Below are 93,471 nucleotides of genomic sequence, written 5' to 3'. Positions count from 1 at the left end.
CGGATAGGTACGCGGACCCACTGCGGCGTCGCGCCTTCACACAGAGTGGTAAGGCAATCATTCATCCGTCCTCGCTTCGCTCCGACGCGAAGTTCGCCACCACCAATCGCTTCGCTTTCTTGCCATGCACACCAAAGCGCCTCGCTTCGTTCGTGCCGCGTGCATCCGAAGGCGCTTCGTCATGTCGCGGCGCGTGCCCTACACCGTGCAAACCTGACGTCGGGCACGCAGTGCCCAGACGGATGAATGACTGCCTTACCACTCCGTTTGACGGCGCGATGACACAGTGGGTCCACGTACCAATTTGCTCGACAAACAGAGGTGGACACTCCTACGGTCGGGCCACTCTGAATGAACCAAACGTGGTCACCTCCTAACACCGCTTGCCCCATAGCTGTTTTCTTTGGTTACTTTCTTTGCAGCAGCAAAGAAAGTGACTGCCGCCCCGCACAGGGGCGAAGCTAATAAACCAATAGCAAAGCAAGTTTCACAGGAGCGCAGGCGCATCAAACGGTGTTAAACACCCCACCCAACCCCTGTCCCCTCACATCCTCAAATCAGGAAAATCCTCTTCCCAAAACTCAAACTCTCCGCGCGAAGCGCCTTCAGTCCGCGCCGCCTCCTGGCGCCTTAAATCGACGCGTCGGATCTTCCCCGAGATCGTCTTCGGCAGTTCCGCGAACTCGATGCGCCGAATCCGCTTGTACGGCGCGAGCCGCTCGCGCGAAAACGCGAACACGCTGCGCGCAACATCGGGCCCGATCGCAAAACCGTGGCGCAACGTGACAAAAGCCTTCGGCACGGACAAACGCAGCGCATCAGGACTCGGCACGACGGCCGCTTCGGCAATCGCCTCGTGCTCGATCAGCACGCTCTCCAGCTCGAACGGGCTCAGCCGGTAGTCGGACGACTTGAAGACGTCGTCGGCGCGGCCGATGTAGGTGAAGTAGCCGTCCGCCGTGCGCGCGGCGACATCCGACGTGCGGTAGTACCCGTCGCGCATCGCATTTGCCGTGGCGGCAGGATTGTCGGCGTAGCCGGTCATCAGGCCGAGCGGCGGTTCGTCCACGGGCAGCGCGATTTCGCCCTCGTCGGCCGGATGGCCGTCGGGATCGAGGAGCGTCACGCGATAGCCCGGCAGCGGCCGCCCCATCGATCCCGGCGCCACACGCTGCCCCGGCGTGTTGGCGATCTGCGCGGTGGTTTCCGTCTGGCCGTAGCCGTCGCGGATCGGCACGCCCCACGCCGCCTGCACACGCTCGACCACCTCGGGATTCAACGGCTCGCCCGCGCCGACGATCTCGCGCAGCTTCACGCGATACGACGCGAGCGGCTCCTGCACGAGCATGCGCCAGACGGTCGGCGGCGCGCAGAGCGTGGTGACGTCATGGCGCACGAGCGCATCGAGCGTGCGCGCGGCGTCGAAGCGGCTGAAGTTGTAGATGAACACGCACGCACCGGCATTCCACGGCGCAAAAAAGCAGCTCCACGCGTGCTTCGCCCAGCCGGGCGAGCTGATGTTCCAGTGCACGTCGCCGGGTTGCAGGCCGATCCAGTACATCGTCGACAGATGCCCGACCGGATAGCTCTGGTGCGTATGCTCGACGAGTTTCGGCTTCGACGTCGTGCCCGACGTGAAGTACAGCAGGTACGGGTCGGCGGCCATCGTTTCGGCTTCCGGAACGAAGTCCGCCGACGCTGCATACGCCGCATCGAACGGTAGCCACCCGGCGCGCTCGCCACCCACGGCGATCCGCAGCGACGGCACCGCCACTTCGTCGAACTTCTGCAGTTCGCTGCCATCGACGATCACATGCTGCACGCGCCCGAGCGCGACACGGTCGCGCAGGTCGGCGGGGGCGAGCTGCGTGGTCGCGGGCAGCACGATCGCGCCGAGCTTCATCGCGCCGAGCATCGTGTCCCACAGCTCGACGCGGTTCGGCAGCATCAGCAGGATGCGGTCGCCGCGCCCGACGCCGAGACCGCGCAGGTGATTGGCGACGCGCGCCGAGCGCTCGCTCATCTGCGCGAACGAGTAACGCGCCTTCCCGCCGCCTTCGTCGACGATCGCAAGCGCGGGCGCGTCGTTGCCGCGCGCCATCGGATCGAAGTAATCGAGCGCCCAGTTGAAGCGTTCGAGCACCGGCCATCTGAACTCGCGATACGCGGTGTCGTAGTCGGTGCGTTGGCGCAGCAGAAAGTCGCGTGCATCGGTAAAGGCGTCGGCCGGGTTCATCGTGTCTCCATGTCGTTATTTATGCGCCGCTCGGGCACGGCTTACAGGGCTCGCGCGATCACCATCCTCTGCACTTCGCTCGTGCCTTCGTAGATCTGCGTGATGCGGGCGTCGCGGTAATGGCGCTCGACCGGATAGTCCTGCAGGTAGCCGTAGCCGCCATGGATCTGGATCGCGTCGGAGCACACGCGCTCGGCCATCTCCGACGCGTAGAGCTTCGCCTGCGACGCCTCCGAGAGGCACGGAACGCCTTCCGTGCGCATGCGCGCCGCATGCAGCACGAGCAGGCGCGCGGCGTTCAGTTGCGTCTGCATGTCGGCGAGCATGTTGGCAACCGACTGATGCTCGCGGATCGGCTTGCCGAACTGCACGCGCTCGCGCGCATAGGCGCGGGCCGCGTCGAAGGCCGCGCGCGCGATGCCGAGCGCCTGCGCCGCGATGCCGATGCGCCCGCCCTCCAGATTCGACAGCGCGATCTTCAGGCCCTCGCCGCGCGCGCCGAGCAGGTTGGCGGCGGGGATCGCGCAGTCGTCGAAGGTGATCGGGCACGTATCCGACGCGCGGATGCCGAGCTTGTGCTCCGGCGGGCCGACGTTGAAGCCGGGCGTATCGGTCGGCACGATGAACGCGGAGATGCCCTTCTTGCCGAGATCCGGATCCGTGACCGCGAACACGATCGCGATGCCGGCGCGGCGGCCGTTGGTCACGAACTGCTTGCTGCCCGAAATCACCCATTTGCCGTCGCGCTCGATCGCCCGCGTGCGCAGGTTGTTCGCCTCCGAGCCCGCCTGCGGTTCCGTCAGACAAAAGGCGCCGATCATCTCGCCGCTCGCCAGTTTCGGCAGATACGCGGCTTTTTGCGCGTCGGTGCCGAATTTGAGGATCGGCCCGCAGCCGACGGAGTTATGCACGCTCATGAGCGTCGCGCACGATGCGCAGCCGGCCGCGATCTCCTCCATCGCGAGCGCGTAGGCGGTGTAGTCGCTGTACGTGCCGCCCAGTTCCGCCGGGACGATCATGCCGAGCAGGCCGAGTTCGCCCAGCTGGCGGACGACCGCGTCGGGGATCTTGCCGTCGCGGTCCCACTGGCCGGCGTTCGGCGCGAGCACTTCGCTCGAGAATTCGCGGGCGGCGTCGCGAATCATGCGCTGCTCTTCGGTGAGGAAACTGTCGATCATGATTGGGCTCGGGAATGGGGCAGGAACGGGGGCGGTCCGGGGCGCGGAATCAGGCTTGTCCGATCGTATACACTTTCGGCCCGAGGCCCGGCCGTCGCGCGGTTTCACGCGTTGCGAACGAGTCTAGGCAATCGCCGGACGTTAGCCGATGCCCAAAACGATCACGCTATCTGAGCGCTTTCGCCACCTAGTGACTACCCCAATCCACAAGACAGCCCCCGAGCGCGGAACGATCCCGGTGAGCCTCGTCGAGGAGGCGCTGCGCTGCGCCGAGGCGCGCGGCGGCTTGCGCGAATCGCTCCTCGCCGCCGCCGACATCGCGCCTGCGATGCTCGAATCGCCGCGCGCGCGGGTGTCGCCGGCGCAGTACGGCAAGCTCTGGCACGCCACCGCCGACGCGCTCGACGACGAATTCTTCGGCCAGGACAGCCATCCGATGCGCCGCGGCAGCTTCGTGCTGCTCTCGCACGCGGCGCTCGGCTCGCGCGACGGCGCGCAGGCGCTGACACGCATCGCGAACTTCCTGCGGCTCGTGCTCGACGACCTGACGCTCGAACCCGAGATCGACGCCACCCGGGTGCGCATCCGTCTTCGCGACCGCCGGGAGCCGAAGGGCATGTTCGCTTACGCCACCGCGTTCATCCTGGTGTACGGGCTGCTGTGCTGGCTCGTCGGACGGCGCATTCCGGTGCTCTCGGCCCACCTGCGCTGCCCGGAGCCCGCCGCGAGCGACGAGTACCGTCTGATGTTCTGCGACGATCTCCAATTCGGCCAGCCGGCGTCGCATGTCGATCTGTCGCCGGAAATCGCGGCGCTGCCGGTGGTGCAGACGGCGGCGTCGCTCAGGACGTTCCTGCGAGACGCGCCCGCGAATTTCATCGTCAAGTACCGCAATCCGGATTCGCTCGCGGCGCACGTGCGGCGCCGCCTGCGCCAGTTGCCGCCCGCCGACTGGCCCGACAGCGACCGCGTCGCCGCCGCGCTGAACATGGCAGAGGCGACGCTCAGGCGGCGCCTGAAGCAGGAAGGCGCGACCTATCAGGCGATCAAGGACGCGCTGCGGCGCGACCTTGCGATCTCGCGTCTCGCCGACACGAGCGCGACCATCGCGGAAATCGCCGACGCGCTCGGCTTCGCCGAGCCGAGCGCGTTTCGCCGCGCGTTTCGCAAGTGGACCGGCGTACGCCCGGCGGACTACCGGCGCACGGGATAGCGCAGGGGTAACGACGCACGGCGAATGCGCACGGGCATGCCGCCCGCGTGCTGCCGCCGGGACACTGCACGCCGGCGACACCGCTGTTATAGTGAAATTCCGTTGTTCCTTTCAGGAGCTGGCCATGAGCAAGCCGCGCCACACCGACGCGAAAACGAAGGAAGCCGATCGCAAGGACGCGCCGCTTCACGAGGAGGCATTGCTCGACGAAGCACTCGACGAGACCTTCCCCGCCAGCGATCCGATCGCGGTCCACCCCGAGCCCGAGCCGAAGCCCGCGAAGAAGTAGCTTCAGGCGTCGTCGGCATTCGAAAGCAGCGCGGCGAGTTTCTCCACGTGCTGCTGCAACAGCTTCTTGTGCTTGTCGATCTGTTCGAGACGGCCGGACAAGTCGGCTTTCACGGCTTCGCTCAGCTTGTCGGATGCGAGCAGTTCTTCCGCTTTCGGCGTCATGTTGTCGAGCTGGAGCAACGCGAGTTGTCGCTCCAGCCGCCGCAAATCCTGCACCAGCAGTTCGCGGTTGCGCCTGAACACCAGATCCCGCCGGTGTGTCTCGGCCTGCTGAAGCGCCTGATCCGCGATGCGCCGCGTCGCTTCCGTCTGCGACAGCAGCGGCTCCGGTCCGCGCAGCACCGGGCGCTTCGGCGCCGGATGCGCGGTGCCGCGAAATACCGCGACCGGCGTTTCCTCGTCCATCGCGCGCTGGGCTTCGGGGGGAATGTCGGCGGCGCTGCGGCGTTCGTCCATCCAGTGCGCCGGCAGGCCGGTCACTGTTTCGACGCCGCGCACGAACTCCTCGCTGAAAGCGCGCCGGCCGGCCACGATCAGCTTCATGTGCGACGGAGAAAAGGTCATCATCCGGGCAAGCCGCGACGCGCCGCCGGGAGAACCCGTCAGCACGTTCAGGTTGGCCTGCCAGACGTGATACAGCGCTTCGTCGAAATCTTCCATGGGCTAGTCTCCACGCAGACGGACGCGCTCGAGTGCGCTCATTTCGCTTCATACGCGGGTATTGACCGCGCGCACCCGTATCCAGTTCTGGCCCGCGCGCCGCGGACGGGCCTGAGTGCGCCTGTACCGCAATCTTACCGTCATCGCGGATGCGAGCGTCTATCGCGAAGCGCTATTGGCGTGCGCGCAACATGGGCGCGCGTGCATGAGCGTGCGGGATGCGGTGTCGCCGACGGAAGAAGCGCTCTGCCGCCCGCGCAAAAAAAGAAAAACCCCGCATCCAAATGAATGCGGGGTTGTCCGTAAGCGCGGCGCAATGATGCCCGGGCGTAAGCCTCAGGGTTCGTTGCGCAAATAGCCTTCCTTGCTCGGATCGCGCATGCGGAACGAAACGATGAGCGAAATCGCGCACATCGCCGTGACGTACCAGTAGAACGCGGACTCGCTGCCGATCGACTTCAGGAAAAGCGCAACGTACTCCGCCGAGCCGCCGAACACCGCATTGGCGACCGCGTACGACAGCCCCACGCCGAGCGCACGCACTTCCGGCGGGAACATTTCCGCCTTGATGAGGCCACTGATCGACGTATAGAAGCTGACGATCGCGAGCGCCACGACCACCATCGCGAACGCCATGACGGGGCTCGTCACGTCCTTCAGCGCATGCAGCAGCGGCACCGTGCAGATCGTGGCAAGCGCGCCGAAGCAGAGCATCGACTGGCGGCGGCCGATGCGGTCCGACAGCGCGCCGAACACCGGCTGCAACAGCATGTACACCAGGAGCGCCGCCGTCATCACGTTGCTGGCCGTCTTCGCCTCCATGTGCGCCGTGTTCACGAGGTACTTCTGCATGTAGGTCGTGAACGTGTAGAAGATGAGCGAGCCGCCGGCCGTGAAGCCGACCACCGTGAGGAACGCGCGCTTGTGCATCAGAAGGCCGCGCAGCGTGCCCGCTTCCTTGCGCTGACGGGTTTCGGCCGTCGTCGTTTCGTCGAGCGATTTACGCAGATAGAGCGAGACGAGTGCCGCGCACGCCCCGATGAAGAACGGGATGCGCCAGCCCCAGGCCTTCAGCTCCTCAGTGGAGAGAAAGAGCTGCAGCACGACGAGCACGAGCAGCGCGGCAAGCTGCCCGCCGATCAGCGTCACGTACTGGAACGACGCGAAAAAGCCGCGGCGGCCCTTGAGCGCCACTTCGCTCATGTAGGTCGCGCTCGTGCCGTATTCGCCGCCCACCGAGAGCCCCTGGAACAGCCGCGCAAGCAGCAGCAGGAACGGCGCCCATGCGCCGATGGTCGCGTAGGTCGGCAGGAAGCAGATCACGAGCGAGCCGCCGCACATCATCAGGACCGAGATCATCATCGCGTTGCGGCGGCCGTGCTTGTCGGCGATCCGGCCGAACAGCCAGCCGCCGATCGGGCGCATCAGGAAGCCCGCGGCGAACACACCGGCGGTGTTGAGGAGCTGCGTCGTCGAATTGCCGCTCGGGAAGAACGCCGCCGAAAAGTACAGCGCGAGAAACGAGTAGATGTAGAAGTCGAACCACTCGACGAGATTGCCCGAGGAGGCGCCGACGATCGCGAACACGCGCCGCCGGGTATCTGCTGCTTCGGAAAAAGTGAGGTCGGTCATGTAGCTTTCATCCCTTATGTTGCTTGTTGGATAGAGGGCGCGGGGCCGCTATCGGACCCGGTTCATCGAGGGAATCGACGCCGGATCGGAGCGCTCTGGGCGGCGTTCGGGCGCAAGTTTATACGACGATGTCCGTAATCGCCCGGTAAGGCGGCCCTCGAATGCGACCTGTGCAAGCATGAATCGCGCCGCCGTCACTCCTCCGATGTTTCGCTGCACGAGACCGTGCGACAGGGCGATCCGGCCGGCGCCGCCTGCTGACAGCCCGATTGGCAAAGGCTTTCGGAGACGTAACCCGCTGCGGCGAGCCAACTCCCGGGGCGCGGGATTTGCCCGCGTGAATCACGCGGAAATGCGGAATTTAGGTATTTACCCTTACTTCACACTTTATTGAGCTTTTATCGATAAAGTCCCGTGCTAGATTCATCGCCCGGCATTTCCGGACGCCTTGCGTTCGCGCCGGCACCCATCCATTTCTCACGACGAGGCGCGCATGAACACACGGCCCACCATCGCACTGGACGCGGCGCTCGCGTCGAAATTCGCCCGCGTCGCGCTGGGTCACCTGACGCGCGAGTATCCGAACAAGCTCGATCACGTGATGGCCGGCCCCGAGGACGTGAAAAGCCCCCGCGCGCTGCATCCCGTGTTCTACGGTAGCTACGACTGGCATTCGTGCGTGCACGGCTACTGGCTGATCGCGCGTCTTTACGACACGTTCCCGCAGTTGCCCGAAGCCGCGCAGATTCGCGCGCTGATCGATGCGCATCTGACCGACGCCAATGTCGCCGCTGAAGTGGCGTACCTGGAGCGCCCCGCCGCGCGCGGCTTCGAACGGCCGTACGGCTGGGCGTGGCTGCTCGCGCTGGCGGGCCAGCTGCATTCGATGCGCTCCGCCGAAGGCGCGCGCTGGGCGAAGACCCTGCAGCCGCTCGCCGACGCATTCGTCGCGCGCTTCGCGGAGTTCCTGCCGAAGTCGACGTATCCGCTCAGGGTCGGCACGCACTTCAACATGGCGTTTGCGCTGGCGCTGTCGATCGGCTATGCGCGGCAGGCGCGCGATGCCGCGTTCGAAACGCTGATCGTCGAGACGGCGAAGCGCTGGTTCCTGAACGACGAGGCGTGCCAGGCGTGGGAGCCCGCGGGCGACGAGTTCCTGTCGCCTGCTCTGATGGAGGCCGAGCTGATGCGGCGCGTGCTGCCGGCCGGCGAATTCGCCGGCTGGTTCGACCGGTTCCTGCCGAAGCTCGCCTCGCGCGAACCCGCGACGCTCTTCGTGCCCGCCACCGTCACCGATCGCAGCGACGGCAAGCTCGCCCACCTCGACGGCCTGAACCTGAGCCGCGCGTGGTGCCAGCGCTCGCTTGCGCGGGCGCTGCCTGCGGGCGACGCGCGCGTCGCGCTGCTGGAACGAGCCGCCGACGAGCACCTCGCCTCCGGCATCGCCCACGTGGCGGGCGACTACATGGGCGAGCACTGGCTCGCGACCTTCGCGCTGCTCGCGCTCGAAGCCTGACGCGAGGCTTCAGTGTTGCGCCGCGCTCAGACGCGCGGCTGGAACGCGATCACGCTCATGCCCGCGAGCGCGATCACCGCGCCCGCGACGTCCCACGCGGTCGGCCGGATGCGGTCGACCGCCCACAGCCACGCAATCGCCACGCCGATGTACACGCCGCCATACGCCGCGTAGATGCGCCCGGCGGCGGTATCGTGCAGCGTGAGCAGCCACGCGAAGAGCGCAAGCGACAACGCGCCCGGCACGAGAAGCCAAGGCGAGCCGCCGGCCTTCAGCCACCGGTACGGGAAGTAGCAGCCGGCAATCTCGGCGATCGCGGTGACGACGTAAAGCAGCAGGGTTTTCATGAGCGTGTAAGAAATACGAGGCGGCGGCCAGCGGCGATTATCGGCGGGTTCGTCTGATTGCGCAGGTTGTGCGCAGGTTGCGCGGCGCGGGCGCACTCGGGACAATGGCGCCTTCGCCGCCTCCGGACCCGCACTTGAACACCCCGCAGACCGACAAGCCGACGCCGCAGGCCGTGCCCGTCCACTGGCATCGGCGCGTGCTGACGCTCGCGTTTCCCATCGTCCTCGCTAACCTCACGCAGCCGATTCTCGGCGCGGTCGATACCGCCGTCGCCGGGCATCTCGACGGTCCGCAATACCTCGGCGGCGTGGCGCTCGGCGGGCTGGTCTTCAGCTTCGTGTTCTGGGGCTTCGGCTTTCTGCGCATGGGCACGACGGGCCTCGTCGCGCAGGCGTTCGGCGCGCGCGACGACAACGCGCTGCGCGCAAGCCTCCTGCGCGCGCTGCTGCTCGCCATCGGGATCGGCGCGGCCGTGCTCGCGCTGCAGACGCCGCTGATCGTGTACGGGCTGCGCGCGCTCGGCGGCACCGACGCCGTGCAGCAAACCGCGCAGGACTATTGCCACGCGCGCATCTGGGCCGCGCCGTTCGCGCTCGCCAACTACGTCGTGCTGGGCTTTCTGCTCGGCTGCCAGCGCGTGCGGCTCGCGCTCGTCACGCAGGTCTTCATCAACGTGGTGAACATCGTCGCGGTGCTCGTGTTCGTGTATCGCTTCGGCTGGGGCGTCGCGGGCATCGGCGCGGCGACGGCGGCCGCCGACGCCTGCGGCTTCGCGCTCGGCATGGCGATCCTGTGGTGGCTGCGCCCGCGCGGCCTGCCGCCGCTTTCATGGACGGCGCTCGCCGACGCCCGCGCGCTCGGGCGCCTCGTCGCGATCAACCGCGACATCTTCATCCGCACGCTGTGCCTGCTCGGGTCGTACGGCTGGTTCGCGCATCTCGGCGCGCGCCAGGGCGACGCGATCCTCGCCGCGAACGCGCTCCTGCTCAACTTCCAGACTTTCATGGCATTCGGCCTCGACGGCTTCGCGCACGCGGCCGAGGCGCTCGTCGGCGCGGCGACCGGCGCACGCGACCGCCACGCATTCCGGCAGGCGGTGAAGGTGACGATGCTGTGGTCCGTGATCGGCGCGGCGGGTTTTTCGCTCGTGTACTCGCTCGCAGGCGGCTGGATCGTCGCTCGCCTCACCGATCAGGCCGCCGTGCGCGATGCCGCGTTGCGCTTCCTGCCCTGGGCGGCCGTGCTGCCGCTCGCGTCGGTGGCGGGCTTCCAGCTCGACGGCGTGTTCATCGGCGCGACCCGCACGCACGCGCTGATGAACGCGATGGCCGCGTCGCTTGCCGTGTTCATGCTGGCCGCGTGGTCGCTCGCCGGGCCGATGGGCAATCACGGCCTGTGGCTCGCGCTCACCGTTTTCATGGTGGCGCGCGGCGTGACGCTGATCGTTCAGTTGCCCGCGCTCGAACGCGGCGTGGCCGCGAGCCCGTCGAGCAACGCCTTGTGAAACGCGGCCGGGTCCTGCATCTGGGGCGCGTGCCCGAGTTCCGGAAACTCGACCAGCTTCGCCCCCGCGATGCGCTCCGCCGCCAGCTTCGCGAGATCGGGATAGCGGCCGAGCGTCGGGCGAATCTCCGGCGGCGCGAAGTCCTTGCCGATGGCCGTCGTGTCCTTGTCGCCGATCAGCAGCAGCGTCGGCGTGTGCAACTGGTCGAATTCATGCACCACCGGCTGCGTGTAGATCATGTCGTAGAGCAGCGCGGAATTCCACGCCACCAGATCCTTGCCCGGGCCGCGATACATGCCCGCGAGCATCTGCACCCACGGCTCGTAGTCGGCGCGCCAGTGGCCCGCGTAATAGGTGCTCTGCTCGTAGCGCCGGATGCCGTCGGCGCTCGTCTTCAGTTCGCGCGCATACCAGTCGTCGATCGAAATCGACGGCACGCCCTTCGCCTTCCAGTCCTCCAGCCCGATCGGATTGACGAGCACGATCTGCTCCGTCTCGCGCGGGTACATCAGCGCGTAGCGCACGGCGAGCATGCCGCCCGTCGAATGCGCGATCAGCGTCGCCTGCTTCACGTTGAGCGCTTCGAGCAGCGCGTGCGTATTGCGCGCGAGCTGCTGGAAGCTGTACTGGTAGCGCGCCGGCTTGGTCGATTTGCAGAAACCGATCTGGTCCGGCGCGATCACGCGATAGCCGGCGTCGGTCAGCGTCTCGATGGTCTGGCGCCACGTCGCCGAGCAAAAGTTCTTGCCGTGCAGCAGCACAGCCGTGCGGCCGTTCGGACGCAGCGGATGCACGTCCATGTACGCCATGCGCACGATCTGGCGCTGCGACGTCAGCGCGAATCGCGCGACCGGATAGGGATAGTCGAAGCCCTGCAGCTCGGGGCCGTAGGCGGGGCCGTCGTTGCTGTCGGCCTGCGATGCGGGATCGTCGGCGAACGACGCAGGCGCGAACGTGAGTGCGGCGAGCGTCGCTACGAAAAGCACGGCGGACAGCGAACGGCGTAGAAAGGTCATGGCGGGCTGTTGGGGACTCGATGATGGAAGACGCGGATGCGGGCAGATTCTAACGCGCCCGATATTTCATCGTCGCATCTTGCCAACCGGCCAGGTACACCGCTTATACTTTGCGGCCTTCGCGTGCTGCACGCCTCACGCTTTCCACCCACGCACCGGTTCGACATCCCAGCATGAAAGCACGCTTCAAGGCATTCGCCGCCGCGCTTCTCGGCGCTTCGTGTCTCACGGCGGCGCTCGCCGCCTCCGCTTCCACCGATTGTCCGCAGTTCAGTCCGGACGGACGCGCGCCCGTCGTCGCCAATGCGAAGATGCGCGCCTCGACGCAGGAAATCTGCTATTCCGACTTCGCCGTGCTCCATTCCGGCGTGACGCACGGGCCGCTGTGGTCGGCGGAACATCTGACGGCGCGCCATGTCGACGACGCGAAGAACAACACGCGCACCAACCGTTTCTACGCCGAGCGCAAGCTCCCGCCCGGCGACAGCGCCCAGCTCTCCGACTACAAGCGAAGCGGCTACGACCGCGGCCACATGAGCCCGGCCGGCGACCGCTGGAGCAAGAAGGGCATGGCCGAATCGTTCTCGCTCGCGAACATCGTGCCGCAGAATCCGTCGAACAACCGGCGCATCTGGTCGCGCATCGAAGAGGCCGTGCGCCGGCTCGTCGAGGAATCGGGCGATGCCTATGTCGTGACCGGGCCGATCTTTTCCGGGCGCCAGTTGCAGACGATCGGCGAATCGCGCGTCTTCGTGCCGACGCAGCTGTACAAGGTCGTGTATCTGCCGTCGCGGCAGCTGGCGTTCGCGGTCGTCGTCGAGAATGTGCCGACCGACGACTACGCAATGAAGACCGTGCACGAACTGGAAGCGATGAGCGGGCTGCAGTTTCCCGGCATCCCGGAGGCACTGAAGGACAAACGACTTGGAGGACTGAAAGGTGTTTAAGCCATTTGCCAACGATAGCGACGCGCTCAACATCAACGGCGACGCACTCAGCGTGACCAACGGCACGACGCGCATCACGATCGCGGGAGACCTCTCGATTGCCCGCGACAAGACCGGACTCGCCACCGCGCTGGCGTTGCAGAAGGCGGTGAACGCCATCGTCGATGCATTGCAGAAGGACGCCGCGCTGCCCGCAAAGCTCGCGGACGAACCGCCCGCCCCCACCGGCACGGCCGACAACCCGTTCATCTGAGGCGGTTCTACAATCGTCTGCGCAGAGCGCTTCTGCACGGAGACGCGAATTGATCGAATGCCATGTGGCCCCGAGTCCGCTCGGGCACATCCTGTACCGCGCCGAGGGCGACAGCCTGACCGGCCTCTTTTTCGTGGGCCAGAAGCATTTCCCGGCGGGCCTTCCCGAGCCCACGCTCTCCGATGGCGGCCCGGCGTCGCGCGTGATCCGTGAGGCGCGCGAGCAGGTCGACGACTATTTCGCCGGCGAGCGGCGCGTGTTCTCGCTGAAGCTGCGGCTCGACGGCACCACGTTTCAGCAGCGCGTGTGGAGCGCGCTTCAGGAGATCGCTTTCGGCGACGCCTGGACCTACGGCGACCTCGCGCGCCGGCTGGGCTTGCCAGCGGGTTCGTCGCGCGCGGTGGGCGGCGCGAACGGACGCAATCCGGTGGCGATCATCGTGCCGTGTCACCGCGTGATCGGCGGCAATGGCGAGTTGACGGGATACGCGGGCGGTGTCGAGCGCAAGCAACATCTTCTGACGCTGGAAGGCGGCCCGGGACGCGCGCAGCTCACGCTGTTCTAAAGGCACGCGGATCGGCGGACCGGACGGACGCAAAAAAGCCCCGCAAGGCTCTCGCCTTGCGGGGCTTTTTTGCGCTGACGCTTCGCTTATTGCGTGGTGACGTGAATCTCGACGCGGCGGTTCTGTGCGCGGCCAGCGACGGTCGCGTTCGATGCCACCGGGTTCGACGCGCCATAACCCTCTGCGTGATAGCTCTGCGAACGCAGGCCATGATTCTTCAGATATTGAAGAACCGACTGCGCGCGACGCCCGGAAAGCCGCTTGTTGTGCGACGCCGAACCCGTCGAGTCCGTGTAGCCCGAGACCGTGACCGCCCTGAACGTCACGCCCTCCCCGGCGGCGATGAACTCGTCGAGCGTCGCCGTGGCCTTCGGCGTGAGGGTGGCGCTGTCGGTGGCGAAGTTGGCGTCGCCGCTCAGGTCGAGCTGGCGCGGAGCCGGCGGCACGGGAGCCGGCGCGGGCTGCGGAGCCGGTTCGGCCTGCACCGTCGGCGCGCCGCACTGGAACGTCAGGATGCGCGGATCATTCGCGGCTTCGTTGGGCGCGCGCAGACGCTCCATCGTGTCGAGCTTGTACGCGGGCTTGTCGCCGCAGACGCGCTGCGCCTGTGCCACGCACGCACTCACGCCTTCGAAAATGCCATGGCAATCCACGCGATACGCCTTCGCGCCATTCGCCGATTGAATCTCATACACGTTGTAGGTCGGCCCCGAGGCGGTCGTACAGCCGGCGAGCGCACCGATCGAAATAAGACTTGCAACGACTAGTTTTTTGTACATCCTGATTACCGTTCTGAAATTACTCTATGACTGAAAAATCGAGACAAATACGCACTGCATGGGCACGAGAGGACAACCCGATCTTCACAGCCACCTTATTCGCCTCAAGCCGCCGACTCACGTACCGAATTAATCGGGAATCCGAAAATCGCGCGGAATCTTAGCATGGGGTATTACGCGTTTTTCACGCGAAAACTCTTAAAGAGAAGCGCTTTTCAAGATGCGTAAGGCTGTGTGCGGGCGCACCCGAAACGAAACGCGAGACGGCCGCGCCATCTCGAATTTGCGCTTCAGGCGCTTGTGCGCCAGATCACTTGAGGGGAGCCGCCAGATCGCCGTCGGCCTGTTTCTGAAGTTCGTTCACTCGCTGCTGAAGCGCGCGCAATTGCGCCTGCGCGGCGGCCTGTTCGGCGCGCAGCGAGCGAATGGCCTCCTGCTGTTCCTGCTGGCGCTCCGCAACCTGGCCCTGCTGCGCCCGCGCGACCTCCAGATCGGCCTGCAGACGGTTGGCCCGGTTCTGTTGCGAGGCAATCAGGCGGTCGGCATAAGCCTTCTCGGCTTCGAGCTTGAGACGGCGTATTTCGGTATCGCCGAGAGAAGCGGTCGATTTGGAGAACTCCGCATACGTGGCTTCTGCGCGGGCATCGTTCTGCGTTTTCAGCACCCGCCAGAATTTCTTTTGCTGGAACAATGCGACGTAATAAAGCATTTCGTCGGGGTAGTACAGCAGTGCCGCGCCGTAACTCCCGTTATAAGTCGTGCGCAATTCGGTGAGCCTGCCGTCGCGAATCATTTGCTGCAATTCGGCGACGTCACCGGTGGTGGCGCCTTGTTGCGTCGTGTCGGCGGCGTTGCTCTGCAAAAGACCGCGGCGCGTGCCGGCCGCCGTCTGCGAATCGCTTGCGGGCCCTGCGGCCGTAGCCGTCGCCATTCCAAACAGACATCCCGCAATGATCAGCCCGCTCCAGGAAATAATTGTGGTTTTCATGAATGTCGATGTTCTCTTAATGAAGAAGCATGGCCTTCTTGATTATGGGACAGGAAACGCCGAATTCCAGTCATTTACAAAAGGCGGGCGTCGTCATTCGAAATCTCATTGGGCTTTTTAAACAGTTGGCGCCTTAAAGCGATTGACCGCGATCCCAGCGATGCTCCGGCTCGTCTGCGCGCGATCCGTGACCGGGAGGCTCCCAGCGCGAGAAGACGCGCGGGTCCGACGGAACAGCGCGCAACTCGGTGAAGATCCCGCGATCCGCCTTGAAGGCGAACGCGGCGGGCGCGAGGATGCGGGGGTCGACGGTGCCGACAGGGTCGGCGGCGATGGCCGCGCGCGGTGCCGGGTTGAATAGCGCGCCCACGGCGAGCAGGCCGGCGGCGACGAAAGTGTGTGAGATGGACATGACCGGATCGAAAACGCATCCGCACGCGCGGCGGCATTCGCCGGACATCGCATGAGACGCGGTAAGTGGAAGCGCGCACGGCGTCGGCCGAATGCGAGCGGCCGCCATGAGACCATCCGCGGCACCCGGGCGCCCATAGGACCGATCCTGATTCGCCGATTCACCGATTCGCCCGCATCCGGCGCGGGGTTCCCCGCCGCGCGATGCGGATCGCGGCAGCCCGGGCGCGAAAAATGCTGCTCTACGACGTTCGACGCGGCGGTCAGCCGCGTTTCCTTCCGACCGAGGACGGAAACGCGGCTGTTGCGCCCGCCGTCCCGGACTGGAAATTGCAACGCGAGCGACATGCTGCTTCCAGTCAGCCATAATTCGCGTTCGCGCGCTCTTGCGCCAGGCAATCCGGACATTCATGACCAAAAACGACACCGCATCGAACGAGCCGGCCAGGAAGCCGGACGACGACGCAACCAACATCACGACCGGCGTGCCCGGCCTCGACGACATCCTCGGCGGCGGGCTGGTGGAAGGCGGCCTGTATCTGATCGAGGGCATGGCAGGCGCGGGCAAGACCATCCTGTCCTCGCAGATCGGCTTTCATCGCGTGCGCGAGGGCGACACGGTGCTCTACGTGACGCTGATCGCGGAATCGCACTCGAAGCTGCTTTCGCATCTGAAAGGCCTGTCGTTCTACAACGCGGACGCGATCTCCGACCGCATGCTGTTCGTCTCCGGCTATCACGAGCTGATGCGCGACGGCCTGTCCGGCTTCCTCGCGCTCATCGCGTCGGCGATCAAGACGAGCCGGCCGCGCTTCATGGTGATCGACGGCTTTCGCAGCGCCCGCGAATTCAGCTCGACCGAGCTGGAGCTCTCGCAGTTCATCCACGAACTGAGCGCGTTCGTGAGCGCCGCGCGCTGCACGACGCTGATTCTCGCGCCGCTTTCGGGCAACGAGCCGCATCCGGAGCACACGCTCGTCGACGGCCTGGTCGAGCTGAACCGCTACAACACCGGCATGCGGCGCGCCCGCGAGATCGAAGTGCACAAGCTGCGCGCCCGCGATCACCTGCTCGGCAAGCACTTTTTCAGGATCACCGGCGACGGCCTCGTGACGTTCCCGCGCCTCGAAGCGCGTCCGTCGATGATGGAGGGCGCGCCCGACCTCAAGTCGAGACTCGGCTTCGGGATGCCGGACTTCGACGCGATGATGGGCGGCGGCGTGGTGAAAGGCTCGACCACGACGCTCATCGGGCCCTCGGGCGTCGGCAAGACGCTGCTCGGGCTCAAGTTTCTCGAAGCGGGCATCGAGCGCGGCGAGCGCTGCGTGTACTTCGGCTTCTACGAGTCGCCCGAGCGGCTGATCGCCAAGGCCGAAGCCGTGTCGATCAGGCTCGGCGCCGCCGCGAAGGACGGGCGCCTCGCGATCCAGTGGCAGCCGGCGGTGGAACTCGCCATCGACGAACTCGCCGCCGAGCTGATCGCGGCAGTCACGCGCACGAAGGCGTCGCGGCTCGTCGTGGACGGCATCGAGGGCTTTCACGATTCGGCCAACCGCGTCGAGCGCTTCGGCCTGTTCCTGAACGCGCTCACGCACCGGCTTCGGCAGGCCGGCGTCACGACGATCCTGACCGAGGAACTGCCGCTCTACACCGCAGCGGTCCCCGCCGCGGCCATGCGCGCCTCGGCGATGACCGAAAACATCGTACTGATGCGCTACGTGGAAGCGAATTCCGGGCTCTACCGGATGCTTTCGGTGATCAAGCAGCGCGAGAGCGCACACGACTCGGCGATCCGCCGCTTCATCATCGATGAGCGCGGGCTGCATGTGACCGAAGGGTTCATCGGCGGGACCGGGCTGCTGTCAGGACACGGCTCGGTCGCGCCGTCGCTGTCGGTGTCCGATGCCGGCGCGCGGACATGAAGAAGATCCTCGTTGTCGATGACGAATTCGACATCCTGACCACCTGGCGCCTCGTGCTGGAGATGGAAGGCTACGAGGTCGTCACGGCGTCGAACGGCGCGCTCGCGATCGACGCGGCGCGCCAGAACCGCCCCGACCTGATCGTCACCGACTGGATGATGCCGCGCATGGACGGCGTCGCCCTCGTGCGCGAACTTGCGCAGGACGAAGCGCTCGCGGACGTGCCCGTCGTGCTGACGAGCGCCGCGGCGAAGGCGCCGGCGCTCACCCATCGCGTGGCGGAGTTTCATCGCAAGCCGCTTTCCATCGACGACCTGATCGCGATCGTCACGCGCCTGATCGGGCCGCCGGCCTGACGCCGTCCGGGCCGCCGGGCACGAACCGTGCTGCATCATGCGTTCCGGCCACGCCGGAAACTTCGTTTAACCGCTTCAACCGGAACGGGAGGCACCATGGTGCAGGATCAGGTGGAAGGCGCGGCGCAAACCGTCGTGGGCAAGGTGCAGGACGCGGTCGGCGCACTCACGGGCGATGCGTCGACTCAGGCGGAAGGCAAGGCGCGCCAGACGCTCGGCTCGCTCCAGCAGACGTACGGCCAGACCATCGACAACGTGCGCACGGCCGTCATCAGCCAGCCGATCAACGGTCTGCTGATTGCGGGCGCCATCGGTTTCGTGCTCGGCGCGCTATGGAATCGCGACCGCGCGTGATGCGCTGAAAAGTCCTTCCGATGTAAAAAACGGCGGACCGCCATCAGGCGGACCGCCGTTTTCAGTTTGCGGCTGGCGCCGCATTATTTCGAATAGCTCGCGCGCGACTGCATCGCCCGTGCATGCGACGCCACGCAGCCGATCGAGAGCGCCACGCCTGTCACGAGCAGCACGCCGCTGCCGAGCCCCATCCCCGCCGCGACCACCGAGCACGCCGCATAGCCGTTCAACGTGGAGACGAGCGCGGGCCAGGCGTCGTCGGCGATGGCCTTGGTCAGATGCGCACCGATCAGCGCCGCCATCGCGCTCACGATGACCACCGCGAGCGCGCCCTGCTGCAACCCCGCCGTATAGGCGATCGCGGCGCAGGCGCCCGCGCACGCGAAATGCAGCGAGCTTGCGATGGACGCATCCGGCAACTTCACGCGAATCCGTGCAAGCGCCGCGCAACACGCCACGAAGAGCGCGAGCGCGCCGCCCGCCAGCGCCGCCTCCGGCGCCTTCCAGGCATCCGCATGCGCGAAGAGCGTCGAGCCGAGCGCGGCCGCGGCGATCAGGCTCTGCATCCACGCGCCGTGCGGCACACACTCGACGCGAAGCCGCGCGAACGCCGCCGCCGTGCCGCCCGCGAGCAGCAGCGCGACGATCATCGCGAACACCGCATCGGCGCTTCCGACGAGCGCGTGCGCCACCACCACGGCCGCGCCCATTCCGCCGACTTCCCACAGCACACGCCGGCGCGCCCGGGAAATGACGCCGCCCGTGCGCAGGGCGGCCATCATCGCGACGACCGCGAACACGCAGAGCGCGCCGCCGAAAGCGTCGAACATGGGCGCCTCCGGGGGCTTATTGCGCCAGCCGGTTCGTGAGCGTGCCGATTCCCTCGATCGAGACGCCGACGCTCGATCCGTCCTTGATCGAGCCGACGCCGATCGACGTGCCGCAGGCGATCACGTCGCCGGGCATGAGCGTCATGTCGGCCGAGATCATGCTCACCTGCTCGGCGGGCGAGAAGATCATGTCGTCGAGCGGGTAGTTCTGGCGCTCGACGCCGTCGAGCGTCGTCACGACGTGCGCCGAGCGCCAGTCGAGACCGCTCACGATCGACGGCCCGATGCAGCTGAACGTGTCGAAGCCCTTCGAGCGGCACCATTGCGCGAAGTTGGGATCTTCCTGGAGCAGCTCGATCGCGGTCACGTCGTTCACGCAGGTATAGCCGAAGATCGCCGCCTCGGCCTCCTCCACCGACGCGTTGCTGCACTCGCGTCCGATCACGATGCCAAGTTCGCCCTCGTACGCGATCTTGCCCTGATAGCTCTTCGGGCGGCGGATCGCCTCGTTCGGCCCGATCACCGACATCGGCGGCTTGATGAGAAAGAGCGGATGCTTCGGCGGCGCCTTGTCGAGCTTCTGCGACAGCGCGTAATAGTTGTTCCAGAGCGCGACCACCTTGCTCGGCTGGCAGGGAGCGAGGAGCGTCAGGTCGTCGGCGGCGAACGAAATGTCGGTCGGCCGCGGATTGTCGAAGAGCGCGCCGTCATGCTGCACCACACGGCCGGAATGTTGATCGAGCGTGCCGAAGCCGATATGGCCGCCGGCGTCGCGAAAGCGGATCCAGGTTGTCACTAGGTTGTCCTCGAAGGGGAGAGATACGCTGCCGCACGAACGGCGGCAGCGGCCATGCGCGAGACGGACCGGCGTGCGATCAGGCCGGTGCGTCCGCGCCCACTTGCTTGCGTGTACTTCGCGCCCGAAACCGCGCGGCGGGTAGCGGCTAGATCGCGCCGAGGCTCCTGAGCGTCGCGATCTGGTCGGCGTTGTAGCCGAGTTCCGCCATCACTTCGTCGGTGTGTTCGCCGAGGAGCGGCGAGCGGGTCACTTCGGTCGGGCTGTCGGAGAGCTTGATCGGATTGCCGACGGTCAGGTACTTGCCGCGCACCGGATGATCCACTTCGACGATCGTGCCGGTCTTGCGCAGCGACTCGTCCTCGGCGATTTCCTTCATCGAGAGAATCGGGCCGCACGGAATGTCGTGCTTGTTGAGAATGTCCATCACCTGGAACTTGGTCTTCGACATCGTCCAGCGCTCGATTTCCGCGAAAATGTCCTTCAGGTGCGGCAGGCGCGCGGCGGGCGTCTTGTAGTCCGGGTGGTCGATCCACTCTTCCCTGCCGATCACCTTGCAGATTTCGCCCCACACGGGCGCCTGCGTGATGAAGTAGATGTACGCGTTCGGATCGGTTTCCCAGCCCTTGCATTTCAGGATCCAGCCCGGCTGGCCGCCGCCCGATGCATTGCCGGCGCGCGGCACGGCGTCGCCGAACGTGCCGTTCGGGTATTGCGGATATTCCTTCATGACGCCGGTGCGCTCGAGGCGCTGCTGGTCGCGCAGCTTCACGCGGCACAGGTTCAGCACGCCGTCCTGCATCGCGGCGAGCACCTTCTGGCCGCGGCCGGTCGTCTTGCGCTGATAGAGCGCCGCGACGATGCCGAGCGCGAGATGCAGCCCCGTGCCGGAGTCGCCGATCTGCGCGCCGGACACGACCGGCGGGCCGTCGTCGAAACCGGTCGTCGATGCCGCGCCGCCCACGCACTGCGCGACGTTCTCGTAGACCTTGCAGTCCTCGTACGGGCCCGCGCCGAAGCCCTTGACGGAGGCGACGATCATCGACGGGTTCAGCTCCTGGATGCGTTCCCACGTGAAGCCCATGCGGTCGAGCGCGCCGGGCGCGAAGTTCTCGACGAGCACGTCGCACTTCTTCACCAGCGACTCGAGAACCTTCTTGCCTTCAGGATTCTTGGTGTCGATCGTGATCGAGCGCTTGTTGTGGTTGAGCATCGTGAAGTAGAGGCTGTCGGCCTCCGGAATATCGCGCAGCTGCTCCCGCGTGATATCGCCCGACCCGGCGCGCTCCACCTTGATGACATCCGCGCCGAACCACGCGAGCAGCTGCGTGCAGGTCGGACCCGACTGAACGTGCGTGAAATCGAGGATGCGCACTCCATCCAGTGCTTTGCTCATTGCTGTCTCCCATGCTCTTCAATGACTAATTATTTGTACGTCGTCCACGGCGCGATTCGCGGCACGAGGACAGCCGGATCGATCCGAAGGCTGTATGTAAGTAAGGCGCCCTGTGCGTGATAGCGCCCGGTTGCTGTGATATACAATATTCCACACACAGTATTAGTCAAGCGTATTCGAAATCTCGGAAACCCTGTATTGCACTGCAGCATGCCCCCACGGCGTTCGTGAACAGCCTTCCACGACCGATAATGCTGCACCGCAAACAAGCTAAAAGTGCGGGTATCACCACACATCCCCAGCTAAACATCCGCTTAATTCTCCAACTCGGCGGTAGTCCGGAAACGACTATTGTTCTCCGTGAAATGTGATATATCATATTTCAGCGCGTAGTTTGGAGGATGTCAACGACTGCGCGCTCATTCCCATCAGAGGACAGGAGACGCAATGAACATCCACGAATATCAGGCGAAGGCGCTGCTGCGAAAGTACGGCGTTGCCGTGCCCCAGGGCCGGGTCGCGTTTTCGGCGCAGGAAGCGACGGACGCGGCCAGGGCGCTCGGCGGCGCCGTATGGGTCGTGAAGTCGCAGATCCACGCGGGAGGGCGCGGCGCCGGGCGCTTCACCAACGACCCCGACGGCAAGGGCGGCGTGCGGGTCGTGAAATCGGTCGAGGACGTCGGCGCGAACGCGCAGAAGATGCTGTCGTCGGTGCTGGTCACGAAGCAGACCGGGCCGGCGGGAAAGGAAGTGAAGCGCCTCTATGTCGAAGAAGGATGCGACATTGCGCGCGAGCTGTATCTCGGCATGCTCGTCGATCGCGCGACCTCGCGCATCACGATCATGGCGTCCACCGAGGGCGGCATGGAGATCGAGGAGGTCGCGCATCACTCGCCTGAGAAAATTCTCAAGGTCGCGATCGATCCGGCCACGGGCCTGCAGCCGTTTCACACGCGCGAGGTCGCGTTCGGGCTCGGGCTGACCGGCAGGCAGGTCGGCGCGGCGTCGAAGTTCATCGGCGCGCTGTATCAGGCGTTCGTCGACCTGGATGCGTCGATCGTCGAAGTGAATCCGCTCGTCGTGACGCGCGCGGGCGACGTGATCGCACTCGACGCCAAGCTCAATTTCGACGACAACGCCCTCTTCCGGCATCCCGACATCGAGGCGCTGCGCGACGAGGACGAGGAAGATCCCGCCGAAATCGAGGCGGCGAAACACGGCCTGAACTACGTGAAGCTCGACGGCAACATCGGCTGCATGGTGAACGGCGCGGGCCTCGCGATGGCAACCATGGACATCATCAAGCTCTATGGCGGCGAACCGGCCAATTTCCTCGACGTCGGCGGCGGCGCGACGCAGGAGCGCGTCTCGACGGCGTTCAAGCTGATCCTGCGCGATCCGAAAGTCGAAGGGATTCTGGTCAACATCTTCGGCGGCATCATGCGCTGCGACGTGATCGCGCAGGGCGTGGTCGCGGCCGCGCGCGAAGTGGACCTGCACGTGCCGCTCGTCGTGCGCCTCGCCGGCACGAACGTGGACGCCGGCCGCGAAATCCTGCGCACCTCCGGCCTCACGATCATTCCCGCCGACAACCTCGCCGATGCCGCCGACAAGATCGTCGGCGCCGTCGCCGCCGCACGCCACTGAAAGGATCGCACCATGAGCGTATTGATCGACAAGAACACCAAGGTGATCTGCCAGGGCTTCACCGGTGCGCAGGGCACGTTCCACTCCGAGCAGGCGATCGCCTACGGCACGAAGATGGTCGGCGGCGTAACGCCAGGCAAGGGCGGCACGACGCATCTCGATTTGCCGGTATTCGACACCGTCGCGGATGCCGTCTCGAAAACGGGCGCCGATGCGTCCGTGATCTACGTGCCGCCGCCGTTCGCCGCCGATGCGATTCTCGAAGCCATCGACGCCGAAGTGCCGTTCATCGTCTGCATCACGGAGGGCATTCCGGTGCTCGACATGCTGCGCGTGAAGCGTGCGCTCGCCGGGTCGGCGAGCCGGCTCGTCGGGCCGAACTGCCCGGGCGTCATCACGCCGGGCGAATGCAAGATCGGCATCATGCCGGGGCATATCCACCAGCCGGGGAAGATCGGCGTGGTGTCGCGCTCGGGCACCCTCACCTATGAAGCGGTCGCGCAGACGACGGCCGCCGGGCTCGGCCAGACGACCTGCGTCGGCATCGGCGGCGATCCGGTGAACGGGACGAATTTCATCGATTGCCTCGAACTGTTCCTCGCCGACGACGCCACCGAAGGCATCATCATGATCGGCGAGATCGGCGGGTCGGCGGAGGAAGAAGCGGCGCAGTTTCTCAGGGACGCGCGCACGAAAAAGCCGGTGGTCGGGTTCATCGCGGGAACGACGGCGCCGCCCGGGCGCCGCATGGGCCACGCGGGCGCGATCATTTCGGGCGGGTCGGGCACCGCGAGCGCGAAGATCGACGCGATGAAGGCGGCGGGCATCCATGTCGCGGATTCGCCGGCGGCGCTCGGGGAAACGATGCTGCGGGCGATGCGCTGACGCGCGGCGCGCACGCGCAAACGCGCAAACAAAAGGCCGCCCGGCGATCACGCCGGGCGGCCTCCACTCATGACTATCATGACTCTCCGCGGAAACCGGGAAGCGGCTGCGGTGTCAATCCAGAAAGTCGCAGTTCGCCTCGACGAACGCGGCCAGGTCGAGCGAATGCTGCCTGACGAGCCGTTCGACCAGTTCCGTGTCGCGCTTCTCCAGCGCTTCGATGATGTTCATGTGGTCGACGATCGAGCGCGAGGCGCGGTCGCTCTGCGAGATCGTCATCTTCCGGATCGCGCGCACGTGCACGAAGATGTTCTTGATGGTGTCGAAAATGATCTGCGACTTGGCGAGCTGAACGATCGCCTGATGAAACGCGATGTTCGCCTCCGAGTACTCGTCGATATGTTCCGCCGGCGTGCTGTCGCGGAAGCTGTCGAACATGTGGCGCAACTGGGCGATTTCCTCGTCGCTTGCGCGCTGCGTGGCAAGGCGCGCGGCCATGCTCTCGAGCGCCGCCCACATGTGGATCATTTCGACGATTTCACGCTTCGTCTTGCGCAATATGTATACGCCCCGCCGCGGCACCGTGCGGAGGAACCCCTCCTGCTCGAGCAGCGTCATCGCTTCGCGAATCGGCGTGCGGCTTACGCCGAGCGCCTCGGTCAGTTCCTTTTCGTCGAGCCGGATCTCTTCGCGCGAGCGATAGATATCCGCTTCGGCGATAGCCTGCCGCAGTTTCGCGTACGCCTGGTCGCGCAGCGAAACCGTGGCATTGATCGGCTCCAGCGAAAGCGTCAGCCCGTTCGGACGGACGTCGGGTCTATCTACAGATTGAGTATCAGATGGCATTGATCGCTTGATTTCCCAAGTTCGGCCGGCCGGCGCTTACTTGCTTGCCCGAACCGCCGTTCTGATCGTCCGCCGCCAGACCGGCAAACCGACCATGTTCCTGTGCGCGCTGCAGCATGGGCTGCGGCACTGCCGATGCAATCATAAACGTAACGCTCACACCAGTGGCCACCAACGCGATACCAAAAACAATCAACATTGCGATGCTCATTTGAAGACTCCGGGTAAGTACCTAAGAGACTCCAGTATATGTTGCGTCGCAGCAGGACGCAACATATTTTGCATCTTGTATATCAGAAACCACAGCGGCGGCTTAATTCCAGTTTAGGCCGCTTTTTGCGTTTCCGTCAGGGGTCGAGGCTGGGCCGTTCCCTGGTTGACGGCCTCGCGCAGCTTGATCAATGCGAGGACCGCATCGATCATCGGGGTGTCGACTTTGACCAGCCGGCCGATCTCCTGCACGACGCTCATCAGCGGATCGATCTCCATCGGGCGGCCGGCTTCGCAGTCCATCAGCATCGAGGTCTTGTGCGCCCCCACCGCGCCCGCGCCGTTGATGCGCTTTTCCACGTCGACGCGGAAATTCACGCCGATCTTGTCGCCGATGTCCTTCGCCTCCAGCATCATCGCCTTCGACAGCGCGCGGGTGCCCGGATCGCTCGTGAGCACGTCGAGCGTGGCGTGCGTGAGCGCGCTGATCGGGTTGAAGCACAGGTTGCCCCACAGCTTCAGCCAGATTTCGTCGCGGATATTCTCGCGCATCGGTGCTTCCATGTCGGCGGCGGCCATGATGTCGTGGAACGCCTGCAGGCGCGGCGTGATCTTGCCGTTCGGCTCGCCGATCGGAAACTTCTTGCCGTAGACGTGCTTGATCACGCCCGGTTCCGAGATCTCGGCCGCGGGCAGCAGCACGCAGCCGATCGCGCGCTCCGGTCCGAGCACGTTCCACTGCTTGCCGCCCGGATCGACGCTTTGCAGCGTCGTGCCGGCGAACTCGCCGCCGTGCTCGTGGAAATACCAGTAAGGCAGGCCGTTGACCGCGGTGACCACGGCCGTGTCGGGACCGAGGAGCGGCGGCATCAGATCGACCACGCCCGGCACCGAGTGCGCCTTCAGCGCGATGATCACGTAGTCCTGCGGCCCGAGCTCCGCCGGGTTGTTGGTACAGCGCACCTTGACGGTGTGTTCCTCGCCGTCGACTTGCAGGCGCACGCCGTTTGCCTGCATCGCCGCGAGATGCGGCCCGCGCGCGACGAAGCTCACCTCCGCTCCCGCCCGCGCCAGTTGCGCGCCCATGTACCCGCCGATTGCTCCAGCGCCATATACGCAGATCTTCATGCTCGTCTCCTAAGGGTGTTTATAGCCGTCTGATATACAACATACTACATTCCGTATTGCCGTAGAACAAGGTGAAATGTGGTCCCGGAAACGCCGATTTTCGGGGTCCGCGGCGGGCCGCGAATTAAGGAAAATCTCGCTTCAATCCGTTGCTGCGCGCGGTGCGCGCGCGTTGTCCCACGCGGGTTTCGCGCGGGTCGGGTCGGTCAGGAGGGTGTTCGTTGCACGGTGCGCGCGGCGGGTAAAAGCCGCTCACCGGGAGCCGTCGGCGTCCGGACCTGGGCGTGTCCGGATGCGGCGGATTTCGCTATGAGAAATCGAATCGCACGTTGTTGCGATGAGCGCGGCGCGGGGGAAAATCGGACCTTCGGGGAAGGTCCGCGCGCCTTGCCGGAACGGTGCGGATGAGAAACCGCGGGAACTACAGGACCTGCAGAAACGACAGGGCCAAAGGAAACATCAGGCTTCGACGGCCTGAGGCGCGCTCTTGCGCAAATCAGCCGACGACGCGACAAAGTGCGCCCACACGCTCGCCGCACCCGGCCGCAGCGCGCGGCTGCGGCGCCGCACGAGCATGACCGTGCGGGCGACATCCGGTGCAAGCGCGACCGGCCGCACGCGCGATCCGGCGGCGGCACACGCATGCATCGGCATCACGCCGATGCCGAGCCCGGCCTCCACCATCTGCGACACCGCCGGCGCCTGCGCGAGCCGTTGCCGCGTCGCACCGGCGACGTCGTACATTGCGAGCGCCCGGTCGATAGCCGCGTGGCTGCTGGTGTCGTCGTCGAGAACGAGGAGCGTCGCGCCGCGCAGCTCGTGCCAGCGCACACTCGCGCGCGCCGCAAACGGATGCCCCGCGGGCACCGCCGCGCACAGCGAATCGGTGAAAAGCGGCTCGGCGACCAGCTCGTCCAGGTTCTCCGGCCCGATCACGATGCCCACGTCCACCTCGCCCGAGCGCACCAGTTGCAGCACGGCGCTCTGCGGCTTGTCGACCAGCGCAACCGAAATATCGGGATAGATCGCCCGGCACGACGCGAGGAGCGCCGGCAGCACGCTTGCGGTCAGGCTCGAACTGCTCGCGAGCTGCACGATGCCGGGCTCGCTGCCGTCGCCGGGGCGCGGCCGCAGCGTCGCCTCCAGTTCCTCGACGAGCGGCGCCACCCGCGCGAGCAGCTTGCGGCCGGTGTCGGTGAGCGCGACCTGGCGCGTGGTGCGATCGAAGAGCCGCAGCTCGAGTTCGTCTTCGAGTTCCCGGATGCTGCGGCTCACCGCGGACTGCGTGACGCCGAATTCGTCGCCCGCCCGCGTGAAGCTGCGGTGCCGTGCGAGCGTGACGAACAGTCTCAACTGATGCAGCGAAACGCTCAATGCCTTGCTGACATGCGCTTCCCCGGCCGAACAATCGCGCATGTCATGCCCTCTCATTGTGCGGAAGAATTGCGCGTCGCTTCGGGCCAGCCGCTCGACTGATACGAGGCGTCGATCGAGCCCGACGATTGCGCAACGGAATTTTCGATCCAGCGTTTTCTCATCGGCGCGAGGACGAACTTCGCGCACAGCCCCGCCGCGATCGAAATGACGGCAGCCGTGATGAACACCGCGTTCCACGAGCCGATCGCGGACAGCACCGAGGCGAGCGGCACCAGCATCGACGCCGTTCCCTTCGCCGTGTACAGCGTGCCGGCGTTCGCCGCCGCGTACTTGCCGCCGAACGTGTCGGCGCAGGTCGCCGGGAAGATCGAGAAGATCTCGCCCCAGCAGAGGAAGGTCATCGCCGCGAAGAACATGAAGAGATACGGGTTGTGGCCGAACTCCATCAGGCCCAGCAGCGCGACGCCCTCGCCGAGAAAGATGATGAACATCGTGTTCTCGCGGCCGATCTTGTCCGAGACGAAGCCGCAGAGCGGCCGCGTGAAGCCGTTGCACAGGTTGTCGATGGACAGCGCCATCGTGAGCAGCGGCAGCGTCACGCCGAGCAGGTTGATCGGCATCTTCGCGAAGCCGTACTCCTTCGCGATCGGCCCGAGCTGCGCCGTGGCGATCACGCCGCCCGCCGCGACGAACACGAACATCAGGTACATCACCCAGAAGAGCGGCGAGCGCACCATCTGCCCGGTCGTGTAGTCGACCTTCGTCGCGAACACGCGTTTCGCGGCGCCCGCGCTCACCGGCGGCTTCGGACGCACGAGCATCAGCGCGAGCAGGAAGATGCAGACGCCCTGGAAGATGCCGAAGAACATGAACGCGTGCTCGTAGCCCGAGCTCTGGATCATGTTGGAAATCGGAATCACGGTGACGGCCGCGCCCGCGCCGAAGCCCGCGGCCGTCAGGCCCGCCGCGAGGCCGCGCTTGTCCGGAAACCACTTGAGCGCCGTGCCGACGCACGTGCCGTAGACACAGCCCGCGCCGACGCCCGCGATCACCGCGGCGATATAGAGATGGACGAGGCTCGTGGCGTGAGCGTCGATGACCCAGCCGAGCGCGGCGCAGATCGAGCCGCCGATCACGACGGGCCGCGGGCCGAACTTGTCGACGAGCCAGCCTTCGACGGGAACCAGCCATGTTTCGGTGACGATGAATATGGTGAACGCGGTCTGGATCGCCGCCTGACCCCAGTGGTGCTTCGCATCCATTGGTACGACGAATAGCGTCCACGCGTACTGCAGATTGGCGACGAGCCCCATGCAGATGATGCCGATCGCCAGTTGAATCCAGCGGTTGTGGTGACGGCCGAGCGGATGCCCGGGCGCGACCGTGCCTGCGTTTGCCATGTCTGTCTCCGTTTTTCAGTTTTCAGCGCTCGTGCGGCGCTTGTGGCACTGCAAAATCACCGGCGCATTGTGCCGGTGCATAAAAGGTCGGTCTGTCAGGGAAAATGCTCAAGCCACGCGGCGCGGGCAGGCGGCCGCAAGGCAGATGGGGCGAAAGAGATCAACCGGTTGCGAACATCCGCGGATGGCGATCGAAGGATCATTGTCAGGCGAGTCCCAAGGTCCGAAGAAACCCGGAGGTGATGCCGTTTTTCTTCACTGCTTGCACCGCGCGTGGCCGGCGCTCATGGGCGAGCGTGACCGAAAACGGCGATGAACCATGTGCGGCTTACTACAAACGCCGGACGTGAAAGCATCGTGGGGGAGAAAAACGATTAAGGAAAGTTAGAAAAAATTATTGTATAAGTTAGCTATCGTGAATGGATGGAGGACGTTTGCCGTGATGCGCAATGCCACGCTGCGACAGTTGAAGATCTTCGAAACTGTCGCCCGCCGCCTCAGTTTCTCGCGCGCAGCCGAGGAACTGTACCTCACGCAGCCCGCGGTTTCGACGCAGGTGAAGCAACTGGAGGAACACGCGGGGCTCCCGCTTTTCGAGCAGCTCGGCAAGAAAATCTACCTGACGCCGGCCGGCGACGAGATGCTGCATTACAGCCGCGCCATCCTCGAGCAGTTCCGCGAAGCCGACGACGCCATGGCGCGCCTGAAAGGCATTTCCGGCGGCACGCTCAACGTCGCGGTGATCAGCGCGGGCGACTACTTCTTCCCGCGTCTGCTCGCCGCCTTCACGAAGCGCAATTCGGACGTCCGCCTGAACCTTGCGGTGCACAACCGCGAGGAACTGCTGCACCAGCTGACCGACAATCTCACCGATCTCGCCGTGATGGTCCGTCCCCCAAAGGACATGGACACCGAGAACATCTCCTTCGCGCCGCATCCCTACGTGATCGTGGCGCCGCCGGATCATCCGCTCGTCGGCAAAAAGGACATTCCGCTGGAGTCGCTCGCGGGCGAGCCGTTCATCGTCCGCGAAAAGGGCTCGGACACGTGGAACTCGATGGAGGAAGGCTTCGCCGGGCGGCTGCCCAACCTGAACGTCGCGATGGAGATCACCAGCACCGAAACGATCAAGCAGGCGGTGATCGCGGGCATGGGCATCAGCTTTCTCTCCGCGCACACCATCAGCATGGAACTGCAGGTCGGCAAGCTGGCCGTGCTCGATATCGCGGGCTTTCCCGTGATGCTCAGCTGGTTCCTCGTCCACCGGAACAACAAGCGGCTGCCGCCCGTCGCGGTGGCGTTCAAGGAATTCCTGATCGAAGAAGGCGCGGCGCAGATCGAAGCGATCACCCACATCGGCGCGGAGACGGGCAAGCCAAACATATAAATCTTTCTCTATAATAAGTCGAAAAAACTTTAACTATCCTATATGGGTCGATTTTCCTATCCTGTTTTCAAGCCCCCACGGCCATCCAGGAGACGGACATGACCCACGCAACTCACAGCGACGACCGCGAAGTGCAGGCACAACTGTGCGCTTACAACAGCGCATTCGAAGAACTCGATCTGATGTTCCGCTGGGACACGGACACGTATCGTTCGCTGGCTTCGGCCGACAGCGACTACGGAAGAATCGCGCAATACATCGAAACGCATTGCCCGCATCTGTTGAAGGCGTACAGCGCCGAATTCCTCTGCCAGGCGATCGTCGACAAGAAGAACGCCGCAATGGAAGCGTGCCGCGCCAACACCGTGCAATACGTCGACAGCACGCGCCGCGCACGCCTCTGGCGCGCACGTCACGAAAACGCCGCGCACGCCTGAACACACGCGACGCGGCACAAAAGGGCGGCCCGGGTTTCCCGGCCGCCCTTTTTCGTTGCTGCTCGCTTCGCTTCACTTCAGGGCGTGAGCGACACCCAGACGCTCTTCGGCTCCGTGAAGTTCTGGATCGCGACGTCGCCATGCTCGCGGCCGAAGCCCGAGTCGCCCGAGCCGCCCCATGGCAGGCGCACGTCGGTATAGCCGTACGTGTTCACCCACACCGTGCCCGCGCGCAATTCCGATGCCATGCGGTGCACCCGCCCGATGTCCGCGCTCCACACACCCGCCGCCAGGCTGTAGGCCGTGCCGTTGGCGATGCGCAGCGCGTCAGCTTCGTCGTCGAACGGAATCACGCTCGCCACCGGGCCGAAGATTTCCTCCTGGGAAATGCGCATCTCGTGCTCGACGTTCGCGAACACCGTCGGTTCAACGAAAAACCCGCGGTCGCCCACGCGCCGCCCGCCCGTGACGAGCGACGCGCCCTCGCCCTTGCCGATGTCGACGTAATCGAGCACCGTCTTCATCTGCCTGGCGGAAATCAGCGGCCCCATCGCGGTTTCGCGCTGCGACGGGTCGCCGAGCTTGATCGCCTGCGCGCGCTGCGCCAGCAATTCGACCGCCTGGTCGTACACCTCGCGCTGCACCAGCACGCGCGAGCCCGCCGAGCAGACCTGGCCCGCGTTGAAGAAGATGCCGGACGCGGTGGCGCGCACGGCGTTGTCGAGATTGGCGTCGGCGAAAATCACGTTGGCCGATTTGCCGCCAAGCTCCAGCGTCACGCGCTTGAAGTTGCCCGCCGCGCCTTGCAGGATGCCGCGCCCGACCGACGGCGAGCCGGTGAACGTCACCTTGTCGATGCCCGGATGCGCAACGAGCGCATCGCCGACAACCGAGCCCTTGCCCGTCACGATGTTCAGCACGCCCGGCGGCACGCCCGCTTCGAGCGCGAGCCGCCCGATCATTAGCGCCGAGAGCGGCGTGATCTCCGCGGGCTTGACGATCAGCGTGCAGCCGCACGCGAGCGCGGGCGCGATCTTCCACATGCCGATCATCAGCGGAAAATTCCAGGGCACGATCGCCGCGACCACGCCGACCGGCTCGCGCACTGTATACGTGAGCGCATCGGGGCGCGCGGGCACGACCTGGCCGTTGATCTTGTCGCACCAGCCGGCGTAATAGGCGAGCGTATCGATGGCGGCGGGCACGTCCTGCCGCTGCACGCCCGCGATCGGCTTGCCGGCGTCCAGGCTTTCGACGGCGGCGAGTTCGTCCTGATTTGCCCGCAGCAGCTCGGAAAACCGCATCAGGATACGGCCGCGCTCGGCGGCGCGAATCGCGTTCCACGGCTTGAGCGCGCCGCGCGCGACCTGCACCGCGCGGTCGACATCCGCGGACGTCCCCTGCGCTATGCGCGCGATCGGCGCCTCGGTCGCCGGATCGAGATCGACCGAATACTCGCCGCCGCCCGGCGGCACCGATTCGCCCCCGATCAGCAAGTCGTAGCGCTTCAGATCCGTATTGTTTTCCATTGCCCGTCTCCTTTAACGCGATAGATCGCTTTCATGCTGGCGGAGAAGATGCATAAACGATAGCAAAAGGTTTTTATCGTCAGCATAATGCATACGCTATGTCAGACGACGCACACCGGCGCCGGTCCACTCCGCGCACCATGCACTGACTATACGCATCCGCCGTGAAATGTTCAGGCAGCGGGCACGGCGCTTCGGCAAGGCATCTCGATCGCAGCGAATTCAATGCCCGCCGCTCATGCGCTCGTTCGTGACGTCTTTCGCCGCGAGCGCCGCGTTGATCGCGCGGGGAAAACCGGCGTAGGCGGCGATCTGGATCACCGTCTCGACGAGCTGTTCCGTCGTGCCGCCCACGTTCAGGAAGCCGTGCATGTGCACCTTGAGTTGCGGGGTGGCCGTGCCGAGCGCGGCGAGGGCCGCGACGGTAACCAGTTCGCGCGAGACGAGATCGAGGCCCGCTCGCGTGTAGATTTCGCCGAACGCGAACTCGATGACGAAACGACCGAGATCCGGCGCGATGCCGTTCAGCGACTCGATCACGCGCTCGCCCACGGCGCCGTCGATCGCGCGCAGGCAGGCGAGGCCGCGGTCGTAGCGATTGCCGGGCGTCTGCGTCTGCGTCGCGACGGCGCCGGGCGCCACGCCCCGCTCCCCGAACACGTCCTTCGTCACGAGGATGCCGTTCACCGCGGCAGGAAATCCCGCGTAGACGACCAGATGCGTCATCAGCTCGACGATTTCAGCCGGCGTGCAGCCGACATTCAGCGCCCCCGCGACATGAAAGCGCAACTGCGGCTCGAGCCCGCCCATCGCCGCAAGCGCCGCCACGGTGACGAACTGCCGTTGCCGCAGATCGAGCGCGGGCCGCGAGTAGATGTCTCCGTAGACGAATGCGATCGTCATCGTCGCCAGGTCGGGTGCGATGTCGCGCAATGCGCCGATAATCGACGGCTGCTCCGTTGCCTCGACCATGCCGATCTGACGCAGGCCGCGCGTCAGTGCGCTCGTGGGGTTCATCGTGGTGTCGTTCATGCTGGGCCTCGCCGGTTGGTTCAGGGTTGGCTGGCGTCGTGGCCAGCGTCGACGCAACGATAAGTCCGCACGGCGCGCACGCGCCAATTCCTTCGGCGTGATACCTTTTTCGTATCACATCGATCCGAACGCGTTCATGGAACTGTGGCAACTGAGATATTTCGTGGCGGTGGCCGAGGAATCGAGCTTCCGGCGCGCCGCCGAGCGGCTTTCGATCACCCAGCCGCCCCTGACGCGGCAGGTCCAGGCGCTGGAAGAAGTCGTCGGCGCGCGTCTCTTCGACCGCGACCGCGGCGGCGTGGCGCTGACAGCCGCGGGCAGCCACTTCCTCGCTGAAGCGCGCGAGTTGCTGGCAAGCGCCGATGCGATGCTCGCCCGCGTGCGGGAGCGGACGACGCGGCGCGTCGAGTTGCGGCTCGGCATCACGACGGTGCTCGACGCCGCGCTCTTCACGTGGCTCGCACCCGCTCTCGAAAAGCGCGCGCCGGGGCTGCGGCTCGTGCAGAAGCGCCAATACTCGCAGCAGTCGGTGGCCGACATCCGGCGCGGCGCGCTCGATGCCGCGCTGATCGGTCTGCCCTCGGCGACGGCCGACCTCACGGTGCAGCGTCTCTTCGCCGATCCGCTCGTCGCCGCGCTGCCGGAGCGGCATCGCCTGAGCAAGCGCCGCCGGATCTCGCTCCTCGAACTGCGCGATGACCGGCTCTTCTGGCCCGAGCGGCGCCTGAATCCGGCTTACCACGATCACTTCGAGAAACTGTTTCGCGCGCTGCGCTTCGACCCGCAGCGACTGCCGGAGCCCGCGGATCATCATGTGCTGCTGGGGCTGATCGCCGATGCGCAGGGCGTCGCGCTGATTCCCGCATCGCTCAAGACGATTGCGCGGGAAGGTGTGGTGTACCGGCGGCTGAAGGAAGAGCCGGAGCTGAAGATCGAGGTGGCGATCGCGTATGCGCCGCAAGCGGATAACGCCGCGCTCGGGCTGCTGCTGGACGTGCTCAAGACACGCTACGAGGGAAAGCTGGTGGGCCGGGTGGGACTCGAACCCACTATCGGTCGATTATGAGTCGACAGCTTATACCAATTAAGCTTCCGGCCCTTGGGCAGAAAAGGGCAAAAAGAAAGCGCCGGGCGGCGCTTTCTTCGATACATCGGATCATTGCGCTTGCTTCGCGAGGGTTGCGAGTTTGCCTCACAACGCCTCGCAAGACAAGAGCCGGTCAGTTCCCTTCGAGGAACGACTTCAGCTTGTCCGAGCGGCTCGGATGACGCAGCTTGCGCAGCGCCTTCGCTTCGATCTGACGAATCCGCTCACGCGTCACGTCGAACTGCTTGCCGACTTCCTCGAGCGTATGGTCCGTGCTCATCTCGATACCGAAGCGCATGCGCAGCACCTTCGCTTCGCGCGGCGTGAGCGAATCGAGCACGTCCTTCACCACGTCGCGCATGCTGGCGTGCAGCGCGGCGTCGGCCGGGGCGACGGTGTTCGTGTCCTCGATGAAATCGCCGAGATGCGAATCGTCGTCGTCGCCGATCGGCGTTTCCATCGAGATCGGCTCCTTCGCGATCTTCATGATCTTGCGGATCTTGTCTTCCGGCATTTCCATCTTTTCGGCAAGCGTTGCCGGATCCGGCTCGAGGCCAGTTTCCTGCAGGATCTGCCGCGAAATCCGGTTCATCTTGTTGATCGTCTCGATCATGTGAACCGGAATCCGGATGGTGCGCGCCTGGTCGGCAATCGAACGCGTAATCGCCTGGCGAATCCACCACGTCGCGTACGTCGAAAACTTGTAGCCGCGGCGATATTCGAACTTGTCCACCGCCTTCATCAGGCCGATGTTGCCTTCCTGGATCAGGTCGAGGAACTGCAGGCCGCGGTTCGTGTACTTCTTCGCAATCGAAATCACGAGACGCAGGTTTGCTTCCGTCATTTCGCGCTTCGCCTGGCGCGCCTTCAGTTCGCCCGCCGCCATCTGGCGGTTGGTTTCCTTCAGGTCCTTGAGCGGCAGCACGACGCGCGCCTGCAAGTCGAGCAGACGCTGCTGCTGTTCGCGGATCGCCGGAATGTTGCGCTCGAGAATCGCGCTGTACCCGTGGCCTTCCGCGACGACTTTGTCCGACCAGTCGAGATCCGTCTCATTGCCCGGGAAACGGGCAATGAACTCGGCGCGCGGCATGCCGCACTTGTCGACGACCGTGTGCAGGATCTGCCGCTCGACCTGGCGCACTTCATCCACCTGCGCGCGCAGCGTGTCGCACAGGCGCTCGACGGTGCGCGCGGTGAAGCGGATCGACATCAGTTCGGTCTGGATGGCTTCCTGCGCCTTCAGATACGCCTTCGACTTGTAGCCTTCCTTCTCGTAGGCGCGGCGCATCTTGTCGAACCACTCGCTGATCAGCGAGAACTTTTCGAGCGACGCGCGCTTGAGCGCTTCGAGCTGAGCGGCGTTGGCATTTGCCTGGGCGGTGCCTTCGTCCTCTTCTTCCTCGTCGTCGCTCTCTTCTTCCGCCTCGTCCTCTTCCTCGCTTTCGATCGCTTCCGCTTCCTGCTCGGAGAAACCGTCGGCGTCGGCGGCGTTTGGATCGATCAGGCCGTCGACGAGTTCGTCCACGCGCGTCTCTTCGTTCTGCACGCGCTCGGCCATCGCGAGGATGTCCGCGATCGTGGTCGGACAGGCGGAGATCGCCATGACCATGTGCTTCAGGCCGTCCTCGATCCGCTTCGCGATCTCGATTTCGCCTTCGCGCGTGAGCAGCTCGACCGTGCCCATTTCGCGCATGTACATGCGCACCGGGTCGGTCGTGCGGCCGAATTCGGAATCGACGGTCGACAGCGCGACTTCGGCCTCTTCCTCGACTTCGTCGTCGGAGGAGGCGGCGGGTGCGTTGTCGTTCAGGAGCAGCGTTTCCGCGTCGGGCGCCTGCTCGTAGACCGCGACGCCCATGTCGTTGAACGTGCTGATGATCCCTTCGATCGCTTCGGTTTCCGCGAAGTTGTCAGGAAGGTGGTCGTTGATTTCCGCGTACGTGAGGAAGCCGCGCTCCTTGCCGAGCTTGATCAGCGCGCGCAGTTTCGAGCGGCGCTCTTCGAGCTCTTCAGCCGTGCCGGGCGCGGCCGAGGCAAACGCATCCTTCAGCAGCGCCTTTTCCTTCGCGCGGCGGTCACGCGCCTTCACCTTTTCGACCTTGGCCACAGGAGCGGCGACAGGCTCGGGGTTTTGCGTTGCGTCGTCTTCGACGGGTACTTCGTTCAGCTTTTTCGTCATGGAGTTCGCCGTACCGGCTTTAGTCTCGACTCGCGGCTGCTGGACGACAGCCGATGGAACCGTGGATACTGAATTTGCGCGCGCTGCTTCGTCCTGCGTGCCCCCTGGGGTCGTATTGCGGGTCCCGCCCAATCCTGCGATGTCCACCCTCAATAGCAGCCGCTTCCCTTGCGCCCGTCTGTTCGTCTGCGTGCCTGTCTGCCTGTTCCAGCAGCTTTTCCGGCGATCTCGCGGCTTTCACCGCGGTTGCCGGCGCTGTCCTCGCAGCCGATTCAGCCTGCGCGCTCTTCCTGATGCAGGGCGCGGCCCGGGCCCTCGACGCTCCAGGGAGAAAAGCTGACCGACTGTGGGCCACTGCCCGTTTCGGCTCGTCCGAGCCGTGTTGTGTCGCTTCATTCCCGCCAGAAGTCTTCGCCATTGCCTTATTCGCCTGCCGCTCACCGACGTCTACCGACTCGCTGATGCACCTTGTGCTCATTGAACCTCTCATCAGTTTCATGACTGCAGCGCACGCTCCAGCTCATGTTTCAACTCATGCTTCAAATGAGGTACCGCACAGGAAAACAAACCAAAAAACAACTTGCTGAAAACCTTTTATTATAGCACCGGGGTTCAGCTCTCCCGGCTCACTACCCGTGCCGCCTTGATTTGAGCAGCTTTGGCGGATAATTCCGTAAATTCAGCAACTTCCTCCGCCGAAAGCGTCGCCTGGCGCGCCAACTGATCCAGCCGGCTGCGGTAGCTGTCGTGACGCAGCTTCACCACAGTCCCCTGCAATTCTTCCGCGAGCAGCTTCTTCTGCTCGGCTACGCGTTCTGTCGCGCTTTCGTCGGCCGGGTCGCGCAGCAGCAGATCCCGCACATTTTCATCATAGGCGAGAATTTCCTGGAAGATATCCTCGTACGTGGGTGCATTTGCAGCGTTTCTCAACAGGTCCGACAGCATTTGGAACTCGGCGCTCTCGCCCAGCTCGCGTGCATGGCCGATGACCTCGCTGAATAATTCGCCGTGCTCCGTCATGGTCACGAGGGTCTGCTCGCTCTCGTGATCGAGCGCCTGGGCGATGCCCGGGTACATCACGAGATTGCGCAGCGCCCGCTGCTCCTGCCCCGTCACCCGCCTGCGCTCGCTCTTCGGCAGCGCGCTTCTGGCGACCGCCGCCGCGCGTGAATCGATGTCGCACAGCGCGGCGATCTCCGTGAACGGCGTGTCGAGCCGGTCCGCCAGCATGTGTAGGATCTGCACCCGCAGCGCGTTGGCCGGCAGCGCCTGCAACAGGGGCTTCGCGTCGAACAGCGCCTTTGCGCGGCCTTCCGGCTGGTCGAGATCCTTGTCGTTCAGCACCTCGTTCAGCAAAAACTGTGACAGCGGCATCGCCCGGTCGACCTGCTCGCCGAAGCCGTCGGCGCCGAATTCGCGCACGTAGCTGTCCGGATCGTGCTCCTTCGGCAGGAACAGGAAACGGACCGTGCGGTTGTCGGCGGCGTGCGGCAAGGCGGCTTCCAGCGCGCGGCGCGCCGCGCGCCGTCCGGCCGAATCGCCGTCGAAGCTGAACACCACGGTATCCGTCTGGCGAAAGAGCTTCTGGACGTGCACCGGCGTGCAGGCCGTGCCAAGCGTCGCCACGGCGTTCGCAAACCCGAGTTGCGCGAGCGCGACGACATCCATATACCCTTCGACGACGAGCACATACCCCAGTTCGCGAATCGCAAGACGCGCCTCGAAAAGGCCGTAAAGCTCGCTGCCCTTGCTAAATAGCGGCGTTTCCGGGGAATTCAAATACTTCGGCTCGCCGCTGTCGAGCACGCGGCCGCCGAAGCCGATCACGCTGCCTTTCACATTGCGGATGGGGAACATGACGCGCTCGCGGAAGCGGTCGTAGCGGCGCGGCTGGCCCTGCGCGTCGTTCTTCTCGCTGACGATCACGAGGCCGGCTTCGACGAGGTTGTCGTTGCGATAGTCGGGAAAGGCGGTTTCGAGATTCTGCCAGCCATCGGGCGCATAGCCGAGGCCGAAGCGCGCGGCGATTTCCCCCGTCAGGCCGCGCTTCTTGAGGTAGGCGATCGCGTTCGGCGCGCCGCGCAGCTGCTTGCGGTAGAAATCGCAGGCGGTCTGCATGACTTCGGTCAGCGCGACGCTCACCGCCTTGCTCGGCGCGCTCGCGTAGCCGTCGCCCGCGCCCCTGAACGACGACGGCTCCTGCGGCACGGTCAGTCCGACCGACTGCGCAAGTTCCCTGACGGCTTCCGGAAACGTGAGCCCGCTGTGCTCCATCAGGAAGCTGATTGCCGTGCCGTGCGCGCCGCAGCCAAAGCAGTGGTAGAACTGCTTGGTCGGGCTGACCGTGAACGACGGGCTCTTTTCGTTGTGGAACGGGCACAGGCCCATGAAGTTCGCGCCGCCCTTCTTCAACTGGACGAAGCGTCCCACCGTGTCGACGATATCGACGCGGTTGAGCAAATCCTGCAGGAACGCGTGCGGGATCACCGTGAAACGCGCTTACTTCGACAGCGCCGCTTTCACCTGCGCCGACACGGCCGTCATGTCGGCTCGGCCCGCGAGTTTCGGCTTGAGCACGCCCATGACCTTGCCCATGTCCTGCGGACCGGCGGCACCCGTTGCAGCGACGGCGGCCTCAACCTCGGCGGCGATCGCCTCCGCCGACAGCTGCTCCGGCATGTAGGCGGACAGCACCGTCAGCTCGGCGCTCTCCTTCGCGACCAGATCGTCGCGGCCGGCCGTCTGGAACTGGCTGATCGAGTCCTTGCGCTGCTTGATCATCTTGTCGATGACGGCGGTGATGCCCGCGTCGTCGAGCGTCACGCGTTCGTCGACTTCACGCTGCTTGATCGCGGCGAGCAGCAGGCGAATCGTGCCGAGACGCTCCGTTTCGCGTGCGCGCATCGCGGCCTTCATGTCGTCGCTGATCTGGTCCTTGAGGCTCATCGTTCACCCGGTGCAATTGCAAGATTGAGTAGATCCGGCCGGCGGCCGCGCGTCGGACGCCGGGCACGGCGTTCATGAAAGCGCGATCCCGACGGTCAAGGCATCCGCGCGGTTGGCTGCGGCGTTGAGCGGCTCGCCGGCTTGTTTGACGGCGTCATTTTTACCAATGACACCATCGTGACGGTAACTTCTGAGTATAGCAGGTCAAACAGGGCATTTCGAGATTGCGGCGCGCGCCGCAGGCCGTCCCGCCGCCGCGCAAAAGCCTTGTGCCGTCTGGCTTTGCGGGCGACACGCTCAGGCGCGCACGGACATTTCGCGAGCAAATTCGGCGGCCGCCTGCCCCGCCGCGACACCCGATGCCCACGCCCACTGGAAGTTGTAGCCGCCCAGCCATCCGGTAACATCTACCGCCTCGCCGATGAAGTACAGGCCGGGCGTGCGCGCGCTCATCATCGTCGTCGACGACAGTTCGCGCGTGTCCACGCCGCCGCGCGTCACCTCGGCCTTGCGGTAGCCCTCGGTGCCGCTGGGGGTGAGCGTCCAGCGCGACAGCGACTCACCGACCGCCTTGAGTGTCCTGTCGGGGAGATCGGCGAGACGGGCCTCGGGCGGCACGCGCTGCGCTTCCAGCCAGGTGTGCGCGAGCCGCGCCGGAACGTGCTCGGCGAGAAACGTGGCGATCTGCTTCTTCGAGCCGGCTTTCGCGGCGAGCAGCGCTTCGGTTGCGTCGACGCCCGGCAGCAAATCGATCTGGATCGGCTCCGACGGATTCCAGTAGCTCGAAATCTGCAGCACGCCCGGGCCGGACAGCCCGCGGTGGGTGAGCAGCAGGTCTTCGGAAAATTCACCGCGCGCCCGGCCCTTCCCCGTGCTCAGCTCCACCTCCACGGACAGCCCCGACAGCGCCGCGAACGGCGCCCAGTCGCCGGCGGCGAAGGTGAGCGGCACGAGCGCCGGCCGCGTATCGACGAGCCTGTGGCCGAACTGCTTCGCCACGCGATAGCCGAAATCGGTCGCGCCGATCTTCGGGATCGACAGGCCGCCCGTCGCGATCACGAGCGCCGCCGCGCCGATCGTGCCGGCGGTCGTGTCGAGCGCAAAGTGCTCACCGCCGTGGCGGATCGCCTCGACCGTCACCGGACGGCGCCATGCCACCCGGCCGGCGTCGCATTCGCTTTTCAGGACGTCGATGACGGATTCGCTCGAGTCGTCGCAGAACAGCTGGCCCTTGTGCTTCTCGTGCCAGCTCACGCGGTATTGCTTGAGCAGCGCGAGGAAATCGCGCGGCGTGTAGCGCGCGAGCGCGGAGCGGCAGAAATGCGGATTCGCCGACAGAAAGTTCGCCGGTCCCGCATTGATGTTCGTGAAGTTGCAGCGCCCGCCGCCCGAGATGCGGATTTTTTCGGCGAGGCGTTCGGCGTGGTCGATCAGGACGACGCGGCGGCCGCTTTGCCCGGCGACCGCGGCGCACATCATGCCCGCCGCGCCGGCGCCAATGACGGCGATATCGAATGATTCCATGGCGCGCATTGTAACCGGCCCGACCGGCCCAACCCGCCGGCCCGCGCCCGCCCACCGCCGCTGATATACTTTGACGTTCCCCTGACGCCCAATCCCATGCTAGTCCTCGGCATCGAAAGCTCCTGCGACGAAACCGGCCTTGCGCTCTACGACACCGGGCGCGGCCTGCTCTCGCACGCGCTGCATTCGCAGATCGCGATGCATCGCGAATACGGCGGCGTCGTGCCGGAACTGGCGTCGCGCGATCACATCCGGCGCGCGCTGCCGCTTCTCGAGCAGGTGATGGGCGAAGCGGGCGCCGCGCGCGGCGATATCGACGCGATCGCGTTCACGCAGGGTCCCGGGCTCGCGGGCGCGCTGCTGGTGGGCGCGAGCATCGCGAACGCGCTCGCGATGGCGTGGGACAAGCCGACCGTCGGCATCCACCATCTGGAAGGGCATCTGCTGTCGCCGCTGCTCGTCGACGAGCCGCCGCCGTTTCCGTTCGTCGCGCTGCTCGTCTCGGGCGGGCACACGCAACTGATGCGTGTGACCGACGTCGGCGTGTACGAGACGCTCGGCGAAACGCTCGACGACGCCGCGGGCGAAGCCTTCGACAAGACCGCCAAGCTGCTCGGCCTCGGCTATCCGGGCGGACCGGAGGTGTCGCGGATGGCGGAATTCGGCACGCCCGGCGCCGTCACGCTGCCCCGCCCGATGCTCCATTCCGGCGACCTCGATTTCAGCTTCAGCGGCCTGAAAACGGCCGTGCTCACGCACAGCAGGAAGCTCGGCGCGAACGTCTGCGAACAGTCGAAGGCGGACCTGGCGCGCGGTTTCGTCGATGCCGCCGTAGACGTGCTGACCGCGAAATCGCTCGCGGCCCTGAAGCAGACGGGGCTGAAACGGCTCGTCGTGGCGGGCGGCGTGGGCGCGAACCGGCAACTGCGCGAGGCGCTCTCGGCGGCGGCGAAAAAGCGCCGCTTCGACGTGTACTACCCCGACCTCTCCCTTTGCACCGACAACGGCGCGATGATCGCGCTCGCCGGCGCGCTGCGCCTCTCGCGCTGGCCGGAGCAGGCCGTGCGCGACTACGCGTTCACCGTCAGGCCGCGCTGGGACCTCGCGTCGCTCGCTGCCGCCTAGTTCGGCGGATTGAACGGCTGGACGATCGCCTTGAACGCGGGCAGCGTCTCGCAGCGGTCGCCATGCGCGATCAGCGTCGGCCAGCGCGTTTGCGTGAAGAGCGCCGGAAGCGCCTCGCGGGCGAAGCGCAGCGCGCACGCCACCGCGATGTCCGCGTGACCGATGGCGTCGCCGAACCAGTATGGCGTCGGGCGTGCCGCGCGATCGGCTTCGAGCGCATCCAGCACGCGTTCGACCTGCCCCGTGCAGCGCTTCACCCACACTTCCGACTTCTCCTTGTGCAGGACGCGTTCGTAGACGAGCGCGACGGCCTTGTCGCCGAGGCCCGCCGCGAGCGCGCACACCTTCTGCGCCTGCCGGCGCGCGGGGCCCGCCGGCGCCATCATCCGCTTCGCGGCGCCCGCTTCCTCGTCGAGATAGTCGAGGATCATCGCGCTTTCGATCAGTACCTCGCCCGAATCAAGGACGAGCGTCGGCACGCGGATCAGCGGGTTGTATTGCGCGACCTTGCCGGCGTCGCCGAAGACGGACCACGGCTTCTGCTCGAAAGGCATCCCGTAGAGCGTGAGCGCGATGGCGGTGCGCCGCACGAACGGGGAGTCGTATTGGCCGATCAGGATCAAGGTGTGGCTCCGGCTGTCGTTTCGGGACAGCCAGTTTAATCGCGCCGCGCCCTCGGAAACAGGGGGAACGCAAAGAGCGCGCAGAGCGCCACCGCGAACCAGACGAGCGGCCACGACCCCAGCACGAGCAGGTGGGGAATCGCGAGCGGCGTGACGAACAGGCCGGCGTAGACCACCGTGTTCGCCATGCCCAGCGCGGTTCCGGCGCGGCGGGTTCCGGCGAGCGTCGCCAGCTCCGTGTAGGCGACGCCATGCCACGCCGACACGCAGATGCCCGCGAACGCGATCATCGCCATCAGCAGCGCACCCGGCGCCTGCGCGAAGCACTGCAGCACCAGCCCGAGCATGATGAACGACGCCACCGCGACGAGCGTCGAGCCGCGCAGATACGCGCGCCGGTTGCCGTGGCGGTCAGTGTGACGGCCGCTCCATATGCGCATCCCCATGGCGCCGAGCTGGACCGCGGCCATCGTGCCGCTGATCGCCGCAATGCCGAGATGGCCCGCGTCGTGCAGGAAGACGGTCGCGAAGGTGAGCACCGCCATTTGCGGCACGCACAAGAGGCCGATGCCGAGCACCACGCGCCACACCTCTTTGTCGCGCAAGGGCCCGGCCGCCGGATCGTCCTGCCTGGCGGCGGCATGCGCCCGTGTGGCCGGCGGCTCGTCGAGCCAGCGCCATGCGAACGCCGCCGACAGCGCGCACATCGCGGCGAGCACGCCGTAGACGGCCGCGAATCCGTATGACGCCGCGAGCCACGGCAGCATCAGCGCGCCCAGTCCGCCGCCGAGCGGCACGGCCGTCTGGCGGATGCTCATCGCGAGCCCGCGCTCGCCTTCGCGAAACCACGCCATCACCGCGCGCCCGCTCGATCCGTTGACGCTGCCGCCGAGCAGCCCGACGACGCACATCGCGAGCACGAGCCAACCGAGCCCGGGGACCGGATGATGCGCGGACGGCGCGGCGAAGAGCGTCATCGCGAGGAGCGCCGCCGCAGTGGTGAAGAGGCCGGTCAGGAGCACGGGGCGGTCGCCCCAGCGGTCGGTGAGCAGGCCCCACGGCAGTTCGGACAGCGCGACGCCCAGCCCCATCGCGCCGAGCACGAGCCCGAGTTCCGCGTTGCCGAGGTGGTAGCCCGCGCGCAGCCAGACGGCCGTCGTCGGAATGCCGGCAGACGCCGCCGAAAAGCTGGCGTTCGCCGCGACGCCGACGCCCAGCACCTTCCACCGGTGCGACTCGCCGCGCGCCTGCGCTCGCCATGTCAGGGGTGTAGCCATGATCGTCCTCTAGCGGATTTGACCCGGCCAGTTTCGCGGCATAAGATCATCCTGAATATCAGAAAGTATCGAACCAATCATTCGATAAAACAGGACGATTGATCATGAGTCAAGTCACGTTCGATCTCGCGGTGCTGCGCAGCTTTGTCGCGGGAATGGACCTCGGGAGTTTCGCGAAGGCGGCGGATCGCGTCGGGCGCTCTACATCCGCTGTCAGCGCGCAGATTCGCAAACTCGAGGAGCAGGCGGGCACGACGCTCTTTCGCAAGTCCGGCCGCGGGCTTGCCCTGACCGAAGCCGGCGAGACGATGCTGCAATATGCGCGACGTTTGATCGAACTGAACGACGAAGCCGCCGTGGCGATTCGGGGCGTCGATCTCGAAGGGTGGATCCGCCTTGGGCTTCAGGAGGATTTCGGCGAGTTCGTGCTGCCCGATGTGCTCGGGCGTTTTGCGCGGGCGCATCCGAAAGTGAGCATCGAGGCCCGCGTGGCGCGCAACGCCGATTTGATCGAGCGCGTGGAATCGAACCAGCTGGATCTCGCGCTCGTCTGGGGCGGCGCATCGACCGTTGCCGCCGATCCCCGTCAGCACGAGCGCATCGCCGAGCCGCAGATGAGCTGGATCGGCTCTTCGGCAGTGCCGTGGAGCCGCGGCGATGAAAGCGAGCCTTTGCCGCTCGTCGCGTTCGACCGCCAGTGCCTCTTTCGCAGCGCCGCGACGGAGGCGCTCGACCGGGCGGGCATCAAGTGGCGCGTGGCGTTCACGAGCGCGAGTCTCGCGGGCCTGTGGGCGGCGGCCGCCGCCGGGCTGGGGGTGACGGTGCGCACGCGCTACGGCCTGCCGGCGACCGTGCGCGCCCTCGATGCGGACTCGCACGGCCTGCCCGCGCTGCCGTCGATACCGCTCGTGCTGCAGCGCGCGTCGGCGACGGCTCCGGCGCCCGTCGAGCGGCTCGCGTCGATTCTGCTGGATTCCGTGCGCGGCGAACCGCTGGCGCTGGAACGCGCAGCGGCATAAAAAAAGGCCGATCGGTCGATCGGCCTTTCCTGCCGGGATCAGGCGGCTTTCAGACCCGCTTGTCCCGCTCGATCACGGCGTACGCGCTGTGGTTGTGGATCGACTCGAAATTCTCGGCTTCCAGCACATACGCGGCGATGCGCGCGTCGCCGTTCAGCCGGGTGGCGACATCGCGCACGAGATCCTCGACGAACTTCGGATTCTCGTAGGCGCGCTCCGTCACGAACTTCTCGTCCGGGCGCTTGAGCAGGCCCCACAGTTCGCACGACGCTTCCTCTTCCACAATGGCGATCAGGTCTTCAACCGGCATGTCAGCCGCGAGTTCGGCGGCGATCGTCACATGCGAGCGCTGATTGTGCGCGCCGTATTGCGAGATCTTCTTCGAGCAGGGGCACAGGCTCGTCACCGGCACGAGCACCTTCAGCGTGACGCGCGTTTCACCGTCGCGCAACTCGCCCGCCAGCGTGACCTCGTAGTCCATCAGGCTTTGCACGCCCGACACCGGCGCCGTCTTCATCACGAAATACGGGAACGACACTTCGATGCGCCCCGCGTGCGCCTCGAGCTTCTCCAGCATCGACACGAGCATCGCACGCAGCGACGCGAGTTCGAGCGGCTCGCGATGCTCGTCGAGCAGCGCGACGAAGCGCGACATGTGCGTGCCCTTCTGGTCGGCCGGAAGATGAACGTCGAGATTCCACACGCCGACGCTCGGCTGCGCTTCGCCGCTTCGCGTGCGCACGGTCAGCGGATGCCGCACGGCCTTCACGCCGACGCGCTGAATCGGGATCTGGCGCGTGTCGGGCGAGCTTTGCACGTCGGGCATCACGAAGGCGGGATTCATCTGATTCATTTGTTCATGTCCTCATTCACCGCGCGTAGCCGGGGCGCGGGGCGTGAAAGGGGTAGCGACCTCGCGCATTCGCCAAGGATCGTAGTGTCGGTTCGGGGGCCGGATGCACGCCTTCCCCGGGCGCGCATCCGTACGAAGATTCAGGCGACGCGCTTGGTCAGCTTGCCAGCCGCGACACCGACCGCGGCGACATCGACTGCGGCGAGAAAGCGCTCGTTGATCGACTTCGCGATGCCTGCGCCATCCAGCCCGACGCTCGCGAGCAGCTTGACCGGATCGCCGTGGTCGATGAACACGTCGGGCAGGCCGAGTTGCAGCACCGGCTTGACGACGCCGTTCGCCAGCAGCGCTTCCACGCAGGCCGAGCCCGCGCCGCCCATGATCGCGCCTTCCTCGACGGTCACGAGCGCATCGTGCGTCGCGGCGAGTTCGCGCAGCAGGTCGGTATCGATCGGCTTGACGAAGCGCATGTTGGCGACGGTCGCGTCCAGTTCCCCGGCCGCGGCGAGCGACGGCGCGACCATCGTGCCGAACGCGAGAATCGCGATGCGCTTGCCCGAGCCGAGCTTCTGCGACGATTCACGGCGGATTTCGCCCTTGCCGAGCGGAATCGCGGTCATCTGCTTGACCGTGGCGACACCCGTTCCGGCGCCGCGCGGATAGCGCACGGCAGTCGGATTCGGCTGCTGGAGCGCCGTGTAGAGCATCTGGCGGCATTCGTTTTCGTCGGACGCGGCCATTACCGTCATGTTCGGGATGCAGCGCAGGAACGCGAGATCGTAGTTGCCCGCGTGCGTCGCGCCGTCCGCGCCGACAAGGCCCGCGCGGTCGATGGCGAACACCACCGGCAGGTTTTGCAGCGCGACGTCGTGGATCAGCTGGTCGTAGGCGCGCTGCAGGAACGTCGAGTAGATCGCGACGACCGGCTTCATGCCGTCGGCGGCGAGCCCGCCCGCAAAGGTCACCGCATGCTGCTCGGCGATGCCGACGTCGAAATAGCGGTCCGGGAAGCGCTTTTCGAACTCGACCATGCCCGAGCCCTCGCGCATGGCCGGCGTGATGCCGACAACGCGCGAATCCTGCGCGGCGGCGTCGCAGAGCCACTCGCCGAACACCTGCGTGTAGGTCTTCTTCGACGGCGCGGCGGACGGCTTGATGCCTTCGGCCGGATTGAACTTGCCCGGTCCGTGGTACAGCACCGGATCGGCCTCGGCGAGCTTGTAGCCCTGGCCCTTCTTCGTCACGACGTGCAGGAACTGCGGGCCGCGCAGCTCCTTGATGTTCTGCAAGGTCGGGATCAGCGAATCGAGGTCGTGCCCGTCGATCGGGCCGATGTAGTTGAAGCCGAACTCCTCGAAGAGCGTGGCCGGCACGATCATGCCCTTCGCGTGCTCTTCGAGCTTGCGGGCGAGGTCGAGCATCGGCGGCGCGACGCGCAGCACGCGCTCGACACCGGCGCGCGCCGCGGCGTAGAAACGGCCCGACATCAGGCGCGCGAGATGGCGATTCAACGCGCCTACCGGCGGCGAAATCGACATGTCGTTGTCGTTCAGGATCACGAGCAGGGGCACGTCGTCGCAGACGCCGGCGTTGTTCATCGCCTCGAAGGCCATGCCGGCTGTCATCGCGCCGTCGCCGATCACGGCGATCGAGAAGCGGTTGTCGCCCTGCAGCTTGCTCGCGATCGCCATGCCGAGCGCCGCCGAAATCGACGTGCTCGAGTGCGCCGTGCCGAACGTGTCGTATTCGGACTCGCTGCGGCGCGGGAAGCCCGATATGCCGCCGAGCTGGCGCAGCGTGGGCATCTGGTCGCGGCGGCCGGTCAGGATCTTGTGCGGATAGGTCTGATGGCCGACGTCCCAGACGATACGGTCGCCGGGTGTGTCGAATACATAGTGCAGCGCGATCGTGAGCTCGACCGTGCCGAGATTCGACGACAGATGGCCGCCCGTTTGCGACACGCTGTCGAGCACGTAGGCCCGCAGTTCGTCGGCAAGCGGTTGTAGTTGGCGGCGATCGAGGGCGCGCAGGGCAGCCGGATCGTCGATGGTTTTCAGCAAGTCGTACATCGTCGTCCCATTGTAGGAAAACTGGCGCGGTTCCGTGGTCCGATCAAACGCCGTTTCGGCGCCGCCGGCGGATTTCACGCATTCAACGTTCAATGCACCCGGTTCACGACCAGGTCGGCAAGTTCGGCGAGGCGCTGGGCGCGCGCGCCGAAGGGTTCGAGGGCGGCATGCGCGTCGCGGCGCAGCTGGGCAGCAAGTTCGCGCGACGCGTCGAGTCCGATGATCGACACGTAGGTCGGTTTGTCGTCCTTCGCGTCCTTGCCGGCGGTCTTGCCGAGGGTCGCGGAGTCGGCGGTGACGTCGAGAATGTCGTCCACCACCTGGAACGCGAGGCCGACCGCGGCCGAATAATCGTCGAGCGCCCTGAGCGACGCCTCGGTGGGCGCCTCGCCCGCGAGCGCGCCCATGCGCACGGAGGCGCGCAGCAGCGCGCCCGTTTTCTTCCGATGCATTGTTTCCAGCTCGGGCCGCGACAGCTTTTGTCCGACGCTTCCGAGGTCGATCGCCTGCCCGCCGGCCATGCCGATCGAGCCGCTCGCCACCGCCAGTTCGCGCACGAGCGCGGCCTGCTGGCGGTCGGAGAGCGCGTTGCCGGCAGCCGTCAGCGTGATGAACGCCTGCGACTGCAGCGCATCGCCGACGAGCAGTGCCGTCGCTTCGTCATATTGGATGTGTACCGTGGGCTTTCCGCGACGCAGCGCGTCGTCGTCCATCGCAGGCATGTCGTCATGCACGAGCGAATACACATGGATCATTTCCAGCGCGGCGCTCGCCGCTTCCAGCGCGGCCGCCTCGGCGCCGGTCAGTTCGCCGGCGGCGTGGCAAAGAAGCGGCCGCACGCGCTTGCCGCCGCCGAGCACGGCGTAGCGCATCGCGTCGTGCAACCGGGCCGGGGCGACGTCGACGCCCGGCAGATAGTGTTCGAGGGCCGTCTCGACACGGTCGAGACTGGCGCGCATCCATTGTTCGAAGGTCATAGGTCGTCCCCGTTGTCGGCGGTTGGCCCGGCATTCTGGGTCGCACGCTGCACGTCGGCGGGCAGCGGCTTCAGTGTTTCACCATCGAGCACGCGCACCTGCTGCTCGACTTTTTCGAGCTGTTGTTGGCAAAAGCCCACAAGCGCCGCACCGCGGCGGTAGGCTGCGAGCGATTCCTCGAGACTCAGGGCGCCGCCTTCCATGCGCCCGACCAGTCCCTCGAGCTCTGCCAGCGCCGCCTCGTAATTGTCCGGAAGCGGCGCGCCGTCCGCGCCCGGCGTGCTGGCGGCAGCTTCCTGCGTTGCGGTTTTCGCCATGAATCGTTGGTCTGGAATCGGATTTTGGGAACAAGTCGCACATTCTACGGCAAAAGCCGATTTTTCGGCCTCGGCCCCCTTGCCATGACTGCCGGGACCCCGTCCGGCGTGCATGCGCCGCGCGTGCGGCCCCCGGCGGCCCGCGTCCGCAATCGCCCCTGACCGCGCGGAACTCCCGGCGCAATTTTGACCCAAATCAAGACCTTAAGCGCCCCAAGGAGGGGGATTTGGGTATAATCGCGGGCTCCCTAAATCGATTCTTCGATGGTTGGGTTGTTCACTGCTTTCACGTTTTCATCGGGAGTGGGAATGTCCAATCTGAGCAATGCATTGCAGCTGAAGGCTTTTCATAGCCAGCTGCCAGTCACGGCTTACTTTGACGAAGCGCTTCTTACGCGCGAACTCGAAACACTATTCAAGCAGGGCCCTCGCTACGTCGGGCACGAACTCATGGTTCCCGAAGCGGGGAACTATTTCGCTCTTCCTGGCGAAGGCGAAGGGCGCGTGCTCGTGCGCAATCAGCAATCGAATATCGAATTGCTGTCGAACGTCTGCCGGCACCGGCAGGCAATCATGCTGAACGGGCGCGGCAGTGCCGACAACATCGTCTGCCCGCTGCACCGCTGGACCTACGACCTGAACGGGCAGCTGCTCGGCGCGCCGCATTTCGCCGACAACCCCTGCCTCAACCTCGGCGCCACGCCGCTGCAGAACTGGCAGGGACTGCTCTTCGAGGCGCAGGGCCGCGACGTCGCGGCGGATCTGGCGCGCCTCGGCACGGCGAAACACTTCGATTTCTCGGGCTTCATGTTCGATCACGTCGAGGTGCACGAGTGCAACTACAACTGGAAGTCCTTCATCGAGGTGTATCTGGAGGACTACCACGTCGCGCCGTTCCATCCGGGCCTCGGCAGCTTCGTCTCGTGCGACGACCTGACCTGGGAATTCGGCGACTGGTACAGCGTCCAGACGGTCGGCGTGCACAAGAATCTCGAGAAGCCCGGCAGCCCGACGTACCGGAAGTGGCACGACCAGGTGCTGCGGTTCCGCAACGGCAGGCCGCCCGATTTCGGCGCGATCTGGATGGTGTACTACCCCGGCCTCATGATCGAGTGGTATCCGCACGTGCTGGTCGTGTCGTGGCTCATTCCGCGCGGCGCGCAGAAGACCACGAATATCGTCGAGTTCTACTACCCCGAGGAAATTGCGCTCTTCGAGCGCGAGTTCGTCGAAGCGGAACGCGCCGCGTACATGGAAACCGCCCGCGAAGACGACGAGATCGCCGAACGCATGGACGCCGGACGGCGCGCGCTGATGTCGCGCGGCGAATCGCAGGTCGGGCCGTATCAAAGCCCGATGGAATCGGGCATGCAGCACTTCCACGAATTCCTGCGGCATCAGCTGGGCACGATCTGAGCGGCAAGCGCTCATCAGGAAAAGACGGGCACCACGGGTTTTAGGCCCGTCTTGCCCGTCTTTTTTTGTTTAGACTAACTGGTACCACTATTCGAAAGCCCCGGCCCTTCTGCAATCCTTCTGCAACGGCAGCCGCGGCGTCCGCATCAGGAGCTGTCATGCCGCACACCCACCACACCACGCTGATTTCCGCCGCCAATCTGGCCGCACGCCTCGCCGCCGCGCCCGGCAGCGCGCTGATCTTCGATTGCCGCTTCGACCTCGCCGCACCCGGGGCGGGCGAGGCCGCGTACGCGACAGGCCATCTGCCGGGCGCGCACTACCTGCATCTCGACCGCGACCTGTCCGGCGTGAAGACCGGCACGAACGGGCGGCACCCGCTGCCGGACCGCGCGGCGCTCGTGGCAACGCTCGCGGGCTTCGGGCTGAACGAAGGGCAGCAGGTCATTGCCTACGACGCGCAGGACGGCATGTACGCCGCGCGCCTGTGGTGGCTGCTGCGCTGGCTCGGGCACGATTCCGTCGCGCTGCTCGACGGCGGCCTGCTGGCCTGGGAAGCCGCCGGCCAGCCGCTCGACACGCAGGTGCCGGCGAAGGCGCCGGGCAATTTCAAGGCGGGCAAGCCGCTCGCGGTGACCGTCGACGTCCAGGCTGTCGAGCGCAATCTGACCACGCGCGACCATCTGCTGATCGACGCCCGCGCCGCCGACCGGTATCGCGGCGAGAACGAGACCATCGACCCGGTGGGCGGCCACATCCCGGGCGCGCTGAATCATTACTTCAAGGACAACCTCGCCGCCGACGGCCGCTTCAAGAGCGCCCACGACCTGCGTGAGGTGTTCGGTGCGGCCATTGGCGGCACCGCGCCGGACCGCGTGGTGCTGCAATGCGGCTCGGGCGTGACCGCGTGCCACAACGCGCTCGCGATGGAGATCGCCGGCCTGCACGGCGCGGCGCTCTACCCCGGCTCGTGGAGCGAGTGGTGCGCGAATCCGTCGCGCCCCGTGGCAACGGGCGCGACGCCCTGATCGCGCGCTACTTGACGCCGTGCTCCTTGAACCAGGCAAGGGCGCGGCGCCAGCCGTCCTCGGCGTCGGCCTTGCGATAGCTCGGGCGGTAGTCGGCGAAAAACGCGTGCGGCGCGTCCTCGTAGACGACGAACTGCGAGCCCCGCGCGACCGCCGGACCGTTCGCGATCGCCTGCTTCATCTGCTCGAGCGTGTCCTGCGGGATGCTCTGGTCCTGCTTGCCGTAGAGGCCAAGCACAGGCGCCTTCAGCTCGGCGACGTTGTCGATCGGATAGCTGGGATTGTTGGCCGTCCTGTTGCCGGTGACCCGTCCGTACCAGACGACCGCCGCCTTCAGGCGCGGATTGTGTTCCGCGTAGAGCCATGCGTACTTCCCGCCCCAGCAGAACCCCGTGATGCCGAGCTTGTTCAGGTCGCCGCCGTGCTCGCCTGCCCATTTGACGGTGGCGTCGATGTCCGAAATCACCTGCGAGTCCGGTATCTTCGAGACGATCTGGTCGTTGATCTGCTGGATCGACTGCACGCTCGTCGCGTCGCCCTGCCGGGTGAAGAAATCCGGCGCGATCGCCAGATAGCCCAGCTTCGCGAAGCGCCGGCAGACGTCGGCGATGTGCTCGTGCACGCCGAAAATTTCATGGATCACGATGATGACGGGCAGCTTCGTCCTGCCTTTCGGCTGCGCGCGATAGGCGGGAATGAGCGTGCCGTCTGCGCCGCGCACGCCGATCGCCCCGGCTTCCAGCCCTTCGGTATCGGTATGGATGGTTTGCGCCGAGACCGGCAGCACGGCGGCCGCGAAGCCGGTGCCGAAGGTGGCCTTGAGGAAGGTGCGGCGGTTGAACGGGACGTGCGGGATAAGGCTGTCGACTTCAGGCGTAAGCATACGAAGCTCCTGCGGCGAAGGCCGCGACAAGCCGCAGCACGCGCTTCGCGAGCGGCGCGCAGGCGGCACTGAACCGGAAACCGCGCGCCGTGAATCCAGGCTTCCCCACGCGCGGCGCTGCAACGACGAAGGCTCGGCGTGGTTCGATCGACCGTTGAACCACGCCTTGGAACTTGCGCCACGCGCGGGCATTCGCCGCACGCCGCGAGCCGCGCGGCACAAGACGCAGAAACGCGCGCCGCTCATTCTAAACAGCTTTGCGGCCGGCCGACAAAAAGGCGGAGCGAGTCGAAGCAAGACGCCGGAAGCGGAGCCACCCGGCGCCCGCTGCGCTCAGTGCAGCTTGACCCGCGGCGCGGTGGAGCGCCGCAGCCAGTGCGCGAAGGTATCGAGCACCATGCGCGGATAGCCGTGCAGCGCCGCGACGTGCAGCCGGTACAGCGACATGTACATGAAGCGCGCGAAGAGCCCTTCGATCAGCATGTTCCCGCCGATCAGACCGCCCATCAGATTGCCGACCGCGCTGTAGTGCCCGAGCGACACGAGCGAGCCGAAATCGCGATACGTGTACTCGGGCAGCGGCTTGCCTTCGAGCCTGCGCGCGAGCGCATTGAGCAGAAAACTCGCCTGCTGGTGCGCCGCCTGGGCACGCGGCGGCACGTTGCGCTCGTTGCCCGGCCACGGGCAGGCCGCGCAGTCGCCAAGCGCGAAGATGTCGTTGTCGACTTCGGTCTGCAGCGTGCGCCGCACGTTGAGCTGGCCGAGACGGTTGGTGGGCAGGCCGCCGAGCTGGGCGAGCACGGCCGGCGCCTTGATGCCCGCGGCCCAGACCGTCAGGTCGGCGCGGATCGTCTTGCCGCTCGCCGTGCGGATCGAGTCGCGCGATACCTCGGCCACCGTCTCGCCCGTCAGGAGCGTTACGCCGAGCTTCGTGAGCAGGTCGGCGGTTGCCAACGACACGCGGTCCTGCAACGCCGGCAGGATGCGCGGTCCGGCTTCGATCAGCGCGATGCCGATGTCGTGTTTCGGATCGAGCTTGTGCAGGCCGTAGGCCGACAGCACGTGCGCCGTGTTGCGCAACTCCGCCGACAGTTCCACGCCTGTCGCGCCCGCGCCGACGATCGCCACCTGAATGCGCGGCTGACCGGCCCCGCCCTCGGCGACCGGCTCCGGCGCGCGATGCTCGGCGCGCATGCACGCCGCGATCAGGCGCTTGCGAAAGAGTTCGGCCTGACCGACGGTGTCGAGTGCGATTGAATATTCCTGCGCGCCCTGCACGCCGAAGTAATGCGTCGTGCTGCCGATGGCGAGCACGAGCGTGTCGTATTCGAGTTCGCGCTGCGGCAGCAGCTCGCCCGCCTCGTGATCGACGAGCGGACCGATCGTGATGCGCCTCGCCTCGCGGTCGAGCCCGATCAGGTCGCCCTGCTGGAACTCGAAGCCGTGCCAGTTCGCCTGCGCCGCGTATTCGAGTTCCTGCGTGAACGGGTCCATGCTGCCCGCGGCGACCTCGTGCAACAGCGGCTTCCAGATATGGGTCGGATTGCGGTCGATCAGGGTGACCTGAGCCTTCGGCGCCTTCTTGCTGCTCGTCGAACCGTACCGGTCGCCCAAACGCGTAGCGAGTTCGAGCCCTCCGGCGCCTCCGCCGACAATGATGAAGCGATGCATTGAAACTCTCCCTTGGCCGTTACTTGAATACGTTGATTCTTCGGACATCGGCGTTCCGGCTCGCCTCGACGGGCTCATTGTGCGCGAGCGCGCGGCGCGCTCGCAAGCCCGTGTCCCGCATGCACGGCATGCGGGCAGCAGACAATCAGTGCGCTTCCTCCCAGTTTGCGCCCGCGCCGACCTCCGCGACGAGCGGCACCTTCAGCGCAGCCACGCCGCACATCAGTTCCGGCAGCCGCTTGCGCACTTCGGGCAATTCGCCTTCGGGCACTTCGAGCACGAGTTCGTCGTGCACCTGCATGATCATCTTGGTCCCGATCTTCGATGCCTCGATCCAGTCCTGCACCGCGATCATCGAGAGCTTGATGAGATCGGCCGCGGTGCCCTGCATCGGCGCGTTGATCGCGGCGCGTTCGGCCGCCTGGCGGCGCGGCCCGCTGCCGCCGTTGATCTCGGGCAGCCAAAGCCGCCGCCCGAACACCGTCTCGACGAAGCCCTTCTGCCTGGCGCTCGCGCGCGTGTTCTCCATGTACGCGGCGACGCCCGGGTAGCGTGCGAAATAGCGGTCGATGTAGAGCTTCGCGGCGTCGCGCGTGATGCCGATGTTCGAGGCGAGACCGAACGAGCTCATGCCGTAGATCAGCCCGAAGTTGATGACCTTCGCGATGCGCCTCTGGTCGCTCGACACTTCGATCGGCGTGACGCTGAAGATCTCCGATGCCGTCGCGCGATGCACGTCCTCGCCCTTTGCGAACGCGCGCATGAGCGATGCGTCGCCGGAGATGTGGGCCATGATGCGCAACTCGATCTGCGAGTAGTCCGCCGACACGATCACGCTTCCCGGAGGCGCGATGAACGCTTCGCGGATGCGCCGGCCTTCGCCCGTGCGCACCGGGATGTTCTGCAGGTTCGGCTCGTTCGACGACAGGCGCCCCGTCACCGCGACCGCCTGCGCATAGTTCGTATGCACGCGGCCGGTAGCCGCGTTGACCATGCGCGGCAGCTTGTCGGTGTAGGTGGACTTGAGCTTCGACAGGCCGCGATGTTCGAGCAGGATCTTCGGCAGCGGATAGTCTTCCGCGAGCTTCTGCAGCACTTCTTCATCGGTTGAAGGCGCGCCGCTCGGAGTCTTCTTCACCACCGGCAGTTGCAGCTTCTCGAAGAAGATCTGCCCGATCTGCTTCGGCGACCCGAGGTTGAACTCGCCGCCCGCCAGTGCATACGCCTCACCTTCCAGTTCGATCAGCCGCGTGGCGATCTCGCTGCTCTGCCGGTTCAGCTTTTCGCGATCGATCAGCACGCCGTTGCGCTCCATCTTGCGCAGCACGCGCGAGGTCGGCATCTCGATGTCGCGATACACGCGCAGCAGACCTTCCTCGTCGGCCACTTGCGGATAGAGCGCCTGATGCAGCCGCAGCGTGATGTCCGCATCTTCGGCGGCGTACTCGGCAGCCTTGTCGAGCGCGACCTCGTCGAAGCCGATCTGCGACGCGCCCTTGCCTGCGACGTCCTCGTACTTGATCGTCTTCACGCCGAGATGGCGCAGCGCGAGGCTGTCCATGTCGTGCGGCCTGTGCGATTCGAGCACGTACGACTGCAAGAGCGTGTCGTGCACGACGCCGTTCAGCTCGATTCCATAGTTCGCGAGCACCTGCTCGTCGTATTTCAGGTGCTGGCCGACCTTCTTCTTCGACGCATCTTCCAGCCACGGCTTCAATTTCTGAAGCACTTCATCGCGAGGCAGTTGCACGGGCGCATCCGGCCCGCGATGCGCAACCGGAATGTACGCGGCATGCCCCGGTTCCACCGACACAGAGAGCCCCACGATCTGCGCGACCATCGGATCGAGCGAGGTGGTCTCGGTGTCGAAGGACGTGAGCTCGGCCGCGTCGATCTTCGCGAGCCACGCGTCGAACTGCTCCCACGTCTGCACCGCCTCGTAGTGGTGGACGATCTCGGTCGTTTCGGCGGGCGGCGTATCGGTCGGGCCTTCCACGGCGTCGGCAATTTCGACCTCGCGCAGCCACGTCTTGAAGCCATGCCGCGTGAAGAGGTCGCGCAGTTCGTCGCGCGCTTCGGGGCGGCTCGGCAAGGTGGCATCGATCGACTCGATCTGCGTGCTCAGGTCGCATTCCGTGCGTACCGTCACGAGCTTCTTCGCCATCGGAAGGAAGTCGAGAGCCTTGCGCAGATTGTCTCCTACCGCACCTTTGATCTCGCCCGCGTGTGCGACGATGCCATCAAGGGTTTCGTATTGCGTGAGCCATTTCAGCGCCGTCTTCGGACCGCACTTCTCGACGCCCGGCACGTTGTCGACCGTATCGCCGATGAGCGACAGATAATCGACGATCCGCTCCGGCGGCACGCCGAACTTCGCCAGCACGCCCGCTCGGTCGAGCGTCTCGTTGGTCATCGTATTGATGAGGGTGACATGATCCGTCACGAGCTGTGCCAAGTCCTTGTCGCCCGTCGACACGATCACCTTCATCCCGCGCTTCTCGGCCGCGACGGCAAGCGTGCCGATCACGTCGTCGGCCTCGACGCCCTCGATCATCACGAGCGGCCAGCCGAGCGCGCGCACCGTCACGTGGATGGGTTCGATCTGGCGCGAGAGGTCATCGGGCATCGAGGGCCGGTTGGCCTTGTACTCCGCGTACCAGTCGTCGCGAAACGTCTTGCCCTTTGCGTCGAACACGCACGCGCTATACTCTGCATTGATCTCGCGCCGCAGGCGGCGCAGCATGTTCACCATTCCATAAAGCGCGCCGGTCGGCCCACCATCGGGGCCGCGTAGATCAGGCATCGCGTGATAGGCCCGGTACAAGTAGCTAGAACCATCGACCAATAGCAGGGTCTTACCTTCAAGACTTAGTTCTTCAGGCATTATGAACAAGAGAAAAGTGATTCCGAGTCTGCGATCGCTCGCAGATCAAGAGCGCGCGACGGCCAAAAAGGCTCGCGCATCGTGGCAGATGTTCACGATTATGGCAGAGTTTATCGAGGCGACCGAGTACCTCTCGGAGATCCGGCCTGCCATCAGCATCTATGGTTCGGCGCGCCTGAAACCCGAGTCGCCCTACTACAAACTCGCCATCCAGATCGCGCAGAAGTTCTCCGATGCGGGCTTCGCCGTCATCTCCGGCGGCGGCCCCGGCATCATGGAAGCGGCCAACAAGGGCGCGCACGCGGGCAAGTCTCCGTCGGTCGGGCTGAACATCGAGCTGCCGCACGAACAGTCGGGCAACCAGTGGCAGGACATCTCGCTGCGCTTTCGCCATTTCTTCACGCGCAAGGTGACGTTCGTGAAGAACTCGGACGCGGTCGTCGTGATGCCCGGCGGCTTCGGCACGCTCGACGAACTCGCCGAAGTGCTCACGCTCATTCAGACCAAGAAGTCGCGCCATGTGCCGATCGTCCTCGTGGGCGCGGAGTTCTGGGAAGGCCTGCTCGGCTGGTTCAAGGACACGCTGCTCACGAACGGCGTGATCGGCGACAAGGACCTCAACCTGATGCAGGTCATCGACGACCCCGACCAGGTGCTCGAAGCGGTGCTCAAGTTCTACGAGGACCGCGAGGAAGCGGAGGAACAGCCGGCCGAAGGCAAGTCCGACGAAGACCGGATGTTCTATCTATGACATGACGGTGCGCGCGGCCCTGGCAAGTCCGCGCGCATTCGCCATTCGCCGGATCACTGAAACGCGACTTCCGCGAAGCTGCGAAGCTTGCGGCTGTGAAGCCTGGAGAGTCCGTTCATCCTCAGCAGCTCCATCGCCTTCACGCCGATCTGCAAGTGCTGGTCCACCTGCGCGCGATAGAACTGGTCGGCCATGCCGGGCAGCTTCAGCTCGCCGTGCAGCGGCTTGTCCGATACGCACAGCAGCGTGCCGTAGGGCACGCGAAAGCGAAAGCCGTTGGCCGCGATGGTCGCGCTTTCCATGTCGAGCGCAATCGCGCGGCTTTGCGAAAGCCGCTGCACCGGCTCGCGATGATCGCGCAGCTCCCAGTTGCGGTTGTCGACGCTCGCGACCGTTCCCGTGCGCATCACGCGCTTCAGTTCCGCGCCCTCCAGCTGCGTCACCTGTGCGACGGCCTTCTCCAGCGCGACCTGCACTTCGGCCAGCGCCGGAATCGGCACCCATAGCGGAAGATCGGCGTCGAGCACGTGATCCTCGCGCACATAGCCGTGCGCGAGCACGTAGTCGCCGAGACGCTGCGTGTTGCGCAGGCCCGCGCAGTGCCCGAGCATGATCCACGCATGCGGGCGCAGCACGGCGATGTGATCGGTGATCGTCTTCGCGTTCGATGGCCCGACGCCGATGTTCACCATCGTGATGCCGCTGCCGTCCGCACGCTTCAGGTGATACGCGGGCATCTGCGGCAGACGCGCCGGCGGCGTGCCTTCGTCCTCGAGCTGCTCGCCGAGATTCGCGTTGTAGGTGATGACGTCGCCGGGTTCGACGAACGACGAATACTCGCTGCGGTACGCACGCGTTTGCTCGTCGTCGGCGCGCGACATCATCGTGCGGCCGAGCTTCACGAACTCGTCGATATAGAACTGGTAGTTCGTGTAAAGCACGTAATTCTGGAAGTGCGTCGGCAGCGTCGCGGTGTAGTGCCGCAGCCGGTGCAGCGAGAAGTCCACCCGCGCGGCCGTGAAGAGCGCGAGCGGATGCGGCTCGCCGGGCGCGGGCTCGTAGGTGCCGTTGACGATGCGGTCATCCAGCAGCGCGAGGTCGGGCGTATCGAAGATGTTGCGCATCTCGAGCAGCCGGTCGCGGTCGAGATCGCCTTCCAGATGAATGCCCTCGGCGAAGGCGAAGTGAATCGGAACCGGCTGCGCCGATACGCCCACTTCGATCCCCACGTGATGGTTCTTCGCCAGAAGCCGCAATTGCTCGCGGTAATAGTCGCCGAAGAGATCGGGGCGCGTGAGCGTGGTTTCGAAGATGCCTGGCCCCGCGACGAAACCATACGAGCGGCGCGAATCGATCTGCGTATTGAGCTCGGTGCGAACGCGCACGAACGGGTAGCATGCGCGCACGCGATGCGTGAAATTCTCGTTGCGACGATAGCGCGCGAAGGCATCGCGCAAAAACGACGTGTTCGCCTCGTAGATCGCCGAAAGGCGCGTGACGGCGGCGACGGGATCATCGAAGGATTCAGTCGGGAAGTCGTTGGCTGGCGTGGCCTGAGTGCTTTGTGTCCGGTCGTTTGTCATGATCTTGTGCGCTCGTGTGATGAATCGACATTACCACGGAAGGACGCCGGGACCATGAAGCGAGCCTCTTCCGCGTGCGCGCTGCAACACGTTTGCGGCACGGCCGTCAAATTCCGCAAAAGCGGCGCAAAATAAGGCGTTGCGCGTCCCTTTGCGGGTGCGTTTTGCTAAAATCCGGCCACTCATTTGGAGAATCATCATGAAGCCGCTTCTTTCTGCCGTCGTCGCGGCAGTCCTTGCCGCCGGCACCCTGAGCGCGATCGCGCAGCCGGCGCCCGCGGCAGACCAGCCACCGGCGCGCACGATGTCGCCAGAAGAAGCCGCGGGACTCCCCGATCTCAAGGCGATCAACCGCCCGCCCGCGCAGGCGCACTCGCAGGTCGAGATTTCGCCGCCGCGCCTGCCGAGCTATCACGAAAAAAGCACGAATGGCACGGAAATCACCGAGTATCGCGACAAGGGCAAGCCCGTCGAGATCAACGTGCAGTCGAATTTCGGCACGCGCTACCAGATGAGCGCCCCTGCCGACACCTCGCCCACCGTGCGCGACAACGGCAAGGCGAGCACGCGCCTGCCGTCCGTGAATCTGCGCTATTGACGCCGTCGGCGGATTCGCCCGCGAAGTTCCCCGAGCCGCTTCGGGCCGCAGCCGCGCGCGGCCCGCGAGACTGGCGGCGTCGCGCGTCATGCGCCGATCGCGCCAGCCGTAAAACCTGACCGACGTTCCCTGCATGGCCGTATTTACTCCTGTCACCGCTTCCCAGCTCGAAGACTGGCTGCAAAACTACGATCTCGGCGATGTCGTCGAATTTCGCGGCATCCAGTCCGGCATCGAAAACAGCAACTTCTTCCTGACGACGACGCACGGCCAGTACGTGCTGACAATCTTCGAAAACCTGAGCGCCACGCAACTGCCGTTCTACCTCGACCTGATGCGGCATCTGGCGTCGCATCGCGTGCCGGTGCCCGATCCGATGCCGCGCCGCGACGGGTCGCTCTCCGGCGAGCTGAACGGCAAGCCCGCGACGATCGTAACGAAGCTCGAAGGCGCGCCCGAACTCTCGCCCACGCCTGCGCACTGCATCGAGGTCGGCCAGATGCTCGCGCGCCTGCACCTCGCCGGCCGCGACTTCGCGCAGCATCAGCACAATCTGCGCAGCCTGTCGTGGTGGCAGGCGAACGCGCCGGCCGTCGTGCCGTTCCTGAGCGACGACCAGCGCGCGCTGATCGACTCCGAACTCGCGCACCAGGCCGCGTTCTTCGGCTCGGCCGACTACGCGTCGCTGCCCGAAGGCCCGTGCCACTGCGACCTCTTCCGCGACAACGTGCTCTTTTCGCACACGGCGGATCACGTGCGCCTCGGAGGCTTCTTCGACTTCTACTTCGCGGGCGTCGACAAATGGCTCTTCGATGTCGCCGTGTGCGTGAACGACTGGTGCATCGACCTCGCAACGGGCGTGCTCGACCGCGCGCGCGTCGATGCGATGCTGCGGGCCTACCAGACCGTGCGGCCGTTCACGCCCGCCGAGGAGCGGCACTGGAACGACATGCTGCGCGCCGGCGCGATGCGGTTCTGGATCTCGCGACTCTACGACTTCTATCGTCCGCGCGAAGCCGAGATGCTCAAACCGCACGATCCGGGTCATTTCGAACGCATCCTGCGCGAGCGCGTCAAAGCCGCGCCCTCTCCCGTCACACGGTAAGCCATCCATGCAACTGATCGAAGTCCCCGCCAAAACCGGTTACGTGTGGTTCCGCCAGGGTATCTGGCTGTTCCGCCGAAACCCGCTTGCGTTTCTTACGGTGTTCTTCGCGTATCTGTTCGTCATGACGCTGATCTCGCGCATTCCGGTGATCGGCCCGATCCTCCCGCTCCTGGTCATTCCGGGCGTGGCCGTCGGCTTCATGGCCGCGTGCCGCAATACGATCGCGGGCAAGCCCGTCTGGCCGACCATTCTCGTCGACGGATTCCGCTCTTACGGCAACGTCGTTTCGCGGCGGCTCCTGATCCTCGGCGCGATCTACATCGTTGCGATGGGCGTGATCTTCGCGCTGTCGGCGCTCGTCGACGGCGGCGTCCTGCTGAGCATGATGCTCGGCAGCGGCCCGACCGGAGATCCGGAAACCGTGGCGGCAAGCTTCAGCCCGCTCGCCGTGCTGCTCGCGATGGCCTGCTACATCCCGGTCGCGATGCTGTTCTGGTTCGCGCCGATCCTCGTCGCCTGGCACGATGTCTCGCCGGCGAAGGCGCTTTTCTTCAGCTTCGTCAGTTGCTGGCGCAACCGCGGCGCGTTCGTGTTCTATGGCGTGCTCTGGATCGTGATCGCGCTGGCGGTGTCGTTCGGACTGACCGCGCTGATGCAGGCGCTCGGCGCGGGGCAGGAGATGGCGCTCGCGGTGCTGATGCCCGCGTCGATTCTCATCACCACCGCCCTCTACTGCTCGTTTTACGCCACGTATCGCGGCTGCTTCGGCGTGCAATCGCCGGATACGCCGGACATTCCCGGCGCCTCGGACGCGCCGGGCGTCTGACGCCGCCAGAAAGCATTTGCGGGCGCCTCCGGGCGCCCATATTCATTTGCACGCGAAGGATTACGTACACTAGCGTTATCGGCCGCTTCGGCCATTCGACGCTTCCGGCGCTCCCGGGCCTTCTGCCATGACTTCGCCTCAGAATTTCCCGCTCGAACTCGATCAGCAGTTGTGCTTTGCGCTCTACTCGACGTCGCTCGCGATGACGAAAGCCTACAAGCCGTTGCTGGAAAGGCTCGGGCTGACCTATCCGCAATATCTGGCGATGCTCGTGCTCTGGGAGGGCGACGACCTGACGGTGAAGGAGATCGCGGGCCGCCTGAGCCTCGATTCCGCGACGATGACGCCCCTGCTCAAGCGCCTCGAAGCACAAGGCTACGTTGAGCGGGTGCGCGGCGTCGCAGACGAACGCCAGGTCCATATCCGCCTCACCGACGCGGGCCGCGCGCTCAAACAGTCCGCGCACGACATTCCGCCTGAAATCTTCTGCGCGGCGGGCTCGGATGCCATAAGCCTGATGCGTCTGCGCGACGAACTGGTTCGGCTGCGCGCGTCGCTGAACGAATACATCGGCAACTAGAATTACCTTCGATAAATGCAATCAACCGCATCCATTGGCAAAATTTACTTTGTACACTAATTATTAGCACGGTATATTTCTCCCCGTGGTGATGCAGCATCGAACTCAGGCAGTACCGAAATCAATCGGCCGCAATGGCGGCTACCCATCCAAGGAGAAAGTCATGAGCATTCTGTACACGGCGACGGCAACGAGCACAGGCGGCCGCGATGGCCGGGCGGTATCGTCGGATGAACAACTCGACGTGAAACTGAGCGCGCCGAAAGCGCTGGGAGGCACGGGCGCGCCGGGCACGAATCCGGAGCAGCTCTTCGCAGCCGGTTACTCGGCGTGTTTCCTGAGCGCAATGAAATTCGTCGCCGGACAGCAGAAGCGCGCGCTGCCCGCGGACACCACGGTCACCGCGGACGTGGGCGTCGGCCCGAACGACAAGGGCGGATTCGCGCTCGACATCGAATTGCGCGTCGCGCTGCCGGGCCTGCCCTCCGACGAAGCGCAAAAGCTCGTCGACGCGGCCCACCAGGTCTGCCCGTACTCGAATGCGACGCGCAACAATGTGCCCGTGCGCGTGAAGCTGGCCTGACGCTGGGCCAAAGCCGGGCTGAGGTCGGCCCGGTTTTCGTCGCCCGTGCCAGAAACGCAAATGCCGGCTGGGAAGCCGGCATTTGCGTTCAACATGCGCTCGATGTGAAGCGCCGCGCCTGAAGGCGCCTGATGCTTACTGCGAAAGCCACGACGGATGACGCGGCGAAGCACGGCGGTCCAGCTTCTTCATACGATATTCGAGATCGTAGATGTCGGTGGCTTCTGCCAGATAGGCGTCGTCGCGTTCCTTTTCGCGCTGGTCGAACGACTTGGTCAGGAAAAGGAAGAGCTGGCTAAGCAGATACATGGGGACCTCCGGAATCAGGGTAATTACCTACAATGGACACAGTATAGGGTATTCCCTAATCAAACACCACTCCTTTGCTTTAGTGCGCTGATCCCAAACGCAAAATTGCAACACCGGTCGCGCTGGAAGACCGTCAGGCGAGCAGTTCGTCGGGGCTGCCCTGCTTCAGGCGCCGCTGATGCTTGAAGAAATCCCACATCACGGCCGCGGAGTCCGGCCCCTTCGATGAATGGAACGCGACCGTATCGTCGCCGCCGGCCCACGAATGGCCGAGTCCACGCACGATGCAGGTCTTCACCACGCGGCGCCCGCTCTTCACGAAGTCCCGTACGACGCCGTCCGGCTGCACCTCTTCCCGCGTTTCCCCGGCGCGGCGCGCACCCGTGGCGTCGATGAAGCCGTTGAGCCGCAGAAATTGCGACGTCAGCTGATCCGCATTCGCCGACGCGACCACCGAATCCAGTTCGCCATGCACGATGACCGCCGGCATGCCGGGGTAGCTGCGGACATCGACGGCGGCATCGATCAGCGCAACCGGGTCGCTGCGGCTGCCGCGCCGCATGACGTCCATTGCGCTGATCGCGGAGTGCGCCTCGCCGAAGACCACGCCCGAATGCAGCCCCACGGCCGCGAACACCGACGGATAGCGCACCGCCAAAAGCGCAGCCAGGCCCGCACCCGCCGACATTCCGGCGAGATACACGCGCTCACCGTCGAGCCGGTGCTGGGCGACGACCGCCTTCACCAGCGACACGACCGACGCCGCCTCGCCGCCGCCCGCGGCGCCCGATTCGTCGTACCAGCGCCAGCAGCGGTGCGCGTGCTCGTGCTTCGATTGCTCGGGATACAGGACGGCAAAGCCGTAACGGTCGGCGAGCAGGTTGATGCGCGTGCCCTGCGCGAATTGATCGGCGTTCTGCTTGCAGCCGTGCAGCATCACGACGAGCGGCATGCGTTCGAGCGCCGCGCCGGGCGGCAGATAGAGCGCGTACGACAGGTGATTGACGAAGCGGCCGGCCGTCGGCGGCGCGGAATGAAACGAGCGTGCCCACTTTCCGCGCGCCCACGCCGAGGCGCGGGGCCGCACCCGCGATTCGTGCGGGACGGGCCGGGTGGCCGAACGCTGGGCCGGCGCCGCTTTGGGCGCGCTCGCCGGTTTCACCGGTTGCACCGGCTTCGCCGTCTTGGCGCGCTTCGGTTTCGCAGGGGCGCGGGTCTTCGGCGCGCGCAGCGGTTCGGTATTGCTCGAAATCAGCCGGCGCAAACCGCGCAGCCAGAGGTTGGTCAGACTTTTTGGCATCGAAAGTGCCTCCACAAACTTGCAGATCGGACGGCGCGACATCCAGCACGCGCCTCAGGTTGTGCGATGCACAATAACATCGTTCGGGCGCCGTTGGGCGCACGCCTTTGTTGCAAGATGCGGATTAATATCGAGTAATAAAGAAAATTGCCGTTATATGGCAGAAATTAGCGACAATTTATCGACCAAGCCTGCGATCGTTGGGGGAAAATTCAGCAAAGACTTAGACCGTTATACTGTCGAGTCCCGTCAACGCGCCGCCGGCCGCACGTCCGGCGAGCCTGTCGGCGGCCGCGCGTTACCGCGTTGCAGCAACGTTCGTTCCCGTCCCGAATCCAACGTAAATGCCCGATTTCCCGCTTTCGCTCTGGCTTTCGATTACCGCGCTCGGCAGCGTCGGCGTGATGATTCCGCTCGCGCTCGCCGCTGCCGCATGGCTCGCATTCGGCTATCCGTGGCGCTACGCGTGCAGCTGGCTCGCGCTCCTCGCCGCCGCGAGCGGCGCCGTCTGCCTCACGAAAATCGCCTTCCTGGGCTGGGGCATCGGCCTGCGCGACTGGGATTTCACCGGCATCAGCGGGCACGCGATGGTCGCCACCGCCGTCCTGCCGGTCGCCCTCTTCGTCGCGCTGTTGCCTGCGCGCTCGGCGATCCGCGCGTCGGGCGTGCTGCTCGGGCTCGTCGCCGGCGTGGTGGTGGGCGTGTCGCGGATCGTGCTGAACGCGCACTCGATATCGGAGGTCGTCGCGGGCTGCGGGCTCGGCGCGATCGTCGCGCTGCTGTTCGCGCGGCTCGCCTGGCAGGCGGAGGCGGGCAAGCTGTCGGCGACGCCCGTCGCGGCCAGCCTCGCGCTGGTCGCGATCACGCTGCACGGCATTCCGGTGCCCACGCAGCACTGGATCACCGAAATCGCGCTCCACTTGTCGGGACACGAGCGCCCGTACGTGCGCGCGCGCTGGAAGGCCGAGCGCCACTACACGCCTACGCGCCGCACCGACGCGCCTCTCACGCATCCCGCAATCGTCTGAACGCGCGGCGCTTTTGCAGCGCGTCAGTCGTTCACACCGAGAATCACGCTCGACGCCTTGAACACCGCGACAGCCCGCTCGCCCTCGGAAAGCGCGAGCATATCGAGGCTCTGATTGGTGATGACGGCCGTGACCGTCGTCGATTCGTCGAGCGCGAGCGACACCTCCGCGTTCACGGCGCCCCGCGTCACGCGCGAGACGGTTCCGCGCAGCTGGTTGCGCGCGGACAGCCGGGCCGGCTCATCCGCCATCAGCAGCACCCACGACGCCTTGATGAGCGCGAACGCGTCGCTGCCCGGCGTGAGACCGAGCGCTTCGGTGCTCTCGTGCGTGAGCACGGCGACGATCGCCTGCCCGCCTGCGAGCGCGAGTTCGACCTCGTCGTTGACCGCGCCGCGCGTCACCCTCGTCACCTTGCCGGCCAGCTGATTGCGCGCGCTCGTGCGCATGCCGATTCTTCCGATGAGTTGCCAGTCCGCCGCGAAGCCTTCTATCGCTGCCCCCGCGCGTTCAAGAAACCTGCGATGCTCGCGCTCGATCGTGCGGAACGTTTCGATCAGGCGCAGCGCCGGCGCGGTCAGCGTCGTGCCGCCGCCGCCCTTGCCGCCGCTCGCGCGCACGACGAGCGGCTCGCCCGCGAGATTGTTCATGGTGTCGATCGCGTCCCACGCCGCCTTGTAGCTCATGCCGACCGCCTTCGCCGCGCCCGTGATCGAGCCGGTTTCGCGGATCGCCGCGAGCAGCGCGATGCGCGCCGCGCCGCCGAGTGTCTGCGTGCCGCTTTGCAGCCATACGGAGCCGCCGACTTCGAGCGGGTCGCGGGACGGGCGGGTCGGGTGGGTCGGGTGGGTCATGGTTCGGCGCTGAAGGAATGCGCCAGACGGCGCGGTGACGATGGCGGTGACGGAGTTCGCGCCGATTATAGCGACGCCCTCACGCGCGGACGTCCGACCGAGCGCAGCACGCGCTCGCCTTCCTCCGCGTCGCGCCGTTGCGCCGCGGCGGCCCAGGCGCGCGCGAATCCGCGCTGGTAATCGGTTGCCTCGGCGATGCGCGCAAGACGCTGCGCGGCGACGGCGGCGTCGTTCGCTTCGCCGAGCACCGTCTGCAGGCGTCCGAGCTGCCTCGCCACCTTGTCGCGCGTGCGCTGCGTCGTGAGCGAGCGGAAGAATTCGAGCGCATAGCGCAGGCGCTTGGCGTGGATGCGCACGCGGTGCCGCGCGTGCGCATCGAGCGTCGTCAAGTCTGGCACGCCCTCGATCTTCCGGAACTGCTTGCGGATGCGCCTGCGCGCGTAGTGCGCAAGCGTCGCGGACTCGTCGCCGCCGCGCATCGCGAGACGCGCGAGCCACGCGATGAAATGCAGCGTGAGCCGCGTGTAGCGCTTCGAATGCAGCGCCTCGCGAGCCGCCTCGCGAGCCGCGCGGCGGCGTGCGTCCGCGGCGTCGATCGCGGGCCGCCACGATTCGGGATCATCGTCGGCGCCGGCATACGCGGGGAGCGTCGTATCGGTGAAGACGTCCCAGTCGCGGGCGTCGGCGAGCACGCCGCCGAACCATTTCAGGTCGGGCGCGATGGTCTCGTTCCACGCGTCGTCGACGTATTCGGGAAATATCTTGAGCGCCGTCCTGAGCCGCCGCTGCGCGACGCGCAATTGATGCACATGCTCGACATCGAGCGACGTGCGCCCCGCGAAGTCGTTGCCGAACCAGTGCGACGCCACCGATGCCAGGATCGCCGCGAACGCCTCGCGCGGCGTCGCGTCGAGCGGCAGATCGAGCTTCGACGCATGCACCGGCTCCGCGCTCGCGGCATGCGCGTCGCGGGCCGCGACGAAAAACGGCGCGCGGTCGATCACTTCGTACGCGAGCCTGACGAGCGATTCGGGCACATCGGGCGACTCCGGCGCGCCGGCGCCGTCCGCAAGCGGCACTGCGAGCCGCAGCGCCGCCCGCTCGCCGCGTCCGGATTCGAGTCTCGCGAGGATGCTCGTGCCGTTCATCTGCGCCCGCCATTCGATGCGCAGGATGTCGCGCCCGGCGCCGCGCGGCGCGTCCCCGGCTTTTGCCAGCGGTTTCGCGAGGGCGTCGTCGGACGCGATGAGATCCTGCAGCGACTCGGCGGTGCTGCCGCTCACGGGCCGCGCGAATACCCGATAGCGCGACAGGCCGGGCAAGGCGGGCTGCATGCAGTGGACAGCGCGAACGGTGCGCGCGGCGCCTTCGGTGTCGACGCTCAGTTGCCAGTCCGGCACGCCGATGTCGATTTCCTGCGAGAACACCTCGATGCGCACGCCCTTCGCGCCGCCGAACGACGCGAGCGAATCGAGCGCGGCGGCAAGCTGATCCGCAGGTTCATCCAATGCGTAGAGCGCCAGTTCCAGCCACACCGTCATAGACACCTCGAGAAAAACGCGCCCGCCACCGATCCTGGATCCGACAAATTCGCGCGGTCCGCCGCGTCATCAAAGGGACACAAAGCGCATGCAAACATGACCGTTCGCCGCACCCGGAAGCGCCGTCCCATCGCAACGCCCACCCAAGGACGTACCATGACCGACCTCGCCTTTCCCAAGCCCCGAGAAGGCCGCTCGACCGGGCAACGGCTCGCGCTGCTGCTGTTCCTGCTGATCATCGCCGTTGGCGCCATTTACTGCGTCACCCATCTGCTGCAGGACCTCGAACCGGTGCGGCAGGCGTCGATCCTTCCGTATGTGCTGCTCGGCGTCGCGCTCCTGATCGCGCTCGGCTTCGAATTCGTCAACGGCTTCCACGATACCGCGAACGCCGTCGCAACCGTGATCTATACCCACTCGCTCACGCCGAACCTCGCTGTCGTCTGGTCCGGCGCGTGGAATTTCATCGGCGTGCTGGTCTCGAGCGGCGCGGTCGCGTTCGGTATTCTCCAGTTGCTGCCGGTCGAGCTGATCATCGGCGTCGGCTCGTCGCAGGGTTTCGCGATGGTATTCGCGCTCCTGATCGCCGCGATCATCTGGAACCTCGGCACGTGGGCGCTCGGCATACCTTCTTCGAGTTCGCATACGCTGATCGGTTCGGTGATCGGCGTCGGGCTGATGAATCAGATGCTCCACGGCACGAACGGCACGTCGGGCGTCGACTGGAGCCAGGCGCTGTCGGTCGGCAAGTCGCTGCTGTTCTCGCCGCTGATCGGCTTCATTCTGGCGGGCTTCCTGCTGTACGTGCTCAAGCTCGTGGTGCGGGTGCCGGCGCTCTACAAGGAGCCCGAAAAGAACACGCCGCCGCCGTTCTGGATTCGCTGCCTGCTGATCCTGACCTGCACCGGCGTGTCGTTCGCGCACGGATCGAACGACGGCCAGAAGGGCATGGGCCTCATCATGCTGATCCTGATCGGCACCGTGCCGACCGCCTACGCATTGAACAAGGCCGTCACGGCCGGCGAGATGCAGACGTTCCTCTCGGTGAGCCATCACGCGTCGGAAGTGCTCGGGCGCAACACCGGCGGCGCGGCGCCGGTTGCCGATCCGCGCGCCGATGTCGAACACTACGTGCAGACGAAGACGCTCGGACCGGACACGGTGATCGCGCTCAGGCAGGTCGTCGAGGGCATCGACGCGCAGGTCCGCCCGAGCGGCTCGATGGCAAGCGTGCCGCAAGGCAGCGTGAGCAACGTGCGCAACGACATGTACATCGCCTCGGAAGCGCTGCGCCTGATGGACAAGCAGCATGCGCCCGCCTTCTCCGCCGACGACGCCGCGGTCCTCCACAACTACAAGTCGCAGCTCGATCACGCGACGAAGTTCATTCCCACGTGGGTCAAGGTGGCCGTCGCCGTCGCGCTCGGCCTCGGCACGATGGTCGGCTGGAAGCGGATCGTCGTGACGGTCGGCGAGCGCATCGGCAAGACGCACCTGACCTACGGGCAGGGCGCGTCGGCCGAGCTCGTCGCGATGCTGACGATCGGCGCCGCCGACGCCTACGGCCTGCCCGTCAGCACGACGCACGTGCTCTCCTCCGGCGTCGCGGGGACGATGGCCGCGAACGGCTCCGGCCTGCAATGGCGCACGGTGCGCAGCCTCGCGATGGCGTGGGTGCTGACGCTGCCGGTATCCATCGCGCTTGCGGGCCTGCTGTTCTGGGTGTTCCGCAGCCTGTTCTGAATCTCGAACCGTTGCGCGCGGCGAAGCTTGCAAAACGCTCTCGCCCGCATGCAATTCTTGCCGATCCTCTCCCTGCCCGCGTGACGCGCGCCGCGACCCGCGTCGCGCGTCCCTTTTCGCACAAGCCTTGCCGGCGCATGGCACAGGGCTTGCTGAATCCTTGTCGTCGATCGCAACCATGAGGCATCGCGGCGTCGGACCTGACGCCGCGGGGCGTGGCGTTGCCCACAAGGAGCGCGCGCGAGTGCCGTCGAATCCTGCGGTCTTTGAATAAGGAGAAGTCGAAATGACGATCGGAACCATCTTGCTGATCATCCTGATCCTGCTGCTGATCGGGGCCGTTCCGTCCTGGCCGCACAGCCGGGCGTGGGGTTACGGGCCGAGCGGGATTCTCGGCGTCGTGCTGATCGTGGTGATCGTCCTGCTGCTCATGGGACGACTGTAGGGCGCGCTGCGCCAAGTGGAGAACGGTGCTAACTTCCTCGATTGACCGTTAATCACGACACGGTTGACCGGCCGCGACGCGGCCCGTCAACCGTGCGTTTTTTTGAGGAGTCGATCGATGAACCTGCACCTCGGCAACAAACTCGCGCTCGTGTCCGGCTCGACGAAAGGCATCGGATTCGCAATCGCCCTGGGGCTCGCGCGCGAAGGCGCGCGCGTGATCGTCAATGGCCGCTCGCAGGAGTCCGTCGACGAGGCGCTCGCGCTCCTTCGCAAGGAGCAACCCGACGCAAAGCTCGAAGGCTTCGCCGGCGACCTGTCGCGGCGCGAGGACATCGATGCGCTCGTCGCGCGCCATCCGTCGGTGGACGTGCTGGTGAACAACCTCGGCATCTTCGATCCGAAGCCGTTCGAGGATATCCCCGACGAGGACTGGCAACGCTTCTACGACGTCAACGTGATGTCCGGCGTGCGTCTGTCGCGCGCATATCTGCCGAAGATGAAGGAGAAGAACTGGGGCCGCGTGGTGTTCATCAGCAGCGAGAGCGGCATTCAGATTCCGGTCGAGATGATCCACTACGGCATGACGAAGACCGCGCAGCTCGCGCTGTCGCGCGGACTGGCGGAGAGCTGCGCGGGCACGGGCGTGACCGTCAATTCGGTGCTGCCGGGGCCGACGCATTCGGAAGGCGTCAGCGAAATGGCGACGAAAATGGCGGCCGGAAAATCGTTCGCCGAGTTCGAGAAGATCTTTTTCGAGACGGCGCGGCCGAGTTCGCTGATCAAGCGCTTCGCGACCACCGAGGAAGTGGCGAACATGGTGGTCTACGTGTGCTCGGAAGCGTCGTCGGCGACGAACGGCGCGGCGTTGCGCGTGGACGGCGGCGTGGTGCGGTCCGCGTTCTGATCGGCCGCACCCGTCAAAGCAGAAGGGGCGCTCGTTCGAGCGCCCCTTCTGCTTTCAACCGTTGGCGGATTGCGTGTCGCGCATCAGCCGCCCGGGTACGCCACGCGCAGCACCTGCCCGTTCGGACCGATCTTGCGCGGCAGGATCAACGACGGCTCCGACTGCTTCGGCGCCGTCTTTGTGCGCGGCACCGGGGCCGTTTGCGCGACGGACGTCTTGTCGGCGACCTTCTTGACGGTCGTCATGCTCTTGCGCTTTTTCTTCGTCTGCACCGGCACGACATTGCGAGCCTTGGCCTTGCTCTTCGAAGCCTGTGCCTCGGGCGGATTCCAGACTTCGGTGTATCGCTCGGCCGCGAATACCGTCGACGAAACCAGCAAGGGCAACACGATGAGGATGTGGGGCTTCAAGGCAATCGCTCCATGAATTTAGTGACCGGCACCGGCAGCGCGCGAAAGTATAGCGTCGAGCGAGCGCTCCGAGGTCTCGAGTTCCTGCAAGGCGGCATCGAGGCGTTTCAGCGCGTGTGCGACGGACTTGCCGCCGCGCGAGAAATCAGGCTCGCCGCGTGTGGCGTCGAATGCGGCCGATACGGCCCGCGTGGCGCGCATGAAGCGTTCGAGCGCGGCAGCTTCAACGGAATCATTGCGTGCATTCATCGTTTGATGTGCCTCTTCTTGCAACTAAGCTGTATGAATATACAGTAATGTCGGGCGATCGAAAAGAAGACGTGAAGAGCGTGGCGAAAATGCCTAAAGCTAATATGCCTGACGCAAAAGAGGCTTGAAGACGCCTGCACACGGCGGCAAATCTACCGCCGTGTGCAGGCGGAGATCACGCGGCGCTCAGTCCCGAGCCCGCCGCCCGCACGCGTTCGCCGACCTGCACCGGCGGGACGGTATCGTAGGTGAAGTCGCGGTAGCTGCCGTCGCCCATGCGCACCTGGACGCGGTACGTGGTCTGTTTGCGCACCGCGTGCTCGATGCCGTTGCCCGCCAGCCCGCCGCCGATCGCGCCGACGACAGTCGTCGCCACCTTCCCGCGCCCGCCGCCGAACTGATTGCCGATGAGTCCGCCCGCCACCGCGCCGCCCAGCGCGCCAAGGCCGGTGGTCGGCTGCGACGCCTGCACCGGCGTCACCGATACCACCTCGCCGACATTCGGGTCCATCGCAGGCGCGCGTTCCCCGGCGTACTGGTTTCCCTGGGCGGGGGCCGTCGCGGGATGGGCGCTCGCCGGGCGATGCGCCGGCGCACGCGGCTTGACGGGCGCCTGTGCGAGAACGGGCGGCGCGACCGCCGGCCCTGCGACGGCCGGCGAAACAGCCGGCTGCGGCGCAGCCTGAGTCATTGCGGGCGGCGCGGGCGGCACGGCTGACGGCACGGTGCCGACGGCTTTCGACGTCGGCAGGATGCCGGTGATCGCGGCGACCGCGGTCACGCTCGCCAGGATCACGGCTACCGATGCGCCGGCAATCAGCGGATGGATGCGGCTTCCGCCCGAATTCGAATTGATCTGTGCGCTCATTCTCAAACTCCGCTCGACATGAATGCACCCAAAAACGCCGGATCAACGAGCGCGGTGGACACGCGGCCGCAATACAGTTGTAAGCGTTTGTAGCGCCCGTGTCGGCGAAAAGAAGGCGCGCAGACTTTAAGTTGCCTTTAATTCTCGGCGGCGACACTGAATTCGCGACCATTTTGCCGCCGCCTCGTGCGGCGGTTCTTTTTGTCGGCTTGCGGCCGCGCGCCGCGCCCAACGGCAACGAACATCGAGAGGGGGAGGTATGACTGGAAAGGCATCGTTTCAGAATCTCGCGCCGGCGATGAGGGCCGAACACGCGCTTTCGCTGCACGAATGCAGGCTGTCGGCGCCGGTCGAGCGGCCATGGGGACGGCCCTACCGGCTCGTCGAATGGGTGCTGAAGAACGATCCGTGCGTGCAGCGCCGCGTGGTTCCGGCGGACTCGACCACCTCGCAGATCGCCGACGTCATGCGAACGCACATTCCCGGACGGCGGTATGGACCGGATGACGCGGATGCGGATTGAGCGGCTACCCCGCCGCGCCAAAACAACGGACGCTTGACAAACCGCTTGAACAAATCCACATATGGACTATCATAAAAATCAAGTTCCGTTGGAGACTATCTCACATGTCAAACGCCGCCCGCGCCATTTCCCCGCCGCCCGGCCAGCCGGCCGCGCGTCCCGCGCTGAATCCGGGCGACCTGTCGGCCGCCGGCCTACGCGCGTTCTTCAACATCGCCCACGACTGGTCGCTATCCGCTGACGAGCAGATCGTCCTGCTCGGCTCCCCCGGCCGCTCCACGTTCTTCAAATGGAAAGCCGCGCCGCAAACCGCGAGACTCGGGCGCGACACGCTGGAGCGGCTGTCGCTGATTCTCGGCATCTACAAGGCGCTGCAAATCCTCCTGCCGCAGCCCGAAGCCGCCGATACCTGGGTGAAGCGCCCGAACAGCGCCCCGCCTTTCGGCGGGCGTCCGGCGCTCGAGCGGATGCTGGCCGGCAATGTCAGCGATCTCGTCGCGGTCCGCCAGTATCTCGACGCTATGCGGGGCGGATGGGCGTGACAGAACGACATGCTGCACCCGGGCATCGCGATTCACACGATCCGCGCGACGTTCGGCACGATGACTGGCGAGAACGCTGGCCGCATGGCGAACTCGACTGGTCGCCCGCGTATCGCGTGATTCCCACCCGCTTTCCGGCCGTCAACCTGTTCGACCGCGTGGCGTCGCCGGAGGATTTCGAGGCGCTCTACGCGCTCGAGGCCATGACCAACGACCGCCTGCGCACCGAAGTCGGCGAATTCGACCTCGTGCCGCCCGACGAGCGCTGTTTCGGCCCGGGCTGCGGTCCGATCATGGCCGCGTTCACGCACCTGAACCCGAACGGCAGCCGCTTCTCCGACGGCAGCTACGGCGTGTTCTACTGCGCACGCGACAGGCAGACCGCGATTGCGGAAACGCGCTATCACTCGGGGCTCTTTCTCGCCGCGACAAACGAGGCGCCGCTGCGCCAGCAGATGCGCCTCTACTCGGTGCTCGCGCGCGGCGAGGTGGTGGACCTGCGCGGCGACCGGATCACCGGGGCGGCGCTCGATCCGCGCATTCTCGCGCCCGACGACTACGGCCCCGGCAAGGCGCTCGGCGGCGCGGCGCGCAAGGCAGGCGCGCCGGGGATCGCGTATCCGTCGGTGCGCGACGCGGGCGGCGAGTGTCTCGCGGCGTTTCGCACGACGATGCTGCGCGACTGCCGCCACGCGGCGCATCTCGAATACAACTGGAACGGCGAGACGATCGACTACGTGCTGGAGATGAATCAAGTCGGCTGAAGGCAGTCAGCCGATCGCGAGCGCGGTCGGCGAGCGCGTGCGGACGAGCTTCTTCGCTGCGGGGCGCGCGGCCTTGCGGGCGCTCTTGCGCGCGACCGTCTGCAGCGCCTGCGCGGCCGCATCCTTCGCGCTGCCCTTCAGCGCGGCTGCCTTCGCCTTCCTGCTCGACTTCGCGAGCAGGCCGGTCAGGCGCGCATCGCTTGCCGCGGCGCCGTTGCGGCCGCTGCGCTCCTTGCGCGCCGCTTCGCGCGCACGGCGCTTCGCGTCCTTGTCGAGAAAGATGGCGAGCGCCGCCTCGTCGGCCTTGAGTCCGCGGCGGCGCGACGCCGGAATCGAACCGGCGAGTTCGCCCGCCTCGAACGCCTCGATCACCGCGGGGTGCACGTAGCACTTGCGGCATACGGCGGGCGTGTTGCGCAGCACCTGCGCGACCTCCCTGATCGTGCCGACCACGTGCTTGCGCGCCTCCGCCACCGTTTCCCACGCCAACCGCCGCAGCGCCGCGAGCGCGAACACGCTGCCCGCCCAGGTGCGGTAGTCCTTCGCGGTGAAGTCGGCGCCGGTGATCTCGCGCAGATAGTCGTTGATATCCGAGGACGTCACCGCATGGCGCGCGCCGTCGGCGTCGAGATACTGGAACAGTTCCTGGCCCGGCAGGTCCATGCAGCGCCTGACGATTTTCGCGACGCGCGGATCGCTCACCGCCACGTCATGCTCGATCCCGCTCTTGCCGCGAAACTGGAAGCGCAGCGTGCCGGCGCTCATCTTGAGGTGCTTCTTGCGCAGCGTCGTGAGGCCGTACGAGCGGTTCTCGCGTGCGTATTCCTCGCTGCCGACGCGAATGAGCGTCGTGTCGAGCAGGCGCACGACCGTGGCGAGCACCTTGTCACGGGTCATGCCGCCGAGCGCCAGATCGCGCGCGACGCGTGCGCGCAGCTTCGGCAGCACCGCGCCGAAGGCGAGCAGGCGCTCGTACTTGGTGGCGTCGCGCGTCTCGCGCCACTGCGGGTGATAGCGGTACTGCTTGCGCCCGCGCGCGTCGCGGCCCGTCGCCTGAAGATGGCCGCGCGAATCGGGGCAGATCCACACCTCGACGTAGGCGGGCGGAACCGCGAGCGCGTTGATGCGCCGGATCTCGGCTTCGTCCTCGATGCGCCGCCCCTGCGTGTTGAAGTACGCGAACGCGCCGCCGATCCATTGCCGCGTGTAGCCGGGGCGTGAATCGTCGACGTAGCGCAGGCCGGGCGGCAAATCTTCGGGGCACCCGTCGAGGCCGCCCTCAGGGCCGCCGTTCGCTTTCGATGCGTCTTGTCGTTCCGTGGATGCCACCGCGCGCCTCGCCGTTGCGTTACCGAAGTCCCGACGAGACGAGCAATACGCGTGCCGCCCCGGCGGGCGGCGCGGGATGTCAGGGCAGCGCGAGTTCGCGCGCGCCTTCCGAAGCGGCCCAGCGCTCCTTCACCGACCAGCGCTGGCCGGTGCGCGGTTCGACGATCGTGAGACGGCCGTCGGATGAAAACGCGCCGGTGTCGATGAACACCTGCGAGCCGATCTGCTTTACCGCGCGCATGGGCGTATGGCCGCAGTACGTGAGCGAAAGCCCCTGCTGGCGCAGCGGATTGGCGCTGCCGAGCGCGAGGCCCCGGCCCCACAGCAACTGGTTGCGCACTTCGTCGGGGAAATCGGCGACTTCGAGATCCGCGTCGCCGCCGAAGAACTCCGCGTGCAGCACGTTGAAGCGCTCGGGACCGTCGCCGACGATACGCACGAGCGGCAGCACCGAAAGCCGCGCGGCAAGTTCGGAAAGCTGATCGTCGGCGAGGGTTTCGGCCCACGCGCCGCCGATCGCGTACCACGCCTGGCGGCGCATCTTGCCCGCGGCCACCGCGATAAGCGCGTCCTCGTGATTGCCGAGCACCGGAAAGAACCACGGCTTGTCGACGAGATCGATGGCCGCGAGCGAATCGGTGCCGCGATCCACCAGATCGCCGACGGAGAACAGCCGGTCGCATGAAGCGTCGAAGGCGATTTCCACCAGCAGATAGCGCAGCGCATCGACGCAACCATGCAGGTCGCCGACGACGAAGTCGCGACCGGTCTGGTTGGCCGGATGCCAGCGCACAACGGGATGTGTCAAAGCGTTATTCATGCGACCAATCTTAGCTTCATAAACATCAAGCATGTGCGCGCTCGGTCGCTTTCGCAACGCTATTTCGGCGCAACTTTTCACTCGCGCAAACGTCAACCCGCGAAAGCGCGGGCCATTCACGTAAAACGTTCCACATGAACCGCTTATTCCCGCCCGCGCGAGCAGAAATTGCCCGCAGCGGTTACCGCGGATTACCGCGCCTGACGCAGTTTCGCGACCTGCTCCGCGCTCGTCGCCGCCTGCGGATTGCCGAAGCGAATCGTTACGTAACCGGCGATCGCGGCGATCTGCGCATCGGTCAGCACCGGGCCGAACGCGGGCATGAATGCGGCGGTGTCCTTCGTGGTGCGGTTCACGCCGTGCAGGATCACGAGCGTCAGGTTGTTCGCGGCATTCGCGCCCGTCGCGCTGTTGCGGATCAGCGGCGGATACGCGCCCGGCGCGCGCCCTCCGGCGCCCTCGCCGGTCCAGTGGTGGCAGCTCGCGCAATTCGCAATGAAGAGCCGCGCGCCGTCCGCGGTGTTTGCCGCGGTGCCGCGTATTCCGGTGACGTCGTCGGGGGCGGGCCGGCCGAAGCTGTCGCGTGGACGCGCCGCACCGCCGCCGATCGCAGGCACCGAGCGCAGATACACGACGATCGAGCGCAAGTCCTCCTGCGTCAGATGCTGCGTGCTGTTCACGACCACATCGGCCATCGGCCCGGCGGCGTTCGCGCGGCCGGGCGCGACGCCGGTCGCGAGATAGTGGATCAGGTCGTCGTCGCTCCAGTGACCGACGCCGCCGTTCTTGTCCGGCGTGATGTTGTACGCCTGCCAGCCCGCGACCGCGCCGCCGCCCAGGCGCTCGCCGGTGCGCAAGCCTTGCATGACGTTGCGCGGCGTGTGGCATTCCCCGCAATGCGCGAGCCCTTCGACCAGATACGCGCCGCGATTGAATTCGGCGCTCTTCTTCGGATCGGGGACGAACCGGCCCTCGCTGAAATTGAAGAGGTTCCAGAGCGCCATCAGCCAGCGCTGATTGAACGGAAACATCAGATCGTTGCGCGGCGGCGTGCTGTGGATCGGCGCGACCGTCGTCAGATACGCGCGGATCGCGAGCACGTCCTCGGTGGTGACGCGCGTGTATTCGACGTACGGAAACGCGGGGTACAGCCGCTCGCCGCCCTTGCCGATGCCTTCGTGCATCGCGCGCAGAAAATCGGCGTCGGTCCAGCGGCCGATGCCGGTGTCCGGGTCGCTCGTGATGTTCGGCGTGTAGATCGTGCCGAACGGCGTCGCGACCGGCACGCCGCCCGCGAAGGGGCGCGCCGGATCGGCGGTATGGCACGCGATGCAGTCGCCCGCGCGCGCGAGATACTCGCCGCGTTTCACGAGCTCGGCCTGCGTGACCGTGTCGGTCTTGACGACCGCCGGCGGCACCTGCGCGGCCACGGCCACGCGCGCCGGAAGGTTCGCGGCGGCGCCATGCGTGGCGCCATACGCGGCGGCAAGCACCGCAAACACGACGAGCGCCGCGCTGGCGAATCGCGCCATGCGTTGCCGGACCGGTGCGTGCCGTCGCGCGGACATCAGAGTTCCTGCTTGAGCCTGCCGGCGAGACGCAGCGACAGTGCCGCCAGCGTGAGCGTGCAGTTCACCGACCCCGCCGACGGCATCACCGCGCTGCCCGCGATGAACAGATTGGGATGATCGTGCGTGCGGCACTGGTCGTCGACGACCGAATCCTTCGGGTCCGCGCCCATGATCGCCGTACCCATGATGTGGCTGTTCGGCGCGAAGGTGTCGTCGAACGAGACCTCGGTGCCGTTGAAGAGCGCGGCGATCCGCGCGTATTGCTCGTGCGTGTCGGCGGCGCTTTGCTTCACGTAGTCGTTGATCGAATAGTAGATCTCGGGCCGCGCGATGCCGAGCGCATCCCGGTGATCCGGCGACGGCACCACGCGGTTGCCCGGCTCCGGCAGATGCTCGTGAAAGCTCGCGATGCTGACCGTGCGCGCGGCGCGGTTGCGGATCTGGCGGTCGAGCTCGCCGCCCGTCATGCCGCGTGCGAGCAGGTCGGCGGTGATCGAAAGCGTGGGCGTCGCGTTCGACACATGCAGCTTCTTCGCCGCGTACTGCGAACGGAACGCGCCGTCGCGGAAATTCACGACCGAGGTCATTTCCACCGGCCCGCGCCCCGGCCAGAGCGCCTCGCCCGCGAGGAACGTGACGCCCGTCCCCGGGTGGTCCATCAGGTTGCGCCCCACCTGGTCCGAGCTGTTGCCGATGCCGCCGCGAAACCGCTCCGAGGTGGACTGGAGCATCAGCTTGGGCGTCTCGATGCCGTTCGCGGCGATCACGAACAGCCGGCCCGTCACGCGCGTGCTGTTGCCGTTCGGGTCCTTGTAATGGACGGCGGCGATCGCGCCCCGGTCGTCGGCTTCGATGCGGTAGACCACCGCCTGCGCGATCAGCGCGGCGCCCGCGCGCTCGGCCTTCTCCGCATGCGTGACGCCGTTGTACATCGCGCCGATCGGGCAGATCGGCATGCAGCTGTTGTTGCCGCAGCACGTCGGACGCGCGTCGTACGGCCGGCTGTTGCGCGCGACCGGCTCCGGCACGACGCGAAACGACTGCGCGTTGAGCACGTCGGCGAAGCGCCGGTCGAGCCAGGAAAGCGGCAGCATGTCCATCGGATAGGGCTTCGCGCGCGGCGAGCCGAGATCGACGTCGCTGCCCGGGCCCGACACGCCCAGCTCCACTTCGGCCGCGTAATACCAGGGTTCGAGCGTTTCGTAGGGAAACGGCCAGTCGCGGCCGACGCCATAGAGCGTCTTCAGCCTGAAGTCGGACGGCAGCAGGCGCCACGCGGCCGCGGCCCAGTGCCAGGTCGTGCCGCCCACGAGCCGCAGATACTGCGAGTTGTACGGATGCTCGCCCTTGTGAATGAGGTAGTTGTTCTCAGGCGAGTACATCGGATGCGGCGCGTACGGCGTCGACGGATACGGCGACGTGAAGTCCTGCTTCGCGGGCGAATTGCGAAAGTTTTCGACGATCTGCCAGCGCGCCATGCGCGGCCCGGCTTCCAGCAGGATCACGGACGCGCCCGCGGTCGCGAGCTGATGCGCGACGAGACTGCCCGCCACCCCCGATCCGACGACCACCACATCGGCCGACCTGGAACTAGCCATCGTTGCTGTCCTTCCGGTTTGGCGGGTTGCGGCGGCTCACGCCGCGGACTCGGGCTTTTGCGTCCAGTAGAACGGCACGTCGCGGCAATACGAGGGAATTGTCAGGACGTCGTTCACGGGGTCGAACATCAGCGCGCGCTCGTAGGCGATCACGGTGGCGCGGGGCGCCTCGCCGACGATCCCCAGATACCACGCGCGCATCACCGTGCCGACCGTCGCGGCGAGCTTCGGATGCTCGACGCGCAGCGCCGCTGTGATGACATCGGACGGCGTGCCGCCGTGCGTCGCGATCCATTTGTCGAGCGCGGCGACGTTCGCGGCGAATTCGCCATCGGCCTTCGAAAGCGCGCCGTACACGCGCTGCGCGAGCGGCCGGTCGAAGCCCGGGCGGCCCGTGAGCTTCTGCGACAGCGCGAGAAAGGCGTCGAGCCCCGAGGGCGGCGTGGCGGCCGCCGCCGATCCTGCCGATCCTGCCGATCCTGCCGATGCCGGTGCACCGGCACTCCCGGCCGGACCGAACGCAAGCACGGCCGCCGACGCGCACGCGCCGAGAACGAAGCGCCGGCGCGGCGGACGATCCGCGCGCGCCGTGGCGTGGTGAAACTGTGTCATGTGGGCTCCCGATGAGCGGCGCTCCGCCGGACGGCGGCGCCCGGTGCACGCACGAGCCAGGGGTCGCCGCGCCGTCGCCCAAACCGCCTGGCAGGCGACTGAAAGGCGCATGGGCAATAATCGGCGGGGCATCGCGCATCACGGTTTTCTTACACACCCCTTGGCCGAGACAATGAATTTCATCCCGCCTGTCTTTCGCTACCGCCCGCGCGCGCTGATCGCACTCGTGATTGGTGTGCTCGTCTCGATTTTGGTTCCGATACGCATGTCCGCCATCGCGCGCGGGCTGATCGGCTGGGACACGGCCGTGTGGCTCTATCTCGTCCTGATCTGGGTGAAGATGGCGCGGGCGCATCAGGCGAGCGTGCAGGAACTCGCCGAACGCGAGGACGAGAGCGCCGCGACGGTGCTGATGGTCGTGAGCCTGGCAGCGGTGACGAGCCTGGTTGCGATCGTCGTGGAACTGGCGGCGGTGAAGAGTCTCGGCGTCGAGAGCGCGCTGCCGAACATCCTGCTGACCGGCGCCACGATGCTGGGCGCGTGGTTCCTGATCCCGACGATGTACACGCTGCACTACGCGCGGCATTACTACCGGTCGCCGGAAAACGAGACGTCGCTGAAATTCCCCGACCGGCACCTCAAGCCCGACTACTGGGACTTCCTGTACTTCTCGTTCACGATCGCGGTGGCCTCGCAGACCTCCGACGTCGTGCTGCGTTCAACAGCGGTGCGGCGCACGGCGCTCGCGCAGTCGGTGCTGTCGTTCTTCTTCAACGTGGCCGTGCTGGGCCTGAGCGTGAACATCGCGGCCGGGATGGTCGGATCGTAAGATCGCGAGGCCGCAAGGCCGCGTCCTTCGCGCAACACGACTGTAATATCCGCCGCCTAAGCTTTTCAAAAGAGACCGTGTAAAAAGGCGCCAGGCGCCGCTGTCAGTTTTACACGCAGCGCGAGGGTCTTTTTTTCGGCATCGCCGCCGGGTTCGAGCGCCAGCCGCTTTCCCCTGACCAATCCCTCCGGTGACGCATGGCACGAGCCTTGCTGTTTGCCTCCGGCCATTCCTGAAAACAAACTTGATGAAGCGTCGCGCGGCCCGCTTCGTGACGCGCCGCCTGCACCGCTTCCTCTCTTGCACGGGAGCCAGACTTTGTCCTTGAACGTTCTGCTGGTCGCCTCGGAGGCGGTCCCGCTTGCCAAGACCGGAGGCCTCGGCGACATGGTGAGCGCCTACGCCGCCGCGCTTCGCCAGGCCGGCGTCGATGCAACGATCCTCATGCCTGCCTACCCCGCGGCGGTCGCGCTGGCCGAAGGCCTGCACAAGCTCGCCACGCTGCCGGGGCTGCCCGGCGGCGACGGCGCGCTCCTGCGCGGCCGCATGCCCGGCACCGGCGTGCCGGTCCTGCTCCTGCGCTCCGATGCGCTCTACGCCCGCGCGGGCCTCTATCAGGATGAACAGGGACGCGACTACACCGACAACGCAATCCGCTTCGCGGCGCTTTCGACGGCGGCCGCGCGCATCGCGCAGGGCGTTCGCGGCGTGAAGACGCCCGACATCGTCCACGCGCACGACTGGCATTGCGGCCTGACGCCGCTGCTCATGAAGCGCGCGGGCGTGCACGCAAAAAGCGTGTTCACGATCCACAATCTGGCGTTCCAGGGCAACTATTCGCTCTCGCTTGGTGCGGCGCTCGGCGTACCCGCCGCGTGGCTCGTGCCCGCGCTGACCCGGCCCGAGAGCATCGAGTTCTACGGCGCGCTGAGTCTGATGAAAGCGGGGATCGTGCATGCCGATCACGTCACGACGGTCAGCGAAACCTATGCCCGCGAGATCCTCACGCCGCGCTTCGGCCATCTGATGGAAGGCGTGCTGCAAAGCTGCGCCGGCAAGCTGACGGGCGTGATCAACGGCATCGACGGCGAGACCTGGAACCCGGCCACCGATCCGCTCATCGCCCGCAACTATTCGTTCGACGACATGCGCGGCAAGCACGTCTGCAAGCGCGCGCTGCAGCAGATGTTCGGCCTGCCCGCCGATCCGTTCGTGCCGCTCATGGCCATCGGCAGCCGGATGACGGGCCAGAAGCTCGCAGACGTCGCCGTCGACGCCATTCCGCCCTTGCTGGAAAAGCATCCGCGCCTCCAGATCGCCGTGATCGGCAAGGGCGACGCGTACATCGAAAGCGGCTTCAGGCGGCTCGCGCAGGCGTGGCCGGACCGCGTCGGCGTTCATATCGGCTACGACGAGCGGCGCGCGCACGCGCTGCACGCGGGCGCGGACATCCTCCTGCACGGCAGCCGCTTCGAGCCCTGCGGCCTCACGCAGATCTACGCGATGCGTTACGGCACGCTGCCGGTAGCCTCGCGCGTGGGCGGGCTGGCCGATACGATCGTCGACGCCGGCGGCGAACCGTGCACGCAGCCGGCCGGCCCCACCGGATTTCTCTTCGACGGCGACTCCGCCCACGATGTGATCGCCGGCGCAACCCGGGCAATCGATGCCTTCATGCGGCCCCAGCAATGGCGCACACTGCAACGCAACGCGATGTCGCGCGACTACGGCTGGAGTCGGGCCGTCGAAAGGTTCGTCGGGCTGTACGCCGGGCTGACCGGCGCCCGCCCGGCAAAGAGCGCGCTCAGGCCGCGCCGCGCGCCGCAGGCCGCCGCGCCGGCATTCGTGGAGCGCACGCCGGACGCCGCAGCGCCGCTCGTCGCGCGAAGTGCTTGAGGAATTGCGCCAGGTGCGGCACGCTCCATGCTGCTACCCCCCGTGCGACCCTGGCGCCGCACCGGACGGCGCACCGCGAAAACGCGGTGCGCGCCGCACGCGTGACCCCGGAAAGGTAGATCGAAGTTTTGTCTGAGGCTCGCCTGCCGCAGCCGTTCGACGCGGACTGGCTCTTTGCCGCCCGTGAGCGTGATCGCGACCGATTGCCCGCATCCCCGCCACCGCAGGACGACTCTGGAAAAGACGAACGATGGAAAACCATCCCGCCCACCATGCGTACGCGCCGCGTATTTACTACATCGACCCGCTTCTCGTCGGCCCCCTCTCCCGCTGGCCCGCTCAGTTCGAGCACGCAGCCGCGCTCGGCTTCGACCACGTTCTGATCGGCTCGCCGTTCGTGCCCGGCGCGAACGGCCACCGGCAGGCCGTTGCCGATCACCACCGGCTGCATCCCGTGTTCGGGCACGAAGGCAGCGCGAGCGACGGCCTGCGCCAGCTCGCCGACGCCGCGAAAAAGCACGGCCTTGCGCTTCTCGTCGACATGGTGATCGACCGCGTGAGCGCCGACGGCGGCCTGTATCACGAGAACCGGCACTGGTTCCAGCCGTTCGAGAGCGCCGACGCGCGCCTCGACCCGCGTCACGCGCCGCGCGAGGAAAACGTGGCCCATGCGAACTTCGGTGACGGCGAAGCGGCACAACACCTCACCGAATGGTGGTCGCGCGAACTGCTGCTGCTCGCCGACGCCGGCATCGGCGGATTTCGCTTCGACGCGCCCCACAAGGTGCCCGCGCACGTGTGGCGGCGCCTCGGCGCGGCGGTGCGCGAGCGGCACCCGCAAACACGCTGGCTCGCGTGGACGATCGGCATCAGCCGGCACGACCTGCACGGCCTCGGCGACGCCGGCTTCGACGCCGTGTTTTCTTCGTCGCGCTGGTGGGACTTCAAAAGCTCGTGGCTCTTCGACGAGCACGCGGCGCTCGTGCGCATCGCGCCGCCGATCGCGTTCCCCGAGGAGCCGTTCGGCACGCGTCTCATCGGCGATCTGCCCGATACGAGCGACACGGCGCTCGTCGAGCGCGCCTATGTCCGCGCACTCGACACGGCCGCCGCGCTCGGCACCGGCATGCTCGTGCCGATGGGTTTCGAATACGGCGTCGGGCTGCCGATGTCGTACCAGTACGGGGTTGCCGCCGAATACGAACGCGCGCGCGAGCAGGCGCGCTTCAACCTGTCGGCGCAGGTGAAGCGCGCCAACGCGTTGCAGCGCGACACCGGCGCGCTTTCGAGCGCGGGCGAACTGCGCCCGCTCACCGGCGCGGGCACGCCGTACGCGGCGCTGATGCGCGCGAACGGCACCGTCCTCTCCCACGCGGGCGCCGCCGTGCTCGTCGCCGTCAACCCGGATCTCGCGACGCCGGTCCACGTCGATGCGCTGCATCTGCTCGACGGCGTGCCCGGCAACTTCACGCGCTTTCGTCCGATAGATGACCCGTCCGCCACGCCCGCGCCGCTCGCGCCGTTCACCTTGCGCGCGGGCGAAGTGCGCCTCTTGCGCGGCGCGGCCGAGCCGTTCGTGCTGCTCGCGCAGCCGCAGGTCAAGCGCGGCTCGAAGGCCGCCGACAAGAAAGCCGTCAGCGAAGCGGTCACCGCCCCGCGCGTGGCGATCGAGAGCGTGACGCCCTCGGTCGATCACGGACGCTTTCCGGCGAAGCGCATCGTCGGCGAGGCGACAGAGATCCGCGCGGCGATCTTCGCGGAAGGACACGACAAGATCGCGGCGGCCGTCCAGTGGCGCGCCGCCGACGAAACCGACTGGCACGAAGCGCCGATGGTCGCCGTGCAGCCGGCCGGCAATGATCTGTGGTCGACGCGCATCCCGCTGGAGCGCGTGGGCCGTCACGAATTCACGGTGATGGCGTGGCGCGACGACTACGCGTCGCTCGTCGATCACATGCAGAAGAAGCTGAAGGCCGGGCAGACGGCGGAGCTGGAGATCGAGGAGGCGCGGCATCTGTTCGCGCTGATGCTCGCCGAGGTGCAGACGGCCGAGGGCGCCGCGAAGGAGCCGCTCGAAGGCATCGTCAAGGAGTTCACGAAGGCGGACAACGGCAGGAAGCTCGAGATCGTGCTCGCGCCGGAGACCGCGCAGGCGGTGGCCGCGGCGCGCCACCGGCCGTTCCTGTCGCGCGACCCGGTGACGTACCGCATCGACGCCGAGCGGGCCGCCGCGCGCTTCGCGAGCTGGTACGAAATCTTCCCGCGCTCGATGAGCGACGACGAGAACCGCCACGGCACGTTCATCGACGTGATCGGCAAGATGCCGCGCATCCGCGAGATGGGCTTCGACGTGCTGTACTTTCCGCCGATCCATCCGATCGGCGTCGCGAACCGCAAGGGCAAGAACAACACGCTGACGGCCGGGCCGGGCGACGTGGGCAGCCCCTATGCGATCGGCGGCAAGGAAGGCGGGCATACGGCGGTGCATCCGGAACTCGGCTCGCTCGAGGACTTTGGGCAGATGCTGGAGGCCGCGCAAGCGCACGGGCTCGAAATCGCACTCGACTTCGCGGTGCAGTGCTCGCCCGACCATCCGTGGCTCAAGGAGCATCCGACATGGTTCGCTTGGCGTCCCGACGGCACGCTCCGCTATGCGGAAAATCCGCCGAAGAAGTACCAGGACATCGTGAATCCGGACTTCTACGCGCAGGACGCGAAGCCGGACCTGTGGGTGTCGCTGCGCGACGTGTTCCTGTTCTGGGTCGCGGCGGGCGTGAAGATTTTCCGCGTCGACAATCCGCATACGAAACCGTTTCCGTTCTGGGAGTGGGCGATCAACGATGTGCGCGCGCGCCATCCCGACGTGATCTTTCTCTCCGAGGCCTTCACGCGGCCGCGCGTGATGAACCGGCTCGCGAAGCTCGGCTTTTCGCAGTCGTATACGTACTTCACGTGGCGCGAGTCGAAGCGTGACTTCATCGAGTACATGCACGACCTCACGCAGACTGACGCGAAGGATTATTTCCGGCCGAACTTTTTCGTCAATACGCCGGACATCAATCCGCGCTTCCTGCAGAGCTCGGGGCGGGCGGGATTCATGATCCGCGCGGCGCTTGCGGCGACCCTGTCCGGACTGTGGGGTGTCTATAGCGGATTCGAGCTGTGCGAGGCCGCGGCGCTGCCCAACAGCGAGGAGTATCTCGATTCCGAGAAGTACCAGTTGCGCGCGTGGGACTGGAACCGGCCGGGCAATATCGTCGGCGAGGTGACGGCGCTCAATCGCATCCGGCGCGCGAATCCGGCCTTGCAGACGCATCTGGGCGTGAATTTCCTGCCGGCGCACAATGAGCACATCCTGTTCTTCGAGAAGTCGAATGCGGCGGGCGACAACGTGGTGCTCGTCGCGATCAATCTCGATCCGTTCAACGAGCAGGGCGCGGATATCGACTTGCCGTGGCAGACGCTCGAACGATGGGGCGTGCATGAATGGGACGCTGTCGCCGTGGAGGATCAGGTGACGGGCGAACGGTTCGAATGGCGCGGACGCCGCCAGCACGTGCGGCTCGATCCGAACTCGCTGCCGTTTGCGATATGGCGCATCGCGCCTGTTTGGGGTTTGCCGAAGGCTTCCGGGTGAGGACCGGTCGGAGTTGCTGGCGCGCGGGCCCGATGGCTATGGCGGTTTGATGCGCTCGCGCCCGTGCACAAGGGGGTCGCTGGCGCTTTGGCTGGGTTGGGTTGGGCTGGGCTGGTGTTAGTTGTTTGAACCCTCTGATGCGCTTGTGCTCCTATGAAACTTGTTTTGTCTTTGGTCTATTCGCTTCGCCCCTGTACGGGGCGGCTGTCACACAGGGATGTCGCTGGCGCTTGGGTTGGGCGGTCATAGAACCGTTTGATGTTTTTGCGCTTCCATGAAACTTGCTTTGTTATTGGTCTATTAGCTTCGCCCCTGTGCGGGGCGGCAGTCACTTTCTTTGCTGCTGCAAAGAAAGTGACCAAAGAAAGCAGCTATGGGGTCAGCGGTGTTAGGACGTGACCACGTTTGAGCTTCTCAGAGTGGCCCGACCGTGGGAGTGTCCACCTCTGTTTGTCGAGCAGATTGGTACGCGGACCCACTGCGTCATCGCACCGTTGAACGGAGTGGTAAGGCAGTCATTCATCCGTCCCGGCACTGCGTGCCCGACGAAGGGTCAATCGGGTGGGGGATAAGCGTAGTGCGTAGCCTGCATAACGTGCGGCGCCCTGGATGGTAGCGAAGCGATGGCTGGAGTGGACCGTGCCTGCGAGCGAAGCGACGGTTGAAGTGGACCTTGCGTCCGAGCGAAGCGAGGAGGGAGGAATGATTGCTTTACCACTCGGTTGGGTGGTGCGATGGCGCGGTGGGTCCGCGTACCGATCCGGGTGACGGGTTGGGGGCGACACTCCCACGGTCGGGCCACTCTGAACGAATGGGGCATGGTTACGTCGTAATACTGTGGGCCTGATAGCTGCTTTCTTTGGTTACTTTCTTTGCAGCAGCAAAGAAAGTGACTGCCGCCCCGCACAGGGGCGAAGCTAATAAACCAATATCAAAGCAAGTTTCATAGGAGCGCAAGCGCATCAGACGGTTCAAGAAACACCAACCCCGAGCGCCAGCGACCGAGCAAGAGCACCGGCTGCCAAGCCAAAAAAACGAACGGAGCGATATTGTGAAGCGCAACAAGACCTCGACTCTCAGCGACGATCCGCTCTGGTACAAGGACGCGATCATCTATCAGGTTCACATCAAGTCCTTCTTCGATGCGAACAACGACGGCATCGGCGACTTCCCCGGCCTGCTCGCGAAGCTCGACTACATCGCGGAACTGGGCGTCGACACGATCTGGCTGCTGCCGTTCTACCCGTCGCCGCGCCGCGACGACGGCTACGACATCGCGGACTATCGCAACGTGCACCCGGACTACGGCACGATCGCGGACGTGAAGCGCTTCATTCAGGAAGCGCACGCGCGCGGCATCCGCGTGATCTCGGAACTGGTCATCAACCACACCTCCGACCAGCACCCGTGGTTCCAGCGCGCGCGGCACGCGAAACCCGGCTCGAATCACCGCAACTACTACGTCTGGTCCAACACGGACAAGAAGTACGAAGAAACCCGCATCATCTTCATCGATTCGGAACCGTCGAACTGGACCCACGACCCCGTCGCCGGACAGTACTACTGGCATCGCTTCTATGCGCACCAGCCGGACCTGAACTTCGACAACCCGGCCGTGCTGAAGGAAGTGCTCCAGGTAATGCGCTTCTGGCTCGACATGGGCATCGACGGGCTGCGGCTCGACGCCGTGCCGTACCTCGTCGAGCGCGAAGGCACGAACAACGAGAACCTGCCCGAAACGCACGCGGTCCTGAAGAAGATCCGCGCGACCATCGACGCCGAGTACCCGAACCGCATGCTGCTCGCGGAAGCGAACCAGTGGCCGGAGGACGTGAAGGAATATTTCGGCGACGAAGACGAATGCCACATGGCGTTCCACTTTCCGCTGATGCCGCGCATCTACATGTCGATCGCGAGCGAGGACCGCTTCCCGATCACCGACATCATGCGCCAGACGCCGGATCTCCCCGATTCGAACCAGTGGGCGATCTTCCTGCGCAACCACGATGAACTGACGCTCGAAATGGTCACGGATTCGGAGCGCGACTACCTCTGGAACACCTACGCGAGCGACCGCCGCGCGCGCCTGAACCTCGGCATCCGGCGCCGCCTCGCGCCGCTCATGGAACGCGACAGAAGGCGCATCGAACTCATCAATTCGCTGCTGCTCTCGATGCCGGGCACGCCCGTCATCTATTACGGCGACGAGCTCGGCATGGGCGACAACATCCACCTCGGCGACCGCGACGGCGTGCGCACGCCGATGCAGTGGTCCTCCGACAGAAACGGCGGATTCTCGCGCGCCGATCCGGAGCAGCTCGTGCTGCCGCCCGTGATGGGCTCGCTCTACGGCTACGACGCGGTCAACGTCGAATCGCAGAGCCGCGACCCGCATTCGCTCCTCAACTGGACGCGCAAGATGCTCGCCGTGCGCCGCTCGAAGCACGCGTTCGGGCGCGGCGGCATCCGTTTCCTGCGTCCGAACAACCGCAAGATCCTGGCTTACGTGCGCGAGCTGCCGGGCGAGCCGGCGATCCTGTGCGTCGCGAACCTGTCGCGCGCGCCGCAGGCCGTGGAGCTCGACCTGTCCGAATTCGCGGGCTCGGTGCCGCTCGAAATGACCGCCGACTCGCCCTTCCCGGCGATCGGGCAGCTCACCTACCTGCTGACCTTCCCGCCCTACGGCTTCCTGTGGTTCCAGCTGTGCCCGGGCAACCTGCGGCCGTCGTGGAGCCAGGCGCCGTCGGAACAGTTGCCGGAGTTCGTCACGATGGTGATCCGCGCCGGGCAGACCGGCCCGACCCCGGAAAACGTGCGCCTGCTCGAATCGGAAGTGCTGCCGTCCTACCTCAGCAAACGGCGCTGGTTCGCGTCGAAGGACCAGAAACTGAAGAGCGTGCGCCTTGCCGCGCTGACGACGATCGAAGGCGCCGGCTTCGCGTTCACCGAGATCGAAGCCGACGTCGGCGACCACACCGAGCGCTACGTGCTGCCGCTTTCGATCGCGTGGGGCACCGAGACGACCTCGCCGCTCTATATGCAGCTCGCGCTCGCGCGCGTGCGCCGCAACCGCAACATCGGCCATCTGACGGACGCGTTCGCCGTGCCGCACTTCGCGTACGGCGTGCTGAGGAAGCTGCGCGAGCGCGCCGTCGTGACGACCGTGCAGAAGAGCGAGATCCGCTTCATTCCGACCGAGCGCCTGGCCGACCTAGATTTCAACGTCGAGGCGCCTCCCGAAATCCGCTGGCTCGCGGCCGAGCAGAGCAACAGCTCGCTCGTGGTCGGCGACCAGGTCGTGCTGAAGCTCGTGCGGCGGCTCGTCGGCGGGATTCATCCGGAAGCGGAAATGAGCCGCTATCTGACGAAGCTCGGCTACGCGAACACCGGGCCGCTCTTCGGCGAAGTGGTGCGCGTCGATCCGCAGAACGTGCCGCATACGCTGGCGATCCTGCAGGGCTACATCGACAATCAGGGCGACGCCTGGAACTACGCGCTCGACTATTTGCGCCGCACCGTCGACGAACTCGTGGTCGCCGTCGATTCAGACGAGCACTCGCCCGAGCACGAGACCGCGGTCGAGGCTTTCGAAGGCTATGGGAACATCGCGGGGATCATCGGCAGGCGCCTCGGCGAGCTGCACGTCGCGCTCGCCTCGCCGACGGGCGACGACGCATTCGCGCCGCGGCGCTCGACGCCAGAAGACGCGCGCGAATGGACGGGCGGCACGCTCGCGCTCCTCAGGAACGCGCTCGACATCGTCGCGCAGAAGATGGGCGAGTTCAGCGAGCACGACCGGTTCCTCGCGCAAAGCCTCGTCGATCGCCGCGAGATGCTGGTCGAAGCGGTCTCGAAACTCGTGCCTGAAGACGTCGACGCGCTCTGCATCCGCATTCACGGCGACTTCCACCTGGGGCAGGTCCTGATGGCGCAGGGCGACGCGTACCTGATCGACTTCGAGGGCGAGCCCGCCCGGCCGCTCGACGAGCGGCGCCGCAAGACGAGCCCGCTGCGCGACGTGGCGGGCCTCCTGCGCTCGCTCTCGTATGCGAGCGCGGCGGCCCAGCCGACCACGGAGAACGCGCCGGCGCAGACCGCCGATCGCAAGCGCGCGTTGTTCGAGAGGCTGCGCGCGCATGCCGAGGCGAGTTTCTTGCGTGAGTACGGTGAAGCCGTGGCCCAGTCGCCCGAACCGGTCGCGAGTGAAGCCGCCCAGGCGGCGCTGCTCGACCTTTTCCTGATTGAAAAGGCCGCCTACGAAATCCGCTACGAAGCCGCGAACCGGCCGACCTGGATCGGCCTTCCGCTGCGGGGTCTCGCGTCGCTCGCGAGCCGCCTGCTCGGCGACACGGGCACGCCGCCCGCGCCCGGCACGCGCACCGTGATCGAAGCAACCAAGGACACCACCGATGGAACCCAACATGAATAAGCGCACCGATCCCGGCACGGACGCGAAGGACCCGGCAGAGGGCCTGCATCCGCTCGACATCGACGCGCTCGTCGAGGCGCGCCATCCCGATCCGTTCTCGAAGCTCGGACTTCATCAGACGGATGCGGGACCGGTCGTGCGCGCGCTCTTGCCGGGCGCGGCGTCGGTGACGGTGCTCGACCGCGCGAACGGCGCGCCGCTCGGCACCCTGACGAAGATCCACGAAGCGGGCCTCTATGCCGGTTTCATCGACAGACCGGCGGGCTACCGGCTCGCGATCGACTGGCACGGCACGCCGCAGGAGACGCACGATCCGTATTCGTTCGGCCCGGTGCTGTCGGATGAGTGGCTCAACCGGCTCGCGAGCGCCGATCCGTACGCGGTGCTCGAATGCCTCGGCTCGCGGCCGGTCACGCACGAAGGCGTCGCCGGCGCGTGCTTCGCCGTGTGGGCGCCGAATGCGCGGCGCGTCTCCGTGGTCGGCGACTTCAACTCGTGGGACGGCCGGCGTCATCCGATGCGGCTGCGCCATAACGCGGGCGTCTGGGAACTGTTCATTCCGGGCCTCGGCGCGGGCACGCGCTACAAGTACGAGATCGTCACGCGCGACGGCCACACGCTGCCGCTCAAGGCCGATCCGTGCGCGATGCAGAGCGAGAAACCGCCGGCGACCGCGTCGGTGGTCGCGGATGCGGATGCCATCGACAGCTTCGCCTGGACCGACGCCGACTGGATGCAGACCCGCGGCGCGAAGCAGACGGCGCAGTCGCCGGTTTCGATCTACGAGGTGCACGCAGAATCGTGGCTGCGCGTGGCCGAGGAAGGCAACCGCGGCATGAACTGGCACGAGCTCGCCGAGCGCCTGATTCCGTATGCAAAGGGGATGGGCTTCACGCATCTCGAGTTCATGCCAATCGCGGAGCATCCGTTCGGCGGCTCGTGGGGCTACCAGCCGCTCGGGCAGTTCGCGCCGTCCGCGCGTTTCGGCACGCCGGAGCAGTTCGCGGAGTTCGTGAACCGCGCGCACGAGGCGGGGCTCGGCGTGCTGCTCGACTGGGTTCCCGCGCATTTTCCGAACGATGCGCACGGGCTCGTCCAGTTCGACGGCACGCCGCTCTACGAGCATGCCGATCCGCGCGAGGGCTACCACCAGGACTGGAACACGATGATCTACAACCTCGGGCGCAACGAGGTGAGCGCGTTCCTGATCGCGTCGGGGCTTGCGTGGCTCAAGCGCTATCACGTCGACGGGCTGCGCGTCGACGCGGTGGCGTCGATGCTCTATCGCGACTATTCGCGCAAGGCCGGCGAATGGGTGCCGAACATCTACGGCGGGCGCGAGAATCTGGAGTCGATCGCGTTTCTCAAGCGGCTCAATCATGAAGTGCGGCAGATACCCGGCGCGATCACGGTGGCGGAGGAATCGACGGCCTGGCCGGGCGTCACCGCGCCGGTCGAGGATGGCGGCCTCGGGTTCGACTTCAAGTGGAACATGGGCTGGATGCACGACACGCTGCATTACATGGAAGAGGACCCGGTCTATCGGCAGTATCACCATCACATGTACACGTTCGGCATGGTGTACGCCTACTCCGAGCGCTTCGTGCTGCCGCTCTCGCATGACGAGGTGGTGCATGGCAAGGGGTCGCTGATCGGCAAGATGCCCGGTGACAGGTGGCAGAAGTTCGCGAACCTGCGTGCGTATCTCGGGTTCATGTGGACGCATCCGGGCAAGAAGCTGCTTTTCATGGGCGGCGAGTTCGGTCAGTTCGCGGAGTTCAACCACGACGAATCGCCGCACTGGCATCTGCTCGACGATTCCCTTCACGGTGGCCTGCAGAAGCTCGTGCGCGACCTGAACCGCCTGTATGGCGACGAACCTGCGCTGCACAAGCTCGACAGCGACCCGCGCGGCTTTGAGTGGCTCGTCGGTGATGACAACGCCAACAGCGTCTATGCGTACCGGCGCACGGATGGCGAGGGGCGCGACCTGGTGGTGGCGTGCAACCTGACACCGGTGCCCCGGCACGGATACCGGATCGGGCTGCCTCGCGGCGGGCGCTGGGGCGAGATACTCAATTCGGATGCTTCGATCTATGGCGGATCGAATCTGGGCAATGGAGGCGTCATTCACGCGGACGATCTTGCGAGTCACGGGCGACAGCATTCTGCGGCACTGACCTTGCCGCCGCTCGCGACCATTGTTCTGCGTGCCGACTGAGGGAGCGCCGCTTCGGTTTTGTTTCGCTGGCGCTCGGGGTTGGGATTTGTTGAACCGTCTGATGCGCCTGC

82 protein-coding genes and 1 tRNA gene are annotated in these 93,471 nt (G+C 66.0%); 37 read left to right on the top strand and 46 right to left on the bottom strand.

The window, feature by feature from the left end:
- Positions 1-544: 544 nt before the first annotated feature.
- Together BG61_RS19515 and BG61_RS19510 are read right to left on the bottom strand one after the other, a co-directional pair.
- Positions 545-2,236, bottom strand: coding sequence for an AMP-binding protein (locus tag BG61_RS19515; RefSeq protein WP_035931223.1), 1,692 nt, complete (start codon positions 2,234-2,236; stop codon positions 545-547).
- A gap of 41 nt (positions 2,237-2,277) precedes the next feature.
- On the bottom strand, positions 2,278-3,411 hold the full coding sequence (locus BG61_RS19510) for an acyl-CoA dehydrogenase family protein (protein WP_035931335.1): 1,134 nt from the start codon (positions 3,409-3,411) through the stop codon (positions 2,278-2,280).
- 193 nt (positions 3,412-3,604) lie between these two features.
- On the opposite strand from BG61_RS19510, the gene BG61_RS19505 reads away from it, so the two are divergent.
- Positions 3,605-4,627 carry an AraC family transcriptional regulator gene (locus tag BG61_RS19505; RefSeq protein WP_051672657.1) on the top strand — a complete coding sequence of 341 codons (1,023 nt, stop codon included), beginning with the start codon at positions 3,605-3,607 and terminating at the stop codon, positions 4,625-4,627.
- Between the two features lie 124 nt (positions 4,628-4,751).
- Positions 4,752-4,916, top strand: coding sequence for a hypothetical protein (locus tag BG61_RS43305; protein WP_169743312.1), 165 nt, complete (start codon positions 4,752-4,754; stop codon positions 4,914-4,916).
- Between the two features lie 2 nt (positions 4,917-4,918).
- Here BG61_RS43305 and BG61_RS19500 read toward each other — a convergent pair whose 3' ends face one another.
- Together BG61_RS19500 and BG61_RS19495 are read right to left on the bottom strand one after the other, a co-directional pair.
- Positions 4,919-5,578 (bottom strand): hypothetical protein, encoded by a 660-nt coding sequence (locus BG61_RS19500; RefSeq protein WP_035931225.1) that lies wholly within the window; start codon positions 5,576-5,578, stop codon positions 4,919-4,921.
- Positions 5,579-5,914: 336 nt separating this feature from the next.
- Positions 5,915-7,210: an MFS family transporter gene (locus BG61_RS19495; protein WP_035931226.1), complete on the bottom strand. Its 1,296-nt coding sequence runs from the start codon at positions 7,208-7,210 to the stop codon at positions 5,915-5,917.
- A 493-nt stretch (positions 7,211-7,703) separates the two neighbouring features.
- Between BG61_RS19495 and BG61_RS19490 the strand changes: the two genes are divergently transcribed.
- Positions 7,704-8,726 (top strand): DUF2891 domain-containing protein, encoded by a 1,023-nt coding sequence (locus BG61_RS19490; RefSeq protein ID WP_051672656.1) that lies wholly within the window; start codon positions 7,704-7,706, stop codon positions 8,724-8,726.
- Positions 8,727-8,752: 26 nt separating this feature from the next.
- On the opposite strand, the gene BG61_RS19485 is transcribed toward BG61_RS19490, so the two are convergent.
- Complete coding sequence (locus BG61_RS19485; RefSeq protein WP_035931228.1) at positions 8,753-9,073, bottom strand: YnfA family protein; 321 nt, start codon at positions 9,071-9,073, stop codon at positions 8,753-8,755.
- Positions 9,074-9,177: 104 nt separating this feature from the next.
- On the opposite strand from BG61_RS19485, the gene BG61_RS19480 reads away from it, so the two are divergent.
- Complete coding sequence (locus tag BG61_RS19480; protein ID WP_081868125.1) at positions 9,178-10,578, top strand: MATE family efflux transporter; 1,401 nt, start codon at positions 9,178-9,180, stop codon at positions 10,576-10,578.
- Here the strand turns inward: BG61_RS19480 and BG61_RS19475 are convergent.
- Positions 10,521-11,594: an alpha/beta fold hydrolase gene (locus tag BG61_RS19475; RefSeq protein WP_035931229.1), complete on the bottom strand. Its 1,074-nt coding sequence runs from the start codon at positions 11,592-11,594 to the stop codon at positions 10,521-10,523. The genes BG61_RS19480 and BG61_RS19475 overlap by 58 nt on opposite strands.
- Positions 11,595-11,767: 173 nt before the next feature.
- Between BG61_RS19475 and BG61_RS19470 the strand changes: the two genes are divergently transcribed.
- Genes BG61_RS19470 through BG61_RS19460 form a run of 3 tightly spaced genes read left to right on the top strand, consistent with a single transcriptional unit; the run spans position 11,768 to position 13,359 of the window.
- The gene (locus BG61_RS19470) at positions 11,768-12,541 is read left to right on the top strand and encodes a DNA/RNA non-specific endonuclease (RefSeq protein WP_035931231.1); all 774 of its coding nucleotides are present in this window, start codon (positions 11,768-11,770) and stop codon (positions 12,539-12,541) included.
- Positions 12,534-12,794, top strand: coding sequence for a hypothetical protein (locus tag BG61_RS19465; protein ID WP_035931232.1), 261 nt, complete (start codon positions 12,534-12,536; stop codon positions 12,792-12,794). Before BG61_RS19470 ends, BG61_RS19465 begins: the two co-directional genes overlap by 8 nt.
- A 49-nt stretch (positions 12,795-12,843) precedes the next feature.
- Positions 12,844-13,359, top strand: a complete 516-nt coding sequence (locus BG61_RS19460; protein ID WP_035931233.1) for a methylated-DNA--[protein]-cysteine S-methyltransferase — start codon at positions 12,844-12,846, stop codon at positions 13,357-13,359.
- An 86-nt stretch (positions 13,360-13,445) separates the two neighbouring features.
- Here the strand turns inward: BG61_RS19460 and BG61_RS19455 are convergent, their stop codons facing one another.
- The 3 genes from BG61_RS19455 to BG61_RS19445 form a co-directional block, all read right to left on the bottom strand.
- On the bottom strand, positions 13,446-14,138 hold the full coding sequence (locus tag BG61_RS19455; RefSeq protein WP_035931235.1) for an OmpA family protein: 693 nt from the start codon (positions 14,136-14,138) through the stop codon (positions 13,446-13,448).
- A gap of 310 nt (positions 14,139-14,448) precedes the next feature.
- Positions 14,449-15,126 (bottom strand): DUF2968 domain-containing protein, encoded by a 678-nt coding sequence (locus BG61_RS19450; protein WP_129572138.1) that lies wholly within the window; start codon positions 15,124-15,126, stop codon positions 14,449-14,451.
- A 133-nt stretch (positions 15,127-15,259) separates the two neighbouring features.
- Entirely contained in the window at positions 15,260-15,538 is a 279-nt protein-coding gene (locus BG61_RS19445) for a hypothetical protein (protein WP_129572139.1), read from the bottom strand.
- A 409-nt stretch (positions 15,539-15,947) separates the two neighbouring features.
- Here BG61_RS19445 and BG61_RS19440 point away from each other — a divergent pair, with 409 nt between their 5' ends.
- From BG61_RS19440 to BG61_RS19430, 3 genes are all read left to right on the top strand, one after another.
- Positions 15,948-17,459 (top strand): ATPase domain-containing protein, encoded by a 1,512-nt coding sequence (locus BG61_RS19440; protein WP_035931240.1) that lies wholly within the window; start codon positions 15,948-15,950, stop codon positions 17,457-17,459.
- A complete protein-coding gene (locus BG61_RS19435) occupies positions 17,456-17,815 on the top strand; it encodes a response regulator (protein WP_035931241.1) in 360 nt (119 codons plus the stop codon). Before BG61_RS19440 ends, BG61_RS19435 begins: the two co-directional genes overlap by 4 nt.
- Positions 17,816-17,911: 96 nt before the next feature.
- On the top strand, positions 17,912-18,169 hold the full coding sequence (locus tag BG61_RS19430; protein ID WP_035931243.1) for a CsbD family protein: 258 nt from the start codon (positions 17,912-17,914) through the stop codon (positions 18,167-18,169).
- A gap of 83 nt (positions 18,170-18,252) precedes the next feature.
- On the opposite strand, the gene BG61_RS19425 is transcribed toward BG61_RS19430, so the two are convergent.
- From BG61_RS19425 to frc, 3 genes are all read right to left on the bottom strand, one after another.
- The gene (locus BG61_RS19425) at positions 18,253-18,999 is read right to left on the bottom strand and encodes a hypothetical protein (protein ID WP_051672654.1); all 747 of its coding nucleotides are present in this window, start codon (positions 18,997-18,999) and stop codon (positions 18,253-18,255) included.
- Positions 19,000-19,015: 16 nt separating this feature from the next.
- Positions 19,016-19,795 (bottom strand): fumarylacetoacetate hydrolase family protein, encoded by a 780-nt coding sequence (locus BG61_RS19420; protein WP_035931244.1) that lies wholly within the window; start codon positions 19,793-19,795, stop codon positions 19,016-19,018.
- Positions 19,796-19,943: 148 nt separating this feature from the next.
- Positions 19,944-21,191 carry a formyl-CoA transferase gene (gene frc, locus BG61_RS19415; protein ID WP_035931246.1) on the bottom strand — a complete coding sequence of 416 codons (1,248 nt, stop codon included), beginning with the start codon at positions 21,189-21,191 and terminating at the stop codon, positions 19,944-19,946.
- Positions 21,192-21,638: 447 nt separating this feature from the next.
- Here frc and sucC point away from each other — a divergent pair, with 447 nt between their 5' ends.
- Together sucC and sucD are read left to right on the top strand one after the other, a co-directional pair.
- Positions 21,639-22,838 carry an ADP-forming succinate--CoA ligase subunit beta gene (gene sucC / locus BG61_RS19410; RefSeq protein WP_035931247.1) on the top strand — a complete coding sequence of 400 codons (1,200 nt, stop codon included), beginning with the start codon at positions 21,639-21,641 and terminating at the stop codon, positions 22,836-22,838.
- Between the two features lie 12 nt (positions 22,839-22,850).
- The gene (gene sucD, locus BG61_RS19405; protein ID WP_035931250.1) at positions 22,851-23,723 is read left to right on the top strand and encodes a succinate--CoA ligase subunit alpha; all 873 of its coding nucleotides are present in this window, start codon (positions 22,851-22,853) and stop codon (positions 23,721-23,723) included.
- 114 nt (positions 23,724-23,837) lie between these two features.
- On the opposite strand, the gene BG61_RS19400 is transcribed toward sucD, so the two are convergent.
- The 5 genes from BG61_RS19400 to oxlT form a co-directional block, all read right to left on the bottom strand.
- A complete protein-coding gene (locus tag BG61_RS19400; RefSeq protein WP_035931251.1) occupies positions 23,838-24,569 on the bottom strand; it encodes a GntR family transcriptional regulator in 732 nt (243 codons plus the stop codon).
- Complete coding sequence (locus BG61_RS19395; RefSeq protein ID WP_051672653.1) at positions 24,559-24,780, bottom strand: hypothetical protein; 222 nt, start codon at positions 24,778-24,780, stop codon at positions 24,559-24,561. Before BG61_RS19395 ends, BG61_RS19400 begins: the two co-directional genes overlap by 11 nt.
- Positions 24,781-24,893: 113 nt before the next feature.
- On the bottom strand, positions 24,894-25,907 hold the full coding sequence (locus BG61_RS19390) for a 2-dehydropantoate 2-reductase (RefSeq protein ID WP_035931253.1): 1,014 nt from the start codon (positions 25,905-25,907) through the stop codon (positions 24,894-24,896).
- A 459-nt stretch (positions 25,908-26,366) separates the two neighbouring features.
- Positions 26,367-27,323 (bottom strand): LysR substrate-binding domain-containing protein, encoded by a 957-nt coding sequence (locus BG61_RS19385; RefSeq protein WP_051672652.1) that lies wholly within the window; start codon positions 27,321-27,323, stop codon positions 26,367-26,369.
- Positions 27,324-27,334: 11 nt separating this feature from the next.
- Positions 27,335-28,684 carry an oxalate/formate MFS antiporter gene (gene oxlT / locus BG61_RS19380; protein ID WP_035931254.1) on the bottom strand — a complete coding sequence of 450 codons (1,350 nt, stop codon included), beginning with the start codon at positions 28,682-28,684 and terminating at the stop codon, positions 27,335-27,337.
- A 442-nt stretch (positions 28,685-29,126) separates the two neighbouring features.
- Between oxlT and BG61_RS19375 the strand changes: the two genes are divergently transcribed.
- On the top strand, positions 29,127-30,071 hold the full coding sequence (locus tag BG61_RS19375) for a LysR family transcriptional regulator (RefSeq protein WP_035931255.1): 945 nt from the start codon (positions 29,127-29,129) through the stop codon (positions 30,069-30,071).
- 98 nt (positions 30,072-30,169) lie between these two features.
- Positions 30,170-30,508: a hypothetical protein gene (locus BG61_RS19370; RefSeq protein WP_035931257.1), complete on the top strand. Its 339-nt coding sequence runs from the start codon at positions 30,170-30,172 to the stop codon at positions 30,506-30,508.
- Between the two features lie 77 nt (positions 30,509-30,585).
- On the opposite strand, the gene BG61_RS19365 is transcribed toward BG61_RS19370, so the two are convergent.
- Both BG61_RS19365 and BG61_RS19360 read right to left on the bottom strand, forming a co-directional pair.
- Complete coding sequence (locus BG61_RS19365; RefSeq protein ID WP_035931258.1) at positions 30,586-32,037, bottom strand: aldehyde dehydrogenase family protein; 1,452 nt, start codon at positions 32,035-32,037, stop codon at positions 30,586-30,588.
- Positions 32,038-32,259: 222 nt separating this feature from the next.
- Positions 32,260-33,069, bottom strand: coding sequence for a carboxymuconolactone decarboxylase family protein (locus BG61_RS19360; RefSeq protein ID WP_232256150.1), 810 nt, complete (start codon positions 33,067-33,069; stop codon positions 32,260-32,262).
- Between BG61_RS19360 and BG61_RS39330 the strand changes: the two genes are divergently transcribed.
- Positions 33,068-34,135: a LysR family transcriptional regulator gene (locus BG61_RS39330; RefSeq protein WP_325099849.1), complete on the top strand. Its 1,068-nt coding sequence runs from the start codon at positions 33,068-33,070 to the stop codon at positions 34,133-34,135. The genes BG61_RS19360 and BG61_RS39330 overlap by 2 nt on opposite strands.
- Here the strand turns inward: BG61_RS39330 and BG61_RS19350 are convergent.
- The 5 genes from BG61_RS19350 to BG61_RS19330 form a co-directional block, all read right to left on the bottom strand.
- Positions 34,092-34,168, bottom strand: a tRNA-Ile gene (locus BG61_RS19350). The genes BG61_RS39330 and BG61_RS19350 overlap by 44 nt on opposite strands.
- Positions 34,169-34,289: 121 nt before the next feature.
- Entirely contained in the window at positions 34,290-36,335 is a 2,046-nt protein-coding gene (rpoD, locus tag BG61_RS19345) for an RNA polymerase sigma factor RpoD (protein ID WP_035931261.1), read from the bottom strand.
- Between the two features lie 612 nt (positions 36,336-36,947).
- Entirely contained in the window at positions 36,948-38,822 is a 1,875-nt protein-coding gene (gene dnaG, locus BG61_RS19340) for a DNA primase (protein ID WP_035931263.1), read from the bottom strand.
- A 12-nt stretch (positions 38,823-38,834) separates the two neighbouring features.
- Positions 38,835-39,281 (bottom strand): GatB/YqeY domain-containing protein, encoded by a 447-nt coding sequence (locus tag BG61_RS19335; RefSeq protein WP_035931265.1) that lies wholly within the window; start codon positions 39,279-39,281, stop codon positions 38,835-38,837.
- A gap of 297 nt (positions 39,282-39,578) precedes the next feature.
- The gene (locus BG61_RS19330; RefSeq protein ID WP_035931266.1) at positions 39,579-40,805 is read right to left on the bottom strand and encodes a BaiN/RdsA family NAD(P)/FAD-dependent oxidoreductase; all 1,227 of its coding nucleotides are present in this window, start codon (positions 40,803-40,805) and stop codon (positions 39,579-39,581) included.
- Between the two features lie 96 nt (positions 40,806-40,901).
- On the opposite strand from BG61_RS19330, the gene tsaD reads away from it, so the two are divergent.
- The gene (tsaD, locus tag BG61_RS19325; protein WP_035931267.1) at positions 40,902-41,930 is read left to right on the top strand and encodes a tRNA (adenosine(37)-N6)-threonylcarbamoyltransferase complex transferase subunit TsaD; all 1,029 of its coding nucleotides are present in this window, start codon (positions 40,902-40,904) and stop codon (positions 41,928-41,930) included.
- Here tsaD and BG61_RS19320 read toward each other — a convergent pair.
- Together BG61_RS19320 and BG61_RS19315 are read right to left on the bottom strand one after the other, a co-directional pair.
- A complete protein-coding gene (locus BG61_RS19320; RefSeq protein WP_035931268.1) occupies positions 41,927-42,553 on the bottom strand; it encodes a glutathione S-transferase family protein in 627 nt (208 codons plus the stop codon). The genes tsaD and BG61_RS19320 overlap by 4 nt on opposite strands.
- 35 nt (positions 42,554-42,588) lie before the next feature.
- Complete coding sequence (locus tag BG61_RS19315) at positions 42,589-43,830, bottom strand: MFS transporter (RefSeq protein WP_035931270.1); 1,242 nt, start codon at positions 43,828-43,830, stop codon at positions 42,589-42,591.
- A gap of 104 nt (positions 43,831-43,934) precedes the next feature.
- Here BG61_RS19315 and BG61_RS19310 point away from each other — a divergent pair, with 104 nt between their 5' ends.
- Positions 43,935-44,849 carry a LysR substrate-binding domain-containing protein gene (locus tag BG61_RS19310; protein WP_035931352.1) on the top strand — a complete coding sequence of 305 codons (915 nt, stop codon included), beginning with the start codon at positions 43,935-43,937 and terminating at the stop codon, positions 44,847-44,849.
- Between the two features lie 49 nt (positions 44,850-44,898).
- Here BG61_RS19310 and folE2 read toward each other — a convergent pair whose 3' ends face one another.
- From folE2 to BG61_RS19290, 4 genes are all read right to left on the bottom strand, one after another.
- Positions 44,899-45,702 carry a GTP cyclohydrolase FolE2 gene (gene folE2 / locus BG61_RS19305; RefSeq protein WP_035931272.1) on the bottom strand — a complete coding sequence of 268 codons (804 nt, stop codon included), beginning with the start codon at positions 45,700-45,702 and terminating at the stop codon, positions 44,899-44,901.
- A gap of 140 nt (positions 45,703-45,842) precedes the next feature.
- Positions 45,843-47,771 (bottom strand): 1-deoxy-D-xylulose-5-phosphate synthase, encoded by a 1,929-nt coding sequence (gene dxs, locus BG61_RS19300; protein ID WP_035931354.1) that lies wholly within the window; start codon positions 47,769-47,771, stop codon positions 45,843-45,845.
- An 89-nt stretch (positions 47,772-47,860) separates the two neighbouring features.
- Complete coding sequence (locus tag BG61_RS19295) at positions 47,861-48,748, bottom strand: polyprenyl synthetase family protein (RefSeq protein ID WP_035931274.1); 888 nt, start codon at positions 48,746-48,748, stop codon at positions 47,861-47,863.
- Positions 48,745-49,065 (bottom strand): exodeoxyribonuclease VII small subunit, encoded by a 321-nt coding sequence (locus BG61_RS19290; protein ID WP_035931276.1) that lies wholly within the window; start codon positions 49,063-49,065, stop codon positions 48,745-48,747. The genes BG61_RS19295 and BG61_RS19290 overlap by 4 nt, the downstream gene beginning before the upstream one ends.
- Positions 49,066-49,374: 309 nt before the next feature.
- Here BG61_RS19290 and BG61_RS19285 point away from each other — a divergent pair, with 309 nt between their 5' ends.
- Positions 49,375-50,481 carry an aromatic ring-hydroxylating oxygenase subunit alpha gene (locus BG61_RS19285; RefSeq protein WP_035931277.1) on the top strand — a complete coding sequence of 369 codons (1,107 nt, stop codon included), beginning with the start codon at positions 49,375-49,377 and terminating at the stop codon, positions 50,479-50,481.
- A gap of 158 nt (positions 50,482-50,639) precedes the next feature.
- Positions 50,640-51,509 (top strand): sulfurtransferase, encoded by an 870-nt coding sequence (locus BG61_RS19280; RefSeq protein ID WP_035931279.1) that lies wholly within the window; start codon positions 50,640-50,642, stop codon positions 51,507-51,509.
- Between the two features lie 7 nt (positions 51,510-51,516).
- Here BG61_RS19280 and BG61_RS19275 read toward each other — a convergent pair whose 3' ends face one another.
- The 3 genes from BG61_RS19275 to polA all read right to left on the bottom strand — a co-directional run bounded on the left by BG61_RS19275 (position 51,517) and on the right by polA (position 56,947).
- Positions 51,517-52,392, bottom strand: a complete 876-nt coding sequence (locus BG61_RS19275) for a dienelactone hydrolase family protein (protein WP_035931281.1) — start codon at positions 52,390-52,392, stop codon at positions 51,517-51,519.
- 333 nt (positions 52,393-52,725) lie between these two features.
- A complete protein-coding gene (locus BG61_RS19265; RefSeq protein ID WP_035931285.1) occupies positions 52,726-54,063 on the bottom strand; it encodes an NAD(P)/FAD-dependent oxidoreductase in 1,338 nt (445 codons plus the stop codon).
- Positions 54,064-54,208: 145 nt separating this feature from the next.
- Positions 54,209-56,947 carry a DNA polymerase I gene (gene polA / locus BG61_RS19260; protein WP_035931287.1) on the bottom strand — a complete coding sequence of 913 codons (2,739 nt, stop codon included), beginning with the start codon at positions 56,945-56,947 and terminating at the stop codon, positions 54,209-54,211.
- Position 56,948: 1 nt separating this feature from the next.
- Here polA and BG61_RS19255 point away from each other — a divergent pair, with 1 nt between their 5' ends.
- Entirely contained in the window at positions 56,949-57,698 is a 750-nt protein-coding gene (locus BG61_RS19255) for an LOG family protein (RefSeq protein ID WP_035931289.1), read from the top strand.
- A gap of 53 nt (positions 57,699-57,751) precedes the next feature.
- On the opposite strand, the gene BG61_RS19250 is transcribed toward BG61_RS19255, so the two are convergent.
- Positions 57,752-59,281 carry an AMP nucleosidase gene (locus BG61_RS19250; RefSeq protein WP_035931292.1) on the bottom strand — a complete coding sequence of 510 codons (1,530 nt, stop codon included), beginning with the start codon at positions 59,279-59,281 and terminating at the stop codon, positions 57,752-57,754.
- A gap of 199 nt (positions 59,282-59,480) precedes the next feature.
- Between BG61_RS19250 and BG61_RS19245 the strand changes: the two genes are divergently transcribed.
- The 5 genes from BG61_RS19245 (at position 59,481) to BG61_RS19225 (ending at position 62,976) form a co-directional block, all read left to right on the top strand.
- On the top strand, positions 59,481-59,879 hold the full coding sequence (locus BG61_RS19245; protein WP_035931294.1) for a hypothetical protein: 399 nt from the start codon (positions 59,481-59,483) through the stop codon (positions 59,877-59,879).
- A 133-nt stretch (positions 59,880-60,012) separates the two neighbouring features.
- Positions 60,013-60,984, top strand: a complete 972-nt coding sequence (locus BG61_RS19240) for a homoserine kinase (RefSeq protein WP_035931296.1) — start codon at positions 60,013-60,015, stop codon at positions 60,982-60,984.
- Between the two features lie 7 nt (positions 60,985-60,991).
- Complete coding sequence (locus BG61_RS19235) at positions 60,992-61,813, top strand: BPSS1780 family membrane protein (protein ID WP_035931299.1); 822 nt, start codon at positions 60,992-60,994, stop codon at positions 61,811-61,813.
- Between the two features lie 127 nt (positions 61,814-61,940).
- Positions 61,941-62,393, top strand: a complete 453-nt coding sequence (locus BG61_RS19230) for a MarR family winged helix-turn-helix transcriptional regulator (protein ID WP_035931301.1) — start codon at positions 61,941-61,943, stop codon at positions 62,391-62,393.
- 163 nt (positions 62,394-62,556) lie between these two features.
- Entirely contained in the window at positions 62,557-62,976 is a 420-nt protein-coding gene (locus BG61_RS19225; protein ID WP_035931303.1) for an organic hydroperoxide resistance protein, read from the top strand.
- A 135-nt stretch (positions 62,977-63,111) separates the two neighbouring features.
- Here BG61_RS19225 and BG61_RS40160 read toward each other — a convergent pair whose 3' ends face one another.
- Entirely contained in the window at positions 63,112-63,285 is a 174-nt protein-coding gene (locus tag BG61_RS40160; RefSeq protein WP_075584187.1) for a DUF3563 family protein, read from the bottom strand.
- Between the two features lie 133 nt (positions 63,286-63,418).
- Positions 63,419-64,585 (bottom strand): extracellular catalytic domain type 1 short-chain-length polyhydroxyalkanoate depolymerase, encoded by a 1,167-nt coding sequence (locus BG61_RS19220; RefSeq protein ID WP_035931356.1) that lies wholly within the window; start codon positions 64,583-64,585, stop codon positions 63,419-63,421.
- Between the two features lie 344 nt (positions 64,586-64,929).
- On the opposite strand from BG61_RS19220, the gene BG61_RS19215 reads away from it, so the two are divergent.
- The gene (locus BG61_RS19215; protein ID WP_035931305.1) at positions 64,930-65,613 is read left to right on the top strand and encodes a phosphatase PAP2 family protein; all 684 of its coding nucleotides are present in this window, start codon (positions 64,930-64,932) and stop codon (positions 65,611-65,613) included.
- Positions 65,614-65,636: 23 nt separating this feature from the next.
- Here the strand turns inward: BG61_RS19215 and BG61_RS19210 are convergent, their stop codons facing one another.
- Positions 65,637-66,467, bottom strand: a complete 831-nt coding sequence (locus tag BG61_RS19210; RefSeq protein ID WP_035941793.1) for a TOBE domain-containing protein — start codon at positions 66,465-66,467, stop codon at positions 65,637-65,639.
- A gap of 65 nt (positions 66,468-66,532) precedes the next feature.
- A complete protein-coding gene (locus BG61_RS19205) occupies positions 66,533-68,008 on the bottom strand; it encodes a CHAD domain-containing protein (RefSeq protein WP_035927272.1) in 1,476 nt (491 codons plus the stop codon).
- A 156-nt stretch (positions 68,009-68,164) separates the two neighbouring features.
- On the opposite strand from BG61_RS19205, the gene BG61_RS19200 reads away from it, so the two are divergent.
- The 3 genes from BG61_RS19200 (at position 68,165) to BG61_RS19190 (ending at position 71,102) form a co-directional block, all read left to right on the top strand.
- Complete coding sequence (locus BG61_RS19200; protein ID WP_035927275.1) at positions 68,165-69,751, top strand: inorganic phosphate transporter; 1,587 nt, start codon at positions 68,165-68,167, stop codon at positions 69,749-69,751.
- 286 nt (positions 69,752-70,037) lie between these two features.
- Positions 70,038-70,196 carry a DUF3309 family protein gene (locus BG61_RS40155; RefSeq protein ID WP_035927278.1) on the top strand — a complete coding sequence of 53 codons (159 nt, stop codon included), beginning with the start codon at positions 70,038-70,040 and terminating at the stop codon, positions 70,194-70,196.
- Between the two features lie 117 nt (positions 70,197-70,313).
- Positions 70,314-71,102, top strand: a complete 789-nt coding sequence (locus tag BG61_RS19190) for an SDR family NAD(P)-dependent oxidoreductase (RefSeq protein WP_035927280.1) — start codon at positions 70,314-70,316, stop codon at positions 71,100-71,102.
- Between the two features lie 83 nt (positions 71,103-71,185).
- Here the strand turns inward: BG61_RS19190 and BG61_RS19185 are convergent, their stop codons facing one another.
- From BG61_RS19185 to BG61_RS19175, 3 genes are all read right to left on the bottom strand, one after another.
- Positions 71,186-71,512 carry a hypothetical protein gene (locus tag BG61_RS19185; protein WP_035927283.1) on the bottom strand — a complete coding sequence of 109 codons (327 nt, stop codon included), beginning with the start codon at positions 71,510-71,512 and terminating at the stop codon, positions 71,186-71,188.
- Between the two features lie 18 nt (positions 71,513-71,530).
- Positions 71,531-71,761 carry a hypothetical protein gene (locus BG61_RS19180; protein WP_035927286.1) on the bottom strand — a complete coding sequence of 77 codons (231 nt, stop codon included), beginning with the start codon at positions 71,759-71,761 and terminating at the stop codon, positions 71,531-71,533.
- 175 nt (positions 71,762-71,936) lie between these two features.
- Positions 71,937-72,629: an outer membrane lipoprotein gene (locus BG61_RS19175; protein ID WP_035927288.1), complete on the bottom strand. Its 693-nt coding sequence runs from the start codon at positions 72,627-72,629 to the stop codon at positions 71,937-71,939.
- Between the two features lie 259 nt (positions 72,630-72,888).
- Between BG61_RS19175 and BG61_RS19170 the strand changes: the two genes are divergently transcribed.
- The 3 genes from BG61_RS19170 (at position 72,889) to BG61_RS19160 (ending at position 74,458) form a co-directional block, all read left to right on the top strand.
- Positions 72,889-73,152 (top strand): DUF2866 domain-containing protein, encoded by a 264-nt coding sequence (locus BG61_RS19170; RefSeq protein ID WP_035927292.1) that lies wholly within the window; start codon positions 72,889-72,891, stop codon positions 73,150-73,152.
- 104 nt (positions 73,153-73,256) lie between these two features.
- Positions 73,257-73,694 (top strand): MbcA/ParS/Xre antitoxin family protein, encoded by a 438-nt coding sequence (locus tag BG61_RS19165; protein ID WP_035927294.1) that lies wholly within the window; start codon positions 73,257-73,259, stop codon positions 73,692-73,694.
- Positions 73,691-74,458 (top strand): RES family NAD+ phosphorylase, encoded by a 768-nt coding sequence (locus tag BG61_RS19160; RefSeq protein ID WP_232255998.1) that lies wholly within the window; start codon positions 73,691-73,693, stop codon positions 74,456-74,458. The genes BG61_RS19165 and BG61_RS19160 overlap by 4 nt, the downstream gene beginning before the upstream one ends.
- Before the next feature lie 6 nt (positions 74,459-74,464).
- On the opposite strand, the gene BG61_RS19155 is transcribed toward BG61_RS19160, so the two are convergent.
- From BG61_RS19155 to BG61_RS19135, 5 genes are all read right to left on the bottom strand, one after another.
- Positions 74,465-75,787 carry a DNA topoisomerase IB gene (locus BG61_RS19155; protein WP_051672651.1) on the bottom strand — a complete coding sequence of 441 codons (1,323 nt, stop codon included), beginning with the start codon at positions 75,785-75,787 and terminating at the stop codon, positions 74,465-74,467.
- Positions 75,788-75,866: 79 nt separating this feature from the next.
- A complete protein-coding gene (locus tag BG61_RS19150; RefSeq protein ID WP_051672650.1) occupies positions 75,867-76,607 on the bottom strand; it encodes a metallophosphoesterase in 741 nt (246 codons plus the stop codon).
- 191 nt (positions 76,608-76,798) lie between these two features.
- A complete protein-coding gene (locus BG61_RS19145) occupies positions 76,799-78,139 on the bottom strand; it encodes a c-type cytochrome (protein WP_081868127.1) in 1,341 nt (446 codons plus the stop codon).
- Positions 78,140-78,174: 35 nt separating this feature from the next.
- Positions 78,175-79,776 carry a GMC family oxidoreductase gene (locus tag BG61_RS19140; protein WP_035927300.1) on the bottom strand — a complete coding sequence of 534 codons (1,602 nt, stop codon included), beginning with the start codon at positions 79,774-79,776 and terminating at the stop codon, positions 78,175-78,177.
- Between the two features lie 36 nt (positions 79,777-79,812).
- Positions 79,813-80,388 (bottom strand): sugar dehydrogenase complex small subunit, encoded by a 576-nt coding sequence (locus BG61_RS19135; RefSeq protein ID WP_035927303.1) that lies wholly within the window; start codon positions 80,386-80,388, stop codon positions 79,813-79,815.
- A gap of 172 nt (positions 80,389-80,560) precedes the next feature.
- On the opposite strand from BG61_RS19135, the gene BG61_RS19130 reads away from it, so the two are divergent.
- The 5 genes from BG61_RS19130 to glgB all read left to right on the top strand — a co-directional run bounded on the left by BG61_RS19130 (position 80,561) and on the right by glgB (position 93,400).
- Positions 80,561-81,217 (top strand): DUF1345 domain-containing protein, encoded by a 657-nt coding sequence (locus BG61_RS19130; RefSeq protein ID WP_035927306.1) that lies wholly within the window; start codon positions 80,561-80,563, stop codon positions 81,215-81,217.
- Positions 81,218-81,535: 318 nt separating this feature from the next.
- Complete coding sequence (gene glgA / locus BG61_RS19125; protein WP_035927308.1) at positions 81,536-83,113, top strand: glycogen synthase GlgA; 1,578 nt, start codon at positions 81,536-81,538, stop codon at positions 83,111-83,113.
- Positions 83,114-83,363: 250 nt separating this feature from the next.
- Positions 83,364-86,750, top strand: a complete 3,387-nt coding sequence (locus BG61_RS19120; protein ID WP_051672649.1) for a maltotransferase domain-containing protein — start codon at positions 83,364-83,366, stop codon at positions 86,748-86,750.
- A gap of 1,051 nt (positions 86,751-87,801) precedes the next feature.
- Positions 87,802-91,179 (top strand): maltose alpha-D-glucosyltransferase, encoded by a 3,378-nt coding sequence (gene treS / locus BG61_RS19115; protein WP_035927311.1) that lies wholly within the window; start codon positions 87,802-87,804, stop codon positions 91,177-91,179.
- Positions 91,172-93,400 carry a 1,4-alpha-glucan branching protein GlgB gene (gene glgB / locus BG61_RS19110; RefSeq protein ID WP_035927313.1) on the top strand — a complete coding sequence of 743 codons (2,229 nt, stop codon included), beginning with the start codon at positions 91,172-91,174 and terminating at the stop codon, positions 93,398-93,400. The genes treS and glgB overlap by 8 nt, the downstream gene beginning before the upstream one ends.
- The last annotated feature ends 71 nt before the right edge of the window (positions 93,401-93,471 follow it).

This window comes from Caballeronia glathei, from assembly GCF_000698595.1.
In the GTDB taxonomy this organism is placed as follows: domain Bacteria; phylum Pseudomonadota; class Gammaproteobacteria; order Burkholderiales; family Burkholderiaceae; genus Caballeronia; species Caballeronia glathei.
This window is presented reverse-complemented; position numbering and strand designations above follow the sequence as displayed.

What these genes read in the sequence shown, in the direction of transcription:
- BG61_RS19515 (WP_035931223.1), bottom strand. Translation starts at nt 2,236, where the DNA reads ATGAACCCGGCCGACGCCTTTACCGATGCACGCGACTTTCTGCTGCGC.
- BG61_RS43305 (WP_169743312.1), top strand. Translation starts at nt 4,752, where the DNA reads ATGAGCAAGCCGCGCCACACCGACGCGAAAACGAAGGAAGCCGATCGC.
- BG61_RS19500 (WP_035931225.1), bottom strand. Translation starts at nt 5,578, where the DNA reads ATGGAAGATTTCGACGAAGCGCTGTATCACGTCTGGCAGGCCAACCTG.
- BG61_RS19495 (WP_035931226.1), bottom strand. Translation starts at nt 7,210, where the DNA reads ATGACCGACCTCACTTTTTCCGAAGCAGCAGATACCCGGCGGCGCGTG.
- BG61_RS19490 (WP_051672656.1), top strand. Translation starts at nt 7,704, where the DNA reads ATGAACACACGGCCCACCATCGCACTGGACGCGGCGCTCGCGTCGAAA.
- BG61_RS19485 (WP_035931228.1), bottom strand. Translation starts at nt 9,073, where the DNA reads ATGAAAACCCTGCTGCTTTACGTCGTCACCGCGATCGCCGAGATTGCC.
- BG61_RS19480 (WP_081868125.1), top strand. Translation starts at nt 9,178, where the DNA reads ATGGCGCCTTCGCCGCCTCCGGACCCGCACTTGAACACCCCGCAGACC.
- BG61_RS19475 (WP_035931229.1), bottom strand. Translation starts at nt 11,594, where the DNA reads ATGACCTTTCTACGCCGTTCGCTGTCCGCCGTGCTTTTCGTAGCGACG.
- BG61_RS19470 (WP_035931231.1), top strand. Translation starts at nt 11,768, where the DNA reads ATGAAAGCACGCTTCAAGGCATTCGCCGCCGCGCTTCTCGGCGCTTCG.
- BG61_RS19455 (WP_035931235.1), bottom strand. Translation starts at nt 14,138, where the DNA reads ATGTACAAAAAACTAGTCGTTGCAAGTCTTATTTCGATCGGTGCGCTC.
- BG61_RS19450 (WP_129572138.1), bottom strand. Translation starts at nt 15,126, where the DNA reads ATGAAAACCACAATTATTTCCTGGAGCGGGCTGATCATTGCGGGATGT.
- BG61_RS19445 (WP_129572139.1), bottom strand. Translation starts at nt 15,538, where the DNA reads ATGTCCATCTCACACACTTTCGTCGCCGCCGGCCTGCTCGCCGTGGGC.
- BG61_RS19440 (WP_035931240.1), top strand. Translation starts at nt 15,948, where the DNA reads ATGACCAAAAACGACACCGCATCGAACGAGCCGGCCAGGAAGCCGGAC.
- BG61_RS19435 (WP_035931241.1), top strand. Translation starts at nt 17,456, where the DNA reads ATGAAGAAGATCCTCGTTGTCGATGACGAATTCGACATCCTGACCACC.
- BG61_RS19430 (WP_035931243.1), top strand. Translation starts at nt 17,912, where the DNA reads ATGGTGCAGGATCAGGTGGAAGGCGCGGCGCAAACCGTCGTGGGCAAG.
- BG61_RS19425 (WP_051672654.1), bottom strand. Translation starts at nt 18,999, where the DNA reads ATGTTCGACGCTTTCGGCGGCGCGCTCTGCGTGTTCGCGGTCGTCGCG.
- frc (WP_035931246.1), bottom strand. Translation starts at nt 21,191, where the DNA reads ATGAGCAAAGCACTGGATGGAGTGCGCATCCTCGATTTCACGCACGTT.
- sucC (WP_035931247.1), top strand. Translation starts at nt 21,639, where the DNA reads ATGAACATCCACGAATATCAGGCGAAGGCGCTGCTGCGAAAGTACGGC.
- sucD (WP_035931250.1), top strand. Translation starts at nt 22,851, where the DNA reads ATGAGCGTATTGATCGACAAGAACACCAAGGTGATCTGCCAGGGCTTC.
- BG61_RS19400 (WP_035931251.1), bottom strand. Translation starts at nt 24,569, where the DNA reads ATGCCATCTGATACTCAATCTGTAGATAGACCCGACGTCCGTCCGAAC.
- BG61_RS19395 (WP_051672653.1), bottom strand. Translation starts at nt 24,780, where the DNA reads ATGAGCATCGCAATGTTGATTGTTTTTGGTATCGCGTTGGTGGCCACT.
- BG61_RS19390 (WP_035931253.1), bottom strand. Translation starts at nt 25,907, where the DNA reads ATGAAGATCTGCGTATATGGCGCTGGAGCAATCGGCGGGTACATGGGC.
- BG61_RS19385 (WP_051672652.1), bottom strand. Translation starts at nt 27,323, where the DNA reads ATGCGCGATTGTTCGGCCGGGGAAGCGCATGTCAGCAAGGCATTGAGC.
- oxlT (WP_035931254.1), bottom strand. Translation starts at nt 28,684, where the DNA reads ATGGCAAACGCAGGCACGGTCGCGCCCGGGCATCCGCTCGGCCGTCAC.
- BG61_RS19375 (WP_035931255.1), top strand. Translation starts at nt 29,127, where the DNA reads ATGCGCAATGCCACGCTGCGACAGTTGAAGATCTTCGAAACTGTCGCC.
- BG61_RS19370 (WP_035931257.1), top strand. Translation starts at nt 30,170, where the DNA reads ATGACCCACGCAACTCACAGCGACGACCGCGAAGTGCAGGCACAACTG.
- BG61_RS19365 (WP_035931258.1), bottom strand. Translation starts at nt 32,037, where the DNA reads ATGGAAAACAATACGGATCTGAAGCGCTACGACTTGCTGATCGGGGGC.
- BG61_RS39330 (WP_325099849.1), top strand. Translation starts at nt 33,068, where the DNA reads ATGCTGGGCCTCGCCGGTTGGTTCAGGGTTGGCTGGCGTCGTGGCCAG.
- BG61_RS19360 (WP_232256150.1), bottom strand. Translation starts at nt 33,069, where the DNA reads ATGAACGACACCACGATGAACCCCACGAGCGCACTGACGCGCGGCCTG.
- rpoD (WP_035931261.1), bottom strand. Translation starts at nt 36,335, where the DNA reads ATGACGAAAAAGCTGAACGAAGTACCCGTCGAAGACGACGCAACGCAA.
- BG61_RS19335 (WP_035931265.1), bottom strand. Translation starts at nt 39,281, where the DNA reads ATGAGCCTCAAGGACCAGATCAGCGACGACATGAAGGCCGCGATGCGC.
- BG61_RS19330 (WP_035931266.1), bottom strand. Translation starts at nt 40,805, where the DNA reads ATGGAATCATTCGATATCGCCGTCATTGGCGCCGGCGCGGCGGGCATG.
- tsaD (WP_035931267.1), top strand. Translation starts at nt 40,902, where the DNA reads ATGCTAGTCCTCGGCATCGAAAGCTCCTGCGACGAAACCGGCCTTGCG.
- BG61_RS19315 (WP_035931270.1), bottom strand. Translation starts at nt 43,830, where the DNA reads ATGGCTACACCCCTGACATGGCGAGCGCAGGCGCGCGGCGAGTCGCAC.
- BG61_RS19310 (WP_035931352.1), top strand. Translation starts at nt 43,935, where the DNA reads ATGAGTCAAGTCACGTTCGATCTCGCGGTGCTGCGCAGCTTTGTCGCG.
- folE2 (WP_035931272.1), bottom strand. Translation starts at nt 45,702, where the DNA reads ATGAATCAGATGAATCCCGCCTTCGTGATGCCCGACGTGCAAAGCTCG.
- dxs (WP_035931354.1), bottom strand. Translation starts at nt 47,771, where the DNA reads ATGTACGACTTGCTGAAAACCATCGACGATCCGGCTGCCCTGCGCGCC.
- BG61_RS19295 (WP_035931274.1), bottom strand. Translation starts at nt 48,748, where the DNA reads ATGACCTTCGAACAATGGATGCGCGCCAGTCTCGACCGTGTCGAGACG.
- BG61_RS19290 (WP_035931276.1), bottom strand. Translation starts at nt 49,065, where the DNA reads ATGGCGAAAACCGCAACGCAGGAAGCTGCCGCCAGCACGCCGGGCGCG.
- BG61_RS19285 (WP_035931277.1), top strand. Translation starts at nt 49,375, where the DNA reads ATGTCCAATCTGAGCAATGCATTGCAGCTGAAGGCTTTTCATAGCCAG.
- BG61_RS19280 (WP_035931279.1), top strand. Translation starts at nt 50,640, where the DNA reads ATGCCGCACACCCACCACACCACGCTGATTTCCGCCGCCAATCTGGCC.
- BG61_RS19275 (WP_035931281.1), bottom strand. Translation starts at nt 52,392, where the DNA reads ATGCTTACGCCTGAAGTCGACAGCCTTATCCCGCACGTCCCGTTCAAC.
- BG61_RS19265 (WP_035931285.1), bottom strand. Translation starts at nt 54,063, where the DNA reads ATGCATCGCTTCATCATTGTCGGCGGAGGCGCCGGAGGGCTCGAACTC.
- polA (WP_035931287.1), bottom strand. Translation starts at nt 56,947, where the DNA reads ATGCCTGAAGAACTAAGTCTTGAAGGTAAGACCCTGCTATTGGTCGAT.
- BG61_RS19255 (WP_035931289.1), top strand. Translation starts at nt 56,949, where the DNA reads ATGAACAAGAGAAAAGTGATTCCGAGTCTGCGATCGCTCGCAGATCAA.
- BG61_RS19250 (WP_035931292.1), bottom strand. Translation starts at nt 59,281, where the DNA reads ATGACAAACGACCGGACACAAAGCACTCAGGCCACGCCAGCCAACGAC.
- BG61_RS19245 (WP_035931294.1), top strand. Translation starts at nt 59,481, where the DNA reads ATGAAGCCGCTTCTTTCTGCCGTCGTCGCGGCAGTCCTTGCCGCCGGC.
- BG61_RS19240 (WP_035931296.1), top strand. Translation starts at nt 60,013, where the DNA reads ATGGCCGTATTTACTCCTGTCACCGCTTCCCAGCTCGAAGACTGGCTG.
- BG61_RS19235 (WP_035931299.1), top strand. Translation starts at nt 60,992, where the DNA reads ATGCAACTGATCGAAGTCCCCGCCAAAACCGGTTACGTGTGGTTCCGC.
- BG61_RS19230 (WP_035931301.1), top strand. Translation starts at nt 61,941, where the DNA reads ATGACTTCGCCTCAGAATTTCCCGCTCGAACTCGATCAGCAGTTGTGC.
- BG61_RS19225 (WP_035931303.1), top strand. Translation starts at nt 62,557, where the DNA reads ATGAGCATTCTGTACACGGCGACGGCAACGAGCACAGGCGGCCGCGAT.
- BG61_RS40160 (WP_075584187.1), bottom strand. Translation starts at nt 63,285, where the DNA reads ATGTATCTGCTTAGCCAGCTCTTCCTTTTCCTGACCAAGTCGTTCGAC.
- BG61_RS19220 (WP_035931356.1), bottom strand. Translation starts at nt 64,585, where the DNA reads ATGCCAAAAAGTCTGACCAACCTCTGGCTGCGCGGTTTGCGCCGGCTG.
- BG61_RS19215 (WP_035931305.1), top strand. Translation starts at nt 64,930, where the DNA reads ATGCCCGATTTCCCGCTTTCGCTCTGGCTTTCGATTACCGCGCTCGGC.
- BG61_RS19210 (WP_035941793.1), bottom strand. Translation starts at nt 66,467, where the DNA reads ATGACCCACCCGACCCACCCGACCCGCCCGTCCCGCGACCCGCTCGAA.
- BG61_RS19205 (WP_035927272.1), bottom strand. Translation starts at nt 68,008, where the DNA reads ATGACGGTGTGGCTGGAACTGGCGCTCTACGCATTGGATGAACCTGCG.
- BG61_RS19200 (WP_035927275.1), top strand. Translation starts at nt 68,165, where the DNA reads ATGACCGACCTCGCCTTTCCCAAGCCCCGAGAAGGCCGCTCGACCGGG.
- BG61_RS40155 (WP_035927278.1), top strand. Translation starts at nt 70,038, where the DNA reads ATGACGATCGGAACCATCTTGCTGATCATCCTGATCCTGCTGCTGATC.
- BG61_RS19190 (WP_035927280.1), top strand. Translation starts at nt 70,314, where the DNA reads ATGAACCTGCACCTCGGCAACAAACTCGCGCTCGTGTCCGGCTCGACG.
- BG61_RS19180 (WP_035927286.1), bottom strand. Translation starts at nt 71,761, where the DNA reads ATGAATGCACGCAATGATTCCGTTGAAGCTGCCGCGCTCGAACGCTTC.
- BG61_RS19175 (WP_035927288.1), bottom strand. Translation starts at nt 72,629, where the DNA reads ATGAGCGCACAGATCAATTCGAATTCGGGCGGAAGCCGCATCCATCCG.
- BG61_RS19170 (WP_035927292.1), top strand. Translation starts at nt 72,889, where the DNA reads ATGACTGGAAAGGCATCGTTTCAGAATCTCGCGCCGGCGATGAGGGCC.
- BG61_RS19165 (WP_035927294.1), top strand. Translation starts at nt 73,257, where the DNA reads ATGTCAAACGCCGCCCGCGCCATTTCCCCGCCGCCCGGCCAGCCGGCC.
- BG61_RS19150 (WP_051672650.1), bottom strand. Translation starts at nt 76,607, where the DNA reads ATGAATAACGCTTTGACACATCCCGTTGTGCGCTGGCATCCGGCCAAC.
- BG61_RS19145 (WP_081868127.1), bottom strand. Translation starts at nt 78,139, where the DNA reads ATGGCGCGATTCGCCAGCGCGGCGCTCGTCGTGTTTGCGGTGCTTGCC.
- BG61_RS19140 (WP_035927300.1), bottom strand. Translation starts at nt 79,776, where the DNA reads ATGGCTAGTTCCAGGTCGGCCGATGTGGTGGTCGTCGGATCGGGGGTG.
- BG61_RS19135 (WP_035927303.1), bottom strand. Translation starts at nt 80,388, where the DNA reads ATGACACAGTTTCACCACGCCACGGCGCGCGCGGATCGTCCGCCGCGC.
- BG61_RS19130 (WP_035927306.1), top strand. Translation starts at nt 80,561, where the DNA reads ATGAATTTCATCCCGCCTGTCTTTCGCTACCGCCCGCGCGCGCTGATC.
- BG61_RS19120 (WP_051672649.1), top strand. Translation starts at nt 83,364, where the DNA reads ATGGAAAACCATCCCGCCCACCATGCGTACGCGCCGCGTATTTACTAC.
- glgB (WP_035927313.1), top strand. Translation starts at nt 91,172, where the DNA reads ATGAATAAGCGCACCGATCCCGGCACGGACGCGAAGGACCCGGCAGAG.